This window comes from Mesorhizobium sp. M0227 (genome assembly GCF_040321855.1).
In the GTDB taxonomy this organism is placed as follows: domain Bacteria; phylum Pseudomonadota; class Alphaproteobacteria; order Rhizobiales; family Rhizobiaceae; genus Mesorhizobium.
The window spans coordinates 1-103,231 of the sequence record NZ_JAMYSJ010000022.1; the positions used below are offsets into that span (position 1 = coordinate 1).

Genomic DNA, 103,231 nt, shown 5'->3' on the forward strand with positions numbered 1-103,231 from the left:
AACTCTCGCTGTATTTGGACATGCAAAACCCCCGAAGGTTGTGTCCAACTTTCGGGGGTCAGTTCAAAACGGGGCTTTTTTCATTGGAGCGGGAGGACGCATGGCCGGGCAGGTCATCATTCTGAACGGTGCACCGAGATCGGGAAAATCAAGCATCGCCAGAGCTGTTCAGGAGAGCTTCGATGGCGTCTGGCTCAATCTCGGTGTCGACGTCTACGAGCAGGCCACGCCGGCACGCTATCGGCCTGGGATAGGATTGCGGCCTGGCGGCGAGCGTCCGGACCTTGAGGCCCTCGTGCCCGGATTATACGCCGCGCTCTACGAATCGATAGCCGCTCATAGCCGGTTGGAGCTGAATGTCGTTGCGGATGTCGGCCATCACGATGCCTATTCGAGACCACTTCACATTGTGGCCGATTGCGCGCGCCGGCTTGTAGGTCTGCCGGTGCTGTTTGTCGGTGTTCGCTGCCCGCTGGAAATCATCATGGAAAGGCGTGCGGCCAGCGCGGCAGACAAGGGATATGTAACCGGCTCGCCCGATGATCCCGTCCCGCTGCCCGTGCGTCTGTGGCAAGAAGAAGTCCACCGCCCAGGCGTGTACGATCTGGAAGTCGACACCTCGCTCCTCAGCCCTGGGCAATGCGCGGATACGATCGCAGAGCAGCTTAGCACCGTATCCAACAGCGTTTCAGAAACTATTCAACCCATCCAGCGCGGCCCTTGAGCCGTTTTGACCGGCATGGCCGCCGCAGGCGGGTTCGTCCAGATCGGCGAATTTACAGCCCGCATACGGCCGGCGATTGCATGGTGGAGCTCTCGATTTCAGCGGCCATGCGGTCCGACGCGAAACGTGTCACCAAATATCCGCACGCCTTCCAGATCGCGATCATCAGGAATGCACCCGCATAGCCATCCACGGCATAGTGCCAGCCAAGTACGACGGAACCGACCATAATGACGCCGGCGAATAACCACATCACAAGACCGGCCAGCCGAGACCGCCGTGTTGCGTAGAGGGCGAACAGCACCGCCATCGCAACGTGCAGGGATGGGAAGGCGGATATACCGACGCTGCCGGTAGTTGCGCCGGTATAGCCACTCCACAGCATATCCTGCGTGCTGAGCGCCCAGATCGGATAGACGCGATCGGCAACGGCAAGTGCTTGCATGAGGGGGTGAAAGTCGTTGCCGAACCCCAATCGCTCGTAAAAGCAAGGGCCAGCCGACGACAGGCCCATCGCGAGGAAGAAGCCACCCAGCGTCCACATCGTCATGAAGCTCATCAGGAACTGGTGACGCAGCTTCGTATCCTTGCGTGTGATGCACACGGTGAAAACCGTGGTGATGAGCACGACGAACCAGAAATTGTACGCGATGTTGATGATCTTCAACGCAAGCGGCGACTGGACGACAAACCACAACCATTCGTGCGGGGCTCGACCGAAATGCAGGATGCGATCGGCGTGAGCCAATGCTTTGTCCCATGCAAACGGAGAGAGGATTGCAATGGCTCCCTTCAACACACCGATCGCGGATATGAAGGCAAGACCTGCACCCAGGCCATTCAGGCTGTTGGCAATGCGTTCGGCATCGCCAAAGAATCTACCCAGTGACTTGAGGAAGGTGTGCAGCGGTTCGGTATCCCGCTGGACCAGCGCAAGGTGGAAAAGCGTCCCAAGTGCAAGGGCTGAGCCGCAAATCCAGAAGGCGATGAAAAGATACTCGGCGTATTCCTCCAGAACGCCGAAATCCGGCATGTTTCCAGTGTGCCACCCGACTGCGCTTGCCAGAAGCAGCGCAGCGGCAGCCATAGCGTGCAGCAGCCGGTGTCGCCAAAAGGCATCCGCCAAGATACCAAGAAAAGCACGTCCGAAAATTGCCCCCGTCAGCGGGGCCGATGCCGCAACCGAATCTTCCATGGTTTTGAAGCCCCACAGCTCGCCACGCCGTTACTGTTTTACCGTGAGACGGTTCAATATTTCCTAATCAGACGATTAGAGTTGCAAACGGTTGAGTCCCGGCGCCGGCACGGCCGGGCACTAGAATCGTCTTCTCGGCTAAACGGCGCTACCCGGTCCGCCACATCGGCTGACCTCTCGCTCTCAATTTTTGAGCGCAGTCCGGATCTTTTCGGCATTTTCGGTCAGCACCTCCGGCTTCTCCATTCCTCCCGTGTGCGACTTCAGCGGGATGCCGTCGAAGCGCGGAATGACATGTACATGCAGATGATAGACGGTTTGCCCCGATGCCGGCTCATTGAACTGCATGATGGTGACGCCGTCGGCGCCAAAGGCCTTTTTCACCGCCAGCGCCACTTTCTGAACGACGTTCAAGAGATGGCCGAAAATTGACGGGTCGGCGTCGAGCAGGTTGCGCGATGGCGCCTTCGGCAACACCAGCGTATGGCCCGGCCCCTGCGGCATCACATCCATGAAGGCGATGACCGCTGCGTCCTCGTAGACGCGGTGCGAAGGAATTTCGCCGCGCAGGATCTTGGCGAAGATGTTGTCGGTATCGTAGGCGGCCTCAGTCATGGTGAACGCTCCGGATTGTGCCTTTCGTGTAGCGAAACGGTGGAAAATCGACAAGACGATCGGGCGAAGTCAGCCCTGCTCGTCAGGCAGCCCTGTTGCTACTCCTCCAGATCCTTGCGGAACGGGGTGTGCCCCTCGAGATATTCGCTCATCCGCTCCACCTCGTGGCGTTCACGCCTGAGATAATCGGCGACGGCATTGCGCAGGCCTGGGTGTGCAATGTAGTGCGCGGAATGCATGGTCACCGGCCGGTAGCCGCGCGCCAGCTTGTGCTCGCCCTGCGCGCCCGCCTCCACCACCTTCAGCTTGCGCTCGATGGCGAAGTCGATCGCCTGGTGATAGCAGACCTCGAAATGCAGGAAGGGATGGTCCTCGATACAGCCCCAGTTGCGGCCATAGAGTGCGTCGGAGCCGATGAAATTGATGGCCCCGGCAATGTATCGCCCGTTGCGCCTCGCCATCACCAGCAGGATGTCGTCGGCCATGCGTTCGCCGATCAGCGAGAAGAATTGACGGTTGAGATAGGGCCGACCCCATTTGCGGCTGCCGGTGTCCATGTAGAAGGCGAAGAAATCGTCCCAGGCCTTCTCCGTGAGGTCCTTGCCGGTCAGCCGGTCGATCGAAATGCCTGGGGCAAGCGCTTCACGCCTTTCCTTCTTCATCGCCTTTCGCTTGCGCGAGGCAAGGGTGGCGAGGAAGTCGTCATAGGTCGAAAAGCCTTCGTTGAAGAAATGGAATTGCTGGTCGGTGCGGTGCAGGAAGCCTGCCGCTTCCAGCACCTCCACATCGCTCTCTTGCGCGAAGGTGACATGCGCGGAAGAGACGCCGAGTTTTTGCGTCACCGCCTTCAGGCCCGCCACGAGACCGGCCTTTACTTTGGCGCTGTCCTCGCCTTTACTGACCAGCAGGCGAGGGCCGGTGACCGGGGAGAACGGCACGGCACTTTGCAGTTTGGGGTAGTAACGGCCGCCGGCGCGCTCGAAGGCATCCGACCAGCCATGATCGAACACATATTCGCCCTGGCTGTGCGATTTGAGATAACAGGGCACCGCGCCCAGCAATCTGCCTTGCCCGTCCTCCAGCCTGAGGTGATGGCCCTGCCAGCCGGTACGCCGCACGGCGCATCCAGAATCTTCGAGCGCACTTAGAAAAGCGAAGGAAACCAAAGGATTGTAACTGGTTTCTGAATCTCCGCGCGCAGTTCCGGCAAAGCCGTTCCATTCATCACAGGTGAAGGCGCCGATGCCGGCGGCGACGCGGATCGAATAGTCCGCATTGGCCGTTTGTCCGTCGCCCTCGTCGCCCTGATCCATGAGGCTTATTTAAGCTCCGTCCGGCCTGGTACAAGTCACGTTTCAGACACTCATGCGACTTTGACCAGATCGGGCTCGAACCCCTCGAACGTCATCTGGTCGGCATATCTGAAGGTCAGGTCGACCGCCGGCTGGTCGTGCACCGTCCAGGTGATAACAGGCATTTTCAGCTTTTCGCGCACGAAGCTGACGAATGGGTTCGGCAGGTCGCCTGCGGCATAGGAGGTGAAGGCGATCTTATGCGCCAGCATGGCGAAATGCGCCTCGATCAGCCCAACGTCCTTGCCGTAGGCGGTGAGCCCCCCTGGGATACCCGGCGCGTCCTTCGGAAAATCGCGGACCAGCCAGTGGTCGAACGACATGATCGCCGCTTTGCCCTTGTAGCGCTTGAGCATCTTGCCGACGCTTGCCACCAGGCCTTCGTCATAGCCGGGCGTGCCTTTCAACTCGACCACCAATGGCACGCGGCCGTTCACCAGGTCGAGCGCTTCCTGCAGCGTCGGCACATGGTCCGCCGTGCCACCGACCCTGAGCGCCGCGAGTTCAGTTGCGGTACGCTGCCAGACGAAACCATCCTGGCCGGTCAGGCGCTTGAGATCGCCGTCATGGATGATGACGGGAACACGGTCGGACGACAGGTGCACGTCGCATTCGATGGCATAGCCGCGCTCGGCGGCCGCGGCGAAGGCCGACAGCGTGTTTTCCCAGCGAGTCTTGTTCATGTCGTGGAAGCCGCGATGGGCGACGGGCCGGGCGGTCAGCCAGGATAGGTCGGTCATATCTGTCCCCTGGCTCATTCGACTTCGAAGATGGCTTCGATTTCCACTGCGGCATTAAGCGGCAGGCAGGCGGTGCCGACGGCGGAGCGCGCATGCTTGCCACGTTCGCCAAGGGCCGCCACCAGGAAATCGGAGGCGCCGTTGGCAACCAGATGCTGCTCGACGAACTCAGGTGCCGAGGCGACGAAAACGGTGATCTTCACCAGACGGCTAATCTTCTCGAGGTCGCCGAGTGCTGCCTTGGCCTGCGCCAGGATGTTGATCGCGCAGTATTTTGCCGCGTCCTTGCCGCCTGCCGTATCCAGATCGCGACCTAACAGCCCGCTCGCCTGCAGCTTGCCGTCCTTGAGCGGCAATTGCCCGGCGGTGAACAGCAGATTGCCGGTCCGGCAATAGGGCACGTAGTTGGCGGCGGGCGCGGCGGCGACGGGAAGCGTCACACCCAGATCACTTAGCCGCTTTTCGATTGTTTCACTCATGGTATTTCCCTATTGCTTGGTGACGCCGCGCCGGCCGGGCCGAAATTGCTATTTTTGCCTCGCTTCCGCCACGACTTTTTTTAAGCTGGACCATCTTTCCCTGCGGCCTGCCATCAGTCGCGACGATCGGAGTACCTCATGCGCGCAACGCGCCTCGCATTCCATGCCGTCCTGTTGTCGGGAGCCCTCTCGATAGGCCCTGCCTTTGCCGCGCCGGCGCTGCAAGCCCACCGCGCCGTCTACGATCTTACCCTGAAAAAGGCTTCCGATCAGTCCGGCATCACGGGCATATCCGGCCGCATGGTCTATGAGTTCAATGGCTCGGCCTGCGAAGGCTATACGGTGAAATTCCGCTTCGTCACCCAGATCGTCACCGCCGACAACACCAGGTTGACCGACCAGCAGACGACCACTTTCGAGGACGCCGAAGGCAAGACTTTTTCGTTCGTGACAAAATCCTTCGTCGACCAGAACCTCGACAAGGAGGTCAAGGGCATCGCCACGAAAGAGACCAAGGGCCTGAAGGTCGACATCGACAAGCCTGAAAAGAACAGCGTCGAGCTGGCGACAACCCAATTTCCGACCCAGCACCTGGTCGAGCTGATCGGCAAGGCCGAAAAAGGCGAGAATTTTTACGAAACGAACCTGTTCGACGGTTCCGAAGACGCCAACAAGGTGATGACCACCACTGTCGTGGTCGGCAAGAAAACCGATGCCGACAAGGCCGACCCGGAAGCTTCGGCACTGGCAAAGCTCGCCACGGACAAATACTGGCCGGTCGACATCGCCTATTTCGACGACACCAACAAGACGGGCGAAGAGGTGCCGGAATACCGTATCAGCTTCAAGCTGCATGAGAACGGCATCACCCGCGATCTCGTCATGGACTATGGCGACTTCTCGATGACCGGCAAGCTGGTCAACCTGTCGCTGTTCGACCAGACGAAACCCTGCCCCGCCAAATAGTGCCGGTCTAGGCAGTTGATTTACCACGACACGGCGTGGTCGTTGCGATCGACTTGAACGTGCCGCAATCGTCTCTCAACCTCTCCCAGCGTCCAGGCGCGAGGGGGATCAGCTTGAGCAGGATCGATACATTTGTCGCGCCGCGGCCCAACCCGGCACTGATCAGGGCCATGACATCCGTCAACCGGATCGTCATGCTGCGCGGCATTCCCGGATTTCGGGATCTGTTGCCGTTCAATCGCCTGGCCGGTCTTCGCGGCGTCGCCAATGTCCGCCATATCGACTTTCCCGACGCCGATCTTGAGCGGCTGAAGGCCAGTTGCGGGGCAGGGAAGGCGACCTTCATCACGCCCAATCATCCCGAGTTCTTCACCGACTGGATGATCGACAAGGAGATTGTGTCGCAGGTCAGCCCGCTCACGGCCTCATGGGCAACCAATGGTGTCGTCAACGGCCTTGGCCGGCTGATGCAGAAGTTCTGGCTGGCCAACAATCTGATCGCCCAGATTCCGGGCAACAGCGGGGCAGCCAAGGAACACTCCGTCGCCTGGGCCTTGAAAGGCCATGGCGTGCTGCTGCATCCCGAAGGCGGCGTTGGCTGGCATGCCAACATCGTTGCGCCTTTGCTGCCGGGTGCCGTCGAGATGGGGCTTGAGGCCCTCAAGCGCGGCCGGGCCACGGATCCGGATTTCAAGGTCTGGATCGCGCCAGTCGTCTGGAAGCTTGCCTTCACCGGGAATGTCGAAGCGGCGCTGGCGAAGGAATGCGCCTATGTCGAGAAAAGCCTGAAAATAGAACGCCTTGCGACCGACACGCTGCCGCAGCGCATCCACCATGTCTATTCGACGCTGCTGGCCCGCGATGAAGCAGCATCGGGCATGCCATCCGACGAAGGCGCAACCTATGCCGAGCGCCAGCAGGCGTTGGTTGCTGAACTCGGCCGCCGACTCGGCGAAAGCATATCGCCCGACACTGATGTCACCGACGCAACCGAACTTCTGCGGCGGGCGCGTCGTTGGCAGCGCGAAAACAGTGGCGATGCGGAAGGCCGAAAGCAGGTCCGCGCGCTCGCCGACACGATTCAGAGGCTGCAACGCGTCGGGCCCTGGGCCGCGGCCAACCCGCGCATCAGCCTGGAAGAGATCGCCGAACATCTGAAGCGGGTCCGCAACGACTATTGCCGGGGCGGACTGCGTGACACGATCAACCGGTTCATTCCGCAGCCGGCCGGACCGCGTTGCGCCCATATCCGGGTGCCGGAGGCGCTGGGCCTGCATGAGTATGCCGGCTCGATCGACGATGCGGTTGCCGAGTTGCATCGTCGCATGCAGGACACAATCACCAGCACCGTGGCTGAAGTCGAGGCCGGCGGCGGCTTCATTTTCTATCTGAATCCCTTCTATCATCGCTAGACGAGTGCCTGTCGGCGCAAGATGAAGGAATACGGCAAGCCTCATGGCAGTCTATGTCGACGCAGCGATCTGGAACTGGGCCGGCCATCGCTGGTGCCATCTGTTGGCCGACGACACCGACGAGTTGCATCGCTTTGCCGCCCGGCTCGGCGTCAAGCGTTCATCGTACCAGGGACCGCCCAAGACTTCGGCGCCGCATTATGACATAACGGGCTTCGAGCGTGATCGTGCGGTGCGGCTCGGCGCTATCGAATGCAGCCGCGAGGAGATCGTCGCGGTCTTCCGGCGGGTGCGGGTGCCGAACGGCAAGGTCAAGCGCTGACGGCAGGGCGGGGATCGTCGCACGCAACACCACGGATCCTGCGGCGCTTGCGTTTATCGCGCATCCCCTCTATATGCGCGCTCATTCCACACACGGACTTTGGTGTCTGCCCGGGAGAAATCCGGCTGAAACCTCCGGTGGCGTTCGAGGACAAAGTCCAAAAATGCCTGTGTCCGTGGAGGCTAACCGGAAAGGAACTTTGAATGGCACTGCCTGATTTCAGCATGCGCCAGCTTTTGGAAGCTGGCATTCACTTCGGCCACCAGACCCACCGCTGGAACCCGAAGATGGCGCCCTACATCTATGGCGCCCGCAACAACATCCACATCATCGACCTGTCGCAGACGGTGCCTTTGCTGCACCAGGCGCTGAAGCAGGTTTCCGACACCGTCGCCAAGGGCGGCCGCGTGCTGTTCGTCGGCACCAAGCGCCAGGCCTCCGACATCGTCGCCGATGCGGCACAGCGTTCGGCTCAGTATTATGTCAACTCGCGTTGGCTCGGCGGCATGCTGACCAACTGGAAGACGATCTCGAACTCGATCCAGCGCCTGCGCAAGCTCGACGAGATGCTGGCCGGCGAGGCGCAAGGGTTGACCAAGAAGGAACGCCTCAACCTCGACCGCGAGCGCGAGAAGCTCGACAAGGCGCTGGGCGGCATCAAGGACATGGGCTCGACGCCCGACCTGATGTTCGTCATCGACACCAACAAGGAAGCGATCGCCATCCTCGAGGCCAAGCGCCTCGGCATCCCGGTCGTCGCCATCATCGATTCGAACTGCGATCCGGACAAGATCGACTTCCCGATCCCCGGCAATGACGACGCGGCCCGCGCCATCCAGCTCTATTGCGATCTGATCGCCAAGGCTGCGATCGACGGCATCGCCCGCCAGCAGGGCGCGCTCGGCGTCGACATCGGCGCTTCGGTCGAAGCTCCGGTCGAACCCGCGCTCGACCCGGCTCCGGCTCCGGCGTCGGAAGCTCCCGACGCTTGATAATCGAAGGCCGGTTTGCGGCCTTCATCTTTCTCATATTCTGGCACGCTAAACAGACGCACCATCGAATACCGATGGTGCGTCGGTGCATTTAAAACAAAGAGGCGACAATGAGCATTTCGGCTGCACAGGTCAAAGAACTCCGCGACTTGACCGGCGCGGGCATGATGGATTGCAAGGCCGCGTTGACCGAGACCAACGGCAACATGGAAGAGGCCGTCGACTGGCTGCGCAAGAAGGGTATCTCCAAGGCCGACAAGAAGGCTGGCCGCACCGCGGCTGAAGGTCTGATCGGCGTCGACAATGGCGTGCGCGAAGCTGCCGTCGTGGAAGTCAATTCCGAGACCGACTTCGTGGCCCGCAACGCCGCGTTTCAGGAAATCGTCGCCAACGTTGCCAAGGTTGCGCTGGCCTATGGCACGACGGAGGCTGTGGTCGCCGCAAAGTATCCGGGTTCGGACAAGTCTGTCGCCGACACAATCAAGGACGCTGTCGGCACCATCGGCGAAAACATGGGCTTCCGCCGCTCGGCCAAGCTCACCGTTCCGCACGGCGCTGTCGCTACCTACGTCCACAACGCCGTTGCCGACGGCCTTGGCAAACTCGGCGTGCTGGTCGCGATCGAGACCACGGGCAATGAGCATGCCGCCAACGCCTTTGGCCGCCAGGTGGCCATGCATGTTGCCGCCACCAACCCTCTGGCGCTGACGGCAGAGCAGATCGATCCGGCCGCGGTCGAACGCGAGAAGGCGATCTTCTCCGACCAGGCGCGCCAGTCCGGCAAGCCGGAAGCGATCATCGAGAAGATGGTCGAGGGCCGTCTGCGCAAGTTCTACGAGGAAGTCGTGCTCCTGAAGCAGGCCTTCGTGCTCAATCCCGACATCACTGTCGAGAAGGCGCTGAAGGATGCCGAGAAGGAGATTGGTGCGCCGGCCAAGATCACCGCCTACCTGCGCTTTGCGCTGGGCGAGGGCATCGAGAAGGAAGAGACCGATTTCGCCGCGGAAGTCGCTGCAGCGGTCAAGAAATAGCCCTTTCCAGGGCTCACGAACTCAGGCAACTCGGCCGGGTGTCCGCAAGGAGGCCCGGCCGATTTCTTGTGCGGTGTCGATAAAGGCCCTGAGCTTCGGCGCCATCGCCGCCCGGCGAGGGAAATAGAGGAATAGCCCCGGTTCCTCGATCGCCGTCTGCGGCAGCACCTGGACGAGGCGGCCCGCGGCAAGATCGGCGCGCGCCAGCGGCTCGAACACATAGGCAAGCCCGACGCCTGCAAGCGCAAGATCGATTGCTGCGAGCGAATCCGTCACGACAACGCTGCCCCGCGTCTCCATGGCGATGTCCTTGCCATCCTCGATCAAATCCCAGCGATAGAGCGCACCGGAGCGGACGAGCCGGTAGCCGATACAATTGTGGTTCGCCAGGTCGGCAACGCCGCCGGGACGGCCGTGCCTTCCGATATAGGCGGGCGAGGCGACGATGACGACGGAGAATGGCGGCGTCAGCCGGACCGCAACCATGTCCTGAGCGATCATCTCGCCAAGCCGGACGCCGGCATCGAAGCCTTCGCCGACGATATCAACCAGACCCTGGTCAGCGAAGACCTCGACCGTAACCTCCGGATAGCGCTCGGCCATCGCCGCGACCACCGGCGTCACCGCCAATGGTATCGCTATGTTGGAGGCGTTGATCCTGAGCAGGCCAGACGGCCTGCCTTTGACGCTGCGGATGCGGTCCATCCGCTCGGCAATATCCTGGAGGGCCGGAGCCGCCGTTTCCACCAGCGCCTTGCCGGCCTCGGTGAGCGAAACGCTGCGCGTCGTGCGGGCGAACAAGGGCTGGCCGATCCGCTCTTCGACAATGCGCACCGCATGGCTGACCGCCGAAGGGCTCATGCCGAGTTCGGCGGCGGCAAGCGCGAAGCCGCCGCGCCGGGCAACGGCGACCACGACCGGAAGATGGCTGAGCAGATCGCGATCCATTCATGAATGATATCGCATGGTCTGTGCGAACAATGCAACCTTATCGATGCCAAGGCGGTGGTCCACATTGTCGCCAACTCATCGGCGATCGGCTGATGGCACTGAGGAGACGAGACATGAACACGTTAAAGCACGTAACTTTCACGGCAGGCATGGCGTTGGCGCCGATGGATGCCGGTGGGGCGGAGCCATCAGACTGGCGGGCCCTTGCAGACGAACGCGCGGTCATTCGCATTGCCGATGCCATCGACCGGGCCGTTGACGCCCAGGACTGGAAACTTGCACGCGGCTATTTTGCGGATCGGATCACCGCCGACTTCAGCAGTCTCTCCGGACAGCCGGCGGCCAACATCGCTTCCGACGATCTGGTTGGCGCTTGGGCGGCCAACCTCAAGGGCAGCAAGACAAGCCTGCATCTGCGCGCCAATCACCAGGTCGCTCTCAAGGCGGACACGGCGACTGTCCTGTCGAACGGCTATGCTTGGAACCGGATGGAAGGCAATGGCGACCCGCTTTGGGAGGTCTGGGGCACCTATGAGCATCACCTGACGCGTTTTGCGGATGGCTGGAAGGTCGATGGCTTCGCGTTCCACATGACACACGAGCGCGGCAATCCCTGGGTCAAGAACACTCCGGGCCAGTGACGCGCGGGGGTATCTATCACCAAGCATTGGAAGACGATCATGACCATGACCTACTACACTCTTGGCAACAGCGGCCTTAGGGTCAGCCGACTGGCACTGGGCACGATGACTTTCGGCAAGGAATGGGGCTGGGGAGCCGACAGGGATACGGCGCGGGCGATTTTCACGCCTATGTCGAGGCGGGCGGCAATGTCTTCGACACGGCGGATCTCTACACAGATGGCACGGCCGAAGCCTGGCTTGGTGAATTCATCGCCGAGCGCGGGCTGCGTGACACGGCGGTGATAGCCAGCAAGTTCACCATGAACATGCAGCCCGGCAATCCGAATGCTGGCGGCAACGGCCGCAAGAACATCATGCGGGCCGTCGATGCTTCGCTGAAACGGTTGGGGACCGACTATATCGATCTCTATCTCATGCATGTCTGGGACAGGCTGACCCCGGCTGAAGAGGTCATGCGCACGCTGGACGACCTGGTTCGGATGGGCAAGATTCGCCATGTGGGACTTTCCGATGTGCCCGCCTAGTACGCGGGTCGCGCACAGGCGATCGCCGAATTGCGAGGATATGAGCCGGTTTCGGCGCTACAGCTCGAATATTCGCTGGCCGAACGCGCGATCGAGAACGAGTTCGTGCCATTCGGCACGCGCCATGGCGCCGGCATCATGGTGTGGAGCCCGCTGGCCAGCGGTTTGCTGAGCGGCAAGTATCGACCGGCCCAGACCGGAAACGGCCGCCTCGACGGATTTCGCAACTCGACGCATCCGGGTTTCCAAAAGTTCACGCAACGCTGGGCTATCGTGGCCGAACTCGAGAAGGTCGCATCCGAGATCGGCCGCAGCATGCCTCAGGTCGCTCTCAACTGGGTGGCGACGCAGCCGGGGATCGCAACCGTCATCCTCGGTGCGACGACGCTCAGCCAAATGCATGACAATCTTGGCGCGCTGGATTTCGAGATTCCGAAAGCGCATCGCGACCGGCTGGAGAGAGCCAGCGGAACTCCAGCGCCGTTTCCCTATTCCTATTTCGGTTCGCAGATACAGGCGCGCGTTACCGGCGGCGCGACAACCGGCGACAAGCCCTCCAACTACGTGTCACCGGTGCTTATCGAAGGAGAGTCGGCCAGCGTGTCCACCAATTGATCGATGGGACAGGAAACCGGCAATTTGCCGTTTGGGCGCCGCGTGACATCGCGGCGCCCTTCGTGTATCGGAACGCCATTGTTTCGAGGCGGCACCAGCGCGAGGGTAGCCACCTGGAACGCGCCACACGCAAAATGAAGAGGCCCAGATGACGGTGAAGCCCCTCTACCGACGTGTCTTGCTGAAAGCGTCGGGCGAAGCGTTGATGGGCGAGCAGCATTTCGGCATCGACGTGTCAGTGGTGGATCGCATCGCCGGCGACATCGCCGAGGCGCGCGCATTGGGCATCGAGGTCGGCGTCGTCATCGGCGGCGGCAACATCTTTCGCGGCGTGGCCGTTGCCTCCAAGGGCGGCGACCGTGTCACCGGCGACCACATGGGCATGCTGGCCACGGTGATCAATTCGCTGGCGCTGCGCACGTCGTTGAACAAGATCGGCGTCGACGCCGTGGTGCTTTCGGCGATCGCCATGCCCGAACTTTGCGAGAGCTTTTCGCAGCGCCAGGCGACCGCCTACATGAACCAGGGCAAGGTGGTGATCTTTGCCGGCGGCACCGGCAATCCGTTCTTCACCACTGATTCGGCCGCCGCCCTCCGTGCGGCTGAAATCGGCGCCGACGCTCTGTTCAAGGGCACTCAGGTCGACGGCGTCTACTCGGCGGACCCGAAAAAGGACCCCAGTGCGACGCGCTTCGAGCGCATCAGCCATGGCGAAGTCATAAATCGCGGCCTTTCCATCATGGATACTGCTGCGATTGCACTTGCGCGCGAAAACAACATTCCGATAATCGTCTATTCGATCCACGAAAAAGGTGGTTTCGGCGATATTCTGAGGGGCGGCGGCCGCTGCACGGTCGTCGCGGACGATTGATCGGCGACCTGACCCGAAAAGGGAAGCCGGTTTTCGAAAGTTCGATTCGAAGACGGCCCCGAAGCAGTGAGCCCGCATTAGACGGGTCGAGGAGATAAAGATGAGTGGTGAGTACGACGATCTCAAGCGGCGCATGGATGGGGCTATTGCCGCGTTCAAGCATGATCTGGCCTCGCTGCGGACCGGTCGCGCCTCCAGCAATCTGCTCGATGCGATCCAGGTGCAGGCCTACGGCACCACCATGCCGATCAATCAGGTCGCCAACGTCTCGGTGCCGGAGCCGCGCATGATCTCGGTATCGGTATGGGACAAGTCGATGGTTGGCGCGGTCGACCGTGCGATCCGCGAATCCAATTTGGGGTTCAACCCGATCGTAGACGGCACCAACCTCAGGATTCCGCTTCCCGAACTCAACGAACAGCGCCGCAAGGAACTGGTCAAGATCTCGCACACCTACGCCGAGAACGCCCGTGTCGCCGCGCGCCATGTGCGCCGCGACGGCATGGACTTCCTGAAGAAGGCGGAGAAGGACGGCGACATCAGCGAAGACGATCAGCGCAAGCGCTCGGACCAGGTCCAGAAACTTACCGACGAGACGATCAGCACCATCGACCACCTGCTTTCCGATAAGGAAGCTGAAATCATGCAGGTTTAGGGTCATGGCCGCCGGCTGACCCGAAAGCGAGAACATGGCAACGCCCGCGCATGTCGCGATCATCATGGACGGAAACGGACGCTGGGCCAAGGCGCGCGGCATGCCCCGTCTTGCGGGCCACCGTGCCGGTGTCGAGGCGCTGCGCAAGACGGTGCGCGCGGCACCTGGGCTCGGCATTTCCTACCTGACCGTCTATGCTTTCTCGTCGGAGAATTGGTCGCGGCCGAAGTCCGAGGTCAGCGACCTGATGGGCCTCTTGAAAATGTTCATCCGCCGTGACCTTGCCGAACTGCACCAGAGCGGTGTGCGGGTTAGAATCATCGGCGACCGGGCAGGGCTGCAGTCTGATATCAGGGGACTGCTCGATGAGGCCGAAACGCTGACGGCCGCAAACGAATCGCTGACGCTGGTGATAGCCTTCAACTATGGCGGACGAGACGAAATCGTTCGCACGGCACAAAAGCTTGCGGCGGCCGTGGCGCGTGGCGAACTCGACGCTGAGGCGATATCAGCCGAAAGTTTTGCCGGCGCGCTTGATACGCAAGGCATTCCCGACCCGGAACTCGTCATCCGCACCAGCGGCGAGCTTCGGTTGTCAAACTTCCTTCTGTGGCAAGCCGCCTATAGCGAACTCGTCTTCCTGCCTTGCTATTGGCCCGACTTCAGCCGCGAGCACCTTGCGGAAGCTTTGCGTGAGTTTGCTGGCCGCGAACGCCGTTTCGGCGGACTTGGAGGCCAGGACGTCGCTTCGCGACCGGCCGCGGGATGAGCAATCTTCAACTCCGTATCGTTTCGGCGATCGTGCTCGCCATCATCACTCTCGGCTTGACCTGGATCGGCGGTTTGCCGTTCCGGCTGCTGTGTGCCGTGATCGTAGCGGCGATCTTCTATGAATGGACCCGCATGTCGCGGCCAACCGGGGCAACGGGTCTGGGTTTCCTGCCGGAAGCACTGCTGGTTGTCTTCATTGGCGCCTTGATTGGCGGCCTGGCCTCCTCCTGGCTGCTACCGCTTGTGGCGGCAATTGTTGCCGCAACGGCGATAGCCGCCTCGGTTCGCAAGACCGGACAATGGGATGCGAGCGGCCTTGCCTATGCCGCGGTTTCAGGCCTGTCGCTCGCCTTGCTGCGGGATGGCGATCGTTCAGGCCTCATTGCCATCCTGTTCCTGTTCGCGGTCGTCTGGGCCACCGATATCCTTGCCTATTTCGTGGGGCGCGCCGTTGGGGGGCCGAAACTGGCGCCGGCGATCTCGCCCGGCAAGACGCGCAGCGGCGCACTCGGCGGCGCTGTCGGCGGCGTCGTCGCCGGGCTGGTCCTCGCCGCAGCTGCCGGTGTCGGCAATCTGGTATTGCTCGGCTTGGTCGCGCTCGTGCTGTCGATTGTCTCGCAGGCAGGCGACCTGTTCGAATCCTGGATCAAGCGCCGCCATGGCCGCAAGGATTCGGGGGCGCTCATCCCGGGCCATGGCGGCGTCATGGATCGTGTCGACGGGCTTGTCGCAGCGGCATTCGCCCTATACGTCATCGGCTGGATTTCGGCGAACGCCGATCATCCGGCGCAGGGTCTGTTTCCCGTTTGAGCGATGTCATTTCAGGGTCCTATGCGCGGTGCGCCTTGGATTCGCCCGGATTGGTGTCACAGTCACGGCGCAGTCTGCGCCGTGGAAGAATTTGAGGGTTTGTCTTGAACGAGATTCTTCACGCGCTTTTCAGCACAGAAGGCTTTGTCCTGGGCACGCTGGTGCCATTCCTCTTCGTGCTGACAGTGGTCGTGTTCGTCCATGAAATGGGCCATTACCTTGTCGGGCGCTGGTGCGGCATCGGTGTCAGGGCCTTCTCGATCGGCTTCGGCCCGGAACTTTTCGGCTTCAACGACAGCCACGGCACGCGCTGGAAACTGTGTGCGATACCGCTTGGCGGCTATGTCAAATTCGTCGGCGACATGAACGCCACATCGAGCCAGCCCACGTCGGAAGAAATTGAAACGCTGACCGAGGAAGAGCGCAAGGTCGCCTTCCACACGCAGCCGATCTGGAAGCGCGCGGCAACGGTGGTGGCCGGACCGTTGTTCAATTTCCTGCTGACGATCGTCGTCTTTTCCGTGCTGTTCACCGCCTATGGCCGCTATGTCGCCGAGCCCATGGTGGCCGAGGTGACCGCCGACAGCCCGGCGGCGAAGGCCGGCATTCTTCCCGGCGACCGATTCGTCAGCGTCGACGGCAACAAGGTCGAAACCTTTGGCGACGTTCAACGCCTGGTCTCGGGCCGTGCCGACGACGCAATCACCTTCGTCATGCTGCGCGACGGCCAGGAGGTCACTGTGACCGCGGCGCCGCGGCTGATGGAACAGGAAGACGCGCTCGGCAACAAGGTCAAGGTCGCCGTGATCGGTGTCGTCAATAACAAGGAACTCGGCCAGCCGAGGCTCATCACCTACACGCCGGTCGGAGCGGTCGCGGCGGCGGTCGAGGAAACCGGTCACGTCATCCAGCGCACCGGCCAGTTCCTGCAGCGCTTTGTTGTCGGGCGCGAAGACAAATGTCAGCTGGGCGGTCCGGTGAAAATAGCCGACATGGCGGGCAGGGCTGCGAAACTGGGATTCGAATGGCTGGTGCAGCTGGTTGCACTGCTATCCGTTGGCATCGGAATTCTGAACCTTTTGCCGATTCCCCCCCTCGACGGCGGTCACCTCTTGTTCTACGGGGTGGAGGCTGTCATTCGCCGTCCGGTGTCGGAACGGATGATGGAAATGGCCTATCGGGCCGGGTTGCTTCTGGTGCTGTGCTTCATGGGGTTCGTTTTTTGGAACGATCTGTTTGGGTGCTGAAATCATGAAGAAATTTGGCTTCTGCATGGACGATGTTGAGACGCCGTTTACCATGCAAGGGGATATGAGTGACGCGAAAGCCACGCCGCAGGGTTAAGTAAATACAAATTAACCAGAAGCCTTGCGTGTAGGGAAAATCCGGTTAATACGGTAGGGGAAATTACCGCACGTCCGGTTTTCTCGCCGTGGGGACTACGAGAAAAGGTTATTAAGCCCGATGAAGGCAGCATCCAAGTTTCTAAGCGCCGCGTCCGCGGTGACCCTGTCCGCGGCCTTGGTCGTGCCAGGCGCGCTCGCAGTGCAGTTCGTTGCCACATCGGCGGCTGAAGCCGCTGTCGTCAGCAGAGTCGAAGTGAGCGGCAACCAGCGTATCGACGCTGAGACCATCCGCAATTACATCACCATCAAGCCGGGCAAGGCTTTCTCCAGTTCCGATATCGACGGTGCGGTCAAGGCACTGTTCGGCACAGGCCTGTTTTCGGACGTGCAGATCAACCAGGTCGGCTCGACGCTGGTGGTCAAGGTCGCCGAGTACCAGGTTGTCAACCAGGTGCTGTTCCAGAACAACAAGAAGCTCAAGGACAATGCGCTTGCGGCGGCCGTGCAGCTGAAGCCGCGCGGAACGTTCTCGCAGGCGACGCTCGATGCCGACGTGGAATCGGTCAAGGCTGCATACAGGCGCATTGGTCGCGACGATGTAACCGTGACCACGCAGGTCATGCAGCTTGGCGACAATCGCGTAAATGTTGTCTTCAACATCGCTGAAGGCGATCGCACGCAGATCGCGGCAATCAATTTCGTTGGCAATAGCGCCTATTCCAGCCGCCGCCTGTCGGATATCATCAACACCAAGCGTTCGTCCTGGGTTTCCTTCATCCTGCGCGACGACGTCTATGACGACGACAAGCTGCGCGCCGACCAGGAGCTGCTGCGCCGTTTTTACTACAATCATGGGTATGCCGACTTCCAGGTCGTGTCCGCAGTCGGTGAACTCGACAGCGCGACGAACAAGTACACGGTGACCATCACCGTCCAGGAAGGCGACCGCTACACGTTCGGTGATGTCAGCGTCGAGAGCTCGATCCCTGAAGTCGACGGCAAGTCGCTGGAATCGGTGATCGAGACCCATAAGGGTGACGTCTACAACGCCAAGAACGTCGAGGATTCCATCATCGCGCTGACCGAGAAGGTGGCCGGTTCCGGCTATGCCTTCGCGCAGGTCACGCCGCGCGGCGACCGCAATTTCGAGAACCACACCATTTCGGTGGTCTATACGATCGACCAGGGCACCAAGGCCTATATCGAACGCATCGAGATCCGCGGCAACGATCGCACGCGTGACTATGTCATTCGCCGCGAGTTCGACGTCAGCGAAGGCGACGCTTTCAACCAGGTTCTCATCCAGCGTGCAAAGAAGCGCCTGGAAGCCCTCAATTACTTTGAAAAAGTCGACATCTCGACCGTGCCGGGCTCGCAGCCTGACCAAGTCGTTCTGGTGGTCGATGTGGTTGAGAAGTCGACCGGCGAGTTCTCGGTGGGCGCTGGTTATTCGACCGGTGGCGACACGGCCGGCCCGTCGGTCGAAGGCTCGGTGACCGAGCGCAACTTCCTCGGTCGTGGCCAGTTCATCAAGCTGTCGGCGGGCGGCGGCAAGAATTCACGCGACTACAGCCTGTCCTTCACCGAGCCTTATTTCCTCGGACGGCGCATTGCCGCCGGTTTCGACATCTATAAGTCGACGCGGGAGTACGACAACAATTACGATAGTGATACCACAGGTGCGACGATCCGTTTCGGCCTGCCGATCACCGACAGCATCACGACTCAGCTGGCGTACAACATCTCGCAGGAAAAGTATGAAGTTGACGATGGTTGCGGCCCCACCAGTCCTGGGGATCCTGATGGCCCCAACTGCACCATTTCAACGGCCATCCTGAATGGCATAGCGGAAAGTCCGTGGATCAAGTCCTCGGTTAGCCTGGGACTTGTCTACAACACAATCGACGACATGAAGAACCCGCATGAGGGTATCTATGCCAACACGACCGTCGAAGTGGCAGGTCTCGGCGGTGATGCCAAGTTCGTGAAGATCACGGGACGCGGCAGCGTCTATCAGACGTTGTCTGAGTCGCTTGATCTTGTCGGCCTTATTTCGGGCGGCGCCGGTCATGTCGAGGGTTATGGCGATGGCGGTTTGCGCATCTTCGATCAGTTCCAGAGCACCGACCGCATGATCCGTGGCTTCGCCTATGGCGGTATCGGCCCTGTGGATCCTTCCACGGGTGACCATCTCGGTGGTACGACCTACTTCAATGCCTCTGCTGAGGCTCAGTTCCCGCTGCCAGTCGTTCCGGAAAGCTTCGGCCTTCGCGGTGCTGTGTTTGCTGACGCGGCCACTCTCTATGGCAGCAAGGTTACAAGCGTCGCTCAGGAGTCAACGGACATGCAGCTGCGTGCCTCTGTTGGTATCGGCCTGATGTGGGCGTCGCCGTTCGGTCCGATCCGTATCGACTATGCGATCCCGGTCAAGAAGGAAGCGCGCGACGACGTGCAGGAATTCAACTTCGGCATATCGACCCGCTTCTGATCGGCGGCCAACGATGCTCCCGGGTCTTCATGGCCCGGGGGAAATGTTCCGACCTAGCTGGATATAGCTTCTGGAATGACCGATCCGGTGTTCTTCGCGCCATCACGCCGGTATACGGCGGGCGAAGTCGCGAATCTGACCGGCTCGGTGCTCGTCGATTCCGGCCACTCAGATATTTCGATCGAAGCGCTCGCGCCGGCCAGCGAGGGGGGCGAGAATGCGCTCGTCTTTGTCGACGGCAAGCGTAATTCCGCGCTGATGCCGTCGCTGCGGGCAGCCGCGGTCCTGTGCCCGGCGGAATTTGCCGGCAAGGCGCCGGCAAGCGTTGCCGTTCTGGTTCATCCGCGTCCGCAACAGGCCTTCGCGCTGATCGGGCGTCTGCTGTTTCCGAGGGCGGCGACACCAGGGCCGATGACCAGTGAAACCGGTGTCTCGCCGCACGCTCATGTCGATGCGACCGCCCATGTCGAAGCCGGTGCCGTCATCGAGGCCGGCGCGGTTATCGGGCCAGGTGCTTCGATCGGCAGCGGTACTGTCATCGCCCCAAATGCGGTCATCGGACAATCCTGCCAGATCGGCCGCGACGGCTATGTCGGTCCAGGCGCCAGCATCCAGTATGCCTTGATCGGCAATCGCGTCATCATTCATGGCGGCGCCAGGATAGGCCAGGATGGTTTTGGGTTCGTCGGCGGGGCCAAGGGGCCCGAGCGCGTGCCGCAGATCGGCCGTGTCGTTATCCAGGACGACGTCGAGATCGGCTCCAACACCACCGTCGATCGCGGCGCCATGTCCGATACGGTCATCGGCCAGGGCACCAAGATCGACAATCTCGTGCAGATCGCCCATAACGTCCGCATCGGCCGCAATTGCATAATAGCCGGGCTTTCGGGTATTTCGGGTTCCGTGGTGGTGGGTGACAATGTCACCATGGGCGGCGGCGTCGGGCTTGCGGATCACCTGACCATAGGGACAGGGGCCAAGCTTGCCGCCAGAAGTGGATTTATGAGCAATGTCCCTGCAGGCGAGATCTGGGGCGGCTATCCGGCACAGCCGATGGCGGAAGCCATGCGGGAGATAGCCATGCTGCGCAAGCTCGCCAGGACCCGCAAACAGGGCGAGGGAGGCAATGGCTGACATGATCGCGTCGACGACGCTGGAAGCGGTCGACATCATGGGGCTGATGAAGCTCCTGCCGCACCGCTATCCGTTCCTGATGATCGATCGTATCGTCGACATCGATGGCGACGAATCCGCCATCGGCATCAAGAACGTGACCATAAACGAGCCACATTTTCAGGGCCATTTCCCTGAGCAGCCGGTCATGCCGGGTGTGCTCATCGTTGAGGCGATGGCGCAGACGGCCGGCGCCATCTGTATCCGCAGCCTGGGCACCGAAAAGCCGTCGCTGGTCTATTTCCTGACCATCGACAACGCCAAATTCCGCAAACCGGTCGTTCCCGGCGACCAGTTGAAGATCTATGTCAAGAAAATCAAGAAACGCGGCAATCTGCTCAAATTCGCTTGTGAAGCCATGGTCGACGGCGCCAAGGCGGCCGAGGCCGAGATTTCAGCCATGATGGTCACCAGCGACTGACGATCGAGTGCTTATGAAAATCAAGACATCCATTCATGCTTCCTCCATTGTCGAGGAAGGCGCTCAAATCGGCCAAGGTGCGCGCATCGGACCGTTCTGCCATGTCGGTGCCGATGTGGTGATCGGCGACGACGTCGAACTGGTCAGTCATGTCTCGGTGATGGGCGCGACGTCGATCGGCGCCTCGACCAAGGTCTACCCGATGGCGACATTGGGCGCGCCGCCGCAGAACACCAAGCACAAGGGCGGCCGAACCACCTTGGTCATCGGCAGGAACTGCACGATCCGCGAAGGCGTGACCATGCATCTCGGTACCGATTCCAGCCGCGGCGAGACGACGGTCGGCGACAATGGCAATTTCCTTGCCTACGCCCATATCGCCCATGACTGCGTCGTCGGCAACAACGCGACGTTCGCCAATGGGGCGACGCTGGGCGGCCACTGCGAGGTCGGCAACAATGTCTATATCGGCGGCCTGACCGCTGTGCATCAGTTTGTTCGCATCGGCGACAACGCCTTTCTGGGCGGCTGCTCGGCGATCGTCGGCGATGTCATTCCCTTTGCCATCGCGGTCGGCAACCGCGCCAGCCTGCGCGGTCTCAACATCATCGGCCTCAAGCGTTCCGGTCTGCCGAGGTCCGAAATCCTTGTGCTGCGCAAGGCTTACAGGATGATCTTCGATCGTTCCCGCACCGTTGGCGAGAACATCGAATTCGCCAAGGCGGAGTTCGCGTCGTCGCCGACCGCCATGAAGATCATCGATTTCATCACCAGTCGCGGCAAGCGGCACTATGCTGTGCCGTCGCTCAAGGGCGGCGATGGCGACGATGTCGATGACGAAGACTGAGACAGCGGCAGCGCGTCTTGATCTTCCGCCGGGCTCCAGGGTCGGCATCATTGCCGGCGGCGGCAGTCTGCCGGTCGAAGTCGCGGCCGGTTCGGCTGAACAAGGTTATCCGCCCTTCGTCATCCTGATGGAAGGCGAAGTCGACCGCATCGCGGAACTCTCCCGATACGATCACGAAAACCTCGCTCTGGAAGGTATAGGCTCGCTCGTCCCATTGCTGCGGCGGCACCGGATCACCCATCTGGTGCTTGCAGGCGAGATCAAGCGCCGGCCGCGATTGCTTGCGCTGCGCCCCAGTCTCAGCCTGCTCGCGGTGATTCCTTTGGTCGTCATGGCGCTCGCGCGTGGCGATGATGGTCTTCTAAAGATCTTGGCACGGGGCCTCGAAGCGCGTGGAATAAAGGTCGTTGGCGCCCACGAAGTAGTGCCGAATCTTGTCGCCGCCGAAGGCGTGCTGACCAAGACCGAACCGCGAAAATTGGACTGGCGCGATATTGAGGCGGGCCTTGCGGCAGCAAAGGCCATCGGGGCGCTGGATGTCGGCCAGGCGGCGATCGCCGTTGGCGGCCGGGCAATCGCGCTGGAAGGCATCGAAGGAACAGCCGGCCTGCTTGATCGTGCGAAGCTGCTGCGCGGCCACGGCCGTATTGCGGGCAAGACCCGCGGCGTCCTCGTCAAGTGCGCCAAGCCTGGTCAGGAACTGCGCGCCGATCTTCCATCCATCGGTCCGCAGACGGTCGAGGCAGCGCACGCGGCCGGGCTCGCCGGCATTGCCGTCGAGGCGGGACGCTCGCTGATCCTCGAAGGTCCTGAAACCATCGCACGCGCCAATGCACTCGGCCTGTTCGTCCTTGGCCTGCCTGTCGCCACGGAGCCGCGTAATGGCTGACAGGGTATTGAAGATCGCGATCGTTGCCGGAGAGGAGTCCGGCGACCTGCTCGGCGCCGACATAGTACGCTCGCTCAGGCAGGCGGCCGGGCGCGAGGTGCAACTCGTCGGCCTCGGCGGCCGTCATTTGCAGGCGCTGGGACTGGTCTCGCCATTCGATGCCGGTGAGATCGCCCTCATGGGGTTCAGTGCCGTCCTGCGCGACCTGCCGCGCCTGATACGGCGGATCAGGCAACTGGCCAAGACCGTTGCCGACGAAAAGCCGGACTGCCTTGTCACCATCGACAGTCCGGACTTTTCGTTGCGCGTCGCCAAAAAGGTGCGTGCGGCCAACCCGTCGATTCCGATCATCCACTATGTCTGCCCGAGCGTATGGGCGTGGCGGCCGGGCAGGGCGGTGGCGATGAAGCCCTATGTCGACCACATCCTCTGCATCCTGCCTTTCGAGGTCAAGGAGCTCGATCGGCTCGGCGGGCCACCGGGCACTTATGTCGGGCATCGCCTGACCCACGATGCGGGCTTGCTGGCCGCAGCCAAGGCGCAGGAGCTGCCGCGCGACCTTTCTCCTGATCGCGTCAAGACCCTGCTCGTCCTGCCCGGTTCGCGGCGTGGCGAGGTACGGCGGCTGCTCGACCCGTTCGGCGAGACGGTGTCGATTCTGCGTGCGCGTGGCCACCGCCTGCGGCTGCTGCTGCCGACCGTTCCGCATGTCGCCGACCTCGTCAAATCCTCCGTCAACCGCTGGGATGAAAAGCCTGAGATCATCGTCGATCCCCAACGCAAATGGCAGGCTTTCGGCAAAGCCGATGCGGCGCTGATCGCGTCCGGGACGGTATCGCTGGAACTGGCGCTGGCCGGCGTGCCGATGATTTCCTGCTACAGGCTCGACCCGGTCGCGCGCGTCTTGGCGCCGTACCTCGTTTCCGTCTGGTCGGCGCTGCTGCCCAATCTGATATCGGATCGAGCGCTTATTCCGGAATTCTACGACGGCTACATCAAGCCGAACAATCTGGCCCGGCAATTGGAAGCCCTGTTCGCCGACAGCGGCATGCGCGCCTGGCAGAAGAATGGATTTGCAGAGATCACGCGGCGCATGGCGACGGATAGACCGTCCGGCGAGATCGCCGCGCAGGTGGTGATGCGGTATATCAAGAGAGGGAATAGTCAGTAGGGAGTAGGGAAGTTGACCGTGCCTACTGCCTACTGCCTACTGCCTACTGCCCAATCCCCAATCCCCAATCCCTACTCCCAATTCACCGCTTGGCGATCGGCACGTAGTCACGCTCGGGTGCGCCGGTATAGAGCTGACGCGGGCGGCCGATCTTCTGGCGCGGATCCTCGATCATCTCTTTCCACTGGGCGATCCAGCCGACGGTGCGGGCGACCGCGAACAGCACGGTGAACATGGTGGTGGGAAAGCCCAGCGCCTTCAGCGTGATGCCGGAATAGAAGTCGACATTCGGGTAGAGCTTCTTCTCGATGAAATAGGAATCGGTCAGCGCGATCTTTTCCAGCTCCATGGCGATGTCGAGCAGCGGATCGTCCTTGATGCCGAGCTCGCCCAGAACCTCATGTGCCGTCTTCTGCATGATCTTGGCGCGCGGATCGTAGTTCTTGTAGACGCGGTGGCCAAAGCCCATCAAGCGGAAGGGGTCGTCCTTGTCCTTGGCGCGGGCGATGAATTCGGGGATATGATCGACATGGCCGATCTCGCCAAGCATGTTGAGCGCCGCTTCATTGGCGCCGCCATGCGCCGGTCCCCACAGGCAGGCTATACCGGCGGCGATGCACGCAAACGGGTTGGCGCCCGACGAGCCGGCGAGACGAACGGTCGAGGTCGAGGCGTTCTGCTCGTGGTCGGCGTGCAAAATGAAGATGCGCTCCATGGCGCGCGCCAGCACCGGGTTGATCTTGTATTCCTCGCACGGCACGGCAAAGCACATGTGCAGGAAGTTGGCGGCGAAGTTGAGCTCGTTCTTCGGGTAAATGAACGGCTGGCCGATGTGGTATTTGTAGGCCATCGCCGCGATCGTCGGCATCTTGGCGATCAGCCGCATGGAGGCAACCATGCGCTGGTAGGGGTCGGAGATGTCGGTGGAGTCGTGGTAGAAGGCCGACAGCGCGCCGACCACGCCGCACATCACCGCCATCGGATGCGCGTCGCGGCGGAAGCCGGTGAAAAAGCGCGACATCTGCTCATGCACCATGGTGTGGCGCGTCACGCGGTAATCGAAATCGTCCTTCTGCGCCTTGGTCGGCAATTCACCGTAGAGCAGGAGATAGCAGACCTCGAGGAAGTCGCCATGTTCGGCCAACTGGTCGATCGGATAGCCGCGGTGCAGGAGGATGCCGGCGTCGCCGTCGATGAAGGTGATTTCGGACTCGCAGCTTGCCGTCGAGGTGAAGCCGGGATCGTAGGTGAAAGCGCCGGTGGTGGAGTAGAGCGAGGCGATGTCGATGACATCAGGCCCGACCGAACCACTTCGCACCTTGAATTCATGGGTCTTGCCGGCGAATGCAAGCGTTGCCGTGGCCTCCTGGGTCTTGCCGCCCAAATCCATTTTTTTCGCAGCTTCGGTCATTGCAAACTCCTTCTTGTTTCCTCATGCCGGCAAAGGCAAAATTCTGCAGAGCGACACGTCGAAAATCACCGCAATGCGCGTATTCGCCACCGCATTTCAGGAGGTGCGTGCCAGATTGGGCCAAGGCCTAATGTTGCACTGCGAAACCCGCCTTTCAATGCCAATCTTCTTGGGCCAGTTTGCTCCTAATCGATTTGATCTGAGATGCGCGCCAGGCTTTCCTCGCGGCCGAGCACGGCGAGCACATCGAACACGCCCGGCGAGGTGCTTTTGCCGGTCAAAGCGGCGCGCAAAGGCTGGGCCACCGCGCCGAGTTTGTGACTGCCGGCCGCAGCCACCTCACGGATCGCCGCCTCCGCCGAGGCGGCTGTCCAGTCACTCGCAAGCCCGTTCAAAGCTTCGTGAGCACTGCGCAGGATCTTGCGGGCATCGTCGGTGAGCAGAAGGGCCGCCTTGTCGTCGATCGGCAGCGGTCGCGTGGCAAACAGGAAGGCCGCGCCGTCGACGAGCTCGACCAGCGTCTTGGCGCGCTCCTTCAGGCCCGGAAGCGCTGCCAGCAACTGCGCCTTGGTGCTGTCGTTCAGGCGTGCTGCGATCGCCGGGCCACCTTCGAGATAGGGCAGGGTGGCGATGAAGATGTCGAACAGCTCGGCATCGCTCATGCGGCGCATATGCGCGCCGTTGATCGCTTCCAGTTTGGCGAAGTCGAAGCGCGCCGCGCCCTTGTTGACATCGCCGATGTCAAACCACGAGATCATATCCTTGATCGACATGATCTCGTCGTCGCCATGGCTCCAGCCAAGGCGCGCCAGGTAGTTGAGCAGCGCCTCCGGCAGGTAGCCCATGGCGCGATAGGCCTCGACGCCAAGCGCGCCGTGCCGCTTCGACAGCTTGGCGCCATCGGCGCCGTGGATCAGGGGGATATGCGACATGGACGGCACGTCCCAGCCCATGGCGTTGTAGATCACGGTCTGGCGAGCGGCATTGGTCAGATGATCGTCGCCGCGAATGATATGGGTGACGCCCATATCATGATCATCGACGACGACGGCATGCATGTAAGTGGGATTGCCGTCAGAACGCAGGATGATGAAGTCATCGAGATCTTTGTTGGGAAAGCGCACCTCGCCCTGGACACGGTCATGGACGATGGTCTCGCCTTCGGTCGGCGCCTTGATGCGGATGGCGCCCTTGACGCCTGCGGGCGCCTCAGAGGGGTCGCGGTCGCGCCAGCGGCCGTCATAGCGGGGCGGCAGCCCCTTGGCTCTGGCAGCCTCGCGCATGGCCTCCAGTTCGGCTGGCGTGGCATAGCAATAATAGGCCATGCCCATGCGCACGAGCTCCTCGGCCACCTCGCGGTGGCGCGGCGCACGCTCGAACTGTGACACCGGCTCGCCGTCCCAGCTCAGGCCAAGCCAGGAAAGCCCGTCGAGGATGGCAGCCGTCGCGGCTTCATTGGAGCGTTCACGGTCGGTGTCTTCGATGCGCAGCAGCATCGTGCCGCCAGTGTGCTTTGCATACAGCCAGTTGAACAGCGCCGTGCGCGCGCCGCCTATGTGCAGATAGCCGGTGGGCGAGGGGGCAAAACGGGTGACGACCTTGTCGGACATGAAACTCTCGGAAACCATCTGAAGCGGGTGCGGTTGCGCGGACTTTCGCGCGCCCGGCGTTCATGTAGCATAGGGTGTCGAGGGCGCAAGGGGCAGACCCGATGGCTGGACGAGGCTGGGGCTCGGATCAGGGCGAGGACGCTGCCATCGGCGTCAGCGAACGGTCCCTCTTTGCGCCTCTGCCATTGCCGTCGCCCCTCCTGCCGGATCCCGGCCAAGCGCCGTTACAAGCGGATGTCGCCGCCTCTGTTCCTGTTGCCGAAACCGGCAGGATCGTTCGCGTGCGCCGGCAAATCAGCCTGACATCACTGCCTCGCCTGCGCCACAGCGTGAACACGGCGGCGAGCCTGGAACTCGACCGGGGCGTGGCCTTCCTGCTGGTGCCGGTCTGCCTGGCGATCGGAGCGATCGGCTATTTTTCGCTGACGGCTGAACCCGACTTTGCGAGACCTGTCGCGGTTGTCATTCTGACGGGGATCTGTGCGCTGGTCTCGCGCTCATGGCCAAAGACCCATCTGTGTTTCATGGCGGCACTTTTGTGCGCCCTAGGACTGCTTGCTGCCAAGGTCGAGACGTGGCGTGCGGGCACACAAATGTTGGGCTCGGAAATTTCGACGCAAGTCACCGGCCGCGTCGTCTCGCTCGACCGGATGGAAACCGGCCGTATCCGGCTGACCATCGACGTGACATCGACCGCAAGACCGAAACTGCGCTATGCGCCGGAACGGGTGCGGCTTTCGGCACGCAAGATCCCGGCTGACGTGACCGCCGGCTCCCTCATCACCGGATATGCCAAGCTCTTGCCGCCGACCGGGCCGGTGCGGCCGGACAGCTATGACTTCTCCTTCGACAGCTACTTTGCCGGCATCGGTGGCAGCGGGTTCTTTCTCGGCAATCCAAAGCTTGTCGTCAACGATGACGGCGACATGCCGCTGCCGGCCCGAATTTCCTCTAGCGTGGAAAATGCCCGTGAAGGCATCGCCGACCATATCAGGGCGAGCGTCGGCGGCGCCGAAGGCGAGATCGCCGCGGCGCTGATCGTCGGCGTGCGCGCCGGCATTCCCGATGACATCAATGAGGCGATGCGACGTACCGGCATCTACCACATCATCTCCATTTCGGGACTGCACATGGCTCTGGTCGCAGGCACCATCATGGGTTTGCTGCGCGGCGCCTTCGCCTTGTTTACCGACTTTTCCGCGCGTCGCCCGGTCAAGAAGTATGCCGCCGCCGCCGCACTGTTCTCGATCGCGGCCTATCTCATCATCTCGGGAGTCGTCGTTGCCGCCGAGCGCAGCTTCATCATGCTGGCGGTGATGCTGATTGCCGTGCTGTTCGATCGAGCAGCACTCACCATGCGCAATCTGGCGATCTCGGCGATCGCCGTCATCGTGGTGTCGCCGCATGAGGTGGTCGGCCCGAGTTTTCAGATGTCGTTCGCCGCGACCGCGGCTCTGGTCGGCGCCTATGCCGGCTGGGCGGATCACCGCGCGGGAAAAGCAAGACCGCCGCCGCCAAAGCGATCCGTGCCCGGTTTCCTGACGCGAAAATTCCTGCTGGCGGCAACCGGCCTTGCCATGACCTCGATCATCGCGGGAAGCGCGACGACGCTGTTTGCCATCTGGCATTTTCAGCGTGTCTCGCCGCTCAGCCTGTTTGCCAATCTCGCGGTAATGCCGATCGTCACCGTCGTCATGTTCCTGGCCGTCGCCAGCGCGCTGTTGATGCCTTTCGGATTGGATTGGCCGGCTCTCTACCTGATGGGTAAGGGCCTGACGATGATGATCGCCATATCAGGCTGGATCTCCGAGCGTTCGCCTGTCGATGGGGTCGGGCTGATTTCGCAGCAGTCGGTCCTGTTGGTGGCAATTGCCCTGGTCATCGCGACAATGGCGACAACTTGGCTGCGGCTCGCTGCTCTGCCATTCGCGCTGGCAGGCTTGCTGACCGTCTCGGATACGCGCACGCCGGATGTGCTAATCTCGGAAGACGCCCGGCTGGTGGCGTTGCCGATCGGTGGCGGTGAGCTTGCCGTCAGCCGGGAACGGCCGAACGAATTCACCGTCGACAACTGGAAACGCGCCCTGACATCAGAAACCATCGTCGTGCCAGAGGTGTTCGACAACAGCGATGGGCAATTCGATGTCGCGGATGCCGTTGATCTGCCGCTGGGATCGCCGTTCTATTGCTCCTCAGGCGTTTGCGTGGCCAGGCACATGTCCGGTGCGATCATTGCCTATGTCGAGGACCGCAAGGACGCCTGGAAAGCCTGCGGCTTCGCCGAGCTGATCGTCATCAATGACGCCACCGCGTATGACGCCTGTCACAATCCGCTGGTTCTCGTCATCACCAAGCGGCAACTGGCTCGCAAAGGCAGTGCCGCGGTCTTCTTCGATCGCCAATCGGCGACCACGCCGGCGACGATCAGCTTCGCGGTGGACAGCCCATATCGGCCCTGGCACACGCAACGCAAATACTCTCGTGAGGCAAGGGGGCTGGCACCCTTCAAGAAACCGGAGAAGCCAGCGGCCAACCCACAGCCGCCTCAGTAGCGGCGGATCAGGCCGACGAGCTTGCCTTGCACCTTGACCCTGTCCGGGCCGAAAATACGGGTTTCATAGGCCGGATTGGCGGCTTCGAGAGCAATCGAAGCGCCCTTGCGGCGGAACCGCTTCAGCGTCGCTTCCTCTTCATCGACCAGCGCCACGATGATCTCGCCGGGGCTCGCCGTGTCGGCATTGCGGATGATGACGGTGTCGCCGTCGAAGATACCGGCCTCGATCATCGAGTCTCCCTTGACCTCCAGCGCATAGTGGGCGCCGCCCATGATCATGTCCGGCGGCACCGAGATCGAATGCGTCTGATGCTGGATGGCATCGATCGGCACACCGGCAGCGATACGGCCCATGACCGGGATCGACACGGCGGAGACCGCATCGTCATCATTGCCGGGCGAGGGCATCCGCGAAGGCGCCGGCTTGATCTGCCGGCCAAGGGCGCCACCCTGACCGAGACTGCCCTGGATGACGCTTGGCGAAAACTTCTTTGCCGCGTTGAGACCGGGCGCGATCGAGTCCGGCAATCGCAGCACTTCCAGCGCGCGTGCCCGGTTGGGCAACCGGCGAATAAAGCCGCGCTCCTCAAGTGCGGTGATCAGCCGATGAATCCCGGATTTGGAGGCAAGGTCAAGCGCCTCCTTCATCTCGTCGAAGGATGGCGGAATGCCGCTCTCCTTCAGGCGTTCATGGATGAACATCAGCAGTTCATGTTGCTTGCGCGTCAGCATGGCGGCCCCCAGGTTACCTGAAACCAGAATCGAAAAACAAACCCAGAACAAACCCTATCTGTTCCAGTTGTGTTCTGCAACCGTTTAAAGTTTAATGAATTTGTTAAGGCTGCTGAAATTATTTGGCGCTTGCCAGCGGGTCGCGATCAACAGGCGCTAGGCACGGCGATGCGCCTGCTCACATTGAAATTATTATGGTTAATGACCTGTGGCTCATCCTCGACCCAAGGCTTGGCATTATTAGTCTATCGACCTCCACAAAGGACGATATCAATCTTCGGGACGTTCGTTTGCCGTGAACGAAACGGAGCCAAAACGCCAACGTCTGTTGGCATTTGTGGCTGGAAATTCAGCCCTCCGTCATCTGCCAAGGCAGTGAGGGCGGCGGCGGTGGATCGCGGGGATCGTTGCGTCAGGTAACGGCTTCCTTGACCGCGAAACGGCGGTCCTTCCATGCGCCCGTGCGCAGAATATCCTCCAGCACCTCAACCGCCAGCCACACATCCTTGTAGCCGACATAGAGCGGCGTGAAGCCGAAACGGATGGTCGATGGCGCACGAAAATCACCGATGACGCCGCGCTCGATCAGCGCCCGCATGATTTGATAGCCGTGATCGTGAAGGAACGACACCTGGCTGCCGCGCCTGGTCGCGTCGCGGGTGGTCTCCAGCGTGAGACCGTAGGCGCCGCACCTGGCTTCGACGAGCTGGATGAACAGTTCTGTCAACGCGACACTCTTCTTTCGCAATGCCGCCATGTCGACGTCATTCCAGATGGCAAGCGCGCCTCTGAGCGCCCGCATCGACAGGATCGGCTGAGTGCCGCACAAAAAGCGGCGGATGCCGGTGCCGGCAACATAACCCCGTTCGAAGGCAAAGGGCCGCGCATGGCCCCACCAGCCGCTGAGCGGCTGGCTGATATCGCCGTGGTGGCGCTGCGCGGCATAGATGAAGGCCGGTGCGCCCGGACCGCCGTTGAGGTACTTGTAGGTGCAGCCGATGGCGAAATCGGCATTTGCGTGATCGAGCTCGACGGGCAGGGCGCCGGCGGTGTGGCAAAGATCCCAGACGATCAGCGCTCCGGCCGCATGAGCTTTGCGCGTCAGCGCCGCCATGTCGCGCAGTTCACCCGATTTGTAATTGACGTGATTGACCAGCACCACCGCGACGTTTTCGTCGATCAGCTCTTCGATGGTCGGCGCGTCGACACCCGCGAGGCGCAGCAGGACGCCATCCCGGGTCGAGGCCACGCCTTCGGCGATGTACAGGTCGGTGGGAAAACTGTCACCTTCGGCGACGATGGCCGACCGGCCGGGCCGCATCTCCATCGCCGCGTGCAGCACCTTGTAGATGTTGGTCGATGTCGTGTCGCAGACAACGGTCTGGCCGGCCGCGGCTCCTATCAGGCGTCCGAGCTGGTCGCCGAGTTCGATTGGCATCTCGAACCATCCGGCCGTGTTCCAAGCTCGGATGAGATCCTGGGCCCATTCTTGGGTCGCCGCCTGCTGCAGCTCGCTGAAAACGGCATGAGACGCTGCCCCCAGTGAATTGCCGTCGAGATAGATCATCCCCTCCGGCAGAATGAAACGGTCGCGCATGGCCCGCAGCGGATCCGTGGCATCCATCGCTTCGACTGCGGCGAGATCAGGAATTCCACTCATGGTCGGTCAGTCCCCGGTTGTTCGCGAAGGGTTTTCCGCCACAGCGCGTCCCCTCGGTGTGCCTGTTTTCATTTCGACGTCAGAGCCGGGTGCGGACCGTCCACAGCTCCGGGAACAGCACGACCTCGAGCATTTTCTTCAGATACGAAGCACCCGACGTGCCGCCGGTGCCGCGTTTCAGGCCGATGATGCGCTCCACCGTGGTGACGTGGTTGAAGCGCCAGCGGCGGAAGTAGTCCTCGAAGTCGACCAGCTTCTCGGCCAGTTCGTAGAACATCCAGTAGCGCTGCGGATCGCGGTAGATGGTCTGCCAGGCGACCAGCACCTCTTCATTCTCGGTTCGCGTCTCACGCCAGTCCGTGCGCCTGGCATCGGCACCGATGTCGAATCCGTTGCGCGCCAAAAGCAGCAGTGCCTCGTCATAGAGCGACGGCTCGGCCAGGATCGCTTCCAGCTTCCCGCTCAGGTCGGGCCGATGCTTGTGCGGCCCGAGCATTGCCAGGTTTCGGTTGCCGGCCATGAACTCGATGGCGCGATACTGCCAGGACTGGAAACCCGAGGACTGGCCGAGCGCGTCGCGGAACTCGGTGTATTCGCTGGGCGTCATCGTCCGCAGCACGTCCCAGGCATTGTTCAGCTGCTCGAAGATGCGCGCAACGCGCGACAGCATCTTGAAGCTCGGCTCGAGCCGGTCGGCGCGGATCGAGCGGATCGCGGCGCCGATCTCGTGCAGAGCGAGCTTCATCCAGAGCTCGGAGGTCTGATGCTGGATGATGAACAGCATCTCGTCATGCGCCGATGACAGCGGCGTCTGGGCCTCCAGCACTTTCTCCAGGTGCAGATAGTCGCTGTAGGACATGCGCTCCTTGAACGACATCTGGGCGCCTTCGGACGCCGGATCGTATGGCTCGCTCAATTGATTTTCTCCGTGCGCAGCCGGAAGCGCTGGATCTTTCCGGTCTGGGTCTTGGGCAGAGCGGCGATGAATTTTACCGATCGCGGATATTTATAGGGCGCGATCGTTGCCTTGACATGGTCCTGCAGGCGCTTGGTGGTGAGGGCGTCGGGCGCGACGCCCTGCACCAGCACGACATGCGCCTCGACGATCTGGCCGCGTTCGGCGTCCTCTGCACCGATCACCGCGCATTCGGCGACGTCCGGATGCGCCAGCAGCGCCGCCTCGACCTCGGGACCGGCGATGTTGTAGCCGGCGCTGACGATCATGTCGTCGGAGCGTGCGGCGAAATGGAAGAAGCCGTCCTCGTCCTGCGTGAAGGTGTCGCCGGTGAGGTTCCAGCCGTCGCGCACATATTCCTTCTGCCTGTCATCGGCCATGTAGCGGCAGCCGGTCGGGCCGCGCACCGCCAGCCTGCCGGTCGTGCCGCGCGGCACCTCGCGCATCTCGTCGTCGAGGATGCGCGCCTCGTAGCCGCCCACCGGCTTGCCGGTCGACGCAGGCCTCATGTCATCGAAGCGGTTGGAGATGAAGATGTGCAGCATTTCGGTGGCGCCGATGCCGTCGAGGATCGGCTTGCCGGTCTTTTTCGTCCACTCTTCGAAAACCGGAGCGGGCAAGGTTTCGCCGGCCGAAACGGCAACGCGCAGCGACGACAAATCGGCTCCTTCATCCATGGCCTTCAGCATAGCGCGGTAGGCGGTCGGCGCGGTGAAGGAGATCGTCGCTTTGTAGGTCTCGATGATGTGGATCATGTTGGGTGGCGTCGCCTGCTCCAGAAGCGTCGCCGCCGCACCGAAGCGCAGCGGAAAGATAGCGAGCCCGCCAAGGCCGAAGGTGAAGGCCAGCGGCGGCGAGCCGACGAAGATGTCGTCCGGCGTCACCTCCAGGATTTCGCGAGCATAGGCGTCGGCGATGATCAGCAGGTCGCGGTGGAAATGCATCGTCGCCTTCGGAACGCCTGTCGTGCCCGAGGTGAAGCCGAGCAGCGCGACATCGTCGCGGCCGGTGTCAACTGCGGTGAACGTTACCGGCTTGTCGAGAGCGGCACGATCGAGTTCAGCATCATGGTTGGCGGTGCCGTCGAAACCGATGACCTGCTTGAGGAATGCGCTGTCCTTGGCGCACACGGTCATCTCGTCCATCAGCCTGGTGTCGCAGAGCGCGACGGTGATCTCGGCCTTGTCGACGATCTTGGCGAGTTCGCCGGCGCGCAGCATCGGCATGGTGTTGACGACCACGGCTCCGACCTTGGTGGCGGCCAGCCAGCAGGCGACCATGGCGGGGTTGTTGGCCGAGCGGATCAGCACCCGGTTGCCCGGCTTGACTCCGTAATTCTCGACCAGCGCGTGGGCCAGCCTGTTCGTCCAGTCGGATAGTTCCTTGTAGGTGCGGCGGCGGCCATTGCCGATGAGGGCGGTGTGGTCGCCGAGACCTTTTTCGACCAGCCTGTCGGTCAGTTCGACACCGGCGTTGAGGCGTTCGGGATAGTCGAAGCCGTCGAGCAGGATTTCAGGCCATTGCTCCGGCGGCGGCAGGTGATCGCGCGTGAACGTGTCGATATGCGCTGAAGGCCCAAGCATGTCGCCGCTCTCCCGTCTGCTGCCTGGCCAGTGCGCGACGCGCCTTGGCTGGCTGTGGTGGATCCTAAGGTCCTGCTCTGAGGAAGCTTCGTACTACCCATCGCACCTGCTGAGATGCGCCCAGAAAGGGTGAACATCTGCAGGTTCGGGCAGCACAGCAGACCTCCCATTGTCGGCTGTTCGTTGGGGCAGGATCGCACCAGTCGAAATTTGTTTCAAGCCTAAAATGTTTTTGCTCAGGGCATTGACGCATGGCATGGCGGTGGCCATTGCTAGCAAGTAGCGATGCCGTCTTGGGGAAGGGCGCAGATGTTCGAACGTCACATCGTCGATTGGGATGATGCCTATGCCAACGGTGCGAATATCGCCGGCAGTGATCGCTGGCCGGCCGCATGGGCGAAGCCGGCGCAAGCATTCCGTGATGCGCTGTCGGCGCAGGGCCGGGCACGGCTCGACATCGCCTATGGCGAAGGGCCGCGCAATCGGCTCGATCTTTTCATTCCTAGTGCCGCGCCCAAAGGGCTGGTGGCGATTATCCATGGCGGTTACTGGCTGGAGACCGACAAGAGTTTGTGGTCTCACCTTGCCAATGGCGCGGTCAGCAACGGTTTTGCCGTTGCGATGCCGTCCTACACGCTGTGCCCGGACATACGCATCGCCGGCATCGTCAGGGAGATTGGGGCGGCAATCGGCGAGGCAGCGGCAATGGTCGACGGACCGCTGATGCTGACCGGACATTCGGCCGGCGGCCATCTCGCCACCCGGATGGTGACGACAACCACGCCGTTGGCTGCCGATGTGGCGCGGCGCATACGCCACGTCGTTTCGATTTCAGGCTTGCATGACCTGCGTCCGATCATGCGCACCGGCATGAACAAGGAACTGGCAATCGACGAAGAGGAGGCGCTGGCTGAAAGCCCGGCGCTGCTGCGCCCGATAAATGGCGCCCGCATCACCTGTTGGGCCGGTGGCGGCGAGCGCGCCGAATTCCTGCGCCAGAATGCGCTGCTTGCCAACATCTGGACCGGCCTCGGCGCCACCACCAGCGTCGTGGTCGAGCCCGACCGGCATCATTACAGCATTGTCGACGGCCTTGCCGACCCGGCGCATCCGCTGACGCAGAGCTTGATCTCGAACTAGAGCCGGGATCACTTTCTCGTCTGTTATGAGTGGCTTGTCTGGGATTCCTCAGCGCAGCATCAAAACGCTGCAAGCCTCGCCAGCAGCTGCTGCAGGGGCAAACGGCGCCCGCACGATCAGCCCGTTGGCGTCGGCCAGCATTCTCAGCATCGAGGAATCCTGGATACCGAACGGCGTCGCCACCGGTACGCCGTCATCTTCCCTGACCACGGCTCGGACATAGTCCTGGCGCAAATCATTGGCCGGCATTGCGGCGCCCAATCGCGCTTGGCGAACGTCCTGGCGATGATTGCGGCCGCCGAGCCGCGCCAGCAGCGGCTTCAGGAACAACTGCGAGCAGACCAGGCTTGCCACCGGATTGCCGGGCAGGCCGATGCACCTGATGTCGCCGAGGCGGCCGAACATCAGGGGCTTGCCGGGGCGCATGGCGATCTTCCAGAAGCCGAGCGTCATGCCTTCGCCGGTCAGCACGTCGTGGATCAGGTCGTGATCGCCGACCGAGGCGCCACCAAGCGTCACGATGACATCCGCACCGGCCGCGACCGCTTGTCTGATCAGGGCAGCGATAGCCTCTTTGCGATCGGCGGCAATGCCGAGATCGAGCGCGCGGGCGCCGACCGAGTGTGCGGTGGCAGCGACGCCATAGGCATTGGACGAGATGATCTGGTCCGGGCCGAGATCACTGCCCGGCGGCAGCAATTCGTCGCCGGTGGCGATAATGGCGACCAGCGGCCGTTTCACCACGCTGACCCGGGGATGGTTGGCCGATGCAGCCAGCGACAGTGCCGCCGGGTCGAGCAAGCGGCCTTTCTCCAGCAGCATGTCGCCTGTTGAAAAATCGAGGCCGATGCGGCGGATATTGCGCCATTGCGCTGTCGGCTCGATCACTTCGATATCGCCGCCGCCGAGGTCGCGGACATTCTCCTGGATGACGATGGTGTCGGCGCCTTCGGGCAGCGGCGCGCCGGTGAAGATGCGCACGGCCTGCGTCTGGCCGACCGTGCCGTCGAAGCCACGTCCAGCCGGCGCTATGCCGATCACCGACAGCCTGGATGGGACCGACGTGACGTCGGCGGCGCGCGCCGCATAGCCGTCCATGGCGGAAGCATTGAAAGGCGGCTGGGTGCGAAGAGCAACGACCGGTTCCGCCAGAACACGATCCACCGCCTCGAACAGAGGAACGCTTTCGCCGGCTAGAGGTGCCGCACCATCGAGCAGGCGTTCAAGCGCCTCCGCGATAGGAACCAGCGCCATCAGGCGCTCGCCTTGTAGTCACCCGACTTGCCACCCGTCTTTTCGACCAGGCGGATGCCGGTGATGACCATGGCGCGGTCGACTGCTTTCGCCATGTCGTAGATGGTCAGGCAGGCTACCGAAGCGGCGGTCAGCGCTTCCATCTCGACACCCGTCTTGCCGGTGACGCGCGCCAGCGCGGTGACCTTCAGGCCCGGCAAAGCATGGTCGGGCTCGATGTCGACGGAAACCTTGGTCAAAAGCAGCGGGTGGCAGAGCGGGATTAGTTCATGCGTCTTCTTCGCCGCCATGATACCAGCGATGCGCGCGGTGCCGAGCACATCGCCCTTCTTGGCGTTGCCGGCGAGGATCATCTTCAGCGTCTCGGGCTGCATCGCGACAAAGCCTTCGGCGATCGCCGTGCGCGTTGTTTCTTCCTTGTCGCCGACATCGACCATGTTGGCCTCGCCCTGCGCGCCGAGATGGGTAAGGCCTGATACCATCGTCAGATAGCCTCGGCCAAAGCCTTGCCTGTCAGAAGCAGGCGCGTCGCCGCGGTGACGTCCTGTTGCCGCATCAGGCTCTCGCCGACAAGAAAAGTGCCGATGTCGCTCTTTTGCAGCCTGAGGCAGTCGTCATGCGAGAAAATACCGCTCTCGCTGACCAGCAAGCGGTCGGCCGGCACCATTGTCGCCAGCCGCATGGAAGTGTCGAGGCTGGTCTCGAATGTACGCAGATTGCGGTTGTTGATGCCGATCAGTCGCGACGACAATTTTAGCGCGCGCTGCGTCTCGGTCTCGTCATGCACTTCGACCAGTGCATCCATGCCGAGTTCGAACGCCGTCGCCTCGAGTTCGCTCGCCAGGGCGTCGTCGACGCTGGCCATGATGATCAGGATGGCATCCGCGCCCCAGGCGCGGGCTTCGTAGACCTGATACGGATCGAACAGGAAATCCTTGCGCAGCGCCGGCAGCGCGACGGCGGCTCGCGCCCGGGTGAGAAATTCAGGCGCACCTTGGAAGGACGGTGCATCGGTCAGCACCGAAAGACAGGCAGCACCACCCTTGGCATAGGCCTGCGCCAGAGCCGGTGGATCGAAATCGGCACGGATCAGACCCTTGGAGGGGCTCGCTTTCTTGATCTCGGCGATCAGCGCGAAGGCGCCGGATTTGCGCTTCGCTTCCAGTGCGGCAAGAAAACCGCGCGGTGCGTCGGCATCTTTTGCCCGGACCTTGATTTCGGCCAACGGCACGCGTGCCTTTGCCGCCGCGATCTCGTCGCGCTTGTAGGCCTCGATCTTGCGAAGAATGTCAGACACGCTCTATCCGTTATCCGTTCGAAATCTCGACCAGCCTGTCGAGCACTTGCAGGGCACGGCCGCTATCGATGGCTTGCGCCGCCGCCGCGATGCCGTCGCCAAGCGTCGTCGCCTTGCCGGCCACAACCAGTCCGGCACCGGCGTTCATCAGCACGGTGTCGCGATAGGCGCCGGCGCCGCCGCCCAGCATATCGCGCAAGGCCTTGGCGTTGTAGTCCGCATCGCCGCCGCGCAACTCATCCTTGCTATGGCGCGCCAGCCCAACCGCTTCAGGGGTCAGCGTGAAGCTGCGGATTTCGCCGCCGATCAGTTCGGCGACCTGCGTCTCGCCGGTGGTGGTGATCTCGTCATAGCCGTCGCCATGGGCGACCCAGACATGCTCGGCACCCAGCGCCTTCAGTGTCTCGGCAACCGGCAGGATCCATTCCGGCAGGAACACACCGACCAGCTGCCGCTTGACGCCGGCCGGATTGGAGAGCGGCCCGAGCAGGTTGAATATGGTGCGGGTGCCGAGTTCGACGCGGGTCGGGCCGACATGCTTCATCGCAGGATGATGCGCGGGCGCGAACATGAAGCCAACGCCTGCCTCGTGGATGCAACGGCTAATGAAATCGGGCGAGATGTCGATCTTGACCCCGAGCGCCACCAGCACATCGGCTGCCCCTGTCAGCGACGACAGGCCGCGATTGCCGTGTTTGGCAACCGGCACGCCGCTGCCGGCAACGACGAAGGCCGATGCCGTCGAAATGTTGACGCTGTGAGAATTGTCGCCGCCGGTACCGACGATGTCGACGGCATCGGTGGGCGCGTCGACGTGCAGCATCTTGGCCCGCATGGTTGCGACGGCGCCGGAAATCTCGCTCACCGTCTCGCCGCGCACGCGCAGCGCCATCAGGAAGCCGCCGATCTGGCCGGGGGTCGCATCACCCGACATGATGATGTCGAAAGCCTCGCGCGCTTCCTCAAAGGAAAGCGCGCTACCGGTCGCGATCTTGGCGATATGGGTTTTCAGCGCGCTCATCTTGTCGAGGCTTGGGCGACGGCGGCCTGGTCGATGCGAACGTCGTACTGTGTCTGCAACTGTGCCACCAATTGGTCGAGCAGATCATCCGACATGCCGGAGGTGAAGGATTTCTGTGCGTCATCCGGCACCGAGCTGGCATCGGCTCCGGCGGGCTCGAACACTTCGGCGACCTTGTACAGGATCTGCCCGTCGCCGGTGGGCGAGGGGATCAGGCCGGTGCCGCCTTCGCCAACGCCGAACATCGCTGCCGCACCCTCCTTACCGAAGTCGACGTCGTCAGCCTCACGCTTGACACCGCGCTTGGTCTGCTTTTCGAGCTTCAGTTCGCTGGCGATGACATCGAGCGTTGCGCCGGCCTTGAGCCGCTTTTCCAGCTCGTCAGCCTTGGCGGCCAGCCGCTTGCTTATTTCCGCCGCGGTCCAGTCGGTGACGGCTTTCTGACGAACCTCATCCAGCGTGCGGTCGCGAGCCGGCGTGATGGACGCCACCTCATAGAAGACGAAGCCGTTGTCGGCTGTGGTCAAGGCATCGTTTTCCGTGTTGGGTTCGGCGTCGAAGACCGCTTTGATCAGCTCCGGCGATTGCGGCAGGTCCTTGACGATGCTTGCATCTGGCCGCAGCCCACTGCGATCGATGGCGTCGATGGTGACGATCTTCAGCTTCAGCTTGGCCGCGGCCTCTGCCAGCGAACTGCCGGCGGCGCGGGTGTCATCGTAATTGTCGCGCACGTCCAGAAGGATGCGGCTTGCCTCGCCCAGCGCCAGATCCTTGCGGATCTGATCGGACACCTCGGCCAGTGGCTTCACCACCTCGGGCTTGATCTCGGTGACGCGCAGCAGCACCGGACCGAAGGCGCCTTGCACGACCTGGCTGACTTCATTGGCATTGAGCGAAAAGGCCGCGTCGGCGACCGCCTTGTCGGCGATCTTGTCCTTGGCAAGCGTGCCGAGCAGCGTGTCTGCCGGCGTCTTGCCTTCCGCCGTGACCAGCTTGTCGAAAGTAGCGCCGGCCTTGAGCGAATCGAGTGCGGCCTTGGCCGCATCCGGCGTCTTGAATACAAGCTGCTCGACGGTGCGCAGTTCCGGCGTGGTGTAACGCGCCTTGTTCTTGTTGTAGTCGTCGCTGACCTGGCTGTCGGTGACGGCGGTCGTGTCCATGATGTCGACGGGTTCGAGGCGGACATAGGAGAATTTGCGGTATTCGGGTGCCGCATATGTCTTCTTGTTGGCTTCGAAATAGGCCAAGAGCACGCTATCGGACGGTGCCGCGATCGGCTCGACCAGTGCCTTGGGCAGCGTCAAATAGTCGATGGTGCGGTCTTCGCCGCGATAGAGTGCAACAGCCTTGAAGAAAGTGTCCGGAGCCTTGAGGCCATCCGAGACAGCCTCGACGATCTGCTGGCGCACCGCCACCTGGGCACGGTTCTTCAGATAGTCCTCGGGCCGCATGCCAATCTGCTGCAGCATGTATTCGAATGTTCTGCGGTCGAACTGGCCGCCCGGGCCCTTGAATGCCGGGTCTTCGCGCGTCAACTCGGCCAACCGGTCCTTGGAAAGTCCGAGGCCCAGCTTGCGGGCCTGTTCGTCGAGAACGGCGCCCGAGACGAGTTGCGCCAGCACCTGGTTGTCGACACCGAGTGCCTTTGCCTGTTCGTGGCTGAGACGCTGGCCGAACTGCTGCGACATGACAGCGAGTTGGCGATCATAGGCGAGACGGTATTCGTTGATCGACACTTTGGTGCCGCCGGCGGCAATGACCGAATCATGGCCGGCCAAACCGCCCATCAGCCGTCCGGAAACGCCCCAGACCAAAAAGCTGAGCACCAGCAGCACCAACAGCCCTTTCGCGACCCAGGTGCCTGCCGCGCTTCTCAATATACCAAGCATTTTTACTTCCGATTTATGCGCATTTTCGCATGCGCCGAGTCTGAAACAAGCGCAATAGCGCCCTTCCGGCCCACTGTCGATTGCTTTGTGGCCTGATTTTGGTAGTGAGGTCCAGAGCCCCGATATCATCCGGAGAAGCAAACCCATGACGCCAGGAATTCGCCCGCTCGTCGCCGGCAACTGGAAAATGAACGGCACCAGCGCCTCCCTCAACGAGCTCCGGATGATCGGCAACGGCTTCATGAGCGGACTTGATGCGGAGACCGAAGCGTTGGTTTGCGTTCCCGCGACCCTGCTTGCCCACGCCGCGGAGATCCTGTCACGCACGCCGGTGCATGCCGGCGGTGAGGATTGCCATACCAAGGAGAGCGGCGCCTACACCGGCTGCATCTCGGCGGAAATGCTCAGGGATGCCGGTGCGAGCCATGTCATCGTCGGCCATTCCGAATGCCGCGAGCAACGCGGCGAGGATGACGCCACTGTCCAGGCCAAGGCATCCGCCGCATGGCGTGCCGGGCTTGTTGCCATCATTTGCGTCGGCGAAACGCATGAACAGCGTGAAGCGGGCGCCACGCTGGATGTGCTGTCGCGGCAGGTCGATGGTTCGGTCCCGCCAAGCGCCACCCCGTCCAACACCATCATTGCCTATGAGCCGGTATGGGCGATCGGCACCGGCCTGACGCCGACAGCCGGCGATGTGGCGGCAGCACATGCACATATCCGCGAAAAGCTGTCGGAAAAGCTCGGCGGCGTCGCGGCGAAGATGCGCATTCTCTATGGCGGCTCGGTCAAGCCTTCCAACGCGGTCGAATTGCTCGGCGTCAGGAATGTCGACGGGGCGCTGGTCGGCGGCGCCAGCCTGAAAGCGGCGGATTTCCTAGCTATTGCCGAGGCCTATCGCAATATTGCTTGAAGACATTCGCCACGCCGGACAGGGCTTCCGGTGCCTGAAATCGTTGCAAAGGACGGGTTGCTTCCCATATTCCGGCCACGGGCTTGGAAATGCCGTCAAAGCATTGTATTGAGCCGCCTCCAATTCACCGGTCGTGTCCGCGGCCGGGCAAGGCCTTGCCAGGATAAACTATGGAAACCGTACTGATCGTCATCCATCTCATGGTTGTGCTCGCCCTTGTCGGCGTGGTGCTGCTGCAGCGCTCCGAAGGCGGCGGCCTCGGCATCGGTGGCGGCTCCGGCTTCATGACCGCGCGTGGCGCTGCCAATGCGCTGACGCGTGCGACGGCGATCCTGGCGGCCGCCTTCTTCGCCACCTCCTTGACCCTGTCGATCGTCGCCCGCTACGGCGAGAAGCCGATCGACATCCTCGACCGCGTGCCGGCGACATCGGACGGTGCAGGCAAAGGCGTGCTCAACCAATTGCCCGGCACGACCACCCCGGCGCCCGCCGGCACCACCACGCCGACGCCGCCGTCAGGCAACGATGCCGCGGCTCCGGCGACCGCGCCGGCCACGGCGCCTGCCGCCGGTTCGACGCCGCCGGCAACCAATGGCGCCGCTCCCGCCGCGCCGGCGGCCCCGCAGGTTCCAAACCAGTAGTCTTCGGCGGCTGAAGCCGCGATCTGTGCTCGTTTGAACACAGTCGCGGCAAATGCAGCGAGATCACAAAGATTCGACTGGGTGAGGTACGACCTCACGCTTGAGGCCCCCGCGCTTATTCGACTATAGATTGCGCGCGGCACTTCCGGCGCCCTTGGGGGGCGCTGGGCGACGCCGTGGGCAACAAGCATAGAACGATCGGATCTTCGCCATGCAGCTTCGCAGCTTCATTTTCCTGGGACTTTGTGCCGCAATCGGCATCAGTTCCCCCGCTTTCGCTGGCGTTCCAGCCAATATGGCCGCACAGCCTTCGGTTGAAACAACCTCCGCCATCAACGTCGCCGTCAAAAGTGACGCGTCGCAATTGAAGCTTCTCAAGAAGAAGAAAAACCCGACGCCCGACGACCTCGCCCAGATCAAGAAGATCGAGGCCAAGATCGTTGCCGACAAGGAGGCCGCCAAAGCCAAGGCGCTCGAAGCCAGGAAACTGGCGATGCGCGAGGCGGCCAAGGCCAAGGCCGACGCTGAACGGCAGGCGTTCCTTGCCAAGAAGGGCAAGAGCGCGCCGGCAACCGAGGTGGCCGATGCCAAGCCGGCCAAGAAGCAGGTTGCCAAGATCATCGAGCCTATCGAACCGATCGCGCCGATCCAATCGGCAGAGCCGCTTCCGGCAGAGGCGATGAACGTCGCCTTGACCGGCAACAATGGCGAGCTGCGCAGCGAGGTCATCGGCCAGAAGCAGCCGAGCAACGGTGGTCTGTTCGCCGGTCTCTTCGGCGGGACCTCGTCCGGGTCTTCGATAAGCTATCTCCCTGAGACACGGGCTCTCGACCAGGTGCTCGCCAAGAGGGAAGCCAAGAAGCAGTTCAAGGTGAAGCCGGAATTCGTGCCGCAGGACGTGGAATTCAGCGGTTACGATGCGGGCACCATCGTCATCGACACCAGCGCGCGGCGCCTCTACCTCGTCGAATCGTCCTCCACCGCCCGCCGCTACGCCATTGCGGTTGGCCGCGAGGGTCTGCAGTACAAGGGTACGGTTGCGGTCGGCGACAAGCAGGAATGGCCGCGCTGGATCCCGACGCTGGACATGCAGAAGCGTGAGCCGAAGCATTACGGCCAGTACAAGGACGGCATGCCCGGCGGTGGCCAGAACCCGCTCGGCGCCCGCGCCATCTACCTCTATGACGGCAAGAAGGACACGCATCTGCGTATCCACGGCACAATCGCGCCGCAGTCGATCGGAACCAGCGCCTCGAATGGCTGCTTCCGCATGATCAACGAGCACGTCATGGACCTCTACAGCCGCGTCAGGGTTGGCACCAAGGTCGTTATCATCTGACGTTTTCGTCATCCTGCCGAAAGGGCCGGCTCAGCCGGCCCTTTTGTTTTGCCCTGTTCACGATCCGAGCGCCTTCTTGGGAAAAAACCTTCGCGGTGGTTTTTTCTCTGGCGGAATCAATCCGGCCGCGTTAAGCGATGACTCCCATGGCGCGATATGTATTCATCACAGGCGGCGTGGTTTCCTCACTTGGAAAAGGCATAGCCGCAGCGGCCCTTGGGGCTCTCCTGCAGGCGCGAGGCTATCGCGCACGCATCAAAAAACTCGACCCCTACCTCAATGTCGATCCGGGCACGATGTCGCCGTACCAGCATGGCGAGGTTTTCGTCACTGATGATGGCGCGGAAACCGATCTCGATCTTGGCCATTACGAGCGCTTCACCGGCCGCTCCGCCAATCAGCAGGACAACATCACCACCGGCCGCATCTACAAGAACATCATCGAGCGTGAGCGGCGCGGCGATTATCTCGGCGCAACCGTGCAGGTCATTCCGCACGTCACCGACGAGATCAAGAATTTCGTCCTCAACGGCAATGACGACTATGATTTCGTGCTTTGCGAGATCGGCGGCACGGTCGGCGACATCGAGGCGATGCCGTTCCTGGAAGCGATACGCCAGCTCGGCAACGACCTGCCGCGCAACAACGCCGTCTACGTGCATCTGACGCTGATGCCCTACATCCCGACGGCCGGCGAGCTGAAGACCAAGCCGACCCAGCATTCGGTCAAGGAACTGCGCGGCATCGGCATCGCGCCCGACATCCTGCTGGTCCGTGCCGACCGCGCCATTCCCAAGGAAGAGCGCAGAAAACTGTCGCTGTTTTGCAATGTGCGCGAAAGTGCCGTGATCCAGGCGCTCGACGTGCCGCATATCTACGATGTGCCGATGGCATACCATAGGGAAGGGCTCGACTCGGAAGTGCTGGCCGCCTTCGGCATCGATCCGGCGCCGAAGCCGCGCATGGAGCCCTGGCAGGCGGTGTCCAACCGCATCCACAACCCGGAAGGCGAAGTGACCATCGCCGTGGTCGGCAAATATACCGGCCTCAAGGATGCCTACAAATCGCTGATCGAGGCGCTGTCGCATGGCGGCCTGGCCAACCACGTCAAGGTCAAGCTCGACTGGATCGAATCGGAGATCTTCGAAAAGGAGGATCCGACGCCATGGCTGGAAAAGGTGCATGGCATCCTGGTTCCCGGCGGCTTTGGCGAGCGCGGTGCCGAAGGCAAGATACTGGCGGCGAAGTTCGCGCGCGAGCGCAAGGTGCCGTATTTCGGCATCTGCTTCGGCATGCAGATGGCCTGCATCGAGGCGGCGCGGTCGCTGGCCGGCGTCGAACATGCGTCTTCGACCGAGTTTGGTCCGACCGAGGAACCGGTCGTCGGCCTGATGACCGAATGGCTGAAAGGCAACATGCTGGAGAAGCGCCGGGAAACCGGCGATCTCGGCGGCACGATGCGGCTCGGCGCCTATCAGGCCGAACTCGCCAAGGGCTCCAAGATCGCCGAGATTTACGGCGACACACAGATTTTCGAGCGCCATCGCCACCGCTACGAGGTCAATGTCGACTACAAGGAGCGGCTCGAAGATTGCGGCCTGGTGTTTGCCGGCATGTCGCCCGACGGCGTGCTGCCGGAGACGGTCGAGTATCCGGACCACCCCTGGTTCATCGGCGTGCAATATCATCCGGAACTGAAAAGCCGGCCGCTCGACCCGCATCCGCTGTTCGCCAGTTTCATCGAGGCGGCGGTGGAGCAGAGCCGGTTGGTGTAGCGATCAGGTCGGGCGGCAATGCAGACCTATGTCGCGCTGCTTTACAGCATCATCCTGGGCGAGGGCCGCCGGGTCGTCATGGCCGACCTCAAGGCCATGGCCGAAGAGCTCGGGCTGAACAACCCGCGCACGCTGGTGTCGACGGGCAATCTGGTCTTCGAGGCACCGGCAACTGATATCGCCGACCTGGAACAGCGGCTGGAAGCAGCCTTCGAAAAAACCTTCGGCCGCCATGTCGATATCATCGTGCGCGGTGCCGAGGACTGGCTGAAGCTTGCCGCCGGCAATCCGTTTCCAGATGAATCGAATGCGACCGCGGATCAGGTGGCGGTGCGCGTGATGCGCCGGCCGGTGCCGGACGAAGCCGTCACGGCGCTCGGCTCCTATGTCGGCAAAGACGAAAAGATGCACGCCGTCGCTGGCAATATCTGGATTGTCTTCTCGCGCGCCGCACCCAGTTCACGGCTTCTGACCGCAGCGAGCCACAAGCGTCTGGGCGTCGGTACCTCACGCAACTGGAACACGGTGCGAAAACTGGCCGAGATGGTGGGCAGTAGGCAGTAGGGAAGCGGTTCTCTACTCCCTCACACCTACTGCCTACTGCCTCATTTTCAAGCCTTTGCCGTCTTCGCTCCGGCGCCAAGGGCGGCGGTGCGCAGCACGTAGTAGATGATGCCGGCGATCGCCACGCCGAAGAACCAGCCATAGACGCCCCACCAGGACGGCAGCCAGTTGGTGAAGTTGGGCAGGATCGACGAGAAGATGGCGCCGATGCCGGCGGCGATAAAGGCATTGACGTGCCAGCCGCCCTGGAAACGGAACTCGCCGTCTTCGCGGTAAAGCGCCTCGACGTCGACCTCACCCTTCCGGATCAGGTAGTAGTCGACCATCATCACCCCGAAGATCGGCCCCATCGTCGCGCCGATGATGTTGACGAAGGAAGCGGCACTGCCTTCCCATGGCGCGAAGGGATAGAGCAGCAGGGCAATGACGGCCGCGATATAGCCGCCCTTCTTGAAGTCGATCTGCCTGGGGAAGACGTTGGAGAAGTCGAAGGCCGGCGAGACGAAATTGGCGACCACGTTGATGCCCAGGGTCGCAACTGCAAAGGTCAGGGCCGCGAGCGCCGCCAGGAACCAGCTGTCGAATTTCGCCGAGATCTGGTCGGGATGCAGCAGCACTTCGCCATAGACGTCAAAGGCGGCAATGGTGGTGACGCCGGCGACCAGCGAGAACAGGATGAGGTTGATCGGCAGACCCCAGATGTTGCCCTTGCGCAGCGATGCCTTGTCCGGCGCGTAACGGGCGAAATCGCAGAAGTTGAGATAGAGCGCCGAGAAATAGGTGACCCAGATTGCTGCCACCGCAAACAGCGAAGTCCACGAGCCGGGCGTGCCGGGCACGCCCGCGTCCTTCGTCTTGTCCAGCAACACGTCCATCGGGATGTCGCTGGTGAAGGCAAATCTCCCGGATTTGACGCAGAGATAGATCGCCAGGATCAGCATCATCACCCACACCGCGGGGCCGGCCCAGTCCTGGAAGCGGCGCACGGTTTCCATACCGTTCTGGATGATCAGCAGTTGCAGCGCCCAGATAACCACGAAGCAGATCACCTCCAGGCCGGTATGGCCGAGGAAATGCGTGCTGGCGTTGAAATCGGCGAACCATTGCGTGCGGATCAACAGCGCCACGATAGCGCCGGAGGCGGCAGCCGTCTGCGCGCCGTACCAGAAGCAGGCGACGATGGCGCGCACCAGTGCCGGTATGTTGGCGCCCCAGATGCCGAAAGAGGCGCGGGCAAGCACGGGGTAGGGCACGCCCGTCTTCACGCCGGCATAGCCGACCATGTTCATCAGCGCGTAGATGATCAGCGATCCGATGCCTATGGCGATGATGAAATTGACAAAGCCGCCGCAGAACAGGAACAGACTGGCGGCGAGATAGTAGCCCCAGAGGCTGTGAACGTCCGACGTCCAGACGTTGAAGATCGAGAATGGTCCCCAGTTTCGAACTTTGGCTGGAGCCAGATCCTCGTTATAGAGATCAGGTGAAGCACCCTGTATTGTCATTGCAATGGTCCCCTTTTGCAGCACGCGCCCTCACGCGTTGGCCGCGTGCAGGTTAAGCCTGCCGCAGGGGAACCGACAAGCAACCTATTTGCCGGCTTTGGCCTTAAAGATATTCAATGAGAACTGCGATTATCGATGCACGGCGATGGTGGGTCATCGCTGAGCCCGGCACGGATGATTCGAAGTTCGACGCCGGGATTCCAATCTGAAGCGGTAGGGCCATCTAGGTGATGGCCATAAGCTGCTTGTGATCCGCGACTTCGGCGAGCAGCCAATCCTGAAACAGGCCGGTGCCTGGTTTGTTGCCGATGCTGCGACGCTGATGCAGGTAAATGCCGGCCGGATAGGTGTGGCGGGCACGGAACGGGGCGACCAGTTTGCCTTGCTGCAGAAAATCTTGCGCCATCATCGTGTCCGCGAGCGCTATTCCCGCGCCATTGATCGCTTCGCGCATGATCAAGGTGCAATCATCCAGTGTTGTGCTGGATTTTGGCGTCGTTTCCAGAACGCCTTCCTGCTCCAGCCAACGCTTCCATCTCATGGTTTCGCATTCATGGATCAGATGATGGTTGACCAGATCGGCCGGCGATCGCAGCGGCACAGGCCCCTCCAAAAGCGAAGGCGCACAGACCGGCGTCAAAAGCAGCGGGATCAGCAGCGTCAAAGCCGGGCCGGCCTTGTAGACGAACTCGTCGACAATGGCCAAATCGAAGTTGGCGCGCTTGCCTGAAGTGGAAATCTCCAGATCCACCGACGGATGCAACCGGCGAAAGTTCGGCAACCGATCCGCCAGCCAAAGGTTCAGAACGGTGGGCACGCACAAGACCCGCACACGTTGGATCTTGCCGTGGCGCGACCCCTCGGAGAGGCTGACGTCATCGGTGGCGCGCCAGATGGCTTCGAACGCCTCCGAGAGGCTGCGCGCATAGTAGGAGCCCCTGATGGTTGGGGTTATCTGGCGAAAACCGCGTTCGAACAGGTCCTGGCCAAGATTTCGTTCAAGCGCGCGGATGTGGCGGCTGACAGCCGAGGGTGTCAGATGCAGTTCTTCCGCCGCGTCCTTGACGCTGCCGAGGCGAGCGGCGGCCTCGAAAGCGCGCATGCCATTGAGTGAGGGAAGGGCCATTGGCCGATCATGAATTGTCAGTTGAGTTTTTGTCAATCGACATGGGCAGAATTCGCGTTTGATCGCCTGCCCCGTTAGGGGATACCCAGAAGACAAGAGCAATTAAGTCGTCTCAAGAAAGCGACTGTTTGGGGACCGGCATTATACCACGAACGGCGGAGACCGGCTTGACCAGTCTCCACCGGGGCGAGCGAAGCGTTGCTCGCTACCGGCTGGTGTTGCCGCAATTGGAGAGAGCGCCAGCCTATGCCTCAATCGCCAGCGCCGGTTTTCGAGACCGCGGACGAGATTTCCGCCGAAGCCTCTGTCGTCGTGATTTTGCAAACTGCCCACACGGGCTTTGGCCCGCGGGCAGTCGCCCTGGATGCCGAGATGAGCGGGATTCTCTCTCGCGCCTGCTCCGACCCGGCCGCCTTGGCCGAATCCGGCACCTGCATCGATCTTATTGCTCCTCAGGCCGTGTCGACCAAGCGCGTGGTCGTCCTGGCCTTGGGCAAAGCTGAAACGGTAACCGCCCTGTCGTTGGCACGCGCCGGCGGTCTGCTTGCCGCGCATCTGGAGGGCAAGGGAGAATGCGCGGCCACGCTGGTCCTGGACCCCATCGCCGGCGTTGACCTGCCCGGAGCCGAAATCCTGGCGCGTGTCGCGCTCGGCATGCGGCTGCGCCGCTATCGTTTCGACATGCGCAACCGGCGGCAAGGGGCGGGAGCGGATCGAACCTTGCGGGTGAAACTGGTCGGGGCCCGCGGCCCGGATCTGACCGCGGCGCTGGCGCGGATCAATGCCATCGCCGACGGTGTCGAATATGCGCGGACCCTGGTCAACCTGCCGCCGAACCATCTCCATCCCGACAATTTCCATGATCATCTGGAGCCGCTGCGTGAAGCCGGAATCGACATCGAAATGCTCGATGCCGCGCAACTGAAGGAGCTCGGCATGAACGCGCTTCTTGCTGTTGGATCGGGCTCGGCGCGCCCGCCGCGGGTCGCTGTCCTGCGCTACCGGGGCAAGGGTGCTCCCGCCCAACCACTCGCTTTCGTCGGCAAGGGCGTCTGCTTCGATTCGGGAGGCCTCTGCATCAAGGGCGGAGCGCAGATGTTCGACATGAAGGCCGACATGGGCGGAGCGGCCGCTGTGGTCGGCCTGCTGATCGCGCTCGCCCGGCAAGGCAGCCCAGTACACGTTGTCGGTGTTCTCGGCATCGCCGAGAACATGCCATCCGGCACCGCGCTCAAACCGCGCGACATCATCACGACGGCGTCCGGACAGACCGTGGAAGTGTTCGACACGGATGCGGAAGGACGCCTGCTTCTGGCCGACTGCCTCCACTATGCAGCCACGCGCTTCAACCCTTCGGTGATCGTCGATCTGGCGACGCTGACCTATTCGGTGACGCGTGGCCTGGGCTCGATATTCGCCGGCCTGTTCAGCACCGACGATGCCATCGCGTCACAGATGATCGCGGCCGGAGAAACGGTCGGCGAACGGTTCTGGCGGCTGCCGCTCGACCGGGCCTATGATGAGGGTCTGCAATCGCCGTTCGCGGACCTCAGGCATCATGCCAAGGACATGGAGGACGGCGACGCTCCCTATGCCGCGGCCTTCCTGCGCCATTTCACGGAAGATCGCCCCTGGGTGCATCTCGACATCGCCAGCAAGGAACTGACCGACACCGATCGGCCTCTCGGCAGGCAAGGTGCCACGGCATTTGGCGTGCAGATGCTGGAAGAGTGGGTGCAGGTCACCCGCAACATGAGTTAGGCCCCCGTCGTCACGGACAAATACAAGATGCCTTCAACCGCACTGGGAACTGGGATGTCATCTGAGATCATCGGCATGGAAGGACGGGGCGCTTTCGGTGCCTACGAGACCTGGTATCGGGTCAGTGGCGAACTCGGTGGCGAAAAGGCGCCGGTGGTGATCCTGCATGGCGGCCCGGGCGTCGCCCACAATTATGTCGATGCCTACAACCTTCTTGCGCGAAGGGATCGCGCCGTCATTCATTATGACCAGTTGGGCTGCGGCAATTCCACCTTGCTGCCTGAGAAAGGCGCCGATTTCTGGACACCTGGGCTGTTCATCGACGAGCTTGAAAACCTGATCGACCACCTCGGCATTCGGGCGGGCTTCCACGTGCTCGGCCAGAGCTGGGGCGGCATGCTGGGCGCCGAATATGCCGTGACGCGGCCGAAGGGTCTGAAATCGCTGACCATTGCCAACTCACCGGCGTCCATGAAGCTGTGGGTCGAAGAGGCCAACCGGTTGCGTGCGGATCTGCCCGCCGATGTGCAGGAGACTCTGACCTGGCACGAGCAGGCCGGCACGACGGACGATGCGGCGTACCAGGCGGCGACGATGGTGTTCTACGAGCGGCATGTCTGCCGGGTCGTGCCTTTCCCGCCCGAAGTCACGGAAAGTTTCGCCCAGGTCGTGCGCAATCCGACCGTCTATAATCTGATGAATGGGCCGAACGAGTTCCATGTCATCGGAACGCTGAAGAACTGGAGCATCGTCGAGCGCCTGCCGGCCATCGAGGTTCCCACATTGATCATCTCCGGACGTCACGACGAGGCCACGCCCGCGACCGTGCAGCCCTACAAGGACGGCATCAAGGGGTCTCGCTGGGAGATATTCGAGCATTCCAGCCACATGCCGCATGTCGAAGAGCAAGATGCGTGCATGCGGGTGGTGGGAGACTTCCTGGACCACAACGATAACTGAAAAAAGGGGAATCAAGACGTGAAGAAACTGCTTCTGGCGGCAACAGCCGCGGCATTGCTGGCCGGTACATGGCTGGCCCCGGCACAGGCCGAATATCTCAAGGAGCACCGGGGCGGCACCATCCGCCTGCTGGCCCGCTCCGCGGCCGGAACGCTCGATCCGCACATCAATTACACGGACCAGGGCTGGCAGATGTACCAGCCGATCTATGACGGCCTGGTGGCCTTCCGCAAGGCCGAGGGCATGGCCGGCTTCACCATCGTTCCCGATCTGGCCGAGGCGTTGCCGCAGGTCAGCAATGACGGCAAGACCTTCACCTTCAAGCTGCGCAAGGGCATCAAGTTCTCCAGCGGCCAGGATCTTGGCGTGAAGGACGTCGTCGCTTCCTTCCAGCGCATCTTCAAGGTTTCCGGACCCACCTCCGGCACGTTCTATGCCGGCATCGTCGGCGCCGACAAATGCCTGGCCGACACCAAGAGCTGCACGCTGGAGGGCGGCGTTGTCGGCGACGAGGCGGCCGGCACCATCACCATCAACATCACCAAGCCGGATGCAGAGCTGCTCTACAAGCTTGCCTTGCCCCATGCCGTGGTTCTGCCGGCGGATACGCCCGCGGAAGACATGGGTTCCAAGCCTATTCCCAGCACCGGCGCGTACACGATCTCCGCCTTCGATCCCAACAAGGGCATGACGGTTTCCCGCAACCCCAATTTCAAGCAGTGGAGCGAGGACGCGCAGCCGGACGGCTATCCGGATGTCGTCCAGTATGATTTCGGCCTGTCCGAGGAAGCAGCCGTCACGGCGATCCAGAACGGCGAAGCGGACTGGATGTTCGACGCGCTGCCGAGCGACCGCCTCGGCGAACTCGGCAGCAAATCCATGGACCAGTTGCACATCTCGCCGCTTTCGGCGTGGTGGTACGCGCCGCTGAACAACCGTCTCGCGCCCTTCGACAATGAAAAAGCGCGCCAGGCCGTTGCCTATGCGATCGACCGCAACACGCTGGTCAAGCTGTTCGGTGGCAAGGTGTTGGCCTCGCCGGTCTGCCAGGTCCTGCCTCCGGACTTCCCCGGCCATGAAGACTATTGCCCCTTCACCAAGAATCCGGGCGCCAAATGGTCGGCTCCCGACCTCGACAAGGCAAAGCAGCTCGTCGAGGACTCCGGCACCAAGGGCCAGAAGGTGACCATTATCGTCGAGGACACCGCCATTTCACGCTCCATCGGCGTCTATCTGCAGAGCGTGCTGACCAGCATCGGCTATGTCGCCGACGTCAAGCCGATCTCGTCGAACATCCAGTTCACCTACATCCAGAACACCAACAACAAGGTGCAGATGTCCGTCACCCAGTGGTACAAGGACTATCCTGCGGCCTCGGACTTCCTGAACATCCTGTTCAGCTGCGCCTCCTTCCGTGAAGGTTCGGACGCCTCGATCAACATCGCCGGCTTCTGCGACAAGGAAATCGACGCCAAGATGCAAAAGGCATTGGACCTCGGCGTCACCGATCAGAAAGCCGCCGACAAAATGTGGGCTGAAATCGACAGGCAGGTCACCGACAAGGCACCTGCCGTCGGCCTCTTCACGCCGAAGCGGCTCGACTTTGTCAGCAAACGTCTCGGCAATTTCAAGTTCAACCGGCAGTTCAACTGGATGATCACCCAATCCTGGGTACAGTAACGAACCGCGGAGGGGCACGTCGGTGTCGAACGTAGCTGTCGCCGCGCCGCGCAAGACGCGAGGGCCCTGGGCCGTCGCGTTTGCGAAGCTGGCAAGGGACAGGGCTGCCATGGCGTCGCTGGCCGTGTTCCTCCTCATCGTCCTTGCCTGCCTCAGTGCGCCTCTTTATGCGAAATGGGCAGGCGTGGATCCCTTCGCCTCGACGCTCGACGCCGTTATCCAGATCGACGGTGCCGACGTTCCGGTGATGGAACAATCGACGGAGGGGCTTGGGCTTGGCTACACACCGCTCGGCCCGACCTGGCGGCTGGGCAATTATTTCCTCGGCGCCGACAGCCAGGGCCGCGATGTCATGGCCAGGATGCTCTATGGCGGGCTGAGCTCGTTGTTGATCTCCGGAGCAGCCACTATCTTCACCCTGATCCTGGGCACGGCGGCGGGATTGATCGCCGGCTATTTCGGCGGCGTCACCGACACGGTGCTGTCGCGCTTCCTCGACATACTGTGGGCGTTCCCGATCTATCTGCTGGCGATTTCGCTCTCCATCGTCACCATCGCGCATGGCATCACGATCGGTCCGATCCAGATCGAGTCCGGCAGTCTGTGGCTGCCTGTCATCATCATCGGCATCGTCTACGTGCCCTATGTGGCCCGCCCAATCCGCGGGCAGGTTCTGGCACTGCGTAAAAGCGAGTTCGTGCTGGCCGCGATCAATCTGGGCGTGCCGGGGTGGCGCATCCTGTGGCGCGACATCCTGCCCAACGTCACCACCACGCTCATCGTCTTCGTGCCGCTGATGATGGCGCTGAACATGCTTACGGAATCGGCCCTTTCCTTCCTTTCGATCGGCGTGCAGCCACCCGCAGCGAGCTGGGGCACCATCATCCAGGACGGACAGGCGCTGCTTTACACCAGGCCATTGGTGGCGCTGGTGCCGGGGCTGGCGATCGCGGTTTCCGTCATGGCGCTCAATGTCTTCGGCGACGGCCTGCGCGACGCGCTCGACCCGCGCTCCAAGGTTCGGCTGGGGCGCGACTGATGATCTACGCAATCCTGCGCCGGTTCGGCCAGATGCTGTTCGTGATGTTCGGCATCTCGGTCATCGTCTTCCTGATTTTCTTCGCAACGCCGGGCGCCGACCCGGCGGCGCGGATCGCCGGCCGCAATGCATCGCCCGAAGTGCTGGAGGCGGTACGCCACAGCTTCGGCTTCGACCGGCCGCTCTACGTGCAATATGTGACGATGATGGAGAAGATCTTCGTCACAGGCGACCTGACCTCCTTCGTCAATCGTGGCTGGAAGGTGGTGCCGGCGGTCATGGATTCGATCCCGGTCACACTCTCGCTGGTGTTCGGAGCGGCGATCCTGTGGGTGGTCGTCTCCATCATCATCGGCATCGCCGCCGCCGCGACGCGCGGCAGCTGGCTGGACAAGCTGCTGATGGCGCTGGGGCTGCTCGGTATTTCGATGCCGGTGTACTGGCTGGGCGAAGTGATGAACCTGATCACCCAGAGCCGCTACCACGACAGCTGGGCGTTCTCCTGGGTGCCACCGCTCGGCTACAAGAATTTCTCCGACGATCCGAAGGGCTGGTTTCTGACCCTGGTCATTCCCTGGATCACACTGTCCATTCTCTATATCGGCATTTACGGGCGCGTGCTGCGCGCGGCAATCATCGAATCGCTGCAGGAAGACTATATCCGCACGGCCCGGGCCAAGGGGCTGTCGGAAACCCGCATCCTGCTGCGCCATGCCTTGCGCACGTCGCTCATCGCCTTCGTCACTCTGTTCGGCCTGGATTTCGGCGCGCTGGTGGGAGGCTCGGCCTTGCTCACAGAGGTGGTGTTCGGGCTGCACGGCATCGGCAAGCTCACTTATGACGCTCTGCAGAATCTCGATCTGCCGATGATCATGGCGACGGTGATGTATGCGTCCATGTTCGTGGTTATCGCCAATGCGGTCGTCGATTTCGTCTACATCCTTCTCGATCCGCGCCTGAGGACATCATGATACTGTCGGTGCGCGACCTCAGAGTTTCCTTCCGCACAAATGATGGCCTGGTGCGGGCCATCGATGGCGTTTCCTTCGACCTCGAGGAGAGCGAGATCCTCGGTGTCGTCGGTGAGTCCGGTTCCGGCAAGACCGTGTCGCTGCTGGCCGTCATGGGTCTCATCACCGATCCCAACGCCACCATCGAAGGGTCGATCCGCTACAAGGGCCGCGAACTCGTGGGACTGCCCGCACGCGAACTCAGGCGGCTACGCGGCAACGAGATCGCGATGATCTTCCAGGATCCGATGACCGCATTGACGCCTGTCTACACGATCGGCTGGCAGATCGCCGAACAGATCCGCGCGCATCGCAACATCAGCAAGTCCAAGGCGATGGAGCGCGTCGAGGAACTGCTGGCCGAGGTGAATTTTCCGAACCCGCACGAGGCGATGTCGCGCTACCCGCACCAACTGTCCGGAGGCATGCGTCAACGGGCGGTGATCGCAATGGCTTTGTCCTGCAATCCAGCGCTGCTGGTGGCTGACGAACCGACCACGGCGCTCGACGTCACCGTACAGGCCGGTATTCTCGATCTGGTGCGCAAGCTGCGCGCGACGCACAAGTCGGCGGTCGTCTTCATCACGCATGACATGGGCGTGGTCTCCGAACTCGCCGACCGGGTCATGGTCATGTATGCCGGCCGCGTGGTGGAGCGCGGCAGTCGCGCGGAGCTGTTTTCCGATCCGCGACACCCCTATACGCGCGCGCTGCTGGGTTCGATCCCGCCGCTGACCGGCGAAAAACCACGGCGCCTGCCGGCCATTCCCGGTTCGCCGCCATCATTGCTGCGACTGCCGCAGGGCTGTGCGTTCGGTCCGCGGTGTCCAGTTCACTACGAACCCTGCGAGGCCGGCAAGCCCGATCTCGGGAGCGGCACCCATGCCGCGGCATGCTTCAGGGTGGCACAGGCATGAGCGGACCGATGATCGACAAGAACCGCCCAATCCTCGAGACGCGTTCGCTGGGCAGGCGCTTTTCCATCGGCAGCCGCTTTTCTGCCGAGGGCAAGCGAACCGTCCATGCGGTCGACAATGTTTCCCTGACCGTGTGGCGCGGCGAGACGGTTGGGCTGGTCGGCGAATCCGGATGCGGCAAGTCCACGCTGGCGCGCTGTCTGGTGAGGCTCTACGACATATCGGACGGCGAGCTTCTGTTCGAAGGCAACGACATCACCTCGAAGTCGCTGTCTGAACTCAGGCCGCTGCGGCGGCGCCTGCAAATGGTTTTCCAGGATCCGTCGGCATCGCTCAATCCGCGCCGGCGCGTCGGCGACCTGGTGGCCGAGCCGCTGCGCATCCATGGCAGGCTCTCGTCGAGCGAGATCACCAAACGCGTGGCGGAACTGTTCGACCTTGTCGGCTTGCTGCCGGATCACGTCATGCGGTTTCCGCACGAATTTTCCGGCGGACAACGCCAGCGCGTCGGCATCGCGCGGGCTATTGCATTGAATCCGGACCTTGTGGTCCTGGACGAACCCGTCTCTGCGCTCGACGTGTCGGTGCAGGCGCAAATCGTCAACCTGCTCGCCGATCTGCAGGAGAAGCTCAACCTCACTTACATCTTCATCGCCCACGACCTGTCTGTGGTACGTCAGGTTTCAACCCGCATCGCGGTCATGTATCTCGGCTCGATCGTCGAAGAAGGGCCGGCGGAAGAAGTGTTTGCAGCACCAGCCCATCCCTATAGCCAGGCGCTGATCTCGGCGGTTCCCGTCGTGGAGACGACGCCCGGTGGGACGCGCAAGCGCATCATCCTCACCGGCGACGTACCGAGCCCGCTGAACCCTCCAACCGGCTGCCGTTTCCATCCCCGATGCCCGATCGCGGCGGAGCGCTGCCGTTCGGAGCGGCCGCAGTTACGGGAATACCGGCCCGGTCGCAAAGTCGCCTGCCACTTCCCCACGATGTAGGCGACACTCACCACCGCACGGGTGATCGCCTTCGCCTGACAGATTTCTAAAAAATTCCATTTTTGCCTGGAACCAACCGGCTATTGGCGCGTTTGGTGGGGTTCGATCGAGCGCATTGCGGTCGACCGGGAGGAAACGATGGATCAATTGCATTTCTTTTCGCCCGTGCGGATTTCGCGCGGGCAGGGACACCCTTTGGAAGAAATCGATAGTGTTGCCGAAGCCATGATGTTCTTGCGGAAATGGCCGACGGGACGGCGCGGTCCGGTTTATCAGTGCGCGCTGAATTGTTGCTCGGCCGCCTTGTCGGGCCAGATGTCGGCCGAGGAAGCAAGGAAAGCGTTCACCGGCTTTGCCCGCATCACGCGTCTTCTCGATGACGACATGGCGTTGCCGGTGCCCGGCGAAAGCAAGGCAAGCATACACGCGTTGCGGCGATAGGCTGTTGTCCTGACGGTCCCCACAAGGTCCCGCGCTGCAGCGGGCCGGGCTCTCGTTGTGCAATGCGCTCGGATGGCGCGTCGAAAGTTCGTCCTGTATGGCACACTTCACAGCGGACGGTCGTCGATCATGCTTACTTCAGTCACGAGCTTGCGGCGAAGCGCCATCGTGTAGTCGTCTGGCCCCTTCGGCGTCATGACGAAGGCCTGGGAACCGCCAATGACCGATTCTGCAAAATAGGATGCCAGAGGTTCGTCGGGACTCTCATCCTCCGTCGGGATGGCGATGGCATTGATCGTATATCCCTTGGCTATGGCGTTCGACCTGCTCGGTTGGACGGGAAGCCCGTCGTTGTTCTCGCCGTTGGAGGAGATATCGATGACTTTCTTGGCTGCCTTTCCCGGAAACTGGTCGAGCAGGAGACTGCCGATGTCGATAGCCGAGGAAACGGATGTTCCGCCTCGCCCTCTGCGGATGAAGCCGGTATCGCCTTTCCTGCTGATCACCGCAGCCGCCGCTTTGGCATCTTCCAGTCCGCAGATGCTTGTCCACGGCAGCACGATGCGCGCGTGTCCGGGGCTCGACCATTCAAAGTAGGCAATGCCGATGCAGCCAACGTAATTCCGGCTGATGGCGGCGATGATCTCTGGCGAGGTGAGTGCCGCGGCATGTCCCTCGCGTTGCATATCGGCGATCTTTGGATCGATTGACGACGAGAAATCGACCGCGAACACGATAGCGACGTCAACGTTCGCGGCATGGGCAGAGATCGCCCAAAACATCGAAGCTGCGACTATTCCTGTCACTCTCGAGATTGAACTGACCGGCGTCAGAATGCCCCAACCTTTCGTCCGTACCCGTTCACGAAAGGATAGGGGGCCGGCGTCCTGATGATATACACTGCCAAACATGTCATTCTCCATCTCGACATCCGGTCGTTTCAAAAAGCGAGCTCAACATGTGGAAATTTGGCGGGGCGCCTTGGCACCCACCCCGAACAGCAGCAGATCGGCCTTGGTCCACAAAAGATAACAGCCGAGCAAGGTCAGTGGCATGGCGAGTGCCGCGAAGGACCCGCCCGACCAGACCTCCGGCAGAGCTCGGCCGAGGGCGACGGTCGTCGCCAGCATTGCCGGCAACCGGCTGGCGAGCACCGCACTGCGGAACGGATCGGGCCAAGCGGCCGGCCACATCGGAATTGGCGTGCCGGGCCTGTGGAAGGTGCTGCCGAATTTGCCCAGGGCATGGAGCAGGCCAGAGGTCGCCGCAAGCAATGGATCGCCGAGCAGCAACAGGGCAATACCGAGTCCGATCGCACCCAGACCCGACAGGAAGTCGCCCAGACGGTTGAGGGTGGGATCGGGAGCATCCGGCCTTGCCCAGGCCCGGTGATAGGCCTCGCCGCCCCAGAAGAAGACCAGGGTGGTCAAGGTCAGCGCAACAGTGCCATGGCTGCCGGCGAAATATTCGATCACCGCCATGGTGACGCTGCTTCCCTCATGCAAGCCGACCGGCGCGGTAGCAATCTGGATCGCGAGACCGACAATGAGGCCGAGCGCGTTACCGCTGTTGTAATAGCCGCCCGGTCCCTTCATGCGGGCGCGAAGCGCCGAAACCAAATGTGCGATAGGAAGAAGGATCGTCCGCGCGTCCATCACTGCGCCCCCACGACAAGTCCTGCCGCCATCGGCAAGGCCACCGCCGCCTGGCTGATCGACGCCACTGGCCCCGTGTCGGGCGGCAGCCGGGGCCGGAATAGGTTTCGCATCACCGGCAAGGGTCATCACATTCCTCCACTGGACCTGAATTGTTGGGGTGACGATCGCCTGCCCAATTTGCGGCGGCAGCTGCAAAGGCAGGGGCCCCGTCGGAGGGTTGAACCGAAGCGGTTCGCAAGGACGTGCGTGCCTGCGGCGCTCGGTTCGACAGTGCCACGGACAGGATCGCACCCAGAATGATGGCGGCACCCAATGCGCTCGCGGACGAGCTCCGCTCGCCGAGAAAGATCGCCGCGCCCAGCGCCCCGAAAACGCTTTCTGCGCTGACGATCACGGCGGCGTGGCTGGCCGGCGTAAAGCGGAGGGCAACCGTCTGTATGCCGAAGGCAATCGCAGTGGAGAACACGCCGAGGATCGCCAGTTCCGGGCCGGCTGCGAATGCGGCGGCCAACGACAGATTGCCTTGCATTGCGCCGAGCGGCAGGGCGAAGGCTGCGGCGCCGAAGAACTGTGTCGCGGCTGCGGTGAACGGCCGCGCATGCACCTGCATGTGCCGGCCCAGCTCGACTGCCCAGAGCGCATAGCAGGCAGCCGAGAGGACAGCGGTGAGATCGCCACTGCTGAACCCGGCAATCCCATCCGACAACAGCAGTGCGCCAACAACGGTCAGCCCGGCGGCGACCGTGAGACTCGCTGTCGGACGCTCGCCTGCGAGAAACCAGGCGGCTAGCGGTGTCATTACCGTTGCCGTGCTGACCAGGAAGCTGGCATTGGTGACGGAGGCACTGATATAGCAAAGCTGCTGGAGCGTGATGGAGATGGCAAACAGCGCGCCCACCTTGGCCAAGCTGGAAAAATAGTCCGGCCCGAGCGAAAGCCGCCTCTCCATCAAGACAAAGGGCAGCACAAGCAGCCCGCCGATCAGGCAGCGCAGACCCACCGCACTCAGCGCGTCGAGATGCACAAGCACCATCTTTTGCGAGACATTGCCGAAGCCCCACAAAGCGGCTGCGAATAGCAGCAGCAAATTGGCTCTTGTCCTGGACACGCGTCCCCCTCGAACCAAGCCTTTCGTTGACTTGGTCACTTTAATTTAGCAAAGCCTAAACAGCCTGCCGTTACGGCAGCGCTTGAGCGCGAAGGCCGACTGTTGCGAAGCGTTAGTTTTGAGTTAGGATTTCGTCAGGCTGGGATAGCAAATGCAAAGTGAGGACAGGGGCGCTGCAAATAGAATCTCACTCTTCGGCGGTTTCCGGATTGAAAATGAAACGGCCGGTCCGCTTCGGCTGACCGGGAAACGAGGGCCGGCAATCATCGCCTATCTGGCCCGGTGTCCGGGCATGGCGGCGACGCGGGAGAGGCTGGCTGACCTCCTATGGGGCGACAGTGACGGCGAACATTCGCGCAACAGCCTTCGGCAAGCCCTCAGTGTCCTGCGCCAGGATCTGGCGCGAGAAGGGGTGGATCTCATCCATTCCAGCGGTGAGCTGATCGCCCTGAGGCCAGAGGCCTTTCAAATCGACGTGGAGAAGTTCGAAACGGGTCTCTCGGCCCGTTCCGCTCAGGACCTCGCGAAGGCCTTGGCGAACTACACCGGGCCCTTCCTCGACGGGCTTTATCTGGGAAGCAATGCGTTCCATGACTGGATCACATCGGAACGCGACAGGCTGCTTAGCCGTGCGCTTGAGTCCTTCGAAAAGCTGGCCCGTCTCGTCGACCCCGATGCAGGGCTGATCCTAGCCGATCGTATTTTGGCCATGGAACCGACACGGGAAGAATCCTATCGGCTCAAGATGGAATTGCTCCTTGCATGTGGCCAACGCGACAGGGCAATCAGGACATACGAAGCTTGCAGAAGCATGCTGAAGAAGGAGTTCGGCGTCGAAGCAGGCCCTGAAACGCGGGCGCTTTGGCAATCTCTGTTGCTTGCCGCCGACGACGCCTCAAATGTGCAGTCGACAAGTGGTGTTCCGGCCAGCCAGCGCCTTGGGCGCCCGTCCATCAGCGTTGCCGACTTCGTCAATCTGACCGGAAAGCAAGGCGACGACTTTTTCGCCAAGGGACTTGTCCAGGACATCACGACGGCCCTCTCCGAAGTGGCCGACTATGTCGTGCTCGCCGCGCTTCCGCCCGAGAAGAGCGGCCCGGGCGAAGAAGCCAAGACGCCAGGGATACTCCGGGCGCGATATATGCTCAGCGGCAGCGTCCAGAGATCCGGCAATGGGTTGAGGGTGAATATCCAGCTCGTCGACGCCGCCGGCGGCCACCACGTCTGGGCCCAGAAATTCGACGGCCACTCCGAAAACGCGCTCGAATTCCAGGACAGGATCGCACAGTCTGTTGTTCTTGCCGTGATCCTCGAACTTCAACTGACCAACTGGAAGGTTCGAGACAAAAGCCCGCCGGGTACCCCTGAAGTGCGCAGGCTGGTCAACGAAGCCCTCATGAAATATTTTGAGATGACTCGGGACTCGCTTTTGGTGGGGGTAGAGCTTGCCGAGAAGGCTTTCTCGATAGGTCCCGACAACGCCCGTGCAAAGCGGACGCTCTCGATCGTAATATCCATGGGCGTGGCGTTTGGCGCGCTGCCTCGGGAGCGTGGGGTGATCGAGCGTGCGGTCGAACTCGCGGAAGCCGCGGTGCGGGCGGTACCGGACGATGAAATTGCCCGATGTATCTTGTCGTTCGCTCTCGAAAGTTGCGGTCGTATCGACGAGGCGATCGCCGAATGCCGCCACGCGATCAGCCTCAACCCAAGCTACCCGACTGGCCACGGCGATATTTCGATGCTCTTTGCGTTGCGCGGGCAGGTCGACGAAGCGGTGCGCGAGGCCAACGAAGCAATCCGGCTCGGAACGCACGATGTGATCGACTTCTGGCGCCACCACGGCCTGGTTGTGGCGCTCTTCGCTGGCGGAGACAACCAGCGGGCGCTCGAAGCCGCCCGCAAAGTGGTCAGGACAAAGCCGGGCTTCGTTCGCGGTGCCCTTTATTGGGCCGCGACCGCGTCGGCCACCGGGAACAACGAAGAAGCGTCCCGAGCCATCCACCATTGCCTGTCACAACTTCCGCATCTCAATCTGAGCAATGTCTGCCCTGGCTTTGTGCCGCGCTATGTGAAGGATCATCACCATTCCCGGTTCCTTGAGATGCTGTCGAGGGCTGGCCTTCCCAGTTCCTAGCCACATCTTTGGCGCAGACACCATCATACGAAACTGGAGGGTTCCATCCTCCGCCCAGGCATCGAAAGCAGATGACGCGTTGGCAATTCCGGCCAGGTCGACCTATAAGCTACCCCTGCGATTGAGCTAGTCGCGCCGCACGCCGTCGCGCCAGCCAGTCATCCGCCGAATTTGCGGCTTGGCCTATCATGGCACGTGATAGAGTTCATACGATACGATTTAACCTATTGAAGTTACTAAATATGCAAGAGTATCAAAGGTTTAGGATAGCCATAGCCCCGATGATGGACTGGACGGACCGGCATTGCCGGTTCTTCCACCGCCAGTTGACGAGCCATGCACTGCTTTACACCGAGATGGTGGTGGCCGACGCGGTCATTCACGGCGCGCGCGAGCGGCTGCTCGGCTTCGATGCGACGGAACATCCGGTCGCGCTGCAGCTCGGCGGCTCTGATCGTGAAAAGCTCGCCGAGGCTGCCCGCATCGGCGAGGCTTTTGGCTATGACGAGATCAACCTCAATGTCGGCTGTCCGTCGGACCGCGTTCAGTCGGGCACGTTCGGCGCCTGCCTGATGAAGGTGCCGGACCTCGTCGCCGGCTGCGTCGCAGCGATGAAGGCGGCGGTGACAATTCCCGTCACCGTCAAATGCCGCATCGGCGTCGACGAGCAGGACCCGGAACCAGCCCTCGATGCGCTGGCGGATGGGGTTTTCGATGCCGGCGCCGACGCGTTGTGGGTGCATGCACGCAAGGCGTGGCTGGAAGGGCTGAGTCCCAAGGAAAACCGAGACATCCCGCCGCTCGATTACAGCAGAGTCTATCGACTGAAGGCAAAAAAGAACAACAAATTCATAGGCATAAATGGTGGAATTCAGTCGATTGAAGAGGCCCAGGCGCATCTCGACCATGTCGATGGCGCCATGCTTGGCCGCGCCGCCTACCACACGCCCGGCATTCTGGCCGGCGTCGATGCCGCTTTCTACGGCGTCCAGTCCGAGCCGTTCGATTTTGCCGCGCTGATCGATACCATGGCGGACTATGCGGCACGCCATATCGAGCAGGGTGGCCGGCTTGGCCATGTCACCCGCCATATGGTCGGACTGTTCCATGGCCTGCCCGGTGCGCGCCGCTACCGGCAGATCCTGTCCACCGACGCGACAAAACCCGGCGCCGGCCCGGACGTGCTGAAGACGGCTTTCGCGGCCGTCGAGTTCGGTGGAGCAGCAGCCGAAGCGGCTTGAGTTTTGGAGATCAATCCCTGAGGATCATGCGGTCGCCGCGCACGTCAAAACCCGACAATGAACCGATGAAGTTCATGCCGAGCAGGCTCTGGCTGAGCATGCCGGGTGCGGCGATCATCACCGACATATCCCTGCGCATGATGCCGCCGATCGCAATCTGATCGGTTTTCACGGCCGCGGCGCGTGCCATGCCGTTGGCGGTCGAAACCGGTATGGTGTAGTTGAGCGCGGCCGGATTGAATCCGGCGGCCTGCGCATCCTGTGACGTCAGCACGGTGCTGGTTGCACCCGTATCCACCACGGCCCGGACCGGGTTGCCGTTGACCAGGATGCGCGCTTCGAAATGGCCGTTGTCGGCCTTGTCGAGCGTCACCGTGGCGTGACCGTCTTCGACGCCGAGCGCAAGCGGGCTGCCGGGAACAAGGCCCGCGGTCACCCGGCTGGCGACATCCTGCAACTCATAGCGATATTGGTAGCCAGCGATCAGCGCGAGTGCGATCGCCGCCCAGGCGCCGAGGTTGCGGGCCATGGCGCCCAGGGGCCGGCCCGAGCGAAGCAGGCCGGCGCCGACAAGGGCGCCAAAGGCGCCGAGCCAGATCAGTCGGCTGAAATCGTTGTTCTCGACGCCGAGCGTGCTGCCGGCGGAATCGTTGAGCATGAGCAGGACTGCTCCCACCCCGATCGCGGCCATCAAGATCCAGAACAACCGGCTCATCCGCACCTCACGATAGCGCGTCGCGTTCGCGCGTCATGCGGGTGCGGCGCGTTTCCCGGCGCGGCCGGCGCTCGACCGTTTCCAGCCGGGCCGGCAATTGCGCCATGACGCTGCGGCGCGTTTCCGTCGTCATCCCGATCCAGGCGCCGATCTCCTCGCGCGTGCGGCCGCAGCCGAAACAGAAGCCGGTTTTCATGTCGATCGAACAGACCAGGATGCACGGGGATTCGATGGCCGTCATGACTTTCTCTTGGGCTTCCATCCGGAATCCCTTGTTCCACCTCCACATGGTGCAACGGCAAAGCCAATGCAAGCCCTCGCGATTGCGCCCTTCGGGGCCGGCTTTGCGTCAAATGCAGGCCCATCATCCCGGAGGTTGTGCCAACCTCGCAAGGCGGCTATGCCGCTCACCAACTCCAGGGAATGATCGACAACAAGATGACCAGCGCACTGCCTTTCGACGATTTTCGCAACCTGTTGGCCAATCTGCCGACGGCCGACACGGCAGCCGAGACCCGCGTGCGCATGCTGTTTGCCAAGGCCGACAAACCAGGCAATTCGCTTGGCCGTATCGAGGACATCGCCGCGTGGCTGGCAGCCTGGAGCGGGCGGGCCCCGCCCGCGGTGACAAGACCGCTGATGGCGGTCTTTGCCGGCAATCACGGCGTCACGCGCCACGGCATTTCGCCACGGCCGGTGGCGGCGACCGCCAATGCGGTCGAGCTTTGCGCCGCCGGAGGTGCCGCGATCAACCAGATCTGCATCGCCAACGATCTCGGACTGAAGGTCTTCGATCTCGCCCTGCACATCCCGACCGCCGACATCACCGAGGATGCTGCGCTCGACGAGCGTGGCTGTGCCGCCACCATGGCCTTCGGCATGGAAGCGATCGCCGGCGGCACCGACCTTTTGTGTCTCGGCGATCTCGGCGTCGGCAACTCCACCGTCGCCGCCACCCTGTTTGCGGCGCTGTTCGGGGGCAGGGGCGCCGACTGGGTCGGCGCGGGGTCGGGGGCCGATGCGGCCATGCAGGCACGCAAGGCCGACGTGGTCGATGCTGCGCTGGCTTTTCATGACGGCCATCTCGGCGACCCGCTCGAGGCGCTGCGCCGGGTCGGCGGCCGTGAATTCGCAGCAATCGCCGGCGCCATCCTTGCCGCGCGGATGCAGAAAATCCCGCTGCTGCTCGACGGATTGGCCGCCACGGCAGCCGCAGCGGTACTGCATGGCGTCAATCCCACCGCGCTCGATCATTGCCTGCTGGCCAGCCTGTCGCCAGAGCCTGCGCATGCACGCGCCGCCCAACGGCTCGGCCTGCGCCCGTTGCTCGATTTGGGCATCAGCCATGGCGAAGGGGCAGGGGCCGCCCTTGCCGCGGGGCTGGTCAAGGCCGCCGCGCTGACCAGTTCGGGCATGGCTGCGGCAGTACGCGGCTAGAGTCTTGAGGTATTAGCGCCGGAGATTGGGAATGCGATAGACGACAGCGTTGTATTTTGGGTTGGAGCGGCCGCCGACTATTACGCCTCCAAGGCGTTCCGCTATTCTTCTGCTGGCCACGTTCCTTTCGGCAACCGGATATTCGAAGCAGTCCGGTTCAAGTGCCTCGGAGGCCCACTCCGCGACAGCAGCAATTGCCTCTTGGCCAATGCCGTTTCCTTGAGCGTCTTCCCTGATCCAGATCCCGAGTTCGGGACACACGGTCTTCGCTGCATGAAGGCCGACAAGTCCCAGACAGCGATCGTCCGCCAATGCACGCACAACAAAGTGCAAATCCGATCCGTCCTGGATTGGCGTCAGCCAGGATCGCCATACTTTGGCAAAGGCCGCCAGTGATCGAGGTGGTTCCCACTGCATGAAACGGGTGATGGCGGGAGTGATGGCGAAAAAGAGGTCTTCAGCGTCGTCGGCTGTAAACAGCCTCAAGCGAAGGCGGTCCGAGTGGATCTCTATGCCAACGACGTGCCAATCACCTTCTGCCATCGTGGGGCGCCGTCCTTCTTGCTGGCCATCGACACAGTTCGCCGCGACGCTTACCGTCGTCGAGCCGCCACCGCCGCTGTCGGCAGTGCTGGCAGTTCCTCCATCACCCGGCTCAGCGGAAAGATGGCGATCGCCTCGGTCCCTTCGCGCAGCTTGGAATGAAGCTCGAACTCGCCGCCATGCATGGCGAGCAGCCCTTGCACGATCGGCAAGCCAAGCCCGGTGCCTTGCTCGGCGCTCTTGATCGCGATCGAGCCCTGGCCGAAGGCGGAAAGCACGATCGGGATCTCGTCTTCCGGTATGCCCGGACCGTTGTCCTTGATCGAAATGTATTGTCCGCCGCCCGCCGTCCAACCAACGCGGACACGGATTTCACCGCCGGTAGCGGTGAATTTTATCGCATTCGACAGAAGGTTGAGCGTGATCTGTCGCACCGCACGCTCATCAGCGAAAAGGCGCGGCAGTTCGTGCTCGAAATCCTGGACGACCCGGATATCCTTGTTGCGCGCCCTCAACTCCATCATGTGACAGCAGTCCTCGACGATACCAAGCAGCATCACCGGCTCTTCGTTGAGCTGGTAGCGGCCGGCCTCGATGCGCGAGAGGTCGAGGATCTCGTTGATCAGGTCGAGCAGATGCTGGCCGGATTCGTGCACGTCATGGGCGTAGTCGCGATAGGTGGGATTGCTCATCGGCCCCAGCACCTCGTTCGACATCACCTCGGAAAAACCGAGAATGGCGTTGAGCGGTGTGCGCAATTCGTGGCTCATCGAAGCGAGGAACCGCGATTTCGCCAGATTGGCGTCTTCGGCCCGCCGCCGCGCCTCGTCCGACATCGATTTCGCCGTCTCCAGTTCGGCGATCAGCGCATCCTTTTCGGAGCGGAACGACAACATCATCAGGGACGAGTGGTTGAGATGCCGGGCCACATAGGCGAAGAACGGCAGCGACATGACCAGCAGCGCGGCCATGATCGCCTCGACCGGCATCCATAGCTTGGCGCCGGCATAAGCGTAGAGCGCCACGGGAACGGCAAAGGTGGCCAACAGCGCCCCGCGCAGAGACGAGGTCATCACCGCGGTCGCCGCCATGGCGAACAACAGCACCACGGCCTTGACGATGTGGAACGGATCGACCTCGCAGACGCTGCAGCCAAGCCACACAAACCATGCCCAGCCGAGACCGCAAAGGAAATGGCCGATCAGGAATTCCCGTCGTGCTTGCGAAGGGTTGAGGTCGGAAGCTTCCGTGCGCTCGATGCGCCGCGCCATGAAGGCAACGATGGTGTAGCAGGTCAGGGCGAACAGCGCCCAGAGCCCGATCTCGTTGCCGATTCCGGCCAGCCGGCCGGCCGCCGCGATCGACAGGACAAGAAGCGGGATGGCGATGGCGCCGCTGGTCATCGCGCGGGCATGCAGCTTCAACAGTTCGCGATCGAAATCGGGATTGCCGGCCTGCTGCGAAAGACGGTCACGCGTCTTGCGCACCGCGCGCGCCACATCGCTGTTGCGATGAGGTTTCCTGCGGTCCACAATGAACTTGTCCGCTGTGTTCGAGCGTTGCAAGGGCATCAAAACTTCAATTTATGCGAGCAGCGGTTTCCAAGTGTTAAGCTACGTTCGAATGATTAACCAACCGTTTGCCATATGAGCCGCTCATGGTCGCCAAGACCGCGCCGGCGATACGTTGCGCGCCCCAGAAGCCTGTGGCGCCGGCTGGTGGATTACGGGCTTGCCGTCATCATCCTCGGACTGCTGATCCTGCTGGCGGCCCGCCTCGACCGGGTGGAGACACGCAAGACGCAAGGCGTGGCAATCATCAACGACGGCGATTCGATCACGCTTGGCACCGAGCGTATCCGCATGCGCGGCATCGATGCTCCAGAATATACGCAGACCTGCCGCAAGAACGGCGCGGACTATTCCTGCGGCACGCTTGCGCGTCAGTCGCTCGTTCGCCTGATCGCCGGCAAGCCCGTCTCTTGTACCGGCTGGCAGCGTGATCGTTATGGCCGGCTGCTCGGCGACTGCACCGCCGGCGGCAAGAATCTCAACCGCGCGCAGGTCGAGGCCGGCTGGGCGGTTGCCTATGGCGACTTCGAGAGCGAGGAGGCCGTCGCCCGGGCGGGAAAGGCCGGCATCTGGGCGGGAACGTTCGATCAGCCGCAGAACTGGCGAGACAGCCATCACGGGGAAGTCGTCGAGAAGAAGCACGGCACGCTGGCCTCGATCGGCGATGCCGTGCGCGAGATTTTTCGCTTCTGGTGATACGCGTCCTGGAACTGGAACCGAGAACGAACAGGAGGATGGAATGAAACTCTTCGACGGGGGCCGGGCGCCCAATCCACGGCGGGTCCGCGTTTTCCTGGCCGAGAAAGGCATCGAGGTTCCGCAGGTGCCCATCGACATGGGGGCGCTCGAACACAGGCAACAGGCGGTCAGCTCGCGCAATCCCTTGCAACGCCTGCCGGTGCTGGAACTCGACGACGGCACCGTCATCACGGAATCCGTCGCCATCTGCCGTTATTTCGAGGAACTGCATCCCGAACCGGCCCTGTTCGGGCGCGGCGCACTCGGCAAGGCGCAGGTCGAGATGTGGCAGCGACGGATGGAATTCAATTTGCTCAGTTGCGTCACGCAGGCTTTCCGGCACATCCATCCGGCCATGAAGGAATGGGAAATCCCGCAGGTCCCCGAATGGGGTGAGGCCAATAAGCCGAAGGCCGTGGCGTTCCTCAGGCTTCTGGACGGCGAACTGGGCAGCCGGGAGTTCATCGCCGGTGACAGCTATTCGATCGCCGACATCACCGGCCTGATCGCCGTCGACTTCATGAAGCCGGCACGCATCAAGGTGCCGGATGACTGCGCGAATGTGTTGCGCTGGCATCAGGCCGTCTCCAGCCGGCCGAGCGCATCAGCCTGAGAATGACTGTTGAACTCGAAAACCTCGTCGCCAGGGTCCGCGCCTGCCGTATCTGCGTGGAAAATTCGGCCGGCAAGCCGTTGCCGCATGAGCCACGACCAGTGCTGCGCCCTTCGTCCAGCGCCCGTATCCTGATCGCCAGCCAGGCGCCCGGCACCAAGGTACATCTGTCTGGCATGCCGTTCACCGACGCCTCCGGCGACCGCCTGCGCAGTTGGCTTGGCGTGACGAGCGACGAATTCTACGACATCGAAAAATTCGCCATCGTCCCGATGGGCTTCTGCTTTCCCGGCCAGGATGCCAAGGGGGGAGATCTGCCGCCGAGGCGCGAATGCGCGGCGGCCTGGCGCGCGCCTTTGATGGCCTCGATGCCACGGATCGATCTGGTGCTGACGATCGGCATCTATGCGCAGTCCTGGCACATGGGTGCGGCGCGCCGGCCCTCCCTGACCGAAACGGTCATGGATTGGCGCTCCATCTGGGAGAATTCCGTCGGTCCGAAAGTGCTGCCGCTGCCGCATCCCTCGTGGCGCAACACCGGCTGGCTGAAGAAGAATCCATGGTTTGAAATGGATTTGCTGCCTTTTCTGCGTTCGGAAATCCGATATCGCCTCGGCTGACCTTACAGCAAGAAATCACTCGCTTTTCCGTCAATTGGCAGAATTTCTTTCTTGTGAAAGGTCGGAATAAGGGGGAGTATAGCCAATCTATTCCCCTGGGGAGCAAAATATGGACCGCCTCGATAGAAAAATTCTCCGCCTTTTGCAGGAGGACGCGACACTAGCGGTCGCCGACGTCGCCAAGAAAGTCGGGCTGTCGACAACACCTTGCTGGCGGCGCATCCAGAAGCTCGAGGAGGAAGGCGTCATCAAGCGGCGCGTTGCCATTCTCGACCATGAAAAGGTCAATGTGCGCGTCACCGTCTTCGTGTCGATCCGCACCAATTCGCACAGCCATGAATGGCTGCGGCGTTTCTCGGAAGTCATCCAGGAGTTTCCCGAGGTGGTCGAGTTCTACCGCATGAGCGGTGACGTCGATTATCTGCTGCGGGTCGTGGTTCCCGACATCGCCGCCTATGACGCCTTCTACAAGCGGCTGATCGCCAAGATCGAAATCCGTGACGTGTCGTCGTCCTTCGCCATGGAGCAGATCAAGTACACGACCGAAATCCCGCTCGACTACATGGTGCTGGACAAGGAATCGGGTGCCAACGCCGCCTGAGCTGCAGCAGGTTGTCCTGCTTAGTTCTTCTTTTTGTTGAGGAAACTCCAGGGCGAATTGACCGGCAGGGTGACGGTGTCCGGTACGCTGCCGACGGCGACCACGTCTGCCTTGCGGACGCTGTAGCCAGACTGGATGACGCTGACGCCGTCGAGGATGAACAGCTGGCTCTTCTCCATGTCCGGCTTCAGCGCGCCGGTGACCGCGACCGGCTGATAGGCCTCGGAGATTTTGTAGGGACGTGCCGGCGTGACCAGCACGATCTGGTTGGGGGGCGGCGTTGGCATGTGGCTGCACGCACCCGTCCACGGCACCAGCAGGAACTGATAGACAAGATCGCCGTCGCGATCGACCGGCAATGCGTAGCCGGCTAGCTGAATGCTTTTGTCCTGCAGGTTGAGGGACAGCGTCTCGCCATGGTCGGGCAATTTTGCCGCGATCATCGGCAGCCCGACGTTTTCGGCGGCGGATTGCGTAGCCGGACGCAGATCCTTCCAGAATATGTGCGCGGTCTCGGCCGAGGCATCGGTGGCCGCGGACACAAACAATGCCGCTGCGAAGGCCAGGATTGATTTGGGAGGATTGCTCATTGGCCGCGTCCATTTGAAGCTCAAGTAAAGACGCCGCTGTCAACGACGTCAACGCTCCCGCCGCATCACATGTCGGTAGCCGCATCACATATCGGCGAGATCCAGACATGCCGGAAAGCGAAATCCCGCGCCGTCAGCCTTTCCTGGCGACGATCCGCGCGAGCGTCTTGGCATTGGACAGCTCCCTTACGGCGTCCTTGCCGATCCAGCGCGCCGTCTTGTCTGCCGACTGCGCCAATCGTTCGGCGACAGCCAGGGCAGCGCCGTGCATGTCCATTGATCGTTTGCCGATCGACCGAAGCGCCCAGTTCACGGCTTTCTTCACGAAATTGCGGCTGTCGTTGGCATGCGTTTCGATGATCGGCAGGAAGGCGAGGAAGGTCGTCTCCGGCTCCTTCTTCCGGTGGACGACAGACCAGGCCATCATGGCAAAGGCCGTGCGCCGAACGAATTCCCGCTCGTCCGCCGCGAACTCGGCGATCAGTTCTTTCCAGGCGTCCGTGTCGACAAAGAGGTCGGAGACGCCGTCGACGATGTCCCAGGAGTCGAAGCTGGCCGCCCATCGTCTTGCATCTTCAGCAGAAAACCGTTTCGGGTCAGCCGTGACGGAGGCGATGAACTGCGCCTCCATGATGCCGGTGTCCCATAGCTCGAAGGCGCGCTCGTGGTTGCGTCTGATCTTCCTGGCGATCTGCCGCTGCATGCCGTGCGAGATACCAAGCGCACGGTCGATCTTGATGCCGTAGCGCAACATGCCGAGGCGGTTCTCCTCCGACCCGATAGCGCGAAGATGGGCGACGATTTCCGCGGCTGTGGATTGAGGTGAGAGCTCTGCCACGGCGGAAACCTACTTCTCCAGGCGCGCCAGCAGCGAGGACGTGTCCCAGCGCTTGCCGCCCATCGCCTGCACATCCTTGTAGAACTGGTCGACAAGTGCTGTCACCGGCAGTCTGGCGCCATTGCGATCGGCCTCGGCCAGACAGATGCCGAGATCCTTGCGCATCCAGTCGACGGCGAAGCCGAAATCATATTTGCCGGCATTCATTGTCTTGTGGCGGTTCTCCATCTGCCAGGAGCCGGCGGCACCCTTGGAAATCACCTCGATCACCTTCTCGATGTCGAGTCCGGCCTTCTTGCCGAAATGGATGCCTTCGGCCAGGCCTTGGACGAGGCCGGCTATGGTGATCTGGTTGATCATCTTGGTGAGCTGGCCGGCACCGGCCGACCCCATCAAGCCGACCATGCGGGCAAAAGCGTCGATAACAGGCTTCGCTCTGTCGAAAGCGTCCTGCTCGCCGCCGACCATGACGGTCAGCACGCCGTTCTCGGCGCCGGCCTGGCCGCCCGAGACAGGCGCATCGAGAAACGAAAACCCGCCGGCTTCCGCCGCCGCCGCTAGCTCGCGAGCGACCTCGGCCGAGGCCGTGGTGTTGTCGATGAAGACCGAACCCTTCTTCATCGATTTGAAGGCGCCTTCCGGACCGGTCGTCACCGAACGCAGATCGTCGTCATTGCCGACACAGGAGAAGACAAAATCCTTGCCCTCGGCGGCCTGTGCTGGCGTCGCCGCAAGGCTACCGCCATGCTGGCCAACCCATTGCTCGGCCTTGGCCTTGGTGCGGTTGTAGACGGTGACATCATGGCCACCCTTGTTCTTCAAGTGCCCGGCCATCGGATAGCCCATCACGCCAAGACCGAGAAATGCAACAGATGCCATGAGCTTGCCCTTCAGAAACGGAATTTGCTGCGAAAGCTCTAGGCTCTGCGCTCAATTCGTCAAGACGCGTAGGGCAGGATCGGCTGGTGCAGCTGAATTGAAATAGTCAGCGTTTCAGGTGAACGGTGATCCGGCGCTCGATCCATTCGACGCCATGGCGCAATATCTCGACCATCACCAGATAGACGAGCGCGACCCAGATATAGGCCTGGATGTCGAACGAGTTGGCGAAGGCGAGCTTTGCATTGCCCATCAGATCATAGACCGTGATGATGGCGACGATGGCGGACGCCTTGACCATCAGGATCAGTTCGTTGCCATAGGGCCGCAAGGCGACGATCAGTGCTTGCGGCAGGATGATCTTGCGCAACGTCTGCAATTTGTGCAGGCCAAGCGAGGCAGCGCCTTCCCACTGCCCACGAGGCACGCTCTCGATGGCGCCGCGCAGAATCTCGGCCTGATAGGCGGCGGTGTTGAGCGCAAAGGCAAAGACGCCGCAATTGAACGCGTCCTTGAAAAAGTCCCAGAGGCCGATCGACTGGAGTTCGATCCTGAATGAGCCCAGTCCGTAATAGACGAGATAAGTCTGGACCAGCAGCGGCGTGCCGCGGAAGAAATAGACGTAGCAATAGGCGAGGCCGGACAGGATCCGGTTCTTGGACATGCGCCCGTAAGCGACGGGCACCGACAGAATCGCGCCGAGCACCATCGATATGGAAACCAGCGCGAGCGTAACCCCAAGCCCGCTCAAATAAGCCGGCGCATATTTGGCGAAGAAATCGGGATTCCAGGCAAGGAAGAGATAGCTGACGATGCCAATGCCGAACAAAATCCATAGGCAGACCAGCGCGTAACCGGCGATACGCCTGCGCGGCCAGCCGCGCGCCCGTGGCGGCGGCCGTTCGACCATTGTGGCCGTGGCGCTCATCGCTGCGCCTCCTGCCGACCAAGCGAGCGCAGAATAGCGCTGGTGGCGAAGGACGACAGGACGGCCAGGGCAAGAAAGACCAGGGAGGCGACGCCGAAGAACAGGAAAGCGTGCTTGGTGACACGGGCGGCAATGCTGGCATTGCGCAGCGTCTCGGCCAGGCCGACGACCGACACCAGCGACGTGTCCTTGAGCAGGCTGAGCCAGCAATTCTCCAGGCCGGGGAACGCGATGCGCAGCAGCTGCGGCACGATCACCTTGCGCATGGTCAGCCAGTTCGAAAGACCGATGGCATAGCCGCCCTCGTATTGGCCTTTGGGAATGGCGCGGAAGGCGGAAAGAAAAACCTCGCTGGCATAGGACGAGAAGATCAGCGCAAGCACGATCATGCCGGCGACGAAGCTGTTGACGTCGATGGTGGTGTCCGGCCGGAAATACCTGACGAGATGCTGCAGCAGGATCGGCATGCCGAAGAAGAACAGGAAAAGCGTCACCAATTCCGGCAGACCGCGAAAGACGGTGGTGTAGATGTTGGCGGCAAGGCGCAACGAGGGTTCTTCGGACTGCTTGGCGAGTGCAATGAAAAAGCCGATCGTCAATCCGATGGGCAGCGTGGCAAGCGCAAGCGCAATGGTGATCAGTGCGCCATAGGCAATATCGTCAAGCCAGCCTTCGGGTCCCCAACTGAGAAGTGTCCATATGCTCTGGGCTGGCATCGATCGGTCTTATCCCCACGGCATTCCCAAGATGAACAGAAGACGGCGGGGGAATTCCCCGCCGTCTTGACCGTATTTATCAGGACTCGGCGCCGTAGACGTCGAACTTGAAGTACTTGTCGTTGATTTCCTTGTATTTTCCATTGGCGCGAATGGCGTCGATGGCCGAGTTGAGCTTGTTGACCAGGTCGGTTTCGCCCTTGCGCACGGCAATACCGGCGCCAGGCCCGAAGATCTCGACCGGCTGCGGCGAAGGTTGGCCGAGGATCTTGCAGCAGGCGCCGTCAGGCGAATCCAGAAACTGCTGCAGCACGACAATATCGTCCTCGATGGCGTCGAGACGGCCATTGGCAAGATCTGCCTGCTCCTCGGGGCTGCTCGGATAGCCCTTCACGGTGCTGTCGGTGTAGGTCTTCGAGGCATAGTTGAAATGCGTCGTGGTGGTGGCGACGCCGATGGTCTTGCCGGCGAGATCTTCCTTGGTCACGCCTTTCAGCGTGCTGTCCTTCGGCACGGCGAGAGCCGACGGCGTGTTGTAGTATTTGTGCGAGAAGTCGACCTTTTCCATCCGCTCCGGCGTGATCGACATCGAGGCGACGATGGCGTCGAACTTGCCGGCCTGAAGGGCGGGAATGATGCCGTCCCAATCCTGGGCGACGAAGGTGCACTTGACCTTCATCTCGTCACAAAGCGCCTTGGCGATGTCGATGTCGAAGCCCACGAGCTGGCCATCGGCCGTGAGATTGTTGAATGGTGGGTAGGCGCCTTCGGTGCCGATCCTCAGGGTCTTTTCCTGGGCCTGGGCGACGCCGAGCGTCAGCAGCGCGGCCGATGCGGCAAGCGCGATACGCAGTGAAATACGCATGATGGTCCTCTCTTTATGGTCCCGGCCGTCGTTCCGAACGGCTCTGTGGGGCGGTGCTTTTGACCGCCCGCTGGCGCGATACTCCCACTCTTTCCAAGAAAAAAGCAACTGCAAAACCGTAAAAATGGGCAAGGCTATTCTGCCGTTGCGTCAGCGCTCAAGCAACGAGCCCAGTGGTGCGTTCGATGAAGTCGGCTATCGATTTTGCATCGTCGAGATCGAATACCGGCAGCAGCTCGCCTTCAATCGCAAAATCGGCGGCGACAGCGACGATGTTGGGATCCTCCGCCGAAAGCGGCGTGCGGTCCTTCGCATCCAGCCGGCGGGTTTCGATCTTGTCATGGGCTTCGCGCTTGTAGCCCTCGACCAGCACAAGGTCGCAAGGGGCAAGCCGCGACAGGACAGTCTCCAATGTCGGCTCATCCTCGCCGCGCAGTTCGTGCATCAGTGCCCAGCGAACGCCGGAGACGATCGCGACTTCGCTGGCACCGGCCTGCCGGTGGCGGAAACTATCGGCGCCCGGTTTGTCGATGTCGAAATCATGATGGGCGTGTTTCACTGTCGATACCTTCCAGCCGCGCCGGACAAGTTCGGTGACCAGCCTTTCGGTCAAAGTCGTCTTGCCGGAATTCTTCCAGCCGGTGATGCCGAAGACGCGTCTGTTCATGGCTTGATGCTCTGCAACAGACGCTCGGCAGACACAAGATCGTCCGGATCGTTGATGTTGAAGAAAGGGTCGACCCCCGCCGATTGCGGAACCGGGAACTCCACCTCGACAAAACCATGCCGGTCGATGAAAGCCGAAACCCGCCTGTTGTCCTCATCGACCAGAAAGTGCCGCAAGGCATCGCGGCAGCCCGTCGGCCAGAGCGCGAAGGTCGGGTGCCGCTTGCCGGCCGAGCGGGCAACGGCAATCGAACCGGGACTTTGATCGGCGGCCGCAGCCAGACGCTCGACAAGGTCCAACGGCAGGAAAGGCGTGTCGCCGGCAGCGCTGACGATCGCCTTGCAGCCCGGGTTGGCCGCGGCCCATTCGAGGCCGGTCAGGATTCCGGCGAGCGGCCCGGCAAAGCCGGGCACGCTGTCGGCAAGCACCGGCAGTCCAAAGCGCAGGAATCGTGCAGGATCGCCATTGGCGCTGAGCGCCAGCGATTCGATCTGCGGAGTGAAGCGCGACACGACCTGGTCAAGCAGGCAGCCATCGCCAAACGGCAACAGGCCCTTGTCGCCGCCGCCCATCCGTCTCGACTGGCCACCGGCCAGGATGATCCCCGCAATGTCTCGCTTCATGCCACGAAGCCTGTACGCCAGCCGTCGGAAATCACAAGAACCTTCAATGATCTGGCTAGATTCCGTCCGGAACCATGCTCGGCCCCGTGCTTTCGGCGACGATCTTGCGCCGGCCGGCGACCCGCTCGCGGTAGAGCGCATAGAGGCCCGAGCCGATGATGATGGTGGCGCCGACGATCATCGGCGGATCGGGGATATCGGCGAAGATGAACAGGCCAAGCAGGATCGACCAGATCAGGGCCGTATAGCGGAACGGCGCGATGAAGGAGATGTCGCCCGCCCGCATCGCCATGATGATGAACTGGTAGCCGATCAGCACCAGCACCGCCGCCAGGGCCAGCAGGGCTGTGCTGTCCCCCGTCATCGGCGTCCAGCCGCCCATTGCCGGCAACAGCGCCGCACCGACGATGGTCATGGCAAGCGCGGTTGCCGTCGACACCAGCAATGTCGGAATGGCCTTGGGAATTTGCTTGGTGGCGAGATCGCGCACCGCACAACAGGCAACGCTGGCCAGCGCCGCCAGCGAGTAGATGCTGAACCCTTCGAAGCCAGGCCGCACGATGATCAGCACGCCGGCAAATCCGATGGCGATGGCCAGCCAGCGCCGCCAGCCGACAGCCTCGCCAAAGACGAGCGCGGCCCCCATCGTCACCGCCAGTGGCAGCGCCTGCAGCACCGCCGAAACATTGGCGATCGGCAAATGGGCGAGGGCGACGAGAAAACTCACCGTGGCACCGGCCTCGCTGATCACGCGCAGGGCCACCAGAGGCTGCAGCATCGAGCCCGGGCGGGCGAGCGCGCCGCGCTGCCAGGCGAGCAAGCCAACGAAAAGCGAAGCGAAAGCCCCACGGATCAACATGACCTGCGCCATGTTCATCGATTGTGACGAGTATTTGGTGATGGCGTCGTTGAGGGTGAAGCCGGCCATCGCCACCATCATGAACAACGCGCCGCGAATATTTGGTGACAGGGGCAAGACGGCTACCGGTTCTGCTAATGCATGTCGCCCAAAAGTGACCTCGATTTTTGGGAAACGGCATGCATAAGAAACAAAGACCTAAAGCGCGTCACCTGAATCCGTTCAAACGCGACGCGCTTCAGGCAGCAAGCCTGTAACAGCCGGGCATGAAACAGCAATAGCAAAGGGCTGGGCCACAGCCTTGTTTGTGGCCCAGAAGATCACCTGCAATGGCGGCAGAACTTACTTCTTGGGCGTCAGCACCTCGGTGCCATTGCCTTCCTTGCCGGCGATGGTCCACAGACCATGCAGCGAGCCGTCATCCGTCATCTTGTAGACGACGAGGCCGATATCCTTGCCCATGACATAGCCGGCGGAGAAGGCGTCATCGTTGCGCATGCAGATGCCGTCGGAAGATGAGCCACCGGTTTCCCAATGGATCGCGCAGGTCGTCCCGCTGGTCAGCGTGATGGTGGCTTCGCCGCCATAGGCCGAACCGTCGAAGTTGGTGCCGGCGACCGTATAGGTGCCGCCGATCGACTGCGCCGCGGCGGGCGCGGCCGCGAGACCGAGCAAGGCGAGAGAAAGAATGAGTTTGCGCATGATGTATTCCCCCTGTGAGCGAAGAGCCGCTTCCAGAGAAAGGCTAGGCTGGAACAGACTGGCCGTAAATCCGGCTGCGGTTCGCGAACAAGACTTTTTCTGGGGTGTGGTCCGAAACGTTCATGGTCCCTTGAGACTGCCGGCAATGGCGCCGACCAGCGGGTCGTATTTCGACTTCAGGGCCGGAGGGTAGTCGACCCAGACCGTGCGGATGACGCCATCTCCACCAAACAGGCGCCGCTCGTAAAAGATCTTTCCTTCCTTCAAGCCCGACAGCACTGCCCAGTCCTTTCCGGCCCTGCTGTAGGTCACCTTGTAGCCCGGCTCGTTGCTCGCCTTCTGCGCCGCGACAAAGCCTTTCGGCGTATCGTCGTCGATGTTGAGGATGCCCGAGCAGATCAGGCTGGCACCATCGGCACTCAGCCATTGCTGCCCGTCGCCATTGTCGGGCTCGGGCTGGTGCTCGGTGAAGATTTCCTCGGGAAAGGTGCAGACGGTGCCGAAGCGCTCGTTCACATAGGTGAACGGCGCGGCAATTGCCGTGCTCGCCGCGATCGCAGCGAAAAACGTCCCGAATGAAAAGAACCGCCGCATGTCTTGCCCCGAAGTCGATGACCGCACGGCAATTCTTGCACAGATCGGCGGGAAGATCAGCCGCCGGTGACGCTCATATGGCGCGATACCGATGGGCGGCTGGTGCGGCGGTCGATGATGAAGTCATGGCCTTTCGGCTTGCGGCCGATGGCTTCGTCTATTCCTTCGGCGACCAGCTCGTTGCCCTCGGAGGCGCGCAAGGGCGCGCGCAGGTCAGCGGCATCTTCCTGGCCCAGGCACATATAGAGGGTGCCGGTGCAGGTCAGCCGGACGCGGTTGCAGCTTTCGCAGAAATTATGCGTCATCGGCGTGATGAAGCCGAGCCGTCCGCCGGTCTCGGCGACCTGGACGTAGCGGGCCGGGCCGCCGGTCTTGAAGGGAATATCGGTCAGCGTGAACTGGCGTTCCAGCGACGCGCGCAGCAGCGACAGCGGCAAATACTGGTCGGTGCGGTCGGCATCGATCTCGCCCATCGGCATGGTTTCGATGACCGTCAGGTCCATGCCGCGGCCATGCGCCCAGCGCATCATCTCGGGCAGCTCGGCGTCGTTGAAATCCTTCAGCGCCACCGCGTTGAGCTTGACCTTCAGCCCCGCCGCCTGCGCGGCATCGATGCCTTGCATGACCTTGTCCAGATGGCCCCAGCGGGTGATCTTGTGGAACTTGTCGGCATCGAGCGTATCGAGCGACACGTTGATGCGCTTCACGCCGCAATCGGCGAGTTCGGCGGCAAAGCGCGACAGCTGCGAGCCGTTGGTGGTCAACGTCAGTTCTTCCAGCGCGCCGCTGGCGAGATGCCGCGACAGCTGGCGCACCAGATGCATGATGTTCTTGCGCACCAGCGGCTCACCGCCGGTCAGGCGCAACCGCCTGACGCCCTTTTCGATGAAAACCGTGCACAGCCGGTCGAGCTCTTCCAGCGACAGCAGGTCCTTCTTCGGCAGGAAGGCCATGTCCTCGGCCATGCAATAGGTGCAGCGGAAATCGCAGCGGTCGGTGACCGACACGCGGAGATAGCTGATCGTGCGGCCGAAAGGATCAATCATGTCCATGCTTCAAGCGCTTCCCGTGGCCGTGAACGGCTTCGTTATATACCGCTATGTGATACGATCCGGCCATTCATTCAAGATACCGCCTCTCGATCTTTGGTAACATCCCTGCGCCGACATCGCATGTCGGTCGGTCTCATCAGGTCTTTTCCCGTTTAGCGAAGCGGCGTAGGGAAGGGTGGATGAGACGGGATCGAACAGCATGACCGCACCGAAAGAGCTCAGGGTCTCCAAGGACCGCAAACTTTTGTCCGTCACCTTTCCCGACCATCGGCCGTTCGAACTGCCGGCGGAACTGCTGCGCGTCGCCTCGCCATCGGCCGAAGTGCAGGGCCATTCGCCGGATCAGCGGGTGACGGTCCCCGGCAAGCGCAATGTCGCAATCCTCAAGATCGAGCCAGTCGGCAACTACGCCGTGCGCATCACCTTCGACGATTTCCACGACACCGGCATCTTCACCTGGAATTACCTGCATACGCTCGGCCACGAGAAGGATGCGCGCTGGGAAGCCTATCTCGCGGAGCTTGCGGAAAAGGGCCTGAGCCGGGACCGCTAAAATTGATTCCCCTCGCTGTCGTCAAAACGTCATCGATATGGCGTAGCGCCGGCAAAAGTTTGGAGGCGAAAACATGTCCGTCATCACCACGGTCGAGCAGCTCGAGGCGCTCTATGGCGTTCCAGGCGAGGCCTCGCTGGTCAAGGAACTCGACCACGTCATTCCCGAATATGCCGCCTTCATCGAAGCCTCGCCGTTCGTCGCGCTGGCGACCAGTGGCCCGGAGGGGCTGGACTGTTCGCCGCGCGGCGATCTCGCCGGCTTTGTGCGCATCCATGATCCGAAAACCCTGATGATGCCGGATCGTCGCGGCAACAACCGCGCCGATTCGCTGAAAAACATCATCCGCGACCCACGCGTCGGCCTGCTGTTCCTGGTACCGGGCTCCGGCACGACGCTGCGTGTCAACGGCCGCGCTCATATCACCACGGATACGGCGCTGTGCGCATCATTCACGGTGGACGGCAAGGCGGCGCGATCGGTAACCGTCGTCGACATCGATTCGGTCTATTTCCAATGCGCCCGGGCCATCGTCCGTTCCGAGCTCTGGAACGCGGCAAGGCACGTCGACCCGAAGTCGCTGCCGACGCCCGGACAAATCCTGGAAATCACCAGCCGCAGCAACATCGACGGCGAAACCTACGACAAGGAATGGCCGGAGCGGGCGAAGAAGACGATGTGGTAGGTCTGGCTGAAAGGTCGTCACGCCTCTTTTAGCACATCATAGATCTTGCGCATCTGCTCGCCGATCATGTCGCATTGTTCCGGCGTCGACTGGCTCATCGCCTTCTCGATCAGCGCCATATGCACTTTCAGCGCCTGCATCAGCAGCGCCTCGCCGGCCTCGGTGAGCGCGAGCCGCAGGATGCGCTTGTCCTTCTCATCACCTTCGCGGCGCAGCAGGCCGCGCGCCTCCAGCTGCGGCAAAAGCATGGTGATGTTGGAGCGGCCGACGAGCAGCTTGCGGGCAAGATCGTGCTGCGACATGCCGGGGTGGCGATAGAGGTTCATCAGCACGTCGAGCTGCGCCGGTTTCAAATCGAGCGGTGCAAGCTTCACCGCGAGCGTGCGCTCCAGCACATGGCAGGCGCGCGCCACCGCGACCCAGTTGCGGAAACGGGGGTTGTCCCAAGGCAGCTCTTGTTTATTGTTCATCTTTGAACTATTATGTTCATGCTTGAACGTATGGATGGATTTTCACTATGGCATCATTCGGGCTGAAGGTCATCCGGGGCGTGTTCGGTGCGGCAGAGCGTGTCGCGCCGCGGCTTAGCGGACGCGCGGCGTTCGAATTGTTCTGCCGCACCCCGAATGTCAAGGCGCTCAGCGATGGCGAGCGCCGCGCTGTCGAGCGTGCGGCCGGGTTCATGACCGAGGCGCGACATCACCGACTGAAGACCGCGACCGGCTGCGTCATGGTGCACGAGTTCCGGCCCGAGCCGGGCAGGGCGGCCGCCGGCACGGTGCTCGTCGTCCATGGCTGGCGCTCGCGCACCGAATATATGCGCGCCTTGATCGAAGGCTATCGCGCCGCCGGCTACAGGGTCGTTTCGCTTGACCTGCCCGGCCACGGCCAGTCGCAGGGCCGGCGCCTGAACATGGTCAATGCCGTGGATGCGGTGCGGGTTGCCGGCGAATGGTTCGGTCCCTTCGTGGCAGCCGTCGGCCATTCCTTCGGCGGCGCCGTCGCCGCCAATGCCATCGCCGGTTCGGTCAAGAACATTCCGCCGCTGGCGGCCGGACGCCTGGTGCTGATCGCGGCGCCAAGTTCCCTGCCGGCGATCTTTGCCGACTTCAGTCATATGTTAAATGTCGGCCCGCGCTCGCAAGCCGCCATGGCGGACCGGGTCGAGCATCTTTCCGGCCGGCCGCTGCACGAATTCACCGGCGACCGTCAGCTCGCCCAGGCGCCGGTGCCGACCCTGGTCATCCATGCGCAGGACGATCGCGAAGTGTCGGCCGATCATGCAAGGCGCTATGCCGGCGCCGGCGGCCATGTGCGGCTCTACTGGGCCGACGGGCTCGGCCACCGCCGTATTCTCGCCGACAAGGGCGTGGTCGAACGCGCGGTCGGCTTCGTGACGCATCGCGAGCCATTGCTGCTGCACTGAGCGGCGGTCGAGATTATTTCTTCTTCTCGCCGGGTTCGACCGGCAGTCCGGCGGCCTTCCAGGCGGTGTAGCCGCCAAGGATGTGCTTGACCGGCGAAAGCCCCATGTCCTGCGCCGTCTTTGTGGCCAGCGCCGAGCGCCAGCCGCCGGCGCAGAAGAACACGAAGCTCTTTCCCGAGGCGAAGAACGGCTTGTGGTAAGGGCTTTCGGGGTCGATCCAGAACTCCAGCATGCCGCGGGTGACATGCTTGGCGCCGGGAATCCTGCCGTCTCGTTCCACTTCGCGCGGATCGCGCAGATCGACGAAGATGGTGTCTTCATCGTCGAGCAGTCCGGCTGCCTCCTCCGGCGAAACCACTTCGATCTCGGCGTTCGCCTCGTCCAGCAGCTCGCGATAACCCTTTTTCACGCTCTCGTCCCTCCCGGCCTTGCTGGCGAATTTCGATCACACCAGCCGGCGTTTGTCACGCCGCGTCGGTGCCGGCCATTGTCGTCCAGGCAGCCATGGCACCGGCCACCGTCGCCAGCAGGGCATCGTGCGAGGCTCCGTCGCGTGCCTGGATCGACATGCCGTGCTGGACCGTGGCGAAGAAAGTCGCGGCGGCACTAGAGTCGAAATCCGCCGGCAATTCGCCTTCGGCAACGCCGCGCTCGAGACGCTTCTGCAGGGCGGTGTGGTTTTCGGCACGACGACGGCGCAGATCGTCGCAGATGGCGCCTCGGCTCGAATCCTGATGCAGCGCGCCGAGCGTGATCAGGCAGCCCTGCGGGCGATCGCTCTGCGCATAGGCCTTCGCCGTCAGGCTCAGGAATTGTTCGATCGCCTGCCGCGCGGTCGGAGCCTCGTCCAATGCCAGCCAGATGTCGGCACCCTCGGTGTGCGAATAGAAATCCGTCGCCTCCAGGAACAGTGCCTCCTTGCTGCCGAAGGCGGCGTAGAGGCTGGGCGAGTTGATGCCCATGGCGGCGGTCAGCTCGCTCATCGATGCGCCTTCGTAGCCACGCGCCCAGAACACCTGCATCGCGCGTCGCAGGGCTGCGGTTCGATCGAAGGTGCGGGGGCGGCCTCGTTCCGGCATGATGCTCTTTTCTGTGTTGATCGATACATAATTAAGTTGAGCCGGTGGGCAAGGCTGACAGATATTTATGTATCGATCGTTACAAAAGGAGAAATCGATGTCATTCAACCAACTGGGCGGCAAGCCCGCGCTCGTCACCGGCGGCAGTCGCGGCATCGGTGCGGCGATTGCGCGACGGCTCGCGGCCGACGGCGCCAGTGTCGCGCTGACTTATGTGCATGGCGAGGAGCAGGCTCGCTCGGTTGTCGCCGAAATCGAGGCCAAGGGCGGCCGCGCCATCGCGATCAGGGCCGACAACCGCGATGCGGTCGCCATAGACAAGGCCGTCGACGACGCAGTGACCGCCTTCGGCCGGCTCGACATCGTGGTCAACAGCGCCGGCATCTGGCGGGCCGCCCCCATCGACACGCTGTCGCTCGCAGATTTCGACGAGACCATGGAGGTCAATCTCCGGGCTCCATTCATCGCCTCGAAGGCGGCGGCCGTGCATATGGGTGAGGGCGGCAGGATCATCTCGATTGGCAGCAACCTTGCCGAGAGGGCGACCGACGGCAGCCTCACGGCCTATTCAGCCAGCAAGGCGGCGCTGGTCGGCCTGACCAAGGCGCTGGCGCGCGACCTCGGCCCGCGCGGCATCACCGCCAACGTCGTCCACCCCGGTTCGACCGACACCGACATGAACCCGGCCGACGGCCCGCACGCCGAGCATCAGCGCCGGAAGATGGCAACACCGCGTTTCGGCAAGGCCGATGACATTGCCGGTATGGTCGCCTGGCTTGCAGGCCCTGAAGGCCGCTTCGTCACCGGCGCTTCCCTGACCATCGATGGCGGCGCCAACGCCTGATCCCGAGAGATTTCCGGCTGGGGCGGAACAACCCTCCGCTCCAGCCGTCACGATCTTGTGAAACCGTTCTGCAACAGGCTTTCCAAAATTTATGAAAGCTTAACGAAATCGGTATGAATCAGTATAGTCGCGCCTTACATCCGCCATGCGGTGAGCGGGACGATCTAGCGTGCGGAACGGGAACCGGTTGCGGCCGGAGCGGGTGATTCATGAAATTCCTCGGAAACAAAGCAACCGTGATGCCGCTGATGGCGATCACGGCAACGCTGGCTTTCGGTGTACCCCAGGCAGGCGCGCAGGGGCTCTTCGACATGCTTTTCGGCGGCGGCGTCAAGCATGCGCCGAAAGGCGAGTTTCCGCCCCCGCCGCCGAAGAACAAGCCAAAGCCGAAAGTGTCCGGTGGTGGCGGCGGCAATGTGAAGATCAGCAGCCCATCCTACTACACCTACAAGGCCGACCGGCTGGTTCGCGTCGACTTCTCGGCATTGGCCGCGACGCCGCAGCCGGCGACACCGCAGGACGCCGCCTTCGTGCCGTCGGCAACGGGCGCTGCGTTCCGTGATGCGGTTGCCAGCTTGGGTGACTACGAACTCTTAGCCGAGCCCGACATCGCCAAGGCGCTGATCGCGTATTACTCGGCCAATCCGGATTTCATCTGGATAAGCGGAACCAGCCTCAACAGCCGCGCGCAGGATGCGGTGCGGGTGCTTGGCGAGGCTTCAAGCTATGGCCTCACGCCCGCCGACTATACGGTCGAAGTGCCCGCTGCCGGCGCATCGTCGGCCGATGCCAATGCGCAACTGAAAGAGCTCGTCCGTTTCGAGATGGCGCTTTCCGCGCGTGTGCTGCGCTATGCCCACGACGCCCAGAACGGCCGCGTCGATCCCAACCGCATGACCGGCTACTATGATTTCCCGGCCAAGCCGCTCGACTTGCAAGGCGTGCTGAGGACGCTGGCGCATACCCAGCAAGTGCGCACCTATCTCGAATCGCGGCATCCGCAGAATGCGGAATACCAGGCACTGCGCGTCGAGCTGGAATCGCTGCAGGCCAGTGCGGAAAACGAAATCGTCGTCGACCCCAAACTGTTGCTGAAGCCGGGCGAAACCAGCCCCGAACTGCCGAAGCTGCTGACCCTGATCGCGCGCAATATCGATGACGAGATGGGCGGCGCCTATGGCGAGATCCTGTCCAGGCTGGCCACCAGCGAGGTCTACGTTCCGGAACTGGTCCCGATCATCAAAGCCGTGCAGCAGAAGGCAGGCATGAAGGGCGACGGCGTCATCGGCCCGCGCACCGTCGCGACGCTGGCCGGAACATCCAAGGCCGACAAGCTGCTGAAGGTGGAAGTGGCGCTGGAGGAATTGCGCTGGCTGCCCTCCGATCTCGGCAGCCCGCGCGTCTTCATCAACCAGCCGGCCTTTACCGCAAGCTACATCGACAATGGCGAGGAAAAGCTCAAGACGCGTGTCGTCGTTGGCCGGACCACCAACCAGACCTCCTTCTTCTACGACCAGATCAAGCAGGTCGATTTCCATCCCTATTGGGGCGTGCCGCAGTCGATCATCGTCAACGAGATGCTGCCGAGATTGCGCAACGATCCGGGCTATCTCGACCGGGCCGGCTACGAGGTGACGGATTCGCGCGGCAAGCGCATTCCTTCGTCGGCGGTCAATTGGGGCGCCTATGGCTCCAACATCCCCTACAGCGTTCGCCAGCAGCCGAGCGAGGCCAACGCGCTGGGCGAGTTGAAGATCCTGTTCCCCAACAAGCACGCGATCTACATGCACGACACCCCGCAGAAATCATTCTTCCAGCGGGATATGCGCGCGCTCAGCCATGGCTGCGTGCGGCTGCAGGACCCGCGCGGCATGGCAGCGGCGGTGCTTGGCACCTCCGTGGACTATATCGCCGAGAAGCTGAAGCACGGCCATGCGACCGAGAATGTGACGCGCACGATCCCGGTCTATGTCGCCTATTTCACCGCCTGGCCTGATCTGTCCGGCAAGGTCGAATATTTCGGCGACGTCTACGACCGCGATTCGCGCCTCAAGCAGGCTCTGGACGCTACGGAGGCGGTTCGCTCGCCTTCGAGTTGAACTTCTATGCGGTTTTCTCGAGAGAACCGTTCACACGTGCTGAGATTGCACTAGGACGTAGACTCATGGGCAACGGCGGATCGATCACGCGCAATCCTTCCTTCAGCCTGTTCACAATAGATGGTGGCAGCTTTGGCGTGCTCGCGCTAAGTCGGGGCCCGCTCGATGCCGGCACGCTCTAACCAAGGGTTGCTCTGATATGAAGGAATGGCTTGCCAATTTTCCCCATAGCACATTTGCCGCTAGTTATTTCGCATTTCTTGTAATTATGTTTCTAGTATGTATCGCGGGGGTTGCATCCCTGATATATAAGGATAGATACAGAATTTTTATTCGGAGAGATAACAATTATATTAGCTACGTGTTTTTGCATAGAAAGCGAGAAATGGTGGCGCTTCTATTAATTTGGTCCGCGTCAATTATTTCATTCTTACTATTGTTCATATTGTTGGCAATATCAAAAAAATATCGATAGCGAAGCGCCTAGCGGAATGTCGCTCAATTCCTAACATTCGCAACGAAAGCTATCCGACCGGTATCCACCTATCCCGGTCATTCCGCATTTATGAGTTACGGCCTAGCGCTCCAGCAGCGGTCTCCGGAAGCCGGCGTCGCGCCCGGCGATCAGCCAATAGAGCAACCCGGCGACAAGGCCGGCAGCGGCAATGATGCCGATGTCGACCCAACGCTCCGGGTCCATATCCTCCGGTGCGCTCGGCCAGATCAGGGCGAAGCCGCCGACCGCGGCGCCGGCGCCGAAAACCATGTGCAGCAGGACATTGCGCAACGAGAAGAACTCGGCGATCAACGCGAAGATCAGCGTCTGCAGCGCGGTCACCACGATCGTCAGGAAATAGACGAACATGCCGAGCGGCGGCACCAGCAGCACCGCAATCGGCGAAACGCCCATGACGTCGAAATAGTTGGGCGCGTTGGGCAAGGAACTGAGCACGCCATAGATCACCGCGATGGCGATCAGGCCGACCAGCGCCGACACGAAGTAGCCGGCCAACATCATCAATATGCGCTTCATCACGTGCTTCGCCGTCGCCATGCCCATCCCCCAATGCGGCGCCCAGAGCTATTCCAGGAAAAGTGTGAAACGGTTTTCCGCCCGGAATCGCGTCAAAACAGACAGTTAGAGCGGTTCGCCGTTTCTGTGAAACGGTGAAGTGCTCTGGCGCACAGTCAGCCATCAAAGTGAGACTGACGCAAGGGGAGGCGCCCGCACCGGGAATGGTCGCTGACACGGCCGGGAACGAAATGTCTGCGAGCGAACCCTATTTCGGCTCCGCCGTCACAGGATCATAGGTGATTTCAACCTTCGCCTTGTCTGCCGTGTAATAGGTGACGGTGTAGGCACCGCTGTCCCAGTCGACCTCGTCCACATAGCGAAAGCCGTCGCGCTGCTCGACCTTGGCGATGATCTCGGACAGCTTCTTGGCATTGGGTGGCGGCAGCGGCTTGTCGTCCGCGGCCAAGGCCGGCGCGCCGGCGAGAAGAACGGCGACGCTGGTCGCCAGCAGAAATCTGGACATGGCTTTCCCTCAAGTTTCGTCGGACAGAAACTCGCTGGCGTGCCGGTTTGTTCCGCGGCTGGAATGCGTGCCGATTCAGTCCGCCGGTTTGCAGCTGCCCGAATAATGGGCCGCCGCCCGCTTGACTTACGCAGCGCGTCGTTGAGCGGGGTGGAGACCTGAACGGGTTCGACGAGGGTCGACGGCGGTCACGATGCTGTGGTGGTGATCGCAATAGACGCGATCCGCCGAAGTTGGCCCAGCACAGAAACGATAACCGCCGGGCACTGACCGGTCTTCGCTCACCGGGAAGCGGCACTGATAGACGCCTAGCTGAATGAGGGGGACGTCTTTCGAAATCGGTCTGATATTTTCAGGCATGGTTTTTCAGGTTCCTGGTTCATAGCCATTGCCGGCCGATGGCCGCAAAGCGACCGTGTCAAGGCGAGCTTCTCTCGTTTTGGAGGGCTGTGGATCACCATATGGTGTTGGTCGCAGCGTCAATGAAGCCCGAAACCCTGCATTTCGGAAGTCAATCATTGCGACTTAAGGCCACACCAGCTGCTGGGGTGCGGTTGACAGCGCGAAGGCGCTCGGCGGGCGATGTTGTCGTCCCACTGATCGCTCCGCCCCGGGTTAATCGGCAGGCGGGGTGAGGGGTGGCTTGTGGGCCCCCAACGCGCTGCGCTTTCGGCTTTCAGAGCCCTCCAGCGCGATGGCTGCGCCGAGCGCGGCAGAGATAGTCCATTTCATTTCTGTAGTGCCTTTTGGGATTTCGTCAATCTGGTTGCGGCTCCAGCACCCACCATTTTGCGCCACATGTTCAGGCCTTGCGCTTAGCGATTGGTCGGCTGCCGCTTCTGGCCGCGCCGAGCTTCGTCGCCGCTTTGGCGGCAGCTTTCGGAGCTTTCGACTTCGTCGCTGCTTTGGCGGCTGGAGCCTTTGCAATGGCAGGCTTCGCAGCGCGGGCAGTGAGAACAGAGGCGGCCACAGGCCTTGCCGGGTTAGGAAAAGCACGCGGCATTGCTTTGGCGGCAGCATGTTTTTTTGCGGCGGCAACCGCCACGTCCCGCTTGTGGTAAACCTTGGAACGTACAGAAGCGGAGCCCGCAGTCGACCAGCGTGATCCGGTCTCCGATGCAGGCGGCGCGACGGCCTCGATGCTCAAGCGCAGACCCATCGCGTGAACCACCTTGATAACAGTCGCAAATTCGGGACGGCCCTTGCTGTCGAGTGCCCGGTAGAGGCTTTCGCGGGATAGCCCGGCAGCCTTGGCGATCTGCGTCATACCGCGCGCACGGGCGATCTCGCCGAGTGCCGCCGCCATCAGCGCGGGATCGCCATCGGCGAAAATCTCGTCGAGGAAATGCGCGATGGTTTGCTCGTTATCGAGGTTCTTGCTGACATCCCAAGCTGTCGTTTCAACTGTCATTCAAAATACTCCTGCGCGAGTTTCTTCGCCCTTGCGATATCGCGCCTTTGACTGCCCTTGTCGCCACCGCACAGCAACAGCACCACAGCATCGCCGTGGCAGGCGAAATAGATGCGATAGCCCGGCCCGTGGTCGACGCGCATTTCACTAACGCTCTCACCCACTGGCTTCGCATCGCCAAAATGGCCGGTATGCTGAACACGAAAAATGCGGGCGTCGATGCGACCGCGCGCGGCATTTGGCAAGTCACCATACCATTTGGCATAGACCTTGGTCTGGCGGATTTCCATTCATTGCCCTGTCGCCTATAGGCCACAATATAGGCACGCTAGAAAACGCGCAAGGACTACCTGCAAGTGCCTTGCTTAGCCGCAGCCACTGCGCCGGCACCGCAGACGGCGGGTGAAGTCCGGCGGGTGCCCCGGGTTCGGTTGGCCCTCGGGGGCTGTCATGTGGGAGCCCGCATCTGTGCGCGACCGTCGGTTTTCAGAGCCCTCAACCGGCCAGCCCTAGGAGGGCGAGTTGCGGGAGCGAATACATTTTGTCAGCAGACAGTGTGGTCGCGTCCCAGAGCATCTCTTCGAACCGTTGCGCCGGTGCTATGGTGTGCCTGCATGATCAGACAGCAGGGATATGAGGCATGCCCAAAATCACCCGCCGTACACTTCTTGCGTTCACCGCCGTGTCCTCGGTCATTGAACCGACGTTTGCTGAAGGGGAAGGTGCCTCACCCGGATTGCGGGCGCTGATCGGAGCCCATGAAGCCACCTATGTCGGGCTTCACAGGGTTGTTCATCAAGCGGGCAATAGCAGCCACGAACGCAAGAGGGCAGACCGGATTGAACAGGAAGCACTGCTGGCCATCTGCTCCTATCCTGCGATCAGCCGAGGCGATCGCCGGGCCAAGGCCGATTACCTGTTGACCGCTGAGGCTCGGGGTGAACTCGACCTGGAAGAGCACATGCAGGCCATCCTGCACTCGATGAAGCGCTGATCGCGGCTGGTGCATCTCCACCAGACATCGCCGACTGCCGTAAGGATTTTGGTGGGCGATGCAGGGATTGAACCTGCGACCCCACCCGTGTGAAGGGTGTGCTCTCCCGCTGAGCTAATCGCCCGCTCGTTGCCCAAAGGCCAAGCGAGCCGCGATATAAGGGAGGCGGGTGCGGGAAGTCAAGGCGGTGTTCGGCGTTCGGCTAAGGATCGGATTTGCTGCCCTTTCCGCGTTGTCGCCGAGGGGGGGGCAGGCCGCTTCCCAACGCTATCGAGTATAGATTCTTGCGAAGAGGACCCCCACCCTAACCCTCCCCACAAGGGGGAGGTAAGCTGCCGCGCTCTCGCCTTTTGCGTCGAGAACGTTGGAAATTTGCTGATATCAGCGCCGACGGAATCTCCTCCCCCTTTGTGGGGAGGGGTTAGGGGTGGAGGTATTCGTAGGACGCAAGCCTTTGCCCATATGCGATTGCCTGCGCCACTCCCCGTCACTACCCGGCGGCGGCAATCAGCTTCTGCGCCAGACCGAGCGTCAGGGCGTCGAAATGCGAGATCACCGCCGAGGGCTCGAATTCGCTGACATGCCGGTCGGTGTAGCCGAAATCGACCGCCACCACCGGGATGCCAGCGGCTTTCGCCGTGTCGATGTCGGTTTGCGAATCGCCGACCATCAGCGCGCAGTGCGGGTCGCCACCGGCCAGCTTGATGGTCTCGATCAGATGGCGCGGGTCGGGCTTGCGGAAGGCGAACGTGTCCTGGCCGGCGATGGCGGCGAAATGTTTGGTCAGGCCGAGCGCCTCGATCAGCGCCAGCGAGTTGGCTTCGTATTTGTTGGTGCAGATGGCGAGGATATAGCCGGCCTCCTCGAAGCGCGCGATCGCCTCGACGACACCGGGGTAGGGGCGCGACTTGCCGGGGATGTTGAGCGTGTAGTGATCGAGGAAAAGTTTCAGCAGCCGGTCGTGCTCCTCGACGGCAAGCGATCGCTGATGGGCGGCGTGCGCCCGCTCGATCATCACCCGGCCGCCGTGACCGACAAAACGCCTGAAGCCGGCTTCGTCGACCGCCGCGATCTCGCTGGCGGCAAGGCTGTGGTTCAGGCTGTCAAGCAGGTCCGGCGCTGTGTCGATCAGCGTACCGTCGAGGTCGAACACGATGATCGGTCGGGTCATGGTCTGTCCTGGGCAGGTGTGCAATGGGCAGGCGATAGCGGCTGTGGCGCGTCAAGGCAAGCGCGGGGCCAGTTCGTTCAGGCAGGGCCTGCCCATCAGGCCGGGCGTTCGCGGCGGGCCGTCCTATATGAAAAACCCGCCTCGACGGCGGGTTGTTGGCGCAAATCAGCACCATGGACAAAAATGTAGCATAGCTGCCCTCACCGGTCAAGGAAATAATTCCTATACAGGCATGACCTGGAGAAGCGCCGTCCAGGGCTTTGACCGGACCTGCAAAAATGCTACGAGCCCGGCAGCGAGTTTCCGGGGCAATTACCGACATGGATGCAAGGCAATTGAAGGTCGAAGCCGCGCGCGCTGCACTTGTCCATGTGAGTGACGGCATGCGGCTCGGCATCGGCACCGGCACCACGGCCGAAGAGTTCGTGCGGCTGCTTGCCGAAAAGGTCGCCACCGGCATGACCATCATCGGCGTGCCGACTTCGGAGCGCACCGCGTTGCTCTGCCGCGAGCTTGGCGTGCCGCTGTCGACGCTGGAGGAAACGCCAGAGCTCGATCTCACCGTCGACGGCGCCGACGAAGTCGACCCGGAACTGACCTTGGTCAAGGGCGGCGGCGGCGCGCTGCTGCGCGAGAAGATCGTCGCCGCGGCGTCCCAGCGCATGATCGTCATCGCCGACCGCTCCAAGATGGTCGAGACGCTCGGCCGTTTTCCGCTGCCGATCGAGGTCAATCCGTTCGGCCTGCGCGCCACTGAAATCGCGGTTGCCGCAGCAGCTGAAAAGCTCGGTCTTTCCGGACCGGTCACATTGAGGATGACGGGAGGGCAGGCTTTTGTTACAGACGGCGGCCATTTTATCCTCGATGCATCTTTTGGCCGCATTCCGGATACAAGAGCGCTTTCGAATGCTCTCCATGCCATTCCGGGCGTGGTCGAGCATGGTCTTTTCATCGGGCTGGCTTCAGCGGCCATCATCGCCGGCGGCGACGGTATCCAAACCGTCCATGCCGCCCGAAAACCAGGGAGTTCTACCGATCATGACGTTGCATAACCGGGTTCGCAGCCTTTCCGTCCTTCTGGCGGCCTCGGCCGTTTTCGCCTTCTCTTCGCCGGCGTTTTCGCAGGATGTCACGGAATCGCACCTGAAGGCCGCCCGCGCGGCGGTCTCTGCGATCCACGCGACCGACCCTTTCGACAACATCCTGCCGCAGGCAGCCGCGGCGCTCGAATCGCAGCTGATCCAGAAGAACCCGGATATGCAGGAACTGATCGGCAAGACGATCAGCGAGAAGGCGCTGGCGCTGGCCTCGCGCCGCGCCGACCTCGAGAAGGAAGCAGCACTCGCCTACGCGAAAGTGTTCTCCGAAAAGGAACTGGCCGACATCGCCGCCTTCTACAATTCCGATTCGGGCAAGAAGCTGCTCGATAGCGGCCCGACGGTGACCCGCGAACTGGTCAAGGCAGCCGACATCTGGCAGAACGGCCTCGGCCGCGATCTCGCCCAGCAGGTCGGCGAAACGCTGGCCGCAGCCGCCAAGGCAAAGGCGCAGGCAGCACCTGCCGCGCCCGCCGACGGAGCCGCCGCTCCGGCCGATGGCGCAGCGCCCGCCGATGGCGCGGCCCCCGCGGACAACAACTGATCCCGCATTTCAAATGGCCTTGCGGCCTCCCGCGAAAGCCCGGCCTGTCCGGGCTTTTCTTTTGATGGTTTGCGGCCTACCTGTCTGACACATTTCTGAAGCCTGGAGAGCCGCGTCATGGCTGGTTACGACTACGATCTTTTCGTCATCGGCGGCGGTTCGGGCGGGGTCAGGGCGGCGCGTGTCGCCGCGGCTCTCGGCAAGCGTGTCGGCATCGCCGAGGAATACCGCTTCGGCGGCACCTGCGTCATCCGCGGCTGCGTGCCGAAAAAGCTCTATGTCTATGCCTCGCAATTTCCCGAGCACTTTGCCGACGCCGCCGGCTATGGCTGGACGGTGCCGGAAGCCAGTTTCGACTGGCAGACGCTGGTCGCCAACAAGGATCGCGAGATCAGCCGGCTGGAGGCGATCTACGTCAGGAACGTCGAGGGCGCCGGCGGCGAGACCTTCCACTCGCGCGCCATGATCGTCGATCCGCATATCGTGCATCTCCTGGGTGAGGATCGCACCGTCACAGCAGACCAGATCCTGATTGCCACGGGCGGCCGCCCGGCGCCGCATCCGGCGCTGCCCGGCCATGAACATTGCATCTTTTCCAACGAGGCTTTCGACCTCAAGGAATTGCCCAAGGCGATCATGATCGAGGGCGGCGGTTACATCGCTGTCGAGTTCGCCAACATTTTTCACGGTCTCGGCGTCGACACCACGCTGGTCTATCGCGGCAAGGAGATCCTCAGCCGGTTCGACATGGACCTGCGGCGCATGCTGCACGAAACGATGGAAAAGAAGGGGATAAGAATCCTCTGCCATTCCGTGTCCGAATGGATCCGCAAGCGGCCGGACGGCCGGCTCGACGCGCTCGTCAGCGGCGGCGAGGTGCTGACCGTCGACCAGGTGATGCTGGCCATCGGCCGCATTCCCAATACCGAGAATATGGGCCTGGAAGGCATCGGACTGGAGATGACCAAGACCGGCGCGATCGCCGTCGACCAATATTCCCGTACCAACATCGACAGCATCTGGGCGATCGGCGACGTCACCAACCGCGTGCAGCTGACGCCGGTGGCGATCCACGAGGCGATGTGTTTTATCGAAACCGCCTTCAAGGGAAATCCAACCGCGCCCGATCACGAGACGATCGCGAGCGCCGTCTTTTCACAGCCGGAGATCGGCACTGTCGGCGTGTCGGAGGACGACGCCGTCAAACGCTTCCCCGACATCGAGATCTACCGCGCGACATTCCGGCCGATGCGGCACACCCTGTCCGGGCGGGATGAGAAGATGCTGATAAAGCTGGTGGTCGACGGCGCGTCGAAGAAAGTGCTTGGCGCCCACATATTGGGGCCGGACGCCGGCGAGATGGCGCAGCTTCTCGGCATCCCGCTGAAGGCAGGCCTGACCAAGGACGATTTCGACCGCACGATGGCCGTGCATCCGACAGCGGCGGAAGAACTGGTCACCATGTACAAGCCGACCTATCGCGTGAAGGACGGCGCGCGGGTGGATTGACGGCAAAGCCGGACTGCGGGACTCCGCCGCAGCAAGGTATTTGCCACGGCGGAGATAAGGAAGCGGCTACAGCAGCGTGCCGCGCAGGATCACCAGCGCCACCGAGAAGTAGATCACCAGCCCGGTGACATCGACCAGCGTGGCGACGAACGGCGCCGATGCGCTGGCAGGATCGAAGCCGATGCGTTTCAAGGCGAACGGCAGCATCGAGCCCGACAGCGAACCGAAGGTGACGATGCCGACCAGGGCCGCGCCGACCGTCGTGGCGATCAGCGGCCAGTGCGGGCCATAATCGTAGAAGCCCATATATTGCCACAGCGCAATGCGGCAGACGCCGACCACGCCGAGCATGGCGCCCAGCACGAGACCGGTGGGCAGCTCGCGCAGCGCCACCCGCCACCAGTCGCCAAGACCGATCTCGCGCAGCGCCAGCGCGCGGATGACCAGCGAGGTCGCCTGCGAGCCGGAATTGCCGCCCGAGCTCATGATCAGCGGGATGAACAGCGTCAGCACGATCGCCTTCTCCAGCTCGCCCTCATAGCTCTGCATCGCGTTGGCCGTCAGCATCTCCGAGATGAACAGCGCGCACAGCCAGCCGCCACGTTTCTTGATCATGGCGAGGAAGCTCATCTTCATGTACGGCTCGTCCAGCGCCTCCATGCCGCCGAAACGGTGCACATCCTCGGTCGTCTCCGCGATCATCGTGTCGATGATGTCGTCGATGGTGACGATGCCGAGGATCTTGCCGTGGTCGACGACCGGAACGGCGAGCAGATCGTATTTGGAGATCGTCTGCGCCAGGGTTTCGCGATCGGTCAGCGGTCCGACCGTCACCGGAAGATGATCCGGCGCCACCGTCATGATCGAATCGCCGGGCTCACCGGTGATCAGCCGGCGCAGGCCCGTCGAGCGCACAAGCAGGTGCGTTTGCGGATCGACGATATAGATCGCATACACGGTCTCGCGCGTCCGCTCCACCTTGCAGATGTAGTCTAGCGTTTGCCCGACGGTCCAGTCCGAGGGCACGCTGACGAACTCCGTCGTCATGATCGATGCGGCGCTGCCTTCGGGATAGCCGAGGATGGAGAGTAGGGTTGCGCGCAGCGGCGGCGCGAGCCCGCCAAGCAGCTCGGATCGGGCCGGCTCTTCCAGCTCGCGCAGGATGTCGGCGGCGCGGTCGACCGACATGGCGGTGAGCAGCTTGCCCGCCTTGGCGCGCGGCAGCGCCTCCATGAGTTCGGACGCGCCGTCGAGTTCCGGCTGATCGAAGATCTCGACCAGACGTTCGAACGTCACTTCACAGAGCAGTTCCGTCGCGGTCTCTCGAGGCTCGCTGTTCAGGGCCTCGACAATGTCGGCGACGTGATCGTTGGCTAGGATACGGGCAATCGCGACGGCCTCGTCGCTGGCTACGGCGGTAAATTCGTTCATGGCTCACTCCTTGCCGTCGGCAGGACATGAACCATGTGAGGTCACGTCAGGGCGGACGGCTGTTGCGTTCGACTGTGACTGTCGCCAGGCATGGCGCGGTGACCTTTCCGCTTGCGGGTTCGCTTTTTTACTATCTGCAAGCGGGCGCAACATAGGAGCGCGCCTTGCCGTGTCAATCGCGGTGAGGAGGGAAAATGCCGACGAGCGGCCGAGATCGCGAGACTGTGATTGCCGGCCGCCGTTCGACTAGGCAGACCGGGGTGGATTAACCGTTATTTCTGCTTCAGCCGGCGCGAGAAGCGCAGCCATTTGTCTTCGACCGGCCTTGGGACCGGCCTTGGCTGCACCAGAATGGTGGTGAGTTCGGCGGGCAGGGTCGGAACCAGCGGCTTCTTGGTGGCGACGCCGTCGGCGATCGCGACGATGCTGTGATAGAATTCGCTGCCCGTCATCGATCTCGGCGCCACCGCCTCGTGCATGACGCTGATCACCGTGACATCGGGGCAGTTGTCCTTGATGGCCTGGTGGAAGGCTACCTTGCCGTCGGGGTCGAGCGCGCCGGTCGCCTCGTCGAGGAACAGCAGCCCCGGCTGCTGCAGCACGATGCGGGCCACCACCAGCTTCTGTTTCTGGCCGCCCGACAGCACCTGGTCCCAGCTTTTGCCTTCGCGGCTTTCGTCGGCCATGTGCTCGATAAAGTCGCCGAGCCCCGCCTTGTGCAGCGCCGACGCGACCTGCGCGTCGCCATGGTCGCGCTCGGAGCCCGGAAGGCAGACCAGTTGCTTCAGCGTCACCTGCTGCAGCTTGACCTCCTGGGCGGCATAGAAACTCTTGACGCCCTCGGGGAAGACAATGGTGCCGCGGCCATAGGGCCACAGGCCGTTGATCGCCTTGATCAGCGAAGTCTTGCCGCAGCCGGACTCGCCTTTCAGGAAAGTCCATTCGCCGCGCCGGAAGCGCAGATTGGCGGCGCTGAGGAAGGGCGTCGCATCCTCGCCTTGATGCGCCAGTTCGAGCTTCTGGATGGTCAGGCCAAAAACCGGGTTCTGGCTGGTGTAGTGGAAATCGGAGCGGCCGGTCTGGCTGTAGAATTCCTGCGGATGCTGGACATTCTCGATCGCCTGCGCCAATTCGATGACGCGCTGGCTGTTGGCGCGCAACGTTGCGATGTTCGGCATGACGTGGATGAACCAGGAGCATTGACTGATCAGCGAATTGACCAGCTCGGAGCCGGTTATGTAGCCCTTGAGATCGAAACCGTTGTGGATGAACGGCACCAGGCCAGGTCCATAGGCGACAATGCGGGCGCCAATGAAATTGTAGATCAGCTCGAACGAATTGTAGCCTGTGTTGACGATATTCAGCCGGGCCCAAGTGCGGTCGATGTCGACATAAAGTCGATTGTGCATCGTCTTCTGCACATCCTCGCCTTGCGAGGCCGCGACATGGAAGCTGCGACGCAGGAAAGTGGTCAACTCGCCGCGATAGCTGCCTTCGGATTGCTGCATCCTGACGTTGAGCCGTTCCAGCAGACGACCCAGTTTGACCGCGATCCAAGTGTTCAGCGGCACGTAGGTGGCGACCGCCAGGAAAGCCAAAACCGCGCTGCCGTAGCTGCCGAGAAATTCCAGCCCTTTCACTTCCGCCGAGTTTTCAAGCAATTTCTGGCCGACGAAATAAAGCGATGTGGCAACACCCAGGACGCCCATGGCGAGGCCGATGGCTCCGCCGGTCATGTCCTTGATCGATTCCTGGACGCGCTGATCGATGTTGTCGGGAGCGGCATTGCCGGACGAACCATGCTGGGCGTGGAAATGCGTATGATTGGTGTCGAGCAGCGCTTCGTTGAAGCGGCTGTCCAGCCAGCCGCGCCATTTGCGGTGCAATGTCGCTGACACGAGGCTGCGGATGCCGGTGAAGCCGGCGTCCTTGAGCACGACCAGCAGCACCAGGACGCCGGCATTGACCAGCAGCGAGCGAAGCGGCGTGGTGTTGGCGGCGTCATGGAAGAAGGCGATCGAGTTGACCAGTTCGCCGGAGGCTTCGGCGAACCAAACACCGGCCTTGCTGGACAGCGCCGTGAGCAGTGCGATCACCAGCGTCAGCGTCCAGGCTTCCTTCCAGCGGTCGGAAACCCAGTAGGCCCGCATCAGGCCCCAGAAGCTGCGCATCGACGACACCGGCGTCAGAAGCGATCGCCCTGCGGCATCGCGAGGTGTTTTTTCCGGTACTGACTCTTGCGATGGTCTACCGACCCGAATCACGATCCCGCCCAAACCTTTTTTCTTTTGTTACGGATGGTAACACCAATTGATCATTTTCCATTAATTTAAAACCGGGCGGACCGGATTGCCCCGGCAGCCGTTGCCGTGAGGCAACAGATTACATGCTGAAATATAGCGACAACGATAGGCAAAAATCACGATATCGCTTTTGATTTCAAATGTTTGAGTTGGAGAAACGCAACGTTGGAGCGGCTTCCCTTAGGGAAGTGTTTCACACGGTTTTGTGAACTCAAAATCGTCCGGACCGAGCGCTTTTCTCAAAGCGGGTTGACCCGAACACCCGAGAATTGCCGTTCGCGATCTCGCCGGGTTTGCCGTTGTCGTCCTTGCCGGAGGCAGGACGTGACCGGAGAATCGGCCGAGCGGCGCTTCCTTGTCGGATCGGCTGAGGAACTGCGTTTGACAATTCATCCGCTTGGGATTGAACCTTGCCTGGCATCGTCGACACTCATGCATGTTCGGTTCTCCAACAAGGAAGCTCCCAATGCTTGCACGCGCGGCCGCAATCCTGTCCCTCTTCGCCTGGCTGCCCCTCGTACCTTTGGCGCATGCCGGCGAGCAGAGCATCCCGGCCAGCGCCGAAGGCCAGATCGAGTTCAACACGCCGTCCGGCAACATCGGCTGCATCTACACGCCCAAAGGCGGCACCGGCACCTATGAACCAAGGGATGGTGGCCCGGAGCTGAGCTGCTCGCGCGTCGAGCCAAGCTACGTCACGATTATCCTGGGTCCGAAGGGGCCAGCCACGCTGATCAAGAACCCAGGCGAGCAGGGCTGCTGCAGCGATGTCGACAAGCTTGGCTACGGCAACAGCTGGAGCGCCGGGCCGTTTTCGTGCCAGTCGTCAACCAAGGGACTGTCCTGCATGGCGACGAACGGCCATGGATTTTTCATCAGCAAAGCCAAGGCGACGGTGAAGTAACGTTTCCTGCTGTCGCGGACAGGAGAGGGCGGTCGGCTCAGCCGGCTTTTTCCAGTTCGCCGCGCGCCTTGGCGGCCGCCACCTGGCGAATGGCATCGGCCAGCGTATCGGCATCCTGTGCGCCCATGACCGCGTATTTGTCCTCGAGCAGGAAGCACGGTACACCAGAAATGCCCATGCGCGACGCGGTGGCGATCTCGGTGCGCACCGCCTCGACATCGGCCTCGGTCGGCAAAAGCGTGGCGACCACGGACGCATCCATGCCGGCCTCGCGCGCCGCCTCGACCAGCACGGCATGATCGCCGATGTTGGCGCCTTCCTCGAAATTCAACTGGAATAGCCGGCGCACAAGCCTGTTCTGAATGGCTTCGCCGGCGGCACCTGCCCAGCGGATCAGCCGGTGCGCATCCAGCGTGTTCGGCGCCACCTTGATGGCGTCGAAGGCGAACGAGATGCCTTCGATTTCGCCCAGCGGCTCGATGCGGACGTGAATCTCGCGGATGCGCTCATCACTGCCGAATTTTGCCAGCATGTATTCGCGGCGGTCCTTGCCTTCGGGCGGAATGGTTGGATCGAGCTGGAACGGCCGCCAGCGGACATGTACGTCGACATCGCTGACGGCGGCGATTGCCCTGTCGAGCCGCTTCTGGCCGATGAAGCACCAGGGGCAGACGACATCGGATACCACATCGACGGTGATGGCGTTCAATTCGCTCATCTCGATCTCCCTGATCCCTCAGTTGGGCTTGCGCCACCATGTTGGCAGTTGATACCCGAATATGGGTGTCTTTTGCGGATGTTCCAGGTAGTTCCAGTAGGCGATCCATTGCTGCGTGTTGTACTGCATCGGCACCATGTAGTTGCCGGAGATCAGCAGCCGGTCGAGAACGCGAACTGCGGCAACATAATCCTCCTTGGAACGGGCGCGCAGCATCGCCTCGATTGCCGCGTCCACAGCCGGATCGGCGACGCCGGCGAGATTGAACGAGCCTTCCGTCCTGGCCGCGGCCGAACTCCAGCGTCCGCTCTGCTCGATGCCGGGTGACAACGAGTTGTTGAAGCCGCTCGATCCGACCAGGACCTCGAAATCGAAGCGCTGCTTGCGCGACTGGATCTGATCGCCGTCGAGGCTGCGAATGGTGAGGTCGATGCCGATCTTCTCCAGCGTGCGCTGGTAGATGCCGGCAAGGCGCTCCTCGTCCTGCGACGCGGTCAGGATTTCGAAGCTGAAGGGTTTGCCTTCGGGATCGAGCATCGTTCCATTCTGCACGTGGTAGCCGACACTTTTCAAAAGATCGAAAGCTGCCTTCAAGACGCGGCGGTCCTGACCGGATCCGTCGGTCACCGGCGGCCGCCATGTACCGTCCATGACATCGGCCGGCACGCGGCCGGGGTAGGGCGCCAGAAGCGCTTTCTCCTTGTCCTCCGCTGGATGGCCGAGCGCGGAAAGCTCGGAGTTTTGCCAATAGCTCATTGTCCGCGCGTACTTGCCGCCGAACAGGTTCTTGTTGGCCCATTCGAAGTCATAAAGCATGCCGAGCGCGCGCCGCACGACCGGGTTGGCGAATTTCGGCAACCGCGTGTTGAACAGGAAACCAGTCACCACGGGCGGAATGCCGGTGTCGAAGGTCTGCGCGACCACATCGCCCTTGTGGAAGGCCGGAAAATCGAGATCGCGCTCGCGCTTCACCGGATCGCTGTCGTCGTCGATGGCGCAAAGGCCTTTCTTGAACGCTTCGAGCTTGGCGTTGGCGTTGAGGAAATACTCAATGGTGATCCGGTCGTAATTGTCGAAACCGCGCTTGGCCGGGACGTCCTTGCCCCAGTAGTCCGGGTTGCGCTTGAACACGATGCGCTGGCCGGGCTGCACCTGCGCGATCGTATAGGGGCCGCTGCCGATCACCGGCTTGAGCGTCGTCCTGTCGAAAGTCTCCTTGTCGAAGGCGTGCTTCGGGATGATCGGGGTCAGCGCGATGATCAGCGGGAATTCGCGATCGGCCTTGTCGTTGAAGGTGAAACGCACGCTGTGGTCGCCGGTCTTTTCGAGCTTGGCGACCCTGGCCATGCGGTCGCTGTAGGGCGGTCGGCCTTTCTCGGTGTAGACGTCATAGCTGAACAGCACGTCCTCCGGCGTCACCGGCTGGCCGTCCGACCATTTGGCCTTTGGATTGAGATGGAATTCGATGCTCTTGCGCTCCGGGTCCATGTCGGCGCTGTCGGCCAACAAACCGTAGAGCGTGAAAGCCTCGTCGGCATTGCGCTGCATCAACGGCTCGAAGACCAGATTGCCGAAGATCGTATCCATCATGCCGCGCGCCGTCGTGCGCAGGCTCTTGAGGATAAAAGGGTTGAGGTTGTCGAAGCTGCCGACGACGCAATAGGTGATGTTGCCACCTTTGGGCGCATCGGGATTGACGTAGTCGAAATGCGTGTAGTCGGGCGGCAGCGCCGGCTCGCCCTGCATGGCGATAGCGTGCTTCGGTTCCGATGCGGCCGGCTGATGCGAAAGTGCGAGAAACGACATCGCGGTGATCAGCCAAACAACAACGCGGCCCATGACCGTCTCCTTACTGGGCGGCTTGATGATTCGGAGTGCACCCTAGCATGGCGCCACCGCGCTCCGGCCAGATACATCAGGCCAAATCGCACGACGCAAATTGCACGGCCAAGAATCGCAGGCGCCGGGCTGGATTCGGCATCGCTTGCAGTGTAACACGCCCTCCGAAGTCATTCTGTTGCCTCATTTCGGCAACAGGTAGCTGGACCACACGGCACGAAGAAGCCGGTCCCGGGATCATTTGAGAGGAAGTGCACGACATGACGAGCCTGAACAGCAACGCGTACCGCCTGTCGGTCATGGCCGCTGGCGTGATCGGCTTTCTGGGCGCAGGACTCCCCGCCGCTTCCGCACAGCAGCAACAGCAGATTCCGCAAGGCTGGTTCAAGGCCTGCACCAAGCAGGAAGACGTCGACATCTGCAACGTCCAGAACATCACCACCGCCGGCAACGGCCAGCTGGTCACCGGCGTCAGCCTGATCGAGCTCAAGGGCAAGGTGAACCGCAAGGTGTTCCAGGTGACGGTTCCGACCGGCCGTCTGGTGCCTCCCGGCATCGGCCTGCAGATCGACACCGGCAAGGCGCAGAAGCTCGATTATGTGATCTGCTTCCCGGATCGTTGCGTGGCCGAAGTGCCGCTGACCGATCAGCTCGTCGCGGCATTCAAGAAAGGCCAGGCGATCACGCTGACTTCCGTCAATTTCCAGAACCAGCCCAATCCGATCAAGATCGCCCTGCAGGGCTTCAGCGGCGCCTATGACGGCCCGGCGCTGCAGCAGTCGGACATCGAGGACCGGCAGAAGAAGCTGCAGGACTTCGTCGCCAAGAACAACCAGGATTTCGCCAAGAAGCTCAAGGAAGAGCAGGACAAGGCGAAGACCGCCAACTGATCGGCCGATATCGTCCGGCCAGCAAAAAAGCGGGGTCATGCCCTAATGCAGTTCACTTAAGTTGGGCTGGATGAGGATCTGGTAAGACCTATCGAACAGGATGGAGATTCGTTTCCATCCTGTTCGTG

At 62.0% G+C, this 103,231-nt stretch carries 101 protein-coding genes, 1 tRNA gene and 2 pseudogenes; 53 read left to right on the top strand and 51 right to left on the bottom strand.

Going from position 1 to position 103,231, the window contains the following annotated elements:
- Positions 1–100: 100 nt before the first annotated feature.
- A complete protein-coding gene (locus NKJ00_RS24170) occupies positions 101–724 on the top strand; it encodes a chloramphenicol phosphotransferase CPT family protein (RefSeq protein ID WP_352612300.1) in 624 nt (207 codons plus the stop codon).
- Positions 725–776: 52 nt separating this feature from the next.
- Here NKJ00_RS24170 and NKJ00_RS24175 read toward each other — a convergent pair whose 3' ends face one another.
- From NKJ00_RS24175 to NKJ00_RS24195, 5 genes are all read right to left on the bottom strand, one after another.
- Complete coding sequence (locus NKJ00_RS24175; protein ID WP_352612296.1) at positions 777–1,919, bottom strand: phosphatase PAP2 family protein; 1,143 nt, start codon at positions 1,917–1,919, stop codon at positions 777–779.
- 183 nt (positions 1,920–2,102) lie between these two features.
- Positions 2,103–2,534, bottom strand: a complete 432-nt coding sequence (locus NKJ00_RS24180) for an HIT family protein (RefSeq protein ID WP_128303607.1) — start codon at positions 2,532–2,534, stop codon at positions 2,103–2,105.
- 98 nt (positions 2,535–2,632) lie between these two features.
- A complete protein-coding gene (locus tag NKJ00_RS24185; protein WP_352612294.1) occupies positions 2,633–3,847 on the bottom strand; it encodes a GNAT family N-acetyltransferase in 1,215 nt (404 codons plus the stop codon).
- A gap of 50 nt (positions 3,848–3,897) precedes the next feature.
- Complete coding sequence (locus NKJ00_RS24190; protein WP_128303609.1) at positions 3,898–4,626, bottom strand: glycerophosphodiester phosphodiesterase; 729 nt, start codon at positions 4,624–4,626, stop codon at positions 3,898–3,900.
- 14 nt (positions 4,627–4,640) lie between these two features.
- Positions 4,641–5,105 (bottom strand): RidA family protein, encoded by a 465-nt coding sequence (locus NKJ00_RS24195; protein ID WP_128303610.1) that lies wholly within the window; start codon positions 5,103–5,105, stop codon positions 4,641–4,643.
- Between the two features lie 138 nt (positions 5,106–5,243).
- Between NKJ00_RS24195 and NKJ00_RS24200 the strand changes: the two genes are divergently transcribed.
- The 5 genes from NKJ00_RS24200 (at position 5,244) to tsf (ending at position 9,828) form a co-directional block, all read left to right on the top strand.
- Positions 5,244–6,071, top strand: coding sequence for a cell envelope integrity EipB family protein (locus tag NKJ00_RS24200; RefSeq protein WP_023812940.1), 828 nt, complete (start codon positions 5,244–5,246; stop codon positions 6,069–6,071).
- 113 nt (positions 6,072–6,184) lie between these two features.
- Positions 6,185–7,483, top strand: coding sequence for a lysophospholipid acyltransferase family protein (locus NKJ00_RS24205; protein WP_128303612.1), 1,299 nt, complete (start codon positions 6,185–6,187; stop codon positions 7,481–7,483).
- Positions 7,484–7,526: 43 nt separating this feature from the next.
- Complete coding sequence (locus NKJ00_RS24210; protein WP_023812938.1) at positions 7,527–7,805, top strand: DUF4031 domain-containing protein; 279 nt, start codon at positions 7,527–7,529, stop codon at positions 7,803–7,805.
- 203 nt (positions 7,806–8,008) lie between these two features.
- On the top strand, positions 8,009–8,797 hold the full coding sequence (gene rpsB / locus NKJ00_RS24215) for a 30S ribosomal protein S2 (RefSeq protein ID WP_128303614.1): 789 nt from the start codon (positions 8,009–8,011) through the stop codon (positions 8,795–8,797).
- 110 nt (positions 8,798–8,907) lie between these two features.
- Positions 8,908–9,828 (top strand): translation elongation factor Ts, encoded by a 921-nt coding sequence (gene tsf, locus NKJ00_RS24220; protein ID WP_128303615.1) that lies wholly within the window; start codon positions 8,908–8,910, stop codon positions 9,826–9,828.
- A 21-nt stretch (positions 9,829–9,849) separates the two neighbouring features.
- Here tsf and NKJ00_RS24225 read toward each other — a convergent pair whose 3' ends face one another.
- Entirely contained in the window at positions 9,850–10,776 is a 927-nt protein-coding gene (locus NKJ00_RS24225; RefSeq protein WP_127295546.1) for a LysR family transcriptional regulator, read from the bottom strand.
- Positions 10,777–10,892: 116 nt separating this feature from the next.
- Between NKJ00_RS24225 and NKJ00_RS24230 the strand changes: the two genes are divergently transcribed.
- From NKJ00_RS24230 to lpxB, 13 genes and pseudogenes are all read left to right on the top strand, one after another.
- Complete coding sequence (locus tag NKJ00_RS24230) at positions 10,893–11,420, top strand: nuclear transport factor 2 family protein (protein WP_352631540.1); 528 nt, start codon at positions 10,893–10,895, stop codon at positions 11,418–11,420.
- A gap of 39 nt (positions 11,421–11,459) precedes the next feature.
- Positions 11,460–12,562 (top strand): annotated as a pseudogene (locus tag NKJ00_RS24235) (aldo/keto reductase).
- Positions 12,563–12,710: 148 nt separating this feature from the next.
- On the top strand, positions 12,711–13,433 hold the full coding sequence (gene pyrH / locus NKJ00_RS24240) for a UMP kinase (RefSeq protein WP_027161554.1): 723 nt from the start codon (positions 12,711–12,713) through the stop codon (positions 13,431–13,433).
- 100 nt (positions 13,434–13,533) lie between these two features.
- Complete coding sequence (gene frr, locus NKJ00_RS24245) at positions 13,534–14,088, top strand: ribosome recycling factor (protein WP_013531759.1); 555 nt, start codon at positions 13,534–13,536, stop codon at positions 14,086–14,088.
- 34 nt (positions 14,089–14,122) lie between these two features.
- Positions 14,123–14,857: an isoprenyl transferase gene (locus NKJ00_RS24250; protein WP_023812930.1), complete on the top strand. Its 735-nt coding sequence runs from the start codon at positions 14,123–14,125 to the stop codon at positions 14,855–14,857.
- Positions 14,854–15,669, top strand: coding sequence for a phosphatidate cytidylyltransferase (locus tag NKJ00_RS24255; protein ID WP_023812929.1), 816 nt, complete (start codon positions 14,854–14,856; stop codon positions 15,667–15,669). Before NKJ00_RS24250 ends, NKJ00_RS24255 begins: the two co-directional genes overlap by 4 nt.
- 104 nt (positions 15,670–15,773) lie before the next feature.
- Complete coding sequence (gene rseP / locus NKJ00_RS24260) at positions 15,774–16,916, top strand: RIP metalloprotease RseP (RefSeq protein ID WP_023812928.1); 1,143 nt, start codon at positions 15,774–15,776, stop codon at positions 16,914–16,916.
- Positions 16,917–17,133: 217 nt separating this feature from the next.
- Entirely contained in the window at positions 17,134–19,503 is a 2,370-nt protein-coding gene (bamA, locus tag NKJ00_RS24265; RefSeq protein WP_352631543.1) for an outer membrane protein assembly factor BamA, read from the top strand.
- Between the two features lie 75 nt (positions 19,504–19,578).
- Complete coding sequence (lpxD, locus tag NKJ00_RS24270; RefSeq protein WP_352631545.1) at positions 19,579–20,637, top strand: UDP-3-O-(3-hydroxymyristoyl)glucosamine N-acyltransferase; 1,059 nt, start codon at positions 19,579–19,581, stop codon at positions 20,635–20,637.
- Positions 20,630–21,097, top strand: a complete 468-nt coding sequence (gene fabZ / locus NKJ00_RS24275) for a 3-hydroxyacyl-ACP dehydratase FabZ (protein ID WP_013531753.1) — start codon at positions 20,630–20,632, stop codon at positions 21,095–21,097. Before lpxD ends, fabZ begins: the two co-directional genes overlap by 8 nt.
- Before the next feature lie 13 nt (positions 21,098–21,110).
- Positions 21,111–21,944 (top strand): acyl-ACP--UDP-N-acetylglucosamine O-acyltransferase, encoded by an 834-nt coding sequence (gene lpxA, locus NKJ00_RS24280; RefSeq protein ID WP_127810460.1) that lies wholly within the window; start codon positions 21,111–21,113, stop codon positions 21,942–21,944.
- Positions 21,916–22,833: an LpxI family protein gene (locus tag NKJ00_RS24285; protein WP_023812924.1), complete on the top strand. Its 918-nt coding sequence runs from the start codon at positions 21,916–21,918 to the stop codon at positions 22,831–22,833. The genes lpxA and NKJ00_RS24285 overlap by 29 nt, the downstream gene beginning before the upstream one ends.
- Entirely contained in the window at positions 22,826–24,004 is a 1,179-nt protein-coding gene (gene lpxB, locus NKJ00_RS24290) for a lipid-A-disaccharide synthase (RefSeq protein ID WP_352631548.1), read from the top strand. The genes NKJ00_RS24285 and lpxB overlap by 8 nt, the downstream gene beginning before the upstream one ends.
- Positions 24,005–24,086: 82 nt before the next feature.
- On the opposite strand, the gene gltA is transcribed toward lpxB, so the two are convergent.
- On the bottom strand, positions 24,087–25,415 hold the full coding sequence (gltA, locus tag NKJ00_RS24295) for a citrate synthase (RefSeq protein WP_027036654.1): 1,329 nt from the start codon (positions 25,413–25,415) through the stop codon (positions 24,087–24,089).
- Between the two features lie 185 nt (positions 25,416–25,600).
- Positions 25,601–27,025, bottom strand: coding sequence for a glutamate--tRNA ligase (gene gltX / locus NKJ00_RS24300; protein ID WP_352631550.1), 1,425 nt, complete (start codon positions 27,023–27,025; stop codon positions 25,601–25,603).
- Between the two features lie 101 nt (positions 27,026–27,126).
- Here gltX and NKJ00_RS24305 point away from each other — a divergent pair, with 101 nt between their 5' ends.
- Positions 27,127–29,577 carry a ComEC/Rec2 family competence protein gene (locus NKJ00_RS24305; protein WP_352631552.1) on the top strand — a complete coding sequence of 817 codons (2,451 nt, stop codon included), beginning with the start codon at positions 27,127–27,129 and terminating at the stop codon, positions 29,575–29,577.
- Here NKJ00_RS24305 and lexA read toward each other — a convergent pair.
- From lexA to NKJ00_RS24325, 4 genes are all read right to left on the bottom strand, one after another.
- Positions 29,571–30,311, bottom strand: a complete 741-nt coding sequence (lexA, locus tag NKJ00_RS24310) for a transcriptional repressor LexA (RefSeq protein WP_013531746.1) — start codon at positions 30,309–30,311, stop codon at positions 29,571–29,573. The two genes, NKJ00_RS24305 and lexA, sit on opposite strands and share 7 nt — an antisense overlap.
- 412 nt (positions 30,312–30,723) lie before the next feature.
- The gene (gene kynU, locus NKJ00_RS24315; protein ID WP_352631554.1) at positions 30,724–31,971 is read right to left on the bottom strand and encodes a kynureninase; all 1,248 of its coding nucleotides are present in this window, start codon (positions 31,969–31,971) and stop codon (positions 30,724–30,726) included.
- Between the two features lie 79 nt (positions 31,972–32,050).
- Positions 32,051–32,887, bottom strand: coding sequence for a tryptophan 2,3-dioxygenase (gene kynA, locus NKJ00_RS24320; protein ID WP_027036649.1), 837 nt, complete (start codon positions 32,885–32,887; stop codon positions 32,051–32,053).
- Positions 32,884–34,509 (bottom strand): AMP-binding protein, encoded by a 1,626-nt coding sequence (locus tag NKJ00_RS24325; RefSeq protein ID WP_352631557.1) that lies wholly within the window; start codon positions 34,507–34,509, stop codon positions 32,884–32,886. The genes kynA and NKJ00_RS24325 overlap by 4 nt, the downstream gene beginning before the upstream one ends.
- A 309-nt stretch (positions 34,510–34,818) precedes the next feature.
- On the opposite strand from NKJ00_RS24325, the gene NKJ00_RS24330 reads away from it, so the two are divergent.
- Entirely contained in the window at positions 34,819–35,649 is an 831-nt protein-coding gene (locus NKJ00_RS24330) for a hormone-sensitive lipase (protein WP_023812915.1), read from the top strand.
- A 48-nt stretch (positions 35,650–35,697) separates the two neighbouring features.
- On the opposite strand, the gene NKJ00_RS24335 is transcribed toward NKJ00_RS24330, so the two are convergent.
- Genes NKJ00_RS24335 through NKJ00_RS24355 form a run of 5 tightly spaced genes read right to left on the bottom strand, consistent with a single transcriptional unit; the run spans position 35,698 to position 41,110 of the window.
- Complete coding sequence (locus NKJ00_RS24335; RefSeq protein ID WP_352631559.1) at positions 35,698–36,903, bottom strand: molybdopterin molybdotransferase MoeA; 1,206 nt, start codon at positions 36,901–36,903, stop codon at positions 35,698–35,700.
- Positions 36,903–37,385 carry a cyclic pyranopterin monophosphate synthase MoaC gene (gene moaC, locus NKJ00_RS24340; protein WP_023812913.1) on the bottom strand — a complete coding sequence of 161 codons (483 nt, stop codon included), beginning with the start codon at positions 37,383–37,385 and terminating at the stop codon, positions 36,903–36,905. Before moaC ends, NKJ00_RS24335 begins: the two co-directional genes overlap by 1 nt.
- Positions 37,386–37,387: 2 nt before the next feature.
- On the bottom strand, positions 37,388–38,200 hold the full coding sequence (gene trpC / locus NKJ00_RS24345; RefSeq protein WP_128303633.1) for an indole-3-glycerol phosphate synthase TrpC: 813 nt from the start codon (positions 38,198–38,200) through the stop codon (positions 37,388–37,390).
- Between the two features lie 10 nt (positions 38,201–38,210).
- Positions 38,211–39,221 (bottom strand): anthranilate phosphoribosyltransferase, encoded by a 1,011-nt coding sequence (trpD, locus tag NKJ00_RS24350; protein WP_023812911.1) that lies wholly within the window; start codon positions 39,219–39,221, stop codon positions 38,211–38,213.
- Positions 39,218–41,110: a SurA N-terminal domain-containing protein gene (locus NKJ00_RS24355; RefSeq protein WP_352554852.1), complete on the bottom strand. Its 1,893-nt coding sequence runs from the start codon at positions 41,108–41,110 to the stop codon at positions 39,218–39,220. The genes trpD and NKJ00_RS24355 overlap by 4 nt, the downstream gene beginning before the upstream one ends.
- A gap of 145 nt (positions 41,111–41,255) precedes the next feature.
- Here NKJ00_RS24355 and tpiA point away from each other — a divergent pair, with 145 nt between their 5' ends.
- The 5 genes from tpiA to NKJ00_RS24380 all read left to right on the top strand — a co-directional run bounded on the left by tpiA (position 41,256) and on the right by NKJ00_RS24380 (position 46,342).
- Positions 41,256–42,023 (top strand): triose-phosphate isomerase, encoded by a 768-nt coding sequence (tpiA, locus tag NKJ00_RS24360; protein WP_352554853.1) that lies wholly within the window; start codon positions 41,256–41,258, stop codon positions 42,021–42,023.
- A gap of 170 nt (positions 42,024–42,193) precedes the next feature.
- A complete protein-coding gene (gene secG, locus NKJ00_RS24365) occupies positions 42,194–42,664 on the top strand; it encodes a preprotein translocase subunit SecG (RefSeq protein ID WP_128303636.1) in 471 nt (156 codons plus the stop codon).
- A 211-nt stretch (positions 42,665–42,875) separates the two neighbouring features.
- Positions 42,876–44,003 carry a L,D-transpeptidase gene (locus NKJ00_RS24370; RefSeq protein ID WP_352442406.1) on the top strand — a complete coding sequence of 376 codons (1,128 nt, stop codon included), beginning with the start codon at positions 42,876–42,878 and terminating at the stop codon, positions 44,001–44,003.
- Positions 44,004–44,140: 137 nt separating this feature from the next.
- The gene (gene pyrG, locus NKJ00_RS24375; protein ID WP_127810447.1) at positions 44,141–45,778 is read left to right on the top strand and encodes a CTP synthase; all 1,638 of its coding nucleotides are present in this window, start codon (positions 44,141–44,143) and stop codon (positions 45,776–45,778) included.
- An 18-nt stretch (positions 45,779–45,796) separates the two neighbouring features.
- On the top strand, positions 45,797–46,342 hold the full coding sequence (locus NKJ00_RS24380; RefSeq protein WP_352631562.1) for a DUF1697 domain-containing protein: 546 nt from the start codon (positions 45,797–45,799) through the stop codon (positions 46,340–46,342).
- 47 nt (positions 46,343–46,389) lie between these two features.
- Here the strand turns inward: NKJ00_RS24380 and NKJ00_RS24385 are convergent, their stop codons facing one another.
- Positions 46,390–47,847 (bottom strand): NCS1 family nucleobase:cation symporter-1, encoded by a 1,458-nt coding sequence (locus NKJ00_RS24385; protein ID WP_352554857.1) that lies wholly within the window; start codon positions 47,845–47,847, stop codon positions 46,390–46,392.
- Between the two features lie 223 nt (positions 47,848–48,070).
- A complete protein-coding gene (locus NKJ00_RS24390) occupies positions 48,071–48,973 on the bottom strand; it encodes a LysR substrate-binding domain-containing protein (RefSeq protein ID WP_023813924.1) in 903 nt (300 codons plus the stop codon).
- 246 nt (positions 48,974–49,219) lie between these two features.
- Between NKJ00_RS24390 and NKJ00_RS24395 the strand changes: the two genes are divergently transcribed.
- The 8 genes from NKJ00_RS24395 (at position 49,220) to NKJ00_RS24430 (ending at position 57,776) form a co-directional block, all read left to right on the top strand.
- Positions 49,220–50,734 (top strand): leucyl aminopeptidase, encoded by a 1,515-nt coding sequence (locus tag NKJ00_RS24395; RefSeq protein ID WP_352631564.1) that lies wholly within the window; start codon positions 49,220–49,222, stop codon positions 50,732–50,734.
- 54 nt (positions 50,735–50,788) lie between these two features.
- On the top strand, positions 50,789–51,694 hold the full coding sequence (locus tag NKJ00_RS24400) for a proline iminopeptidase-family hydrolase (RefSeq protein WP_352631566.1): 906 nt from the start codon (positions 50,789–50,791) through the stop codon (positions 51,692–51,694).
- Positions 51,695–51,712: 18 nt separating this feature from the next.
- Positions 51,713–53,374 (top strand): ABC transporter substrate-binding protein, encoded by a 1,662-nt coding sequence (locus NKJ00_RS24405; protein WP_352631568.1) that lies wholly within the window; start codon positions 51,713–51,715, stop codon positions 53,372–53,374.
- 22 nt (positions 53,375–53,396) lie between these two features.
- Positions 53,397–54,413, top strand: coding sequence for an ABC transporter permease (locus NKJ00_RS24410; protein WP_063167981.1), 1,017 nt, complete (start codon positions 53,397–53,399; stop codon positions 54,411–54,413).
- Positions 54,413–55,384 carry an ABC transporter permease gene (locus tag NKJ00_RS24415; RefSeq protein ID WP_023813929.1) on the top strand — a complete coding sequence of 324 codons (972 nt, stop codon included), beginning with the start codon at positions 54,413–54,415 and terminating at the stop codon, positions 55,382–55,384. The genes NKJ00_RS24410 and NKJ00_RS24415 overlap by 1 nt, the downstream gene beginning before the upstream one ends.
- Positions 55,381–56,340, top strand: a complete 960-nt coding sequence (locus NKJ00_RS24420; RefSeq protein WP_013531724.1) for an ABC transporter ATP-binding protein — start codon at positions 55,381–55,383, stop codon at positions 56,338–56,340. The genes NKJ00_RS24415 and NKJ00_RS24420 overlap by 4 nt, the downstream gene beginning before the upstream one ends.
- Positions 56,341–56,348: 8 nt before the next feature.
- Positions 56,349–57,335, top strand: a complete 987-nt coding sequence (locus tag NKJ00_RS24425) for an ABC transporter ATP-binding protein (protein ID WP_023813930.1) — start codon at positions 56,349–56,351, stop codon at positions 57,333–57,335.
- Between the two features lie 138 nt (positions 57,336–57,473).
- Positions 57,474–57,776, top strand: a complete 303-nt coding sequence (locus NKJ00_RS24430; RefSeq protein WP_023813931.1) for a DUF982 domain-containing protein — start codon at positions 57,474–57,476, stop codon at positions 57,774–57,776.
- A gap of 107 nt (positions 57,777–57,883) precedes the next feature.
- On the opposite strand, the gene NKJ00_RS24435 is transcribed toward NKJ00_RS24430, so the two are convergent.
- Genes NKJ00_RS24435 through NKJ00_RS24445 form a run of 3 tightly spaced genes read right to left on the bottom strand, consistent with a single transcriptional unit; the run spans position 57,884 to position 60,542 of the window.
- The gene (locus NKJ00_RS24435; RefSeq protein ID WP_023813932.1) at positions 57,884–58,687 is read right to left on the bottom strand and encodes a DUF1194 domain-containing protein; all 804 of its coding nucleotides are present in this window, start codon (positions 58,685–58,687) and stop codon (positions 57,884–57,886) included.
- Between the two features lie 42 nt (positions 58,688–58,729).
- A complete protein-coding gene (locus NKJ00_RS24440) occupies positions 58,730–59,560 on the bottom strand; it encodes a hypothetical protein (protein WP_245273307.1) in 831 nt (276 codons plus the stop codon).
- Entirely contained in the window at positions 59,544–60,542 is a 999-nt protein-coding gene (locus NKJ00_RS24445; protein ID WP_023813935.1) for a DMT family transporter, read from the bottom strand. Before NKJ00_RS24445 ends, NKJ00_RS24440 begins: the two co-directional genes overlap by 17 nt.
- Positions 60,543–60,693: 151 nt before the next feature.
- Here NKJ00_RS24445 and NKJ00_RS24450 point away from each other — a divergent pair, with 151 nt between their 5' ends.
- The gene (locus NKJ00_RS24450; RefSeq protein ID WP_352631570.1) at positions 60,694–62,676 is read left to right on the top strand and encodes a BTAD domain-containing putative transcriptional regulator; all 1,983 of its coding nucleotides are present in this window, start codon (positions 60,694–60,696) and stop codon (positions 62,674–62,676) included.
- 242 nt (positions 62,677–62,918) lie between these two features.
- Positions 62,919–63,917 carry a tRNA dihydrouridine(20/20a) synthase DusA gene (gene dusA / locus NKJ00_RS24455; RefSeq protein WP_352612255.1) on the top strand — a complete coding sequence of 333 codons (999 nt, stop codon included), beginning with the start codon at positions 62,919–62,921 and terminating at the stop codon, positions 63,915–63,917.
- A 10-nt stretch (positions 63,918–63,927) separates the two neighbouring features.
- Here the strand turns inward: dusA and NKJ00_RS24460 are convergent, their stop codons facing one another.
- The gene (locus NKJ00_RS24460) at positions 63,928–64,632 is read right to left on the bottom strand and encodes a TIGR02281 family clan AA aspartic protease (protein ID WP_023813938.1); all 705 of its coding nucleotides are present in this window, start codon (positions 64,630–64,632) and stop codon (positions 63,928–63,930) included.
- 7 nt (positions 64,633–64,639) lie between these two features.
- Complete coding sequence (locus NKJ00_RS24465) at positions 64,640–64,873, bottom strand: DUF1289 domain-containing protein (protein ID WP_031213804.1); 234 nt, start codon at positions 64,871–64,873, stop codon at positions 64,640–64,642.
- A gap of 197 nt (positions 64,874–65,070) precedes the next feature.
- Here NKJ00_RS24465 and NKJ00_RS24470 point away from each other — a divergent pair, with 197 nt between their 5' ends.
- Positions 65,071–66,069 carry a nicotinate-nucleotide--dimethylbenzimidazole phosphoribosyltransferase gene (locus tag NKJ00_RS24470; RefSeq protein ID WP_352442446.1) on the top strand — a complete coding sequence of 333 codons (999 nt, stop codon included), beginning with the start codon at positions 65,071–65,073 and terminating at the stop codon, positions 66,067–66,069.
- 12 nt (positions 66,070–66,081) lie between these two features.
- On the opposite strand, the gene NKJ00_RS24475 is transcribed toward NKJ00_RS24470, so the two are convergent.
- Both NKJ00_RS24475 and NKJ00_RS24480 read right to left on the bottom strand, forming a co-directional pair.
- Positions 66,082–66,612, bottom strand: a complete 531-nt coding sequence (locus tag NKJ00_RS24475) for a GNAT family N-acetyltransferase (protein WP_352612253.1) — start codon at positions 66,610–66,612, stop codon at positions 66,082–66,084.
- A 50-nt stretch (positions 66,613–66,662) separates the two neighbouring features.
- Positions 66,663–68,183, bottom strand: a complete 1,521-nt coding sequence (locus NKJ00_RS24480; protein ID WP_352442420.1) for a sensor histidine kinase — start codon at positions 68,181–68,183, stop codon at positions 66,663–66,665.
- Positions 68,184–68,258: 75 nt separating this feature from the next.
- On the opposite strand from NKJ00_RS24480, the gene NKJ00_RS24485 reads away from it, so the two are divergent.
- The 4 genes from NKJ00_RS24485 to NKJ00_RS24500 all read left to right on the top strand — a co-directional run bounded on the left by NKJ00_RS24485 (position 68,259) and on the right by NKJ00_RS24500 (position 70,755).
- On the top strand, positions 68,259–68,879 hold the full coding sequence (locus NKJ00_RS24485) for a thermonuclease family protein (protein ID WP_127297290.1): 621 nt from the start codon (positions 68,259–68,261) through the stop codon (positions 68,877–68,879).
- 43 nt (positions 68,880–68,922) lie between these two features.
- Positions 68,923–69,534, top strand: a complete 612-nt coding sequence (locus NKJ00_RS24490; protein WP_352442421.1) for a glutathione S-transferase — start codon at positions 68,923–68,925, stop codon at positions 69,532–69,534.
- Positions 69,474–70,154: a uracil-DNA glycosylase family protein gene (locus NKJ00_RS24495; protein WP_352612298.1), complete on the top strand. Its 681-nt coding sequence runs from the start codon at positions 69,474–69,476 to the stop codon at positions 70,152–70,154. The genes NKJ00_RS24490 and NKJ00_RS24495 overlap by 61 nt, the downstream gene beginning before the upstream one ends.
- Before the next feature lie 109 nt (positions 70,155–70,263).
- Entirely contained in the window at positions 70,264–70,755 is a 492-nt protein-coding gene (locus tag NKJ00_RS24500; RefSeq protein WP_006205209.1) for an Lrp/AsnC family transcriptional regulator, read from the top strand.
- A 20-nt stretch (positions 70,756–70,775) separates the two neighbouring features.
- On the opposite strand, the gene NKJ00_RS24505 is transcribed toward NKJ00_RS24500, so the two are convergent.
- The 12 genes from NKJ00_RS24505 to moaA form a co-directional block, all read right to left on the bottom strand.
- Positions 70,776–71,345 carry a DUF3299 domain-containing protein gene (locus NKJ00_RS24505; protein ID WP_023813946.1) on the bottom strand — a complete coding sequence of 190 codons (570 nt, stop codon included), beginning with the start codon at positions 71,343–71,345 and terminating at the stop codon, positions 70,776–70,778.
- Between the two features lie 133 nt (positions 71,346–71,478).
- A complete protein-coding gene (locus NKJ00_RS24510; RefSeq protein ID WP_352442422.1) occupies positions 71,479–72,183 on the bottom strand; it encodes a DNA alkylation repair protein in 705 nt (234 codons plus the stop codon).
- A gap of 9 nt (positions 72,184–72,192) precedes the next feature.
- Positions 72,193–73,062, bottom strand: coding sequence for an NAD(P)-dependent oxidoreductase (locus NKJ00_RS24515; RefSeq protein WP_352552222.1), 870 nt, complete (start codon positions 73,060–73,062; stop codon positions 72,193–72,195).
- Between the two features lie 106 nt (positions 73,063–73,168).
- The gene (locus NKJ00_RS24520; protein ID WP_128303652.1) at positions 73,169–73,990 is read right to left on the bottom strand and encodes an ABC transporter permease; all 822 of its coding nucleotides are present in this window, start codon (positions 73,988–73,990) and stop codon (positions 73,169–73,171) included.
- Positions 73,987–74,706, bottom strand: coding sequence for an ABC transporter permease (locus NKJ00_RS24525; RefSeq protein WP_128303653.1), 720 nt, complete (start codon positions 74,704–74,706; stop codon positions 73,987–73,989). The genes NKJ00_RS24520 and NKJ00_RS24525 overlap by 4 nt, the downstream gene beginning before the upstream one ends.
- Positions 74,707–74,785: 79 nt before the next feature.
- Positions 74,786–75,571, bottom strand: coding sequence for an ABC transporter substrate-binding protein (locus NKJ00_RS24530; RefSeq protein ID WP_027036615.1), 786 nt, complete (start codon positions 75,569–75,571; stop codon positions 74,786–74,788).
- A 157-nt stretch (positions 75,572–75,728) separates the two neighbouring features.
- Positions 75,729–76,238 (bottom strand): molybdopterin-guanine dinucleotide biosynthesis protein B, encoded by a 510-nt coding sequence (mobB, locus tag NKJ00_RS24535; RefSeq protein ID WP_352612251.1) that lies wholly within the window; start codon positions 76,236–76,238, stop codon positions 75,729–75,731.
- Positions 76,235–76,861 (bottom strand): molybdenum cofactor guanylyltransferase MobA, encoded by a 627-nt coding sequence (gene mobA / locus NKJ00_RS24540; protein ID WP_352612249.1) that lies wholly within the window; start codon positions 76,859–76,861, stop codon positions 76,235–76,237. Before mobA ends, mobB begins: the two co-directional genes overlap by 4 nt.
- 55 nt (positions 76,862–76,916) lie before the next feature.
- Complete coding sequence (locus NKJ00_RS24545; RefSeq protein ID WP_352631572.1) at positions 76,917–77,837, bottom strand: DMT family transporter; 921 nt, start codon at positions 77,835–77,837, stop codon at positions 76,917–76,919.
- A gap of 225 nt (positions 77,838–78,062) precedes the next feature.
- Positions 78,063–78,422, bottom strand: coding sequence for a hypothetical protein (locus tag NKJ00_RS24550; RefSeq protein ID WP_023813955.1), 360 nt, complete (start codon positions 78,420–78,422; stop codon positions 78,063–78,065).
- 120 nt (positions 78,423–78,542) lie between these two features.
- Entirely contained in the window at positions 78,543–79,016 is a 474-nt protein-coding gene (locus NKJ00_RS24555; RefSeq protein WP_023813956.1) for a hypothetical protein, read from the bottom strand.
- 56 nt (positions 79,017–79,072) lie between these two features.
- Positions 79,073–80,068, bottom strand: a complete 996-nt coding sequence (gene moaA / locus NKJ00_RS24560) for a GTP 3',8-cyclase MoaA (RefSeq protein WP_352631574.1) — start codon at positions 80,066–80,068, stop codon at positions 79,073–79,075.
- A gap of 199 nt (positions 80,069–80,267) precedes the next feature.
- Here moaA and NKJ00_RS24565 point away from each other — a divergent pair, with 199 nt between their 5' ends.
- Positions 80,268–80,621, top strand: a complete 354-nt coding sequence (locus NKJ00_RS24565; RefSeq protein ID WP_023813958.1) for a gamma-butyrobetaine hydroxylase family protein — start codon at positions 80,268–80,270, stop codon at positions 80,619–80,621.
- 73 nt (positions 80,622–80,694) lie between these two features.
- Positions 80,695–81,306, top strand: coding sequence for a pyridoxamine 5'-phosphate oxidase family protein (locus NKJ00_RS24570; RefSeq protein ID WP_023813959.1), 612 nt, complete (start codon positions 80,695–80,697; stop codon positions 81,304–81,306).
- A 17-nt stretch (positions 81,307–81,323) separates the two neighbouring features.
- Here NKJ00_RS24570 and NKJ00_RS24575 read toward each other — a convergent pair whose 3' ends face one another.
- Positions 81,324–81,776, bottom strand: coding sequence for a MarR family winged helix-turn-helix transcriptional regulator (locus tag NKJ00_RS24575; RefSeq protein ID WP_023813960.1), 453 nt, complete (start codon positions 81,774–81,776; stop codon positions 81,324–81,326).
- 47 nt (positions 81,777–81,823) lie between these two features.
- Here NKJ00_RS24575 and NKJ00_RS24580 point away from each other — a divergent pair, with 47 nt between their 5' ends.
- Positions 81,824–82,732, top strand: a complete 909-nt coding sequence (locus tag NKJ00_RS24580; protein ID WP_352631577.1) for an alpha/beta hydrolase — start codon at positions 81,824–81,826, stop codon at positions 82,730–82,732.
- A gap of 13 nt (positions 82,733–82,745) precedes the next feature.
- Here the strand turns inward: NKJ00_RS24580 and NKJ00_RS24585 are convergent, their stop codons facing one another.
- Together NKJ00_RS24585 and NKJ00_RS24590 are read right to left on the bottom strand one after the other, a co-directional pair.
- Entirely contained in the window at positions 82,746–83,141 is a 396-nt protein-coding gene (locus NKJ00_RS24585) for a rhodanese-like domain-containing protein (RefSeq protein ID WP_056587731.1), read from the bottom strand.
- A 55-nt stretch (positions 83,142–83,196) separates the two neighbouring features.
- The gene (locus tag NKJ00_RS24590) at positions 83,197–83,811 is read right to left on the bottom strand and encodes a TetR/AcrR family transcriptional regulator (RefSeq protein WP_352631579.1); all 615 of its coding nucleotides are present in this window, start codon (positions 83,809–83,811) and stop codon (positions 83,197–83,199) included.
- 97 nt (positions 83,812–83,908) lie between these two features.
- Here NKJ00_RS24590 and NKJ00_RS24595 point away from each other — a divergent pair, with 97 nt between their 5' ends.
- Together NKJ00_RS24595 and NKJ00_RS24600 are read left to right on the top strand one after the other, a co-directional pair.
- A complete protein-coding gene (locus NKJ00_RS24595; RefSeq protein WP_352631581.1) occupies positions 83,909–84,655 on the top strand; it encodes a 3-oxoacyl-ACP reductase family protein in 747 nt (248 codons plus the stop codon).
- Between the two features lie 209 nt (positions 84,656–84,864).
- Complete coding sequence (locus NKJ00_RS24600) at positions 84,865–86,754, top strand: L,D-transpeptidase family protein (RefSeq protein ID WP_352631583.1); 1,890 nt, start codon at positions 84,865–84,867, stop codon at positions 86,752–86,754.
- A gap of 577 nt (positions 86,755–87,331) precedes the next feature.
- On the opposite strand, the gene NKJ00_RS24605 is transcribed toward NKJ00_RS24600, so the two are convergent.
- The 4 genes from NKJ00_RS24605 to NKJ00_RS24625 form a co-directional block, all read right to left on the bottom strand.
- A complete protein-coding gene (locus NKJ00_RS24605; protein ID WP_352631585.1) occupies positions 87,332–87,814 on the bottom strand; it encodes a hypothetical protein in 483 nt (160 codons plus the stop codon).
- Between the two features lie 220 nt (positions 87,815–88,034).
- Entirely contained in the window at positions 88,035–88,292 is a 258-nt protein-coding gene (locus NKJ00_RS24610; protein WP_024503292.1) for a PepSY domain-containing protein, read from the bottom strand.
- A gap of 802 nt (positions 88,293–89,094) precedes the next feature.
- On the bottom strand, positions 89,095–89,703 hold the full coding sequence (locus NKJ00_RS24620; protein ID WP_352631587.1) for an addiction module antidote protein: 609 nt from the start codon (positions 89,701–89,703) through the stop codon (positions 89,095–89,097).
- The gene (locus NKJ00_RS24625; RefSeq protein ID WP_352442436.1) at positions 89,700–89,993 is read right to left on the bottom strand and encodes a type II toxin-antitoxin system RelE/ParE family toxin; all 294 of its coding nucleotides are present in this window, start codon (positions 89,991–89,993) and stop codon (positions 89,700–89,702) included. The genes NKJ00_RS24620 and NKJ00_RS24625 overlap by 4 nt, the downstream gene beginning before the upstream one ends.
- Before the next feature lie 350 nt (positions 89,994–90,343).
- Here NKJ00_RS24625 and NKJ00_RS24630 point away from each other — a divergent pair, with 350 nt between their 5' ends.
- Complete coding sequence (locus NKJ00_RS24630) at positions 90,344–90,697, top strand: hypothetical protein (RefSeq protein ID WP_352631589.1); 354 nt, start codon at positions 90,344–90,346, stop codon at positions 90,695–90,697.
- A gap of 49 nt (positions 90,698–90,746) precedes the next feature.
- Here NKJ00_RS24630 and NKJ00_RS24635 read toward each other — a convergent pair.
- Together NKJ00_RS24635 and NKJ00_RS24640 are read right to left on the bottom strand one after the other, a co-directional pair.
- Positions 90,747–90,821: transfer RNA gene (locus tag NKJ00_RS24635), tRNA-Val, on the bottom strand.
- Positions 90,822–91,187: 366 nt separating this feature from the next.
- Positions 91,188–91,868, bottom strand: a complete 681-nt coding sequence (locus NKJ00_RS24640) for a phosphoglycolate phosphatase (RefSeq protein ID WP_352631591.1) — start codon at positions 91,866–91,868, stop codon at positions 91,188–91,190.
- A 320-nt stretch (positions 91,869–92,188) separates the two neighbouring features.
- Between NKJ00_RS24640 and rpiA the strand changes: the two genes are divergently transcribed.
- The 3 genes from rpiA (at position 92,189) to gor (ending at position 95,018) form a co-directional block, all read left to right on the top strand.
- Entirely contained in the window at positions 92,189–92,920 is a 732-nt protein-coding gene (rpiA, locus tag NKJ00_RS24645) for a ribose-5-phosphate isomerase RpiA (RefSeq protein ID WP_352631593.1), read from the top strand.
- A complete protein-coding gene (locus NKJ00_RS24650; protein ID WP_352631595.1) occupies positions 92,907–93,509 on the top strand; it encodes a DUF2059 domain-containing protein in 603 nt (200 codons plus the stop codon). Before rpiA ends, NKJ00_RS24650 begins: the two co-directional genes overlap by 14 nt.
- 117 nt (positions 93,510–93,626) lie before the next feature.
- Positions 93,627–95,018 carry a glutathione-disulfide reductase gene (gene gor, locus NKJ00_RS24655; protein WP_352631596.1) on the top strand — a complete coding sequence of 464 codons (1,392 nt, stop codon included), beginning with the start codon at positions 93,627–93,629 and terminating at the stop codon, positions 95,016–95,018.
- A gap of 66 nt (positions 95,019–95,084) precedes the next feature.
- Here gor and mgtE read toward each other — a convergent pair whose 3' ends face one another.
- On the bottom strand, positions 95,085–96,449 hold the full coding sequence (gene mgtE, locus NKJ00_RS24660; RefSeq protein ID WP_352631598.1) for a magnesium transporter: 1,365 nt from the start codon (positions 96,447–96,449) through the stop codon (positions 95,085–95,087).
- 272 nt (positions 96,450–96,721) lie between these two features.
- On the bottom strand, positions 96,722–98,620 hold the full coding sequence (locus tag NKJ00_RS24665) for an ABC transporter ATP-binding protein/permease (protein WP_164780439.1): 1,899 nt from the start codon (positions 98,618–98,620) through the stop codon (positions 96,722–96,724).
- Between the two features lie 598 nt (positions 98,621–99,218).
- On the opposite strand from NKJ00_RS24665, the gene NKJ00_RS24670 reads away from it, so the two are divergent.
- Together NKJ00_RS24670 and NKJ00_RS24675 are read left to right on the top strand one after the other, a co-directional pair.
- A complete protein-coding gene (locus NKJ00_RS24670) occupies positions 99,219–99,656 on the top strand; it encodes a hypothetical protein (RefSeq protein WP_352552196.1) in 438 nt (145 codons plus the stop codon).
- Positions 99,608–99,715 (top strand): annotated as a pseudogene (locus tag NKJ00_RS24675) (hypothetical protein); the annotation flags it as partial. The gene NKJ00_RS24670 and the pseudogene NKJ00_RS24675, both read left to right, overlap by 49 nt.
- Here NKJ00_RS24675 and NKJ00_RS24680 read toward each other — a convergent pair.
- Both NKJ00_RS24680 and NKJ00_RS24685 read right to left on the bottom strand, forming a co-directional pair.
- Positions 99,694–100,374, bottom strand: coding sequence for a DsbA family oxidoreductase (locus NKJ00_RS24680; protein ID WP_352631601.1), 681 nt, complete (start codon positions 100,372–100,374; stop codon positions 99,694–99,696). The pseudogene NKJ00_RS24675 and the gene NKJ00_RS24680 sit on opposite strands and share 22 nt — an antisense overlap.
- Before the next feature lie 18 nt (positions 100,375–100,392).
- Positions 100,393–102,213 carry an extracellular solute-binding protein gene (locus NKJ00_RS24685; protein WP_352631603.1) on the bottom strand — a complete coding sequence of 607 codons (1,821 nt, stop codon included), beginning with the start codon at positions 102,211–102,213 and terminating at the stop codon, positions 100,393–100,395.
- Positions 102,214–102,473: 260 nt separating this feature from the next.
- Here NKJ00_RS24685 and NKJ00_RS24690 point away from each other — a divergent pair, with 260 nt between their 5' ends.
- Positions 102,474–103,103, top strand: coding sequence for an invasion associated locus B family protein (locus tag NKJ00_RS24690; protein ID WP_027036590.1), 630 nt, complete (start codon positions 102,474–102,476; stop codon positions 103,101–103,103).
- Positions 103,104–103,231: the final 128 nt, after the last annotated feature.

What these genes read in the sequence shown, in the direction of transcription:
- NKJ00_RS24185 (WP_352612294.1), bottom strand. Translation starts at nt 3,847, where the DNA reads ATGGATCAGGGCGACGAGGGCGACGGACAAACGGCCAATGCGGACTAT.
- NKJ00_RS24380 (WP_352631562.1), top strand. Translation starts at nt 45,797, where the DNA reads ATGCAGACCTATGTCGCGCTGCTTTACAGCATCATCCTGGGCGAGGGC.
- NKJ00_RS24475 (WP_352612253.1), bottom strand. Translation starts at nt 66,612, where the DNA reads ATGGCAGAAGGTGATTGGCACGTCGTTGGCATAGAGATCCACTCGGAC.
- NKJ00_RS24550 (WP_023813955.1), bottom strand. Translation starts at nt 78,422, where the DNA reads ATGCGCAAACTCATTCTTTCTCTCGCCTTGCTCGGTCTCGCGGCCGCG.
- NKJ00_RS24590 (WP_352631579.1), bottom strand. Translation starts at nt 83,811, where the DNA reads ATGCCGGAACGAGGCCGCCCCCGCACCTTCGATCGAACCGCAGCCCTG.
- NKJ00_RS24425 (WP_023813930.1), top strand. Translation starts at nt 56,349, where the DNA reads ATGATCGACAAGAACCGCCCAATCCTCGAGACGCGTTCGCTGGGCAGG.
- NKJ00_RS24180 (WP_128303607.1), bottom strand. Translation starts at nt 2,534, where the DNA reads ATGACTGAGGCCGCCTACGATACCGACAACATCTTCGCCAAGATCCTG.
- dusA (WP_352612255.1), top strand. Translation starts at nt 62,919, where the DNA reads ATGCAAGAGTATCAAAGGTTTAGGATAGCCATAGCCCCGATGATGGAC.
- NKJ00_RS24605 (WP_352631585.1), bottom strand. Translation starts at nt 87,814, where the DNA reads ATGGGCATGGCGACGGCGAAGCACGTGATGAAGCGCATATTGATGATG.
- NKJ00_RS24665 (WP_164780439.1), bottom strand. Translation starts at nt 98,620, where the DNA reads ATGCGCAGCTTCTGGGGCCTGATGCGGGCCTACTGGGTTTCCGACCGC.
- gor (WP_352631596.1), top strand. Translation starts at nt 93,627, where the DNA reads ATGGCTGGTTACGACTACGATCTTTTCGTCATCGGCGGCGGTTCGGGC.
- NKJ00_RS24680 (WP_352631601.1), bottom strand. Translation starts at nt 100,374, where the DNA reads ATGAGCGAATTGAACGCCATCACCGTCGATGTGGTATCCGATGTCGTC.
- mgtE (WP_352631598.1), bottom strand. Translation starts at nt 96,449, where the DNA reads ATGAACGAATTTACCGCCGTAGCCAGCGACGAGGCCGTCGCGATTGCC.
- tpiA (WP_352554853.1), top strand. Translation starts at nt 41,256, where the DNA reads ATGACGCCAGGAATTCGCCCGCTCGTCGCCGGCAACTGGAAAATGAAC.
- NKJ00_RS24385 (WP_352554857.1), bottom strand. Translation starts at nt 47,847, where the DNA reads ATGACAATACAGGGTGCTTCACCTGATCTCTATAACGAGGATCTGGCT.
- NKJ00_RS24505 (WP_023813946.1), bottom strand. Translation starts at nt 71,345, where the DNA reads ATGAGCAATCCTCCCAAATCAATCCTGGCCTTCGCAGCGGCATTGTTT.
- pyrG (WP_127810447.1), top strand. Translation starts at nt 44,141, where the DNA reads ATGACTCCCATGGCGCGATATGTATTCATCACAGGCGGCGTGGTTTCC.
- NKJ00_RS24570 (WP_023813959.1), top strand. Translation starts at nt 80,695, where the DNA reads ATGTCCGTCATCACCACGGTCGAGCAGCTCGAGGCGCTCTATGGCGTT.
- NKJ00_RS24200 (WP_023812940.1), top strand. Translation starts at nt 5,244, where the DNA reads ATGCGCGCAACGCGCCTCGCATTCCATGCCGTCCTGTTGTCGGGAGCC.
- NKJ00_RS24400 (WP_352631566.1), top strand. Translation starts at nt 50,789, where the DNA reads ATGTCATCTGAGATCATCGGCATGGAAGGACGGGGCGCTTTCGGTGCC.
- NKJ00_RS24415 (WP_023813929.1), top strand. Translation starts at nt 54,413, where the DNA reads ATGATCTACGCAATCCTGCGCCGGTTCGGCCAGATGCTGTTCGTGATG.
- NKJ00_RS24210 (WP_023812938.1), top strand. Translation starts at nt 7,527, where the DNA reads ATGGCAGTCTATGTCGACGCAGCGATCTGGAACTGGGCCGGCCATCGC.
- NKJ00_RS24195 (WP_128303610.1), bottom strand. Translation starts at nt 5,105, where the DNA reads ATGAGTGAAACAATCGAAAAGCGGCTAAGTGATCTGGGTGTGACGCTT.
- NKJ00_RS24595 (WP_352631581.1), top strand. Translation starts at nt 83,909, where the DNA reads ATGTCATTCAACCAACTGGGCGGCAAGCCCGCGCTCGTCACCGGCGGC.
- NKJ00_RS24555 (WP_023813956.1), bottom strand. Translation starts at nt 79,016, where the DNA reads ATGCGGCGGTTCTTTTCATTCGGGACGTTTTTCGCTGCGATCGCGGCG.
- NKJ00_RS24525 (WP_128303653.1), bottom strand. Translation starts at nt 74,706, where the DNA reads ATGCCAGCCCAGAGCATATGGACACTTCTCAGTTGGGGACCCGAAGGC.
- NKJ00_RS24610 (WP_024503292.1), bottom strand. Translation starts at nt 88,292, where the DNA reads ATGTCCAGATTTCTGCTGGCGACCAGCGTCGCCGTTCTTCTCGCCGGC.
- mobB (WP_352612251.1), bottom strand. Translation starts at nt 76,238, where the DNA reads ATGAACAGACGCGTCTTCGGCATCACCGGCTGGAAGAATTCCGGCAAG.
- NKJ00_RS24370 (WP_352442406.1), top strand. Translation starts at nt 42,876, where the DNA reads ATGCAGCTTCGCAGCTTCATTTTCCTGGGACTTTGTGCCGCAATCGGC.
- NKJ00_RS24630 (WP_352631589.1), top strand. Translation starts at nt 90,344, where the DNA reads ATGCCCAAAATCACCCGCCGTACACTTCTTGCGTTCACCGCCGTGTCC.
- NKJ00_RS24490 (WP_352442421.1), top strand. Translation starts at nt 68,923, where the DNA reads ATGAAACTCTTCGACGGGGGCCGGGCGCCCAATCCACGGCGGGTCCGC.
- NKJ00_RS24600 (WP_352631583.1), top strand. Translation starts at nt 84,865, where the DNA reads ATGAAATTCCTCGGAAACAAAGCAACCGTGATGCCGCTGATGGCGATC.
- NKJ00_RS24580 (WP_352631577.1), top strand. Translation starts at nt 81,824, where the DNA reads ATGGCATCATTCGGGCTGAAGGTCATCCGGGGCGTGTTCGGTGCGGCA.
- NKJ00_RS24230 (WP_352631540.1), top strand. Translation starts at nt 10,893, where the DNA reads ATGAACACGTTAAAGCACGTAACTTTCACGGCAGGCATGGCGTTGGCG.
- NKJ00_RS24335 (WP_352631559.1), bottom strand. Translation starts at nt 36,903, where the DNA reads ATGGCGCTGGTTCCTATCGCGGAGGCGCTTGAACGCCTGCTCGATGGT.
- pyrH (WP_027161554.1), top strand. Translation starts at nt 12,711, where the DNA reads ATGACGGTGAAGCCCCTCTACCGACGTGTCTTGCTGAAAGCGTCGGGC.
- NKJ00_RS24255 (WP_023812929.1), top strand. Translation starts at nt 14,854, where the DNA reads ATGAGCAATCTTCAACTCCGTATCGTTTCGGCGATCGTGCTCGCCATC.
- trpD (WP_023812911.1), bottom strand. Translation starts at nt 39,221, where the DNA reads ATGAGCGCGCTGAAAACCCATATCGCCAAGATCGCGACCGGTAGCGCG.
- NKJ00_RS24485 (WP_127297290.1), top strand. Translation starts at nt 68,259, where the DNA reads ATGAGCCGCTCATGGTCGCCAAGACCGCGCCGGCGATACGTTGCGCGC.
- NKJ00_RS24465 (WP_031213804.1), bottom strand. Translation starts at nt 64,873, where the DNA reads ATGACGGCCATCGAATCCCCGTGCATCCTGGTCTGTTCGATCGACATG.
- NKJ00_RS24575 (WP_023813960.1), bottom strand. Translation starts at nt 81,776, where the DNA reads ATGAACAATAAACAAGAGCTGCCTTGGGACAACCCCCGTTTCCGCAAC.
- NKJ00_RS24430 (WP_023813931.1), top strand. Translation starts at nt 57,474, where the DNA reads ATGGATCAATTGCATTTCTTTTCGCCCGTGCGGATTTCGCGCGGGCAG.
- NKJ00_RS24355 (WP_352554852.1), bottom strand. Translation starts at nt 41,110, where the DNA reads ATGCTTGGTATATTGAGAAGCGCGGCAGGCACCTGGGTCGCGAAAGGG.
- tsf (WP_128303615.1), top strand. Translation starts at nt 8,908, where the DNA reads ATGAGCATTTCGGCTGCACAGGTCAAAGAACTCCGCGACTTGACCGGC.
- NKJ00_RS24435 (WP_023813932.1), bottom strand. Translation starts at nt 58,687, where the DNA reads ATGTTTGGCAGTGTATATCATCAGGACGCCGGCCCCCTATCCTTTCGT.
- NKJ00_RS24250 (WP_023812930.1), top strand. Translation starts at nt 14,123, where the DNA reads ATGGCAACGCCCGCGCATGTCGCGATCATCATGGACGGAAACGGACGC.
- moaA (WP_352631574.1), bottom strand. Translation starts at nt 80,068, where the DNA reads ATGGACATGATTGATCCTTTCGGCCGCACGATCAGCTATCTCCGCGTG.
- NKJ00_RS24175 (WP_352612296.1), bottom strand. Translation starts at nt 1,919, where the DNA reads ATGGAAGATTCGGTTGCGGCATCGGCCCCGCTGACGGGGGCAATTTTC.
- NKJ00_RS24670 (WP_352552196.1), top strand. Translation starts at nt 99,219, where the DNA reads ATGCTTGCACGCGCGGCCGCAATCCTGTCCCTCTTCGCCTGGCTGCCC.
- NKJ00_RS24690 (WP_027036590.1), top strand. Translation starts at nt 102,474, where the DNA reads ATGACGAGCCTGAACAGCAACGCGTACCGCCTGTCGGTCATGGCCGCT.
- NKJ00_RS24470 (WP_352442446.1), top strand. Translation starts at nt 65,071, where the DNA reads ATGACCAGCGCACTGCCTTTCGACGATTTTCGCAACCTGTTGGCCAAT.
- lpxA (WP_127810460.1), top strand. Translation starts at nt 21,111, where the DNA reads ATGAAAATCAAGACATCCATTCATGCTTCCTCCATTGTCGAGGAAGGC.
- mobA (WP_352612249.1), bottom strand. Translation starts at nt 76,861, where the DNA reads ATGAAGCGAGACATTGCGGGGATCATCCTGGCCGGTGGCCAGTCGAGA.
- rpiA (WP_352631593.1), top strand. Translation starts at nt 92,189, where the DNA reads ATGGATGCAAGGCAATTGAAGGTCGAAGCCGCGCGCGCTGCACTTGTC.
- NKJ00_RS24285 (WP_023812924.1), top strand. Translation starts at nt 21,916, where the DNA reads ATGGCGACGATGTCGATGACGAAGACTGAGACAGCGGCAGCGCGTCTT.
- NKJ00_RS24390 (WP_023813924.1), bottom strand. Translation starts at nt 48,973, where the DNA reads ATGGCCCTTCCCTCACTCAATGGCATGCGCGCTTTCGAGGCCGCCGCT.
- NKJ00_RS24325 (WP_352631557.1), bottom strand. Translation starts at nt 34,509, where the DNA reads ATGCTTGGGCCTTCAGCGCATATCGACACGTTCACGCGCGATCACCTG.
- NKJ00_RS24625 (WP_352442436.1), bottom strand. Translation starts at nt 89,993, where the DNA reads ATGGAAATCCGCCAGACCAAGGTCTATGCCAAATGGTATGGTGACTTG.
- NKJ00_RS24395 (WP_352631564.1), top strand. Translation starts at nt 49,220, where the DNA reads ATGCCTCAATCGCCAGCGCCGGTTTTCGAGACCGCGGACGAGATTTCC.
- NKJ00_RS24500 (WP_006205209.1), top strand. Translation starts at nt 70,264, where the DNA reads ATGGACCGCCTCGATAGAAAAATTCTCCGCCTTTTGCAGGAGGACGCG.
- NKJ00_RS24650 (WP_352631595.1), top strand. Translation starts at nt 92,907, where the DNA reads ATGACGTTGCATAACCGGGTTCGCAGCCTTTCCGTCCTTCTGGCGGCC.
- lpxB (WP_352631548.1), top strand. Translation starts at nt 22,826, where the DNA reads ATGGCTGACAGGGTATTGAAGATCGCGATCGTTGCCGGAGAGGAGTCC.
- NKJ00_RS24440 (WP_245273307.1), bottom strand. Translation starts at nt 59,560, where the DNA reads ATGACCCTTGCCGGTGATGCGAAACCTATTCCGGCCCCGGCTGCCGCC.
- gltA (WP_027036654.1), bottom strand. Translation starts at nt 25,415, where the DNA reads ATGACCGAAGCTGCGAAAAAAATGGATTTGGGCGGCAAGACCCAGGAG.
- bamA (WP_352631543.1), top strand. Translation starts at nt 17,134, where the DNA reads ATGAAGGCAGCATCCAAGTTTCTAAGCGCCGCGTCCGCGGTGACCCTG.
- NKJ00_RS24530 (WP_027036615.1), bottom strand. Translation starts at nt 75,571, where the DNA reads ATGCGTATTTCACTGCGTATCGCGCTTGCCGCATCGGCCGCGCTGCTG.
- NKJ00_RS24460 (WP_023813938.1), bottom strand. Translation starts at nt 64,632, where the DNA reads ATGAGCCGGTTGTTCTGGATCTTGATGGCCGCGATCGGGGTGGGAGCA.
- NKJ00_RS24330 (WP_023812915.1), top strand. Translation starts at nt 34,819, where the DNA reads ATGTTCGAACGTCACATCGTCGATTGGGATGATGCCTATGCCAACGGT.
- NKJ00_RS24480 (WP_352442420.1), bottom strand. Translation starts at nt 68,183, where the DNA reads ATGCCCTTGCAACGCTCGAACACAGCGGACAAGTTCATTGTGGACCGC.
- NKJ00_RS24620 (WP_352631587.1), bottom strand. Translation starts at nt 89,703, where the DNA reads ATGACAGTTGAAACGACAGCTTGGGATGTCAGCAAGAACCTCGATAAC.
- NKJ00_RS24420 (WP_013531724.1), top strand. Translation starts at nt 55,381, where the DNA reads ATGATACTGTCGGTGCGCGACCTCAGAGTTTCCTTCCGCACAAATGAT.
- moaC (WP_023812913.1), bottom strand. Translation starts at nt 37,385, where the DNA reads ATGGTATCAGGCCTTACCCATCTCGGCGCGCAGGGCGAGGCCAACATG.
- NKJ00_RS24520 (WP_128303652.1), bottom strand. Translation starts at nt 73,990, where the DNA reads ATGAGCGCCACGGCCACAATGGTCGAACGGCCGCCGCCACGGGCGCGC.
- lpxD (WP_352631545.1), top strand. Translation starts at nt 19,579, where the DNA reads ATGACCGATCCGGTGTTCTTCGCGCCATCACGCCGGTATACGGCGGGC.
- NKJ00_RS24305 (WP_352631552.1), top strand. Translation starts at nt 27,127, where the DNA reads ATGGCTGGACGAGGCTGGGGCTCGGATCAGGGCGAGGACGCTGCCATC.
- NKJ00_RS24515 (WP_352552222.1), bottom strand. Translation starts at nt 73,062, where the DNA reads ATGGCATCTGTTGCATTTCTCGGTCTTGGCGTGATGGGCTATCCGATG.
- NKJ00_RS24450 (WP_352631570.1), top strand. Translation starts at nt 60,694, where the DNA reads ATGCAAAGTGAGGACAGGGGCGCTGCAAATAGAATCTCACTCTTCGGC.
- NKJ00_RS24190 (WP_128303609.1), bottom strand. Translation starts at nt 4,626, where the DNA reads ATGACCGACCTATCCTGGCTGACCGCCCGGCCCGTCGCCCATCGCGGC.
- NKJ00_RS24170 (WP_352612300.1), top strand. Translation starts at nt 101, where the DNA reads ATGGCCGGGCAGGTCATCATTCTGAACGGTGCACCGAGATCGGGAAAA.
- rpsB (WP_128303614.1), top strand. Translation starts at nt 8,009, where the DNA reads ATGGCACTGCCTGATTTCAGCATGCGCCAGCTTTTGGAAGCTGGCATT.
- kynU (WP_352631554.1), bottom strand. Translation starts at nt 31,971, where the DNA reads ATGAGTGGAATTCCTGATCTCGCCGCAGTCGAAGCGATGGATGCCACG.
- fabZ (WP_013531753.1), top strand. Translation starts at nt 20,630, where the DNA reads ATGGCTGACATGATCGCGTCGACGACGCTGGAAGCGGTCGACATCATG.
- gltX (WP_352631550.1), bottom strand. Translation starts at nt 27,025, where the DNA reads ATGTCCGACAAGGTCGTCACCCGTTTTGCCCCCTCGCCCACCGGCTAT.
- NKJ00_RS24565 (WP_023813958.1), top strand. Translation starts at nt 80,268, where the DNA reads ATGACCGCACCGAAAGAGCTCAGGGTCTCCAAGGACCGCAAACTTTTG.
- lexA (WP_013531746.1), bottom strand. Translation starts at nt 30,311, where the DNA reads ATGCTGACGCGCAAGCAACATGAACTGCTGATGTTCATCCATGAACGC.
- NKJ00_RS24225 (WP_127295546.1), bottom strand. Translation starts at nt 10,776, where the DNA reads ATGGATCGCGATCTGCTCAGCCATCTTCCGGTCGTGGTCGCCGTTGCC.
- NKJ00_RS24685 (WP_352631603.1), bottom strand. Translation starts at nt 102,213, where the DNA reads ATGGGCCGCGTTGTTGTTTGGCTGATCACCGCGATGTCGTTTCTCGCA.
- secG (WP_128303636.1), top strand. Translation starts at nt 42,194, where the DNA reads ATGGAAACCGTACTGATCGTCATCCATCTCATGGTTGTGCTCGCCCTT.
- NKJ00_RS24640 (WP_352631591.1), bottom strand. Translation starts at nt 91,868, where the DNA reads ATGACCCGACCGATCATCGTGTTCGACCTCGACGGTACGCTGATCGAC.
- frr (WP_013531759.1), top strand. Translation starts at nt 13,534, where the DNA reads ATGAGTGGTGAGTACGACGATCTCAAGCGGCGCATGGATGGGGCTATT.